Annotated in this window: 100 protein-coding genes, 2 tRNA genes, 2 pseudogenes, 1 CRISPR repeat array, 2 riboswitches and 1 other annotated feature (1 of these 108 running past the window's edge); of the genes and pseudogenes, 71 read left to right on the forward strand and 33 right to left on the reverse strand. The window is 48.1% G+C overall.

Annotation, left to right across the window (positions count from 1 at the left end; genetic code table 11):
• Positions 1 to 303 precede the first annotated feature (303 nt).
• Positions 304 to 2,571 carry a glycogen/starch/alpha-glucan phosphorylase gene (locus QP860_RS04030; RefSeq protein WP_284912236.1) on the reverse strand — a complete coding sequence of 756 codons (2,268 nt, stop codon included), beginning with the start codon at positions 2,569 to 2,571 and terminating at the stop codon, positions 304 to 306.
• Position 2,572: 1 nt separating this feature from the next.
• A complete protein-coding gene (gene malQ, locus QP860_RS04035) occupies positions 2,573 to 4,108 on the reverse strand; it encodes a 4-alpha-glucanotransferase (protein WP_070618901.1) in 1,536 nt (511 codons plus the stop codon).
• A gap of 115 nt (positions 4,109 to 4,223) precedes the next feature.
• On the opposite strand from malQ, the gene QP860_RS04040 reads away from it, so the two are divergent.
• The 3 genes and pseudogenes from QP860_RS04040 to QP860_RS04050 all read left to right on the forward strand — a co-directional run bounded on the left by QP860_RS04040 (position 4,224) and on the right by QP860_RS04050 (position 8,239).
• Positions 4,224 to 5,228 (forward strand): LacI family DNA-binding transcriptional regulator, encoded by a 1,005-nt coding sequence (locus tag QP860_RS04040; protein ID WP_070618904.1) that lies wholly within the window; start codon positions 4,224 to 4,226, stop codon positions 5,226 to 5,228.
• 426 nt (positions 5,229 to 5,654) lie between these two features.
• Positions 5,655 to 7,337 (forward strand): annotated as a pseudogene (locus QP860_RS04045) (PTS transporter subunit IIBC); the annotation flags it as partial.
• Between the two features lie 77 nt (positions 7,338 to 7,414).
• The gene (locus QP860_RS04050; protein ID WP_284912237.1) at positions 7,415 to 8,239 is read left to right on the forward strand and encodes an endonuclease/exonuclease/phosphatase family protein; all 825 of its coding nucleotides are present in this window, start codon (positions 7,415 to 7,417) and stop codon (positions 8,237 to 8,239) included.
• A 61-nt stretch (positions 8,240 to 8,300) separates the two neighbouring features.
• Here the strand turns inward: QP860_RS04050 and rpiB are convergent, their stop codons facing one another.
• Complete coding sequence (gene rpiB, locus QP860_RS04055) at positions 8,301 to 8,747, reverse strand: ribose 5-phosphate isomerase B (RefSeq protein ID WP_070618909.1); 447 nt, start codon at positions 8,745 to 8,747, stop codon at positions 8,301 to 8,303.
• Positions 8,748 to 8,943: 196 nt separating this feature from the next.
• Between rpiB and QP860_RS04060 the strand changes: the two genes are divergently transcribed.
• The 16 genes and pseudogenes from QP860_RS04060 to thiT all read left to right on the forward strand — a co-directional run bounded on the left by QP860_RS04060 (position 8,944) and on the right by thiT (position 24,995).
• Complete coding sequence (locus QP860_RS04060) at positions 8,944 to 10,482, forward strand: glycosyltransferase family 39 protein (RefSeq protein ID WP_070618912.1); 1,539 nt, start codon at positions 8,944 to 8,946, stop codon at positions 10,480 to 10,482.
• 81 nt (positions 10,483 to 10,563) lie between these two features.
• Positions 10,564 to 11,388, forward strand: coding sequence for a pur operon repressor (purR, locus tag QP860_RS04065; protein WP_284912238.1), 825 nt, complete (start codon positions 10,564 to 10,566; stop codon positions 11,386 to 11,388).
• A gap of 1,103 nt (positions 11,389 to 12,491) precedes the next feature.
• A complete protein-coding gene (locus tag QP860_RS04070; protein WP_070618918.1) occupies positions 12,492 to 12,680 on the forward strand; it encodes a helix-turn-helix transcriptional regulator in 189 nt (62 codons plus the stop codon).
• A gap of 119 nt (positions 12,681 to 12,799) precedes the next feature.
• The gene (gene cas3 / locus QP860_RS04075; protein WP_284912260.1) at positions 12,800 to 15,589 is read left to right on the forward strand and encodes a CRISPR-associated helicase Cas3'; all 2,790 of its coding nucleotides are present in this window, start codon (positions 12,800 to 12,802) and stop codon (positions 15,587 to 15,589) included.
• On the forward strand, positions 15,576 to 17,261 hold the full coding sequence (locus tag QP860_RS04080; RefSeq protein WP_070618924.1) for a type I-E CRISPR-associated protein Cse1/CasA: 1,686 nt from the start codon (positions 15,576 to 15,578) through the stop codon (positions 17,259 to 17,261). The genes cas3 and QP860_RS04080 overlap by 14 nt, the downstream gene beginning before the upstream one ends.
• Before the next feature lies 1 nt (position 17,262).
• Positions 17,263 to 17,898 (forward strand): type I-E CRISPR-associated protein Cse2/CasB, encoded by a 636-nt coding sequence (casB, locus tag QP860_RS04085; RefSeq protein ID WP_070618927.1) that lies wholly within the window; start codon positions 17,263 to 17,265, stop codon positions 17,896 to 17,898.
• Positions 17,891 to 18,976, forward strand: coding sequence for a type I-E CRISPR-associated protein Cas7/Cse4/CasC (gene cas7e, locus QP860_RS04090; RefSeq protein WP_083294375.1), 1,086 nt, complete (start codon positions 17,891 to 17,893; stop codon positions 18,974 to 18,976). The genes casB and cas7e overlap by 8 nt, the downstream gene beginning before the upstream one ends.
• 1 nt (position 18,977) lies before the next feature.
• Positions 18,978 to 19,685, forward strand: coding sequence for a type I-E CRISPR-associated protein Cas5/CasD (gene cas5e / locus QP860_RS04095; RefSeq protein WP_284912239.1), 708 nt, complete (start codon positions 18,978 to 18,980; stop codon positions 19,683 to 19,685).
• A 1-nt stretch (position 19,686) separates the two neighbouring features.
• Complete coding sequence (cas6e, locus tag QP860_RS04100; RefSeq protein ID WP_070618936.1) at positions 19,687 to 20,328, forward strand: type I-E CRISPR-associated protein Cas6/Cse3/CasE; 642 nt, start codon at positions 19,687 to 19,689, stop codon at positions 20,326 to 20,328.
• A 2-nt stretch (positions 20,329 to 20,330) separates the two neighbouring features.
• Complete coding sequence (cas1e, locus tag QP860_RS04105; protein ID WP_284912240.1) at positions 20,331 to 21,275, forward strand: type I-E CRISPR-associated endonuclease Cas1e; 945 nt, start codon at positions 20,331 to 20,333, stop codon at positions 21,273 to 21,275.
• On the forward strand, positions 21,275 to 22,171 hold the full coding sequence (cas2e, locus tag QP860_RS04110) for a type I-E CRISPR-associated endoribonuclease Cas2e (protein WP_070618941.1): 897 nt from the start codon (positions 21,275 to 21,277) through the stop codon (positions 22,169 to 22,171). The genes cas1e and cas2e overlap by 1 nt, the downstream gene beginning before the upstream one ends.
• 17 nt (positions 22,172 to 22,188) lie before the next feature.
• A CRISPR array of direct repeats spans positions 22,189 to 22,460; the repeat unit is 28 nt; unit sequence CTTCTTCCCGCACATGCGGGGGTGATCC.
• Positions 22,461 to 22,630: 170 nt separating this feature from the next.
• Entirely contained in the window at positions 22,631 to 22,885 is a 255-nt protein-coding gene (locus tag QP860_RS04115; RefSeq protein ID WP_070618946.1) for a type II toxin-antitoxin system RelB/DinJ family antitoxin, read from the forward strand.
• The gene (locus QP860_RS04120; RefSeq protein ID WP_070618949.1) at positions 22,867 to 23,157 is read left to right on the forward strand and encodes a type II toxin-antitoxin system RelE/ParE family toxin; all 291 of its coding nucleotides are present in this window, start codon (positions 22,867 to 22,869) and stop codon (positions 23,155 to 23,157) included. The genes QP860_RS04115 and QP860_RS04120 overlap by 19 nt, the downstream gene beginning before the upstream one ends.
• 215 nt (positions 23,158 to 23,372) lie before the next feature.
• Positions 23,373 to 23,630 (forward strand): annotated as a pseudogene (locus QP860_RS04125) (type II toxin-antitoxin system HicB family antitoxin); the annotation flags it as partial.
• 95 nt (positions 23,631 to 23,725) lie between these two features.
• Entirely contained in the window at positions 23,726 to 24,193 is a 468-nt protein-coding gene (locus tag QP860_RS04130; RefSeq protein WP_070618955.1) for a hypothetical protein, read from the forward strand.
• A 37-nt stretch (positions 24,194 to 24,230) separates the two neighbouring features.
• Positions 24,231 to 24,327: riboswitch (TPP riboswitch) on the forward strand.
• Positions 24,328 to 24,434: 107 nt separating this feature from the next.
• The gene (gene thiT, locus QP860_RS04135; protein WP_070618958.1) at positions 24,435 to 24,995 is read left to right on the forward strand and encodes an energy-coupled thiamine transporter ThiT; all 561 of its coding nucleotides are present in this window, start codon (positions 24,435 to 24,437) and stop codon (positions 24,993 to 24,995) included.
• A 128-nt stretch (positions 24,996 to 25,123) separates the two neighbouring features.
• Here the strand turns inward: thiT and QP860_RS04140 are convergent, their stop codons facing one another.
• From QP860_RS04140 to QP860_RS04155, 4 genes are all read right to left on the reverse strand, one after another.
• Positions 25,124 to 25,684, reverse strand: a complete 561-nt coding sequence (locus QP860_RS04140) for a threonine/serine exporter family protein (protein ID WP_070618960.1) — start codon at positions 25,682 to 25,684, stop codon at positions 25,124 to 25,126.
• 12 nt (positions 25,685 to 25,696) lie between these two features.
• Complete coding sequence (locus tag QP860_RS04145; protein WP_083294377.1) at positions 25,697 to 26,461, reverse strand: threonine/serine exporter family protein; 765 nt, start codon at positions 26,459 to 26,461, stop codon at positions 25,697 to 25,699.
• Positions 26,462 to 26,485: 24 nt separating this feature from the next.
• Positions 26,486 to 27,415 carry an AEC family transporter gene (locus tag QP860_RS04150; protein ID WP_168162723.1) on the reverse strand — a complete coding sequence of 310 codons (930 nt, stop codon included), beginning with the start codon at positions 27,413 to 27,415 and terminating at the stop codon, positions 26,486 to 26,488.
• Between the two features lie 183 nt (positions 27,416 to 27,598).
• Positions 27,599 to 28,441, reverse strand: coding sequence for an aldo/keto reductase (locus tag QP860_RS04155; RefSeq protein WP_070618965.1), 843 nt, complete (start codon positions 28,439 to 28,441; stop codon positions 27,599 to 27,601).
• 197 nt (positions 28,442 to 28,638) lie between these two features.
• Between QP860_RS04155 and QP860_RS04160 the strand changes: the two genes are divergently transcribed.
• A complete protein-coding gene (locus tag QP860_RS04160; protein WP_070618967.1) occupies positions 28,639 to 29,121 on the forward strand; it encodes an S-ribosylhomocysteine lyase in 483 nt (160 codons plus the stop codon).
• A gap of 145 nt (positions 29,122 to 29,266) precedes the next feature.
• Here the strand turns inward: QP860_RS04160 and QP860_RS04165 are convergent, their stop codons facing one another.
• Positions 29,267 to 30,007: an alpha/beta fold hydrolase gene (locus QP860_RS04165; protein WP_070618973.1), complete on the reverse strand. Its 741-nt coding sequence runs from the start codon at positions 30,005 to 30,007 to the stop codon at positions 29,267 to 29,269.
• A 638-nt stretch (positions 30,008 to 30,645) separates the two neighbouring features.
• Positions 30,646 to 31,203, reverse strand: a complete 558-nt coding sequence (locus QP860_RS04170; RefSeq protein ID WP_284912241.1) for a nitroreductase family protein — start codon at positions 31,201 to 31,203, stop codon at positions 30,646 to 30,648.
• Between the two features lie 188 nt (positions 31,204 to 31,391).
• On the opposite strand from QP860_RS04170, the gene rlmD reads away from it, so the two are divergent.
• The 7 genes from rlmD (at position 31,392) to QP860_RS04205 (ending at position 36,366) form a co-directional block, all read left to right on the forward strand.
• Positions 31,392 to 32,780, forward strand: a complete 1,389-nt coding sequence (rlmD, locus tag QP860_RS04175) for a 23S rRNA (uracil(1939)-C(5))-methyltransferase RlmD (RefSeq protein ID WP_284912242.1) — start codon at positions 31,392 to 31,394, stop codon at positions 32,778 to 32,780.
• Between the two features lie 282 nt (positions 32,781 to 33,062).
• Positions 33,063 to 33,494 (forward strand): hypothetical protein, encoded by a 432-nt coding sequence (locus QP860_RS04180; RefSeq protein ID WP_070618988.1) that lies wholly within the window; start codon positions 33,063 to 33,065, stop codon positions 33,492 to 33,494.
• 107 nt (positions 33,495 to 33,601) lie between these two features.
• Positions 33,602 to 34,606, forward strand: coding sequence for a virulence RhuM family protein (locus QP860_RS04185; RefSeq protein WP_284912243.1), 1,005 nt, complete (start codon positions 33,602 to 33,604; stop codon positions 34,604 to 34,606).
• Between the two features lie 235 nt (positions 34,607 to 34,841).
• Complete coding sequence (locus tag QP860_RS04190; RefSeq protein ID WP_070618991.1) at positions 34,842 to 35,183, forward strand: type II toxin-antitoxin system PemK/MazF family toxin; 342 nt, start codon at positions 34,842 to 34,844, stop codon at positions 35,181 to 35,183.
• Between the two features lie 309 nt (positions 35,184 to 35,492).
• Positions 35,493 to 35,684 (forward strand): hypothetical protein, encoded by a 192-nt coding sequence (locus tag QP860_RS04195; RefSeq protein ID WP_070618994.1) that lies wholly within the window; start codon positions 35,493 to 35,495, stop codon positions 35,682 to 35,684.
• Between the two features lie 38 nt (positions 35,685 to 35,722).
• Entirely contained in the window at positions 35,723 to 36,073 is a 351-nt protein-coding gene (locus tag QP860_RS04200) for a hypothetical protein (RefSeq protein WP_141744600.1), read from the forward strand.
• A gap of 2 nt (positions 36,074 to 36,075) precedes the next feature.
• Positions 36,076 to 36,366, forward strand: a complete 291-nt coding sequence (locus tag QP860_RS04205; protein WP_070619001.1) for a hypothetical protein — start codon at positions 36,076 to 36,078, stop codon at positions 36,364 to 36,366.
• A gap of 67 nt (positions 36,367 to 36,433) precedes the next feature.
• On the opposite strand, the gene QP860_RS04210 is transcribed toward QP860_RS04205, so the two are convergent.
• Positions 36,434 to 37,360: a LysR family transcriptional regulator gene (locus QP860_RS04210; RefSeq protein WP_350338474.1), complete on the reverse strand. Its 927-nt coding sequence runs from the start codon at positions 37,358 to 37,360 to the stop codon at positions 36,434 to 36,436.
• Between the two features lie 177 nt (positions 37,361 to 37,537).
• Here QP860_RS04210 and QP860_RS04215 point away from each other — a divergent pair, with 177 nt between their 5' ends.
• The 6 genes from QP860_RS04215 (at position 37,538) to QP860_RS04240 (ending at position 41,937) form a co-directional block, all read left to right on the forward strand.
• On the forward strand, positions 37,538 to 38,179 hold the full coding sequence (locus tag QP860_RS04215; RefSeq protein WP_210382802.1) for an SDR family NAD(P)-dependent oxidoreductase: 642 nt from the start codon (positions 37,538 to 37,540) through the stop codon (positions 38,177 to 38,179).
• A 245-nt stretch (positions 38,180 to 38,424) separates the two neighbouring features.
• A complete protein-coding gene (locus QP860_RS04220; protein WP_070619007.1) occupies positions 38,425 to 38,829 on the forward strand; it encodes a helix-turn-helix domain-containing protein in 405 nt (134 codons plus the stop codon).
• 13 nt (positions 38,830 to 38,842) lie between these two features.
• Positions 38,843 to 39,187 (forward strand): hypothetical protein, encoded by a 345-nt coding sequence (locus tag QP860_RS04225; protein WP_284912244.1) that lies wholly within the window; start codon positions 38,843 to 38,845, stop codon positions 39,185 to 39,187.
• Positions 39,188 to 39,598: 411 nt separating this feature from the next.
• The gene (locus QP860_RS04230) at positions 39,599 to 40,324 is read left to right on the forward strand and encodes a DUF554 domain-containing protein (RefSeq protein WP_284912245.1); all 726 of its coding nucleotides are present in this window, start codon (positions 39,599 to 39,601) and stop codon (positions 40,322 to 40,324) included.
• Between the two features lie 47 nt (positions 40,325 to 40,371).
• Positions 40,372 to 41,448 carry a DUF6287 domain-containing protein gene (locus QP860_RS04235; RefSeq protein ID WP_070619021.1) on the forward strand — a complete coding sequence of 359 codons (1,077 nt, stop codon included), beginning with the start codon at positions 40,372 to 40,374 and terminating at the stop codon, positions 41,446 to 41,448.
• A 126-nt stretch (positions 41,449 to 41,574) separates the two neighbouring features.
• Positions 41,575 to 41,937 carry a hypothetical protein gene (locus tag QP860_RS04240; protein WP_070619024.1) on the forward strand — a complete coding sequence of 121 codons (363 nt, stop codon included), beginning with the start codon at positions 41,575 to 41,577 and terminating at the stop codon, positions 41,935 to 41,937.
• Positions 41,938 to 42,052: 115 nt separating this feature from the next.
• On the opposite strand, the gene QP860_RS04245 is transcribed toward QP860_RS04240, so the two are convergent.
• The gene (locus QP860_RS04245) at positions 42,053 to 43,168 is read right to left on the reverse strand and encodes a glycosyltransferase family 4 protein (RefSeq protein ID WP_070619026.1); all 1,116 of its coding nucleotides are present in this window, start codon (positions 43,166 to 43,168) and stop codon (positions 42,053 to 42,055) included.
• A 187-nt stretch (positions 43,169 to 43,355) separates the two neighbouring features.
• Here QP860_RS04245 and QP860_RS04250 point away from each other — a divergent pair, with 187 nt between their 5' ends.
• From QP860_RS04250 to QP860_RS04285, 8 genes are all read left to right on the forward strand, one after another.
• Complete coding sequence (locus QP860_RS04250) at positions 43,356 to 44,522, forward strand: nucleotide sugar dehydrogenase (protein WP_070619028.1); 1,167 nt, start codon at positions 43,356 to 43,358, stop codon at positions 44,520 to 44,522.
• Positions 44,523 to 44,606: 84 nt separating this feature from the next.
• Positions 44,607 to 45,800, forward strand: a complete 1,194-nt coding sequence (locus QP860_RS04255; protein ID WP_070817378.1) for a glycosyltransferase — start codon at positions 44,607 to 44,609, stop codon at positions 45,798 to 45,800.
• Positions 45,787 to 47,100, forward strand: a complete 1,314-nt coding sequence (locus QP860_RS04260) for an O-antigen ligase family protein (protein ID WP_070619034.1) — start codon at positions 45,787 to 45,789, stop codon at positions 47,098 to 47,100. Before QP860_RS04255 ends, QP860_RS04260 begins: the two co-directional genes overlap by 14 nt.
• A gap of 31 nt (positions 47,101 to 47,131) precedes the next feature.
• Positions 47,132 to 48,145: a hypothetical protein gene (locus QP860_RS04265; RefSeq protein ID WP_141744602.1), complete on the forward strand. Its 1,014-nt coding sequence runs from the start codon at positions 47,132 to 47,134 to the stop codon at positions 48,143 to 48,145.
• Positions 48,146 to 48,155: 10 nt separating this feature from the next.
• On the forward strand, positions 48,156 to 48,911 hold the full coding sequence (locus QP860_RS04270) for a glycosyltransferase family 2 protein (RefSeq protein WP_070619040.1): 756 nt from the start codon (positions 48,156 to 48,158) through the stop codon (positions 48,909 to 48,911).
• A 47-nt stretch (positions 48,912 to 48,958) separates the two neighbouring features.
• Positions 48,959 to 49,031: transfer RNA gene (locus QP860_RS04275), tRNA-Arg, on the forward strand.
• Positions 49,032 to 49,070: 39 nt separating this feature from the next.
• Positions 49,071 to 50,723 (forward strand): ArnT family glycosyltransferase, encoded by a 1,653-nt coding sequence (locus tag QP860_RS04280; RefSeq protein ID WP_070619043.1) that lies wholly within the window; start codon positions 49,071 to 49,073, stop codon positions 50,721 to 50,723.
• 18 nt (positions 50,724 to 50,741) lie between these two features.
• Positions 50,742 to 52,100 (forward strand): MATE family efflux transporter, encoded by a 1,359-nt coding sequence (locus QP860_RS04285; protein ID WP_070619046.1) that lies wholly within the window; start codon positions 50,742 to 50,744, stop codon positions 52,098 to 52,100.
• Positions 52,101 to 52,226: 126 nt separating this feature from the next.
• Here the strand turns inward: QP860_RS04285 and brnQ are convergent, their stop codons facing one another.
• From brnQ to QP860_RS04315, 6 genes are all read right to left on the reverse strand, one after another.
• Entirely contained in the window at positions 52,227 to 53,576 is a 1,350-nt protein-coding gene (gene brnQ / locus QP860_RS04290; RefSeq protein ID WP_284912246.1) for a branched-chain amino acid transport system II carrier protein, read from the reverse strand.
• 80 nt (positions 53,577 to 53,656) lie between these two features.
• Positions 53,657 to 53,881, reverse strand: a binding site (T-box leader).
• Between the two features lie 132 nt (positions 53,882 to 54,013).
• The gene (locus tag QP860_RS04295; RefSeq protein WP_070619051.1) at positions 54,014 to 54,508 is read right to left on the reverse strand and encodes a beta-class carbonic anhydrase; all 495 of its coding nucleotides are present in this window, start codon (positions 54,506 to 54,508) and stop codon (positions 54,014 to 54,016) included.
• 227 nt (positions 54,509 to 54,735) lie between these two features.
• The gene (locus QP860_RS04300; protein ID WP_070619053.1) at positions 54,736 to 56,736 is read right to left on the reverse strand and encodes an FtsX-like permease family protein; all 2,001 of its coding nucleotides are present in this window, start codon (positions 56,734 to 56,736) and stop codon (positions 54,736 to 54,738) included.
• Positions 56,736 to 57,488 carry an ABC transporter ATP-binding protein gene (locus QP860_RS04305; protein WP_070619056.1) on the reverse strand — a complete coding sequence of 251 codons (753 nt, stop codon included), beginning with the start codon at positions 57,486 to 57,488 and terminating at the stop codon, positions 56,736 to 56,738. The genes QP860_RS04300 and QP860_RS04305 overlap by 1 nt, the downstream gene beginning before the upstream one ends.
• A 103-nt stretch (positions 57,489 to 57,591) precedes the next feature.
• The gene (locus tag QP860_RS04310) at positions 57,592 to 58,494 is read right to left on the reverse strand and encodes a sensor histidine kinase (protein WP_284912247.1); all 903 of its coding nucleotides are present in this window, start codon (positions 58,492 to 58,494) and stop codon (positions 57,592 to 57,594) included.
• Positions 58,487 to 59,191 (reverse strand): response regulator transcription factor, encoded by a 705-nt coding sequence (locus tag QP860_RS04315; protein WP_284912248.1) that lies wholly within the window; start codon positions 59,189 to 59,191, stop codon positions 58,487 to 58,489. Before QP860_RS04315 ends, QP860_RS04310 begins: the two co-directional genes overlap by 8 nt.
• Before the next feature lie 334 nt (positions 59,192 to 59,525).
• On the opposite strand from QP860_RS04315, the gene QP860_RS04320 reads away from it, so the two are divergent.
• Positions 59,526 to 61,070, forward strand: a complete 1,545-nt coding sequence (locus QP860_RS04320) for a glycosyltransferase family protein (protein ID WP_070619065.1) — start codon at positions 59,526 to 59,528, stop codon at positions 61,068 to 61,070.
• A gap of 24 nt (positions 61,071 to 61,094) precedes the next feature.
• Positions 61,095 to 61,418, forward strand: a complete 324-nt coding sequence (locus QP860_RS04325) for a hypothetical protein (protein WP_070619068.1) — start codon at positions 61,095 to 61,097, stop codon at positions 61,416 to 61,418.
• 458 nt (positions 61,419 to 61,876) lie between these two features.
• Here QP860_RS04325 and QP860_RS04330 read toward each other — a convergent pair whose 3' ends face one another.
• Both QP860_RS04330 and QP860_RS04335 read right to left on the reverse strand, forming a co-directional pair.
• Positions 61,877 to 63,277 (reverse strand): sensor histidine kinase, encoded by a 1,401-nt coding sequence (locus QP860_RS04330; RefSeq protein WP_070619071.1) that lies wholly within the window; start codon positions 63,275 to 63,277, stop codon positions 61,877 to 61,879.
• Positions 63,277 to 63,984, reverse strand: coding sequence for a response regulator transcription factor (locus QP860_RS04335; protein ID WP_070619074.1), 708 nt, complete (start codon positions 63,982 to 63,984; stop codon positions 63,277 to 63,279). Before QP860_RS04335 ends, QP860_RS04330 begins: the two co-directional genes overlap by 1 nt.
• 150 nt (positions 63,985 to 64,134) lie before the next feature.
• Here QP860_RS04335 and QP860_RS04340 point away from each other — a divergent pair, with 150 nt between their 5' ends.
• The 6 genes from QP860_RS04340 to QP860_RS04365 all read left to right on the forward strand — a co-directional run bounded on the left by QP860_RS04340 (position 64,135) and on the right by QP860_RS04365 (position 68,801).
• Positions 64,135 to 64,905, forward strand: a complete 771-nt coding sequence (locus tag QP860_RS04340; protein ID WP_070619265.1) for an ABC transporter ATP-binding protein — start codon at positions 64,135 to 64,137, stop codon at positions 64,903 to 64,905.
• Entirely contained in the window at positions 64,883 to 65,611 is a 729-nt protein-coding gene (locus QP860_RS04345) for an ABC transporter permease (RefSeq protein ID WP_070619078.1), read from the forward strand. The genes QP860_RS04340 and QP860_RS04345 overlap by 23 nt, the downstream gene beginning before the upstream one ends.
• Before the next feature lie 17 nt (positions 65,612 to 65,628).
• Positions 65,629 to 66,387: an ABC transporter permease gene (locus QP860_RS04350; RefSeq protein WP_070619081.1), complete on the forward strand. Its 759-nt coding sequence runs from the start codon at positions 65,629 to 65,631 to the stop codon at positions 66,385 to 66,387.
• 72 nt (positions 66,388 to 66,459) lie between these two features.
• Complete coding sequence (locus QP860_RS04355) at positions 66,460 to 66,942, forward strand: cupin domain-containing protein (protein WP_284910935.1); 483 nt, start codon at positions 66,460 to 66,462, stop codon at positions 66,940 to 66,942.
• A 2-nt stretch (positions 66,943 to 66,944) separates the two neighbouring features.
• Positions 66,945 to 67,400, forward strand: a complete 456-nt coding sequence (locus QP860_RS04360) for a GNAT family N-acetyltransferase (RefSeq protein WP_070619086.1) — start codon at positions 66,945 to 66,947, stop codon at positions 67,398 to 67,400.
• A gap of 33 nt (positions 67,401 to 67,433) precedes the next feature.
• On the forward strand, positions 67,434 to 68,801 hold the full coding sequence (locus QP860_RS04365; protein WP_070619089.1) for a DUF4767 domain-containing protein: 1,368 nt from the start codon (positions 67,434 to 67,436) through the stop codon (positions 68,799 to 68,801).
• A 262-nt stretch (positions 68,802 to 69,063) separates the two neighbouring features.
• Here the strand turns inward: QP860_RS04365 and QP860_RS04370 are convergent.
• Together QP860_RS04370 and trhO are read right to left on the reverse strand one after the other, a co-directional pair.
• Positions 69,064 to 69,137 (reverse strand) — tRNA-Pro (locus tag QP860_RS04370).
• A 345-nt stretch (positions 69,138 to 69,482) separates the two neighbouring features.
• The gene (trhO, locus tag QP860_RS04375) at positions 69,483 to 70,457 is read right to left on the reverse strand and encodes an oxygen-dependent tRNA uridine(34) hydroxylase TrhO (RefSeq protein ID WP_070619092.1); all 975 of its coding nucleotides are present in this window, start codon (positions 70,455 to 70,457) and stop codon (positions 69,483 to 69,485) included.
• A gap of 172 nt (positions 70,458 to 70,629) precedes the next feature.
• On the opposite strand from trhO, the gene QP860_RS04380 reads away from it, so the two are divergent.
• The 5 genes from QP860_RS04380 (at position 70,630) to QP860_RS04400 (ending at position 83,388) form a co-directional block, all read left to right on the forward strand.
• Positions 70,630 to 71,100 (forward strand): nuclear transport factor 2 family protein, encoded by a 471-nt coding sequence (locus QP860_RS04380; protein WP_070619095.1) that lies wholly within the window; start codon positions 70,630 to 70,632, stop codon positions 71,098 to 71,100.
• 315 nt (positions 71,101 to 71,415) lie between these two features.
• Entirely contained in the window at positions 71,416 to 80,223 is an 8,808-nt protein-coding gene (locus QP860_RS04385) for a G5 domain-containing protein (protein WP_284912249.1), read from the forward strand.
• 405 nt (positions 80,224 to 80,628) lie between these two features.
• On the forward strand, positions 80,629 to 81,933 hold the full coding sequence (locus tag QP860_RS04390; protein ID WP_246818938.1) for a dicarboxylate/amino acid:cation symporter: 1,305 nt from the start codon (positions 80,629 to 80,631) through the stop codon (positions 81,931 to 81,933).
• A gap of 150 nt (positions 81,934 to 82,083) precedes the next feature.
• On the forward strand, positions 82,084 to 82,623 hold the full coding sequence (locus tag QP860_RS04395) for a DUF4256 domain-containing protein (RefSeq protein WP_070619103.1): 540 nt from the start codon (positions 82,084 to 82,086) through the stop codon (positions 82,621 to 82,623).
• Between the two features lie 21 nt (positions 82,624 to 82,644).
• Positions 82,645 to 83,388 (forward strand): cyclase family protein, encoded by a 744-nt coding sequence (locus tag QP860_RS04400; protein ID WP_070619106.1) that lies wholly within the window; start codon positions 82,645 to 82,647, stop codon positions 83,386 to 83,388.
• Positions 83,389 to 84,281: 893 nt separating this feature from the next.
• Here the strand turns inward: QP860_RS04400 and QP860_RS04405 are convergent.
• The gene (locus tag QP860_RS04405; RefSeq protein ID WP_070619109.1) at positions 84,282 to 85,208 is read right to left on the reverse strand and encodes a LysR family transcriptional regulator; all 927 of its coding nucleotides are present in this window, start codon (positions 85,206 to 85,208) and stop codon (positions 84,282 to 84,284) included.
• A gap of 121 nt (positions 85,209 to 85,329) precedes the next feature.
• Here QP860_RS04405 and QP860_RS04410 point away from each other — a divergent pair, with 121 nt between their 5' ends.
• On the forward strand, positions 85,330 to 86,514 hold the full coding sequence (locus tag QP860_RS04410; RefSeq protein WP_070817379.1) for a uroporphyrinogen decarboxylase/cobalamine-independent methonine synthase family protein: 1,185 nt from the start codon (positions 85,330 to 85,332) through the stop codon (positions 86,512 to 86,514).
• Positions 86,515 to 87,512: 998 nt separating this feature from the next.
• Here QP860_RS04410 and QP860_RS04415 read toward each other — a convergent pair.
• Both QP860_RS04415 and QP860_RS04420 read right to left on the reverse strand, forming a co-directional pair.
• Positions 87,513 to 88,277: an SDR family NAD(P)-dependent oxidoreductase gene (locus tag QP860_RS04415; protein WP_070619111.1), complete on the reverse strand. Its 765-nt coding sequence runs from the start codon at positions 88,275 to 88,277 to the stop codon at positions 87,513 to 87,515.
• Positions 88,278 to 88,378: 101 nt separating this feature from the next.
• Positions 88,379 to 88,966 (reverse strand): TetR/AcrR family transcriptional regulator, encoded by a 588-nt coding sequence (locus QP860_RS04420; protein ID WP_070619114.1) that lies wholly within the window; start codon positions 88,964 to 88,966, stop codon positions 88,379 to 88,381.
• A gap of 128 nt (positions 88,967 to 89,094) precedes the next feature.
• On the opposite strand from QP860_RS04420, the gene QP860_RS04425 reads away from it, so the two are divergent.
• From QP860_RS04425 to QP860_RS04460, 8 genes are all read left to right on the forward strand, one after another.
• A complete protein-coding gene (locus tag QP860_RS04425) occupies positions 89,095 to 89,796 on the forward strand; it encodes an ABC transporter ATP-binding protein (protein WP_070619117.1) in 702 nt (233 codons plus the stop codon).
• 11 nt (positions 89,797 to 89,807) lie between these two features.
• Positions 89,808 to 92,510 carry an FtsX-like permease family protein gene (locus QP860_RS04430; protein ID WP_284912250.1) on the forward strand — a complete coding sequence of 901 codons (2,703 nt, stop codon included), beginning with the start codon at positions 89,808 to 89,810 and terminating at the stop codon, positions 92,508 to 92,510.
• A gap of 146 nt (positions 92,511 to 92,656) precedes the next feature.
• Positions 92,657 to 92,983, forward strand: a complete 327-nt coding sequence (locus tag QP860_RS04435; protein ID WP_246818939.1) for a GNAT family N-acetyltransferase — start codon at positions 92,657 to 92,659, stop codon at positions 92,981 to 92,983.
• Positions 92,984 to 92,987: 4 nt separating this feature from the next.
• The gene (locus QP860_RS04440; protein WP_246818940.1) at positions 92,988 to 93,137 is read left to right on the forward strand and encodes a GNAT family N-acetyltransferase; all 150 of its coding nucleotides are present in this window, start codon (positions 92,988 to 92,990) and stop codon (positions 93,135 to 93,137) included.
• A gap of 63 nt (positions 93,138 to 93,200) precedes the next feature.
• Complete coding sequence (locus tag QP860_RS04445; RefSeq protein ID WP_246818941.1) at positions 93,201 to 93,776, forward strand: hypothetical protein; 576 nt, start codon at positions 93,201 to 93,203, stop codon at positions 93,774 to 93,776.
• A 122-nt stretch (positions 93,777 to 93,898) separates the two neighbouring features.
• Positions 93,899 to 95,047, forward strand: coding sequence for a CD0519/CD1768 family membrane protein (locus tag QP860_RS04450; RefSeq protein WP_070619123.1), 1,149 nt, complete (start codon positions 93,899 to 93,901; stop codon positions 95,045 to 95,047).
• A 1,158-nt stretch (positions 95,048 to 96,205) separates the two neighbouring features.
• Complete coding sequence (locus tag QP860_RS04455) at positions 96,206 to 97,669, forward strand: anthranilate synthase component I family protein (RefSeq protein WP_070619125.1); 1,464 nt, start codon at positions 96,206 to 96,208, stop codon at positions 97,667 to 97,669.
• Positions 97,669 to 98,238 carry an anthranilate synthase component II gene (locus tag QP860_RS04460; protein ID WP_070619128.1) on the forward strand — a complete coding sequence of 190 codons (570 nt, stop codon included), beginning with the start codon at positions 97,669 to 97,671 and terminating at the stop codon, positions 98,236 to 98,238. Before QP860_RS04455 ends, QP860_RS04460 begins: the two co-directional genes overlap by 1 nt.
• A gap of 612 nt (positions 98,239 to 98,850) precedes the next feature.
• On the opposite strand, the gene QP860_RS04465 is transcribed toward QP860_RS04460, so the two are convergent.
• Complete coding sequence (locus QP860_RS04465) at positions 98,851 to 99,150, reverse strand: rhodanese-like domain-containing protein (RefSeq protein ID WP_070619131.1); 300 nt, start codon at positions 99,148 to 99,150, stop codon at positions 98,851 to 98,853.
• 100 nt (positions 99,151 to 99,250) lie between these two features.
• Positions 99,251 to 100,069, reverse strand: a complete 819-nt coding sequence (locus tag QP860_RS04470) for a ZIP family metal transporter (protein ID WP_070619134.1) — start codon at positions 100,067 to 100,069, stop codon at positions 99,251 to 99,253.
• 168 nt (positions 100,070 to 100,237) lie between these two features.
• Here QP860_RS04470 and QP860_RS04475 point away from each other — a divergent pair, with 168 nt between their 5' ends.
• Positions 100,238 to 101,071: a CPBP family intramembrane glutamic endopeptidase gene (locus QP860_RS04475; RefSeq protein WP_070619136.1), complete on the forward strand. Its 834-nt coding sequence runs from the start codon at positions 100,238 to 100,240 to the stop codon at positions 101,069 to 101,071.
• A 180-nt stretch (positions 101,072 to 101,251) separates the two neighbouring features.
• Positions 101,252 to 102,262 (forward strand): bile acid:sodium symporter family protein, encoded by a 1,011-nt coding sequence (locus QP860_RS04480; protein WP_284912251.1) that lies wholly within the window; start codon positions 101,252 to 101,254, stop codon positions 102,260 to 102,262.
• A gap of 540 nt (positions 102,263 to 102,802) precedes the next feature.
• Here QP860_RS04480 and QP860_RS04485 read toward each other — a convergent pair.
• The 3 genes from QP860_RS04485 to proB all read right to left on the reverse strand — a co-directional run bounded on the left by QP860_RS04485 (position 102,803) and on the right by proB (position 105,688).
• Positions 102,803 to 103,330: a hypothetical protein gene (locus QP860_RS04485; RefSeq protein ID WP_070619142.1), complete on the reverse strand. Its 528-nt coding sequence runs from the start codon at positions 103,328 to 103,330 to the stop codon at positions 102,803 to 102,805.
• A gap of 251 nt (positions 103,331 to 103,581) precedes the next feature.
• Entirely contained in the window at positions 103,582 to 104,835 is a 1,254-nt protein-coding gene (locus QP860_RS04490) for a glutamate-5-semialdehyde dehydrogenase (RefSeq protein ID WP_284912252.1), read from the reverse strand.
• Position 104,836: 1 nt separating this feature from the next.
• On the reverse strand, positions 104,837 to 105,688 hold the full coding sequence (gene proB, locus QP860_RS04495; protein ID WP_246818942.1) for a glutamate 5-kinase: 852 nt from the start codon (positions 105,686 to 105,688) through the stop codon (positions 104,837 to 104,839).
• 111 nt (positions 105,689 to 105,799) lie between these two features.
• Here proB and QP860_RS04500 point away from each other — a divergent pair, with 111 nt between their 5' ends.
• From QP860_RS04500 to QP860_RS04520, 5 genes are all read left to right on the forward strand, one after another.
• On the forward strand, positions 105,800 to 106,663 hold the full coding sequence (locus QP860_RS04500) for a M15 family metallopeptidase (RefSeq protein WP_070619145.1): 864 nt from the start codon (positions 105,800 to 105,802) through the stop codon (positions 106,661 to 106,663).
• A gap of 85 nt (positions 106,664 to 106,748) precedes the next feature.
• Positions 106,749 to 107,300: a GNAT family N-acetyltransferase gene (locus QP860_RS04505; RefSeq protein ID WP_070619148.1), complete on the forward strand. Its 552-nt coding sequence runs from the start codon at positions 106,749 to 106,751 to the stop codon at positions 107,298 to 107,300.
• Between the two features lie 239 nt (positions 107,301 to 107,539).
• Complete coding sequence (locus QP860_RS04510) at positions 107,540 to 108,088, forward strand: hypothetical protein (RefSeq protein WP_067972573.1); 549 nt, start codon at positions 107,540 to 107,542, stop codon at positions 108,086 to 108,088.
• A 126-nt stretch (positions 108,089 to 108,214) separates the two neighbouring features.
• Positions 108,215 to 109,255, forward strand: coding sequence for a tetratricopeptide repeat protein (locus QP860_RS04515; protein WP_070619151.1), 1,041 nt, complete (start codon positions 108,215 to 108,217; stop codon positions 109,253 to 109,255).
• Between the two features lie 162 nt (positions 109,256 to 109,417).
• Positions 109,418 to 110,197: an acetoin reductase gene (locus QP860_RS04520; protein WP_070619154.1), complete on the forward strand. Its 780-nt coding sequence runs from the start codon at positions 109,418 to 109,420 to the stop codon at positions 110,195 to 110,197.
• 637 nt (positions 110,198 to 110,834) lie between these two features.
• On the opposite strand, the gene QP860_RS04525 is transcribed toward QP860_RS04520, so the two are convergent.
• From QP860_RS04525 to alr, 3 genes are all read right to left on the reverse strand, one after another.
• A complete protein-coding gene (locus QP860_RS04525) occupies positions 110,835 to 111,662 on the reverse strand; it encodes a helix-turn-helix domain-containing protein (RefSeq protein ID WP_284912253.1) in 828 nt (275 codons plus the stop codon).
• Positions 111,663 to 111,808: 146 nt separating this feature from the next.
• Entirely contained in the window at positions 111,809 to 112,705 is an 897-nt protein-coding gene (dapA, locus tag QP860_RS04530) for a 4-hydroxy-tetrahydrodipicolinate synthase (RefSeq protein WP_070619160.1), read from the reverse strand.
• Between the two features lie 116 nt (positions 112,706 to 112,821).
• A riboswitch (Lysine riboswitch) is annotated at positions 112,822 to 112,968 on the reverse strand.
• A gap of 64 nt (positions 112,969 to 113,032) precedes the next feature.
• Entirely contained in the window at positions 113,033 to 114,175 is a 1,143-nt protein-coding gene (gene alr, locus QP860_RS04535; protein WP_070619163.1) for an alanine racemase, read from the reverse strand.
• Between the two features lie 104 nt (positions 114,176 to 114,279).
• Between alr and QP860_RS04540 the strand changes: the two genes are divergently transcribed.
• The gene (locus tag QP860_RS04540) at positions 114,280 to 114,747 is read left to right on the forward strand and encodes a low molecular weight protein-tyrosine-phosphatase (RefSeq protein WP_070619166.1); all 468 of its coding nucleotides are present in this window, start codon (positions 114,280 to 114,282) and stop codon (positions 114,745 to 114,747) included.
• Between the two features lie 226 nt (positions 114,748 to 114,973).
• Here the strand turns inward: QP860_RS04540 and metK are convergent, their stop codons facing one another.
• Positions 114,974 to 115,343 carry the end of a methionine adenosyltransferase gene (metK, locus tag QP860_RS04545; RefSeq protein WP_284912254.1) on the reverse strand. The gene runs 830 nt beyond the window's last position, so the window shows 370 of its 1,200 coding nt (coding positions 831–1,200); its start codon lies beyond the right edge, outside the window; the stop codon is at positions 114,974 to 114,976.

The following is a 115,343-nucleotide window of genomic DNA, read 5'->3' on the forward strand; positions in this document are numbered from 1 at the left end:
ATATCTGAAAAACAGAAATAGCTCGAAGATAAATCCGTCGATTTACCTTCGAGCTAATCTTAGTATGTTTGGGTTCGGTTGCGCAGAAGTGGCTCCTCTTCACAAAATCCGTCGAAGGCCTTCAGCCTTCTCTGGTTTTTGGTTCCAGAGGTCTATTTCTCCCGCTAGCCCTCACACCCTTTAGTTGGGTTCGCAAGAGCAGCTTTGGGGTGCTTTCGCAAGTCGGAAACGTGCAAGCGGTGCTTGCCCTTATTCCGACTTACTCCAAGCATCCAAAGCTAAACGTTCTTGCTCACACCCTTTTTAGATTTTCCAGATGTCTTCGTTATAGTCTTGGATGGTGCGGTCGGATGAGAAGAAGCCGGCTTGGGCGATGTTGGTGAGAGCTTTTTTGGTCCAACTTTCTTGGTCTTCGTAGTCGGCGTAGACTTTTTCTTTGACGTCGATGAATTCTTCGAGGTCGATGAGGGCCATGAACCAGTCCTTGTACTTGATGTCTTCATGGAGACGGTAGAGGCGGTCGTGCTGGCCGAGCGCTAGGAGTTCGTCGCTTACAATGAAGTCAACTAAAGGTTTGATGCGTTCACGGTGGTAGTAGTCAGCTAAGTGACGGTGGTAGTCGCCGGTTTCATACAGCTTGACAATGGTTTCACTGTCTTGACCGAAGACGTAGATATTGTCTTCACCCACACGTTCGGCGATCTCAACATTGGCCCCGTCTAGGGTACAGATGGTGAGGGCACCATTGAGCATGAATTTCATATTACCAGTCCCGCTGGCTTCTTTGGAGGCCAAGGAAATTTGTTCTGAAATATCTGCTGCTGTGATGAGCTTCTCGGCACTGGTCACATTGTAGTTTTCAACCATGATAACTTGGAGGTGAGGGCTCACATCAGGATCCTTAGCGATTAATTCAGATAAGCAGAGGATCAGATGGATAATGTCCTGGGCAATGGTATAGGCTGGGGCTGCCTTGCCACCGAAGAGGATGGTAATCGGTGTGCTAGGGGCATTGCCTGCCTTGATATCCAAGTATTTGTGGATGATGTAGAGGGCAAGCATTTGCTGGCGTTTGTATTCATGGAGTCGCTTGATTTGGACATCGATAATGGCATTATCGTGTAATTGGACGCCTTGTTGGTCAGCCAGGTATTCTTGGAGTTGCAGTTTATTGTGGTGCTTGATCTCTTGGAGGCGTTCCAAGCTATCTGCCTGGTCAATTTCTTTTTCAAAAGCTGTCAAGTCAGCATCCTTATGCCAATCTTGGCCAATCTTTTCATCCAGTAACTGGGTGAGCTCGGGATTGGCTGCCATGATCCAACGGCGGAAGGAAATACCATTCGTCTTGTTATTAAATTTGTCTGGATAAAGCTTATAGAAAGGCTTGAGCTCAGAATTCTTCAGGATCTCAGTATGGAGCTTGGCTACGCCGTTAGTTGAGAAGGAGAAGTGGATAGCGATATGAGCCATATGAGCACGGTCCTCCTGGTCGATGATTTGAACCGCTTCTTGGTCAGGATAGCGCGATCTAATTTCTTCATCCAATTGGCGAATAATCTTGGCGATTTCAGGTACCACTTCGTCAATATAAGCCATGGGCCACTTCTCGAGGGCTTCGGCGAGGATGGTGTGGTTGGTGAAGGCAACTGTCTTTTCAATGACAGCTAGGGCTTCCTTGAATTCAAAACCATGGTAGTTGGTTAAGAGGCGGACAAATTCCGGAATAATGAAAGCTGGGTGGGTGTCATTGATTTGAACGACCGCATAGTCATAGAGGTCGTGGAGGTCGCTGCCCTTGGCCTTGGCTTCTTCAATAATCAATTGGGCTGCATTGGATACCATGAAGTATTGTTGGTAGATCCGCAAGAGGTTGCCCACATAGTCTGAATCATCCGGATAGAGGAAGAGGGTCAGGTTTTGTGGGATATTCATCTTGTCAAAGTTAATGCTGTCCGCTTCAATAATATCGGAAGTTACGGATTCCAAGTCGAAGAGGCGGAGGCGGTTATGGGCTTCTTGCTCAAAGCCTGGGATTTCGATCTCGTAGAGGCTGGATTTGAAGTTGGAGTGGCGGAAAGGAATCTCGTAAGAGGTCTCCGTCTTTACTAACCAATTCGGATGGTTGAGCCATTCATCTGGCACAGAAGCCTGTTGGTTGTCGCGGAAGACTTGGCGGAAGAGGCCGAAGTGATAGTTTAAGCCAATCCCGTCGCCATTAATCCCTAAAGAGGCAATGGAATCGAGGAAGCAGGCAGCTAGACGGCCTAGGCCTCCATTCCCAAGAGAGGGTTCAGTTTCCGCTTTTTCTACGTCATGGAGTGACTTGCCATTGGCCTCGAGGACTTGGCTGACTTCATCATAGAGGGCAAGGTTGATGAGGTTGGTGGTCAGAAGTTTCCCAACTAGGAATTCAGCTGAGATATAGTAGAGCTTTTTCTTCCCTTGATTAACAGGGGAATTAACCATTTGTTCTTGAACATAGTCAAGTAGGACCTTATAAGTTTCTGCGTCAGAGAGATTGGCGAGTTCCTTCTTGAAGAGCTCCTTAGCGTGTTGTTCTAATGCGTGCATGTTAGTCTCCTTTGTTTGTAATACTTGTGCCTAACTTAAATTTAGGATTTGCACGGAAGTAGGTTTCCGTTAAGTCTGTCAATTGTTCATAAACGTCAGCTGTTAGGGCATCTTCTGCCATGCGCCATTGCCAATTGCAACCGATGGTGGAGGGCGTATTCATCCGAGCGCGGTTGCCCAGATTTAATAAATCCTGCATGGTGTAGATGGCGATTTGACTGCTTGAAGCAGCGATTCCCCGGTTGAGGGCATGGGAAGCTGCTTCGGCTTTTCTTCGATTTAAGTAAGCGTCCACTTGATCGCGTTGGGCTTGGTTAGCGCTTTCTTCGTACCAACCGCGTGCGGTCTCATTATCGTGGGTCCCTACATAAGCTATTGTATTGGCATAATAGTGGTGTGGCAAGTCTAAGCTGTCTGTTTTTCCGTTAAAAGCAAATTGTAAAATTTTCATTCCGGGATAGCCAGTCGCTTCTCGCATTTCAATGACTTCATCGGTCATAAAACCTAAGTCTTCAGCAATAATTGCTAGGTCACCAAGGGCGTCCTTTAAGGCTTTGAAGAGCTTTAGGCCCGGTCCCTTGGTCCAGTGGCCTGAAGCGGCTGTTTCAGAACCATAAGGCACTTCCCAGAAGGACTCAAAGCCGCGGAAGTGGTCGATGCGAACAATATCGTACATTTCAAAGCTCTTGGCCATGCGCTGGATCCACCATTGATAGCCCTGGTCAGCCATATAGTCCCAGTCATAAATCGGGTTCCCCCAGTACTGGCCAGTATCTGAGAAATTATCGGGTGGCGTTCCCGCAACGGTCAAGGGATCTTTATTGGCATCTGTTTTGAACATAGCCGGCTGGGTCCACATTTCAACACTGTCACGGGCCACATAGATCGGCATGTCGCCAATGATTTGGATATGCTTTTGATTGGCGTAGGCCTTGAGAGCTTCCCATTGTTTGAAGAAGAAGTATTGGGTAATCAGGTGGTAGTTGTAGCGGTCGGCATGGTCCCGGCAGAGGGCCTTGACTTGGTCAACCTGGTAGGTCCGGTAGGCTTCTGGCCAATCGTACCAAGCCTTTAAGTCGAAGGATTCTTTGACGGTCATGTACTGGCAGAAAGCTTCCAGCCAATCCTGGTTAGCTTGGACAAAGTCTTTGAAGTCTCTGCTCTTGTCTTTCTTAGCTTTTTGGAAGCTGGCGACGGCTTTTTCCAGGAGAGGACGGCGGGCCTTGAAAATGCGCCCATAGTCCACGACTTCCGGATTCTTAGCAAATGATAGATCTTCGAGATCGGAAGCTTTTAGGTAGCCTGCTTCAACTAAACGGTCGAAGTCGATCAGATGGGTGTTGCCGGCAAAGGCCGAAAAGGATTGGTAGGGGGAGTCCCCGTAACTCGTTGTGGTCAGAGGTAAGATCTGCCAGTAAGATTGCTTGCACGCACTTAGAAAATCGACAAATTCATATGCAGCCCGGCCGAAACTGCCGATGCCATAGGGGCTGGCTAAGGATGTAATATGTAGTAAAACCCCACTTGTTCTTTCCATAAAGAAGCCTCCCAATCTAAAATTTTGATAATATGATGGCGTTTACAAACTCATTATAGTAAACTTAGACCATAAGCGCAAACGTTTTCTTAAATAAAAAGAAAGGGTGTCGAATATGACTGTAACCATTAAAGATGTCGCTGAGGCCTCAGGGGTTGCTCCTTCGACGGTCTCCCGGGTGATTGCTGATAACCCATCTATTAGCCAAGCTACCAAGGAGAAAGTTCGCCAGGTAATGGCTGACCTCCACTACTATCCCAACTATAATGCTCGACGCTTAGCCAGCCGCAAATCACGGACGGTAGGGATTGTCCTCCCGGCGGCTAGTGATGCCTTCTACCGTAATCCCTTCTTCCCAACAGTTGTCAGAGGGATTAATGAAGCAGCAAGCCAGGCCCAGTATGCTCTCCTCTTATCGACAGGGGAGGGTGACCAGGCGCGTTTGGACCATCTTCAGAATATGATCCTCGGTAAGCAAGTGGAAGGACTCATTTTCCTCTATGCTAGCCGTGAAGATCCTCTCTTGCAATTCGCTCTTAGCCAGGACTGTCCCTTGGTCGTGATCGGTAATCTGCCCGGAATCGATGTGAACCGGGTCGACAATGATAACCCGGTCATCGCCTACCAGGCCACCCACCACTTAATTGAGCGAGGGGCGAAGAAACTTGCCTTTATTGGCGGCGATCCTAAGCAGCAGTTCGTTAAGGAACGTTTGGCTGGCTTCAGCCGGGCCATGGAAGAGGCAGGGTTGGACCTAGCAGAAGAGGTGATTTATAATGATTTGCCCTTCCTCCAGTCCCCCGGTTATGAGCTAGCGCGTCGAGAACTCCTTAAAAAAGACTTTGATGCCTTTGTTTTTGCTGACCAACTATTGGCAGAAGGTGCCTATCAAGCTATGCGGCAATCAGGACTTGATCCATCTTGGATGGTAACTTTTAAAGCCTACAGTGATCCGGACTTGGGCCAAATCGAGGGCTATCCCTACTTTGATCTCCACAGCCAAGACTTGGGCTATCAAGCCATGCAGGTACTTCTAGAAGTCCTCGCTCAAGCAGAAGATGCTCACTCCCAACGCTATATCTACCAATGTGTGACGAGTGATTTTATCTCTAATGAGTAGGCAGCTTAGGGTAAAACTGCTTCCAGTGAACGAAAGCTGACCGCCATCCCTCATACCCTGGTGTAGTCGGGTTCGGTCGCGCAGAAGTGGCTCCTCTTCACAAAGCACCGCCGAAGACTTTCAGTCTTCTTTGTCGCTTCGCTCCAGAGGTCCACTTCTAACCGCGCGCCCTCACACCCTTGATTAGTTGGGTTCACAGTTGCAAACTTGAAGTGACTTCACCCAAGCGGAACGACCGGCTAAAGCCGCTCTTTTCCGCTTGGGCTCCAGTCATTCAAATCTGAACGCAACTGCTCACACCCTTGATTATGTAATCGTTTTAAAATATACCTTTACAAAAAAATGGGGGAGTGTTATACTTTGCTCGAACAATGAAAACGATTTCGTTAACTTAGCCAAAATTTTAAAATAAGGAGTTGGATGATGATGAACAGTATCAAGAGAATTTTCTCTTTTGATTTTTGGCAACAATTTGGTAAAGCCTTGATGGTTGTTATTGCCGTTATTCCTGCAGCTGGTTTAATGATTAGTATAGGGAAGGCCTTGCCATTGATTAATCCTGACTGGGCCTGGTTAATTACGACGAGTGGAGTGATTGAGAATATCGGTTGGGCGATTATTTCCAACCTCCACCTCTTATTTGCTGTGGCAATCGGTGGTTCTTGGGCCAAGGAAAGGGCAGGGGGAGCTTTTGCGGCTGTCACAGCTTTTATCCTGATTAACCGGATTACAGGGTCTATCTTTGGGGTGACAATGGATATGTTGCTGGACCCTAGTGGCCAAGCGGTGACCCATACCTTGTTTGGTCAAGAGATTCCGGTGAATGGTTATTTTGTTAATGTGCTCGGCGCGCCTGCCCTTAACTTGGGCGTTTTTGTGGGGATTATTGCGGGTTTCCTTGGTGCTAATGCTTATAACAAGTACTACAATTATCGCAAGCTGCCTGATGCCTTGTCTTTCTTTAACGGCAAGCGTTTCGTTCCCTTTGTAGTGATTCTTTGGTCAGCTATTGTGTCGATCATTCTTGCCTTTATTTGGCCGGTGATTCAAACGGGGATCAATTCATTCGGTCAATGGATTGCCAATTCTCAAGATACGGCGCCAGTGCTGGCTCCCTTCCTCTTCGGGACCTTGGAACGTTTGCTCTTACCATTTGGTCTCCACCACATGTTGACGATTCCCATTAACTATACTCAATTGGGCGGGACTTATGAGATCTTAACTGGCGCTCAAGCTGGTCAGCAAGTTCTCGGCCAAGACCCTCTCTGGTTGGCCTGGGCTTCTGATCTGATGAACTTACGCCGGGCCGGGGATACCAGCCAAATTCATTATTTGCTCGAAAACTTCGTGCCGGCTCGTTTCAAGGTTGGACAAATGATTGGTTCTATGGGGATTTTGATGGGTTTAACCTTGGCTATGTACCGCAATGTGGATAAGGATAAACGCGACAAGTACAAGTCCATGTTCCTCTCGGCTGCTATTGCGGTCTTCCTGACCGGGGTCACCGAACCCTTGGAATACATGTTTATGTTTGCTGCGATGCCGCTCTACATTGTCTATGCCCTCATCCAAGGTGTAGCCTTTGCCATGGCAGATATCATTAACTTGCGCGTCCATTCTTTCGGCGTTATTGAATTGTTGACTCGGACACCGTTGATCATCAATGCCGGCCTACTAGGGGACCTGGTTAATTTCATTATTTGCTGCCTGGTCTTTGCGGTATTGACCTATTTCATTGCAAGCTTCATGATCAAACGCTTCGGCTATGCTACGCCAGGTCGGATGGGGAACTACGAGAATGCCAACCCAGAAGAGACTAGCAGTGGGGAAGAAGCTAGTGCGGATCCTAAGGGGTCGGGCGATGCTCAAATTGACCAAGTCATCCGTCTCTTAGGGGGATCAGATAATATCGATAACGTTGATGCCTGCATGACCCGGCTGAGAGTATCGGTGAAGGATACGGACTTAGTGGGGACGGAGAAACAGTGGAAAGACGCTGGGGCGATGGGCCTCATTATCAAGGAACAAGGGGTCCAAGCCGTTTATGGCCCTAAAGCCGACAACCTTAAAAATGATGTTCAAGACGCCTTAGATCGTCATGTTCACCTTGATGCCATTGAAAAAGAATAAAAAAGCTTAAGGATTGGCTCTGCCAGTCCTTCTGCTCTTGTTAGGAGGAAATCATATTGAAATTACTCAGCCTGAACTGCCACTCCTGGATTGAAGACCAACAAGAAGTGAAAATCAAACAGATTATTGACCATATTGTTCAAGAAGACTATGATTTCATTGCCTTACAGGAAGTCAATCAATTGCGAGAAAGCCCCTTGCTTGATCAAGTGGGGGATACCTTCTTCCCCTGCCAAGACCAGTGCCCCATTCGTGAGGATAATTTTGCCTATGTCCTGGTGAAGGGCTTAGAAGATCAGGGCTTGACGTATTTTTGGGCCTGGGCCTTTAACCACATTGGCTTTGATCGATACGAAGAGGGGGTAGCTCTCTTGTCTAAGCGGCCTTTTAGCCCCCAACGCTGCCTCCTATCAGCTGAGGATGAGCCTGAAGACTATCGGACGCGGGCGATGATCTTGGCTGATTTCCCTGACATTGATCTGCAAGTGGCCTCCCTCCACTTATCTTGGTGGTCGGACCAGGTTGAAGAAGGGTTCCAATATGAATGGGACCGTATTCGGAAGGCATTTGAGAATTTCCAAAGTCCCAGCTTATTGATGGGGGACTTCAATGCACCGAGCCATATTGAAGGCGAATCCTATAGCTTGACCCAGGCTGCTGGGCTTGGGGATGCTTACCATCTAGCAGCTGTTTGCGAGGGCGACTATAGTATGGGCCCAGGGATTGCAGGTTGGTCCGATACAGACCGATCTCAACGTATTGACCTGATTTTGATGACAGATGATTTTGAAGTCGCTCGTTGTCAAAGTCAATTTGACGGGGTTAGGGGGCCGATTGTTTCTGACCATTATGGGATTAGTGCTGTGATTAATCTACAATAAAATGAAGACACCCACTGGTTGATTTTGACCAGTGGGTGTTTATTTAGAGAAGCTATTTTGCTTAGTCTTGAGCGTTTTCGATGGCTGCAATTTTGTCGAGACGTTTTTGGTGGCGGCCGCCTTCGTAGTCCGCATCTAACCAAGCGTCAACGATCATGAGGGCGAGGCCAGGGCCTAGCACTCGAGCACCTAGGCAGAGCACGTTAGCATTGTTGTGGGCCTTAGTTGCTTGGGCAGAGAAGACGTCACCGCAGAGGGCAGCGCGGATGCCTTTTTCTTTGTTGGCTGTGATGGACATGCCAATGCCAGTCCCGCAGATGAGGATGCCGTAGTCCACACGTTCTTCTTGGACGGCGTGGGTCACCGCATGGGCAAAATCAGGATAGTCGACGGACTCACTGCTGTCTGTTCCGTAATTGACTACCTCGATGCCGCGTTCTTCTAAGTGGTCGGTAATTAAAGCCTTGAGGTCAACGCCACCATGGTCAGCGCCAATTGCAATTTTCATTTTTGGAAAGCTCCTTTACTGATATAATCTGCTTCTTTTATAACGCACTTTGCCTGAAGATGCAAGTTTTTTGCAAGCAAGCAGGAGAATTTCCAATTTTAAAATTTTTTAAGGAAAAAAAGACACCGCCAGCTTGAAAACTAGCTATAATAGGTCTATGCTTCTTAGCGAAAATGGAACTAGAGGTGCTGCTTTTGTGAAAAAATTGAGTCAATTTATCTATCAATTATCGATTTCGGGTGTCCAGCTGATTGCCGGCATTTTTTTGCTGGGCATATTATTTTTGAATAGCCAGTTCAGTGCCCAGGTGGAGGAGTACGGCCGTGAAGTCGTCCGTTTCTATCCGCCGAGTCCGCTTTTTTGGCCCTATGTTGGCTTGGTCTTAGTGATCCTCTTAATTGTATACTTATTGAGAGAGCGCCTGCGGGCAGAACAGGTCTTTAAGTTTCTAGCTGTGCTGTATCTCATTCTAGGCTTCTATTTGATCTTGAACGGAGCACTTCATTTGCGGGCAGATGCTCGGGCAGTTTATGACGTAAGTAAGATGATGGCTGATCAGAACTATGCCTTCACCATGCTTGGTGCCTATATGTATAACTATCCCTATCAAATGGGCTTGGCCCTCTATGAGCGAATTCTCGGGGCTTTCTCAGACCAGGTGATCTTCCTCTTCGTTGCCAATTTATTCCAGGTTTTAGGGATTAATTACTGTATCTATCGGATCAGTGATCATTATTTTAAGGAAAAACAAGGGATGGTCTTGATGAGCCTGGTCTTGTCCTTTCTATTTATCCCGCAACTCTTCTTTATCCGCTTTGCCTATGGAGAAATCCCTGGTCTTTTCTGCTTATTAGCAGGTTATTGGGCCCTTATCCAATACGGGGAGAAGAAACACCTGCTCTATTTGATCTTGACCTTTGTCTTCACAGCTCTATCCCTAATGCTCCGCTTGAATTATTTAATTTGGGTGATTGCCTTAATTCTGGGCCAGATTGTGCTTTTCTTCAGGCAGAGGAATTGGCGCTATCTCTTAGCGGTTGGGGTCTTAGCCCTAAGCATTCCTGTCGGCCAAGAAGCCGTCCCGACCTACTATCGCCAGGTTCATGGCTTCGACTTGGGGCCGGGAAGTCCAACTGAGCTGTGGCTGGCCATGGGGACGGACCCCTTGAATACGTCAAAGGCCCCTGGTTGGTATGATGAGAAGGCCCTCAAGCCTTTCCAGCGGACGGGTTTCGACCAAGAGAAGACCAAAGAGATTGGTCGGCAGAGAGTCCAGGCGAATGTTGACTACTTCAAGGAGCGCCCTGAATACGCCAAGACCTTCTTTGTCCATAAATGGGCTAGTATTTGGGCGGAACCGACTTTCCAAGGTATTTGGTCGGGCCCTCAATTTAAAGAAAACCAACTGACGACAGCTAAAAAGCCCATGCTGTCCCTCTACCGCTTTGGGAAACTATATTTTGCCTCCTTCCACTATATGAAGGGGCTGATTTTCTTGATTTACGGGGGCAGTTTAGTCTTTGTGCTCTTCCTCGTGCGCAAGTATCCCCAAATGACAGTGCTCATTATATTTTTTATGGGCGGGGTTATTTTCCATACCTTCTGGGAGGGCAAGAGCCAGTATGTTTATCCCTATGTTATTCTGCTCGTGCCGCTATTAGCCGCCAGTTTAGGCCATCTTTTTCAAGCGCTGGAAGCTCTCTGGGCTAAAGCCCGAGAAAAATTATTTTCTTAAATCTTAACGAAGTCTGTCGCGTTTATGGTAAAATAAGAAGTCCAAACGACGATCATAAGTTGACCGGAAAGGAGGGTTGATATGAAACTTAATCGAAGCCACCGCTTAATTGCAATGACCCATTACTTACTTGCCCATTCCCACACCCTAGTCTCTCTGTCATATTTTGTTGAACGTTTTCAATCGGCGCGTTCATCCATATCTGAGGATATCTCCATCTTAAAGAAGGAATTTCCAAATTCTAATATCGGCAGCATTGAAACGATTGCTGGTGCAAGCGGGGGGGTCATTTTTCGTCCGAGCATTGCCCCAGACCAGGCCCTGGAGAGAGTCCAAGCCCTCTGCCAGGAGCTGACGGATAATGATCGCATCCTGCCGGGAGGTTATTTCTACCTGACCGATATTCTGGGAGACCCCGACCACTTACGACTGATCGGGCAAATCATCGCTAGTCGCTATCGGGAAGCCGGTGCGACAGCTATTATGACCATCGCTACCAAGGGGGTTCCGCTCGCCCAGGCTGTCTCCATGTACTTAAATATCCCCTTCGTCATGGTGCGCCGGGATTCTAAAGTAACAGAGGGAGCAACGGTATCGATCAACTATGCCAGCCAAGGCCAGAGCCGGGTTGAAAAAATGGAACTCACCAAGAACAGCTTGGGAGAAGGCGAGAAAGTCTTAATTATTGATGACTTCTTGAATGGTGGCGGTACGATCACCGGAATGTTAAGTATGACCAAAGAATTCAATGCAAGCTGTGTTGGCATCTGTGTCCTAGCTGAGGTTCATAACCCTGACCGTAAAGTGCCATTCGACTACCAGTCCCTGATGCAAGTGGTGAAATCACAGGATAACACCCAGTTGGTAGAAGTCCTTCCAGGGAGCATCTTTGATGACCATGAATAAATAGAAACTCCTGAGTCATAGCACTGAGGAGTTTTATTTTTGAATGCTTTTCTCTAGATAAGTCGATTAGGATGGCTTATAGTAGGTTGTAGGATAGACTTTTTCAAAGTGCATAAAAATGGCCCAGGGATCAAATGAGAAGCCTGGTTTGATCGCTTTCTTTTCTTCTTCCTGCATATGCGGGGGTGGTCCTCGGAAGTGAGAAGATCCTATAAGATTAGATATCTTCTTCTAGCGCAAGTGAGTGGTCTCAATCGTTAAGGCGCATGTCAAAGCTTACATCTTTGGATCGAGAGCTTAAGATAATAAAATAAACGAAGAAGCAAGAAGGTTAAGAATAGAAAATGACCCAAAAGAAAAAGAAGCCCAATTGAACGATTAAAAGCTTCTTCTGTACTAGCGGAGGTAATAGCTCCCCCTTTGTCACTTCTATTTATAACACAGTGTAGGAGGTTCAAACTATGTCAACAGTTACAATTGTCTTACTAGCATTATTAGTTTTATCCACCGTTGTTACCTTAGGTTTAACAGTTTATTCAACAATTAAGGATGAAAAGAAATACGGAAGAAAATAATTCCTTTCCGTGCAATCAGAGTACGTAAAAGAAAGAGTATGTTCTATAATGCTTAAAAATATAAAATAAAAGCTCCTTTAGTACTATGAGGAGCCTCTAGCTTCTTTGGTGCATATATTATAACAGAATATAGGAGGTAGACTAGATATGTCAACGTTCACATTAGTTTTATTAATCTTATTTGTAGCGGTGGTTATCTTCACCGTCGGGAGTACTGCTTATGACTCATGGAAAGATAGACAAGATGAACATAAATAAGCTAATCGGGGTAATTATAAACTTCTAAATTCTCACACTCTTTTCATCATCCCTTGTGAGCAGGCAGCTTCCAATAAAGGTTCGATAAGGTGTAATCTAGTTTCTTCTCACACAAGTAGGTGTACTTTTCGGTTTATCAAGCGGATAAATTTTGGAACGATTTTGTAAATTGCGTCCCTCAATATCTTTAGGTTGAAAAATAAATTTGTCCTTGTTATAGTGTTTGTATAAGATAAAAACTAAATAGATTAAGTAAAAAGAGGTGTTTTGATGCGGATAGGTGAAATTTTAAGAAAGGGTCGTTTGGATATGGGTTTGACTCAACAAGAAGTAGCTGACAAAATTGGCGTTCAAGTTGGAAGTATTGCTAACTGGGAACAAGGACGTTGCTATCCTTCAGCTAACTTTTTCTTGTCATTAGTTTTACTCTACAAAATTGAATTCGAAGATTTTAAATGAGATAATAGGGCTAACTTCTGCCTGTGTAAGCAGGTGTGATCCTTAAATGGATTAGGTAATATCTTTTCTTCCTGCGTTAGCAGGGGTTAGCTAGTTTTTTAAGAGAGGAGAGGGTAAGGATTCAAACAACAGTTAACCCAGCTTTTTGGGCTAAGAAAAAAGAAGAGGATGGACGCTATCTATGGTTGCCGCTCAGCCAGCACGCTCTGGATACCGCTCAAGTGTCGGGCTTGCTTTGGGAGCATTGGCTGAGTGATGGTCAGCGCCAATTCTTAACGGATTCGCTAAGTATTCAAGAGGAGAAGATCGCCAAACAAGTGGCGGTCTTCTTGGGTGCGGTCCATGACGGAGGAAAAATTTCTGGATGCTTTCAAGCTAAAAAAGGCTTCAGCAATTCTCCCGATTTAGATCGTCAATTGATTGAACAGTTAGAATATGAAGGTTTTGAGGGCTTAAGCGATACGATCTTTAGAGATGTTGGAAGGACTCCCCATGCGACGGTCGGCCAAGTTATTCTTGAGAGTCTAGGTGTCAACCGAGGGATTGCCTCAATTGTTGGCGGCCACCATGGCAAACCTGTATCTGAAGCAAAGACCTTAAAAGATCAGCGGGGTTATGCAGAAAATTATTACCAAGTTCCTGATCCGAGACATCCAATTTATAAACTTTGGCAGGCTGAACAGGAGAAGTTCCTAGATTGGGCTTTGGCCTTTTCTAATTTTGACAGTGTAGAGGCACTGCCAAAGATTAGTAAGAATGGTCAGGTGATTTATTCTGGTTTGTTGATTATGGCAGATTGGATTGCAAGTAATGAGCACTATTTCCCCTTAGTTGACTTCAATGATCCAGTGACGATTGATCAAGAGCAAAGGATTCGTTCGGGTTTTGGTCGCTGGTTTAAAACTAGGCCCATACATTTTCAGAAAATTTCATCGATTGATGCGCTCTACGATGATCGTTTGGGTGATCCGGATAGTGAGCAGAATTTTGTGCCCAGAGATTTTCAACGCAAGTTTACGGAATTGTTATTGAGTGTCGAAGACCCAGGTATCTTTATTTTAGAAGCACCCATGGGCTTAGGGAAGACAGAAGCAGCTCTTATTGGGGCGGAAGTCTTGGCTAACCGTCGAGGGCGAAGTGGGATCTTCTTTGGGCTACCGACCCAAGCAACTTCAGATGGTATTTTCCCCCGGATATCACACTGGCTATCGCGGGTGAGTGATGATTATATGGAAGATAGTTCGCTCCAACTTGTCCATGGCAAGGCGGCGCTTAACCCAGATTATGAAAGCCTAGCATCGAATATTAATATTGATGGCGAAAGCGGTTTAGGTACGGTGACGGTCAACCAGTGGTTTAAAGGGCGGAAAACTTCCAATCTTGATGACTTTGTGGTAGGCACAGTGGACCAGTTCCTCTTGAATGCCTTGAAGCAAAAGCACCTGGCCTTGCGCCACCTCGGCTTTAGTAAAAAGGTTGTCGTGATTGACGAAGTTCATGCCTGCGATGCCTATATGAATGTCTACCTCAATCAAGCATTGACTTTAATGGGGGCTTACGGTGTTCCGGTCATTATCCTTTCTGCGACTCTGCCTGCTGCTAGTCGCGAAAAGATGGTCAAATCTTATCTTCAAGAGAGAGGGGATGCAAGTGAGCAAATTAAGTGGACAGAAGACGGTTTGCTAGAAGATGCCTATCCCCTGGTTACCTATTCAGATGGCAAGGCGATCAAGCAATTTGCTGACTTTGAAGCCCAAGAAAATCATCCCGTTGAAATTCAGCCACTTGAAGAAGAGCAATTGTTTGATCAATTGGATGACTGGCTGAGCGGCGAAGGTGTGGTGGGTATTGTAGTCAATACGGTGAAAAAGGCCCAAGACTTAGCTCATAAGTGTACAGCACGCTACGGGGATGACCTAGTCGATGTCTTACACGCTTCTTTCATTGCGACCGAGCGCAAACAAAAAGAGCGCCAGCTCCTCAAAGAAATTGGTAAGGGGGCAGACCGACCCGTCAAGAAGATCATTATTGGCACCCAGGTGATTGAGCAATCCTTAGATATTGATTTTGATGTTATGGTCAGTGATCTAGCCCCGATGGATCTGCTTATTCAACGGATGGGACGGCTCCACCGTCACGCCATCCAACGACCTGCCCAACACCAAGAAGCTCGTTTCTATGTTATGGGTTTGTCAGAGACTTTGGACTTTGATAAGGGATCCGAAAGTATCTATGGGAAAAATCTATTGATTCGGACCCAAGCTTTTTTACCGGACGTTTTAGACATACCTGGAGACATCTCGCCCTTGGTGCAGAAGGTTTACGGCGATGCGCCCCTTGACTTAGCGGATGAGTTAAGAACGACTATTGAAGAGGCTGAGCAAAAGGAAGCGGAACGTATAGATGAAAAAGAAGGAAAAGCTGAAAGCTATTTACTAATAACAGAAGATGAGGACGATGAAGATGACGAAGATTCTTTGGTCGGTTGGTTGAAGAATGCTAGTCCAGACCAGACAGAAGCGGGAGGTTATGCTCAGGTCCGGGATAGTGATGAGACCATTGAAGTGATCTTGTTGAAGCAGTTGCCTGAAGGATACGGCTTCTTAGGTGAAGAACGTGATATTTCAGGAGAAGTTACAGATTCAATGATAGCTAAAAGGCTAGCCCAAGAGACTATAAAGTTACCAGGTATTCTAAGCAAGGGTTACAATATCGATGACGTTATCCAAGTCTTGGAAGCTTATACTGCCAAACAATTTGGAGCTTGGCAAGACTCCCCCTGGCTAAAGGGCCAATTAGGCATCTTATTAGACGATAGCAACAGCTTTAGCCTGCATGGTTATCATTTAACTTATAGTCCAAAATTTGGTTTAAGCATGGAAAAGGAGGAAAAGAATGAGTCGCTTTAATTTGATTGATAAAGCCTGGATCAAGGTTCTCGATCTAGAAGAACAAAACCAGGAAGTCTCACTGAAAGAAGTTTTTCAGAATGCCCACCTCTACCAGCGCCTAGCTGGAGAGACAGAAACTCAAAATTTTGCGATTTTGAGAATTCTTTTAGCGATCCTACAGACTGCTTTTGATCATTTTGATCTCGACGGTGAACTTAGACCGCATTATCGGGATAATTGGGATACTGAAAATCGAGCAGATTTAAAGTCACTGAATAAAACGTTAAGAAGAGATTGGCGTAAACTTTGGCAAGATAAGGAACTTCCTCAAACAGTTTTTAGCTATTTAGACCAATGGCATGACCGCTTCTACCTTTTTGATGACCGCTATCCTTTTATGCAGGTGACGGCGGATGAAATTTCTGAAGATAAGATCAGTAAGAAGAAGGCTTCTAGTCTGTCGGGGAAAAATATCAATCGCTTGATTTCAGAGAGTGGGAATAAGGTAGCTCTCTTCTCGCCTAAGTATGCGGCTAAAAAAAATAAAGAAATCCTTAAGGCAAGTGAAGTAGCTCGCTGGTTAATTACCCTGCAGGGCTATATCGGCCTTTCCGATAAGGTGATCTTTGGTCAAGAGAAATATAAGGCTTCTAAAGGTTGGCTTTTTGATATTGGTGGTATCTATCTAGAGGGTGATAATTTATTAGAAACCTTACTCTTAAATTGCATAGCTGTTCATTCTGATCGTCGATATAAGGGCAAACAGCAGAAGCCAGCTTGGGAGTATAGCCCCGCTGAAAACCTTGAAGGCTATTTCAGCAAATTCAATCCAGACAACCTAGCTGAACTTTACACCCTGTGGTCTCGGGCTATCTATATCGACCCAGAAACGGATCTCACCGAGCCCTTCGAATGTCAGGTGGTGAAGCTGCCAGACCTTAGACACACTAATCAATTCCTTGAGCCTATGACTCTTTGGCGCTATAACGATTCAGGGGAGAACAAGGGATACTTTACCCCACGCAAGCATCGGCCCGGACAAGCTATCTGGCGGTCTTTCGGTTTACTGGCTCTACCAGATTCGGATGCTGAAGATGAGAAGCGGCGGCAGCCGGGAATCATCCAGTGGTTAAATAAACAAGAGGAAATCATTGGTGAAAAAGTCATTAGCTTGCGCGCAGTAAGTATGGAGGATGACGGCAATGCTACTTCCTGGGTCCCAGTGAATGAGATTTGTGACCGTTTGGATATCCGCTCCTTTGTCCTGATCGATGTCGATGAGAGCGCTTGGATGCCGCGGATCAATGACACAGTGGATAAGACGAAGAAGATGGTTGAAATTCACTTCCAATATTTTCTTAAAGATATTAATCAAATTCGAAACATTAAGCGTGACGATCCTAAGTATTATGGCTTTATTAATCAGAATATTGAAGAAGTTTACTTTAGGATCGATCGGCCCTTCAGAGACTGGTTGCTTTCTTTAGAGTTATATGAATTTAAAAATGAAAAGATTAAAGTCTGGGAGGATTGTCTCTACGACTTGATTAACCAGCAAGTCAATGAGATCATAGCTAAGGCGGGTCCGCGCGATTATACAGGGATAATTCAAGATAAAGAAGTAATGAATATTGCAACTGTCCACAATAAGTTTTCTCGAATCTTATTGAAAGGATTAAAGGAGGTATGACATGGCAGAAAGAATAAGGCTGTCGCAAGTGACTGAGCACCTCTTACACCAGCTTAGTCATAGTTTAGACAAGCCAGCAACTAAGGCAAGCCTAGCTAACCTAAGACACTCTATTGGACGGGAGATGAGTCAAACAGTTGACGTTTGGCCCTTCCTCTTTGAAAATTTACCAGATGACTACTTGGGTCAAAGCGCGACCTTAACTGATCAGGAAGAAGCCATCTTATTTACTCTCCAGCTCTATGCCCTCTACCAACAGGGGAAAGACCAAGCAGTTTGGACGGAGGAAATTGATCGGCGCAAGAATTTTGGTCACTCGCTAGCTTATCTCAGAAGAAATGAAGAAAATAAGGCAGCTACTGACCAGCGTTTTAACGCCATGATAACAGCAACAACTTATGAAGAATTCAAGTACCATTTGCGACAAATGCTGCAATTGCTCAAGTCCAAGACGAAAGCAGAAGTACCGGTTAATTTCGGCGGCTTAAGCCGAGATATTTATAACGTTAAAGCAGACCGCTATGATTTTAAACATGACCGACCTTATATCGAAGGCCTGCGTTTAAGCTGGTCTAAAGCCTATTATAGCTACCAAAATAAAGAAGCGGACAAAGAAAAGGAGACTGACAATGACTAAACAACGTTTGTTTTTAGATATCCATGCCATCCAAACTCTACCTCCATCCAATATTAACCGGGATGATACGGGGAGTCCGAAGACCGCCAGATATGGTGGGGTACAGCGGGCTCGAGTGAGTTCACAAGCTTGGAAGAAAGCCATGCGGGACTACTTTAAAGAATTTGGCGCCCTCGATAATGTTGGGATAAGAAGCTTAGAAATTGTGCGTTATCTTGCTCATAAAATCCAAGACTTATCAGCAGATATGGACTTCGAAGAGGCGATGGACCTAGCGGATAAAACCATCAATGCAGCAGGTGTAAAAACTAAGGACCAACGCGCCAAGGCCCTCTTCTTCTTGGGCGACTTGCAGGCAGAAAAGTTAGCCCAAGCGGCCCTGGATGGGGTAACGGATAAGAAAGAATTGAAAGCTATCTTAAAAGACAATCCAGCTATTGATATTGCGCTATTTGGGCGGATGGTGGCCGACGATCCTTCCCTTAATGAGGATGCTTCCTCCCAGATCGCTCATGCCATCTCGACCCATGCGGTACAGACAGAATTTGACTTCTATACTGCCGTTGATGATTTTGGCAAAGAAGACAATGTGGGTGCTGGTATGTTAGGGACTATCGAGTTTAATTCATCCACCTTATATCGTTATGCGGATGTGGCTGTCCATGAATTCCTTCAGCAATTAGACGGTGACCAAGAAACCCTTAAACGAAGCTTAAACTTATTCCTTAAGGCCTTCCTCAACTCTTTACCTACTGGCAAGGTGAATACTTTTGCTAACCAAACGATTCCACAGGCAGTCCTTGTTTCTCTACGGTCCGATCGACCACTGAGCCTGGTATCAGCTTTCGAGTCTCCAGTTAGAGCAGAGGATGGTTTTGTAAAACCTTCCGTTGACCGTTTGCTAGCAGAAGTGAACAAGGCAGAAAAATTATTAGACCCAGCTATCGCAACTTTCTATCTCAATCTTGATGGTGAAGAGAGCGATCTCGACCATGTACAGACAGTGGATTCCTTAAGCCAACTTCAGGAAGCTATGGATCAGCAAGTATCCGAACAATTAGATCAAGCAGGTGAGTAAGGTGAAATCAATCGTTTTGAAGTTTGCTGGCCCTTTGCAGTCCTGGGGAACGCAGTCTCATTTCGAAAGCCGCCATACGGACTTGTATCCTTCGAAATCAGGGGTGGTCGGTTTATTAGCCGCTAGCCTAGGCTACCGGCGTGACCAAACAGAGGATATCCAAGCCCTCAATCAAGTCGATTTTGCGGTTCGGATTGACCAAGAAGGTGGGCTGAGGCGCGACTATCAAACGGCTCATAAGTACAAGGCCAATGGGCAGCCGGATCGAACGTATGTGACTAATCGCTATTACCTCGAGGATGCAGTTTTCTTAGTCGCCTTGTCTCATACGGATAATGACTTTATGGCAAAGATTGCCCAAGCATTAAAGAAGCCTTATTTCCAGCCTTATATGGGGCACCGGTCTTTACCTCTTCCTTTAGATTTTATTGTTGCGGAAACGAATTTGGGAGCAGTGGAGACCCTACAAAGCTTAGACTGGCAAGCCGCTCCCTGGTATCAAAGGCAGCACAGCCGGATTTTGGATGCTTATGCCGATGCAGGTTTAATAGAAGGCGCCAAACGAGAACAATGGCGAAAAGATTTGGTGGTATCCTTTGACCAACAAAACCGTCACTTTCAGACTCGGCGGGAACTTAAGTTTCAAATCGAGCTTCCCAGCTTGGTCCAGGAAACCGAACATGATGCTTTTGGCGAGTTAGGAGGTTAAGATGTATCTTTCACGTGTACAGATCGATAGTCACAACCGTCAAAAAATTAAAGATTTGACCCATGCAGGAGCCTACCACAATTGGGTAGAGCGGAGCTTTCCCGAAGAGTTCGAATCGGGCGAAAGAAGTCGAAAACTTTGGCGCTTAGACCGCTTGCAGGGCAAAGATTATTTGTTGCTTGTAAGTGAAGAAAAGCCAGACAAGGGCCAATTAGAGCGCTATGGGGTCCCAGGTTCTGCTGAAACGAAGTCTTATGACGCTTTTTTGAGTCAGATTGAAGAAGGGATGCGTCTAGCTTTTCGCGTCACTTTGAATCCAGTAATTTCTAAAAGTTCTGGCGAACAGGGCGAACGTGGGCGTGTGATGCCCCATGTGACAGAAGAACACCAGCGTCAATTCTTACTCGACCGATCAGAAAAAAATGGCTTTCTTTTAAAAGAAGAGGATTTCAAAATCGTGGAGAGCAAGCACGCTCTTGTCAAAAAAACCGGCCAGCGAAACTTGCGTCTCATCCAAGTGGCCTACGAGGGTGTATTGACTGTGGCAGACAAAGAACAATTTATTAAGACGCTAACACAGGGCTTTGGTAAGAAAAAAGCTTATGGCTTCGGCCTGATGACTGTCATTCCGTTGAGGGATTAAAGATGGATAAAAAATTGGGAGCTAAAAAGACCGAACTCCAAGAATTACCTCGGATTGGGGACCGCGTCAGCTTCATCTATATTGAGCATGCTAAGATCAACCGCATCGATAGCGCCATTACAGTAAGGGATAAGCGGGGTGTTGTCAGGATACCCTGTGCCATGATTGGCGTTCTGCTCTTAGGCCCGGGTACAGATGTGAGCCACCGGGCGGTTGAGCTGATTGGTGATACCGGAACCTCGATGGTCTGGGTGGGGGAACGGGGCGTCCGCTTCTATGCAGGAGGACGGCCTCTTGCCCATTCCACGCGTTTACTCGAACGGCAAGCTAAGTATGTATCCAATCGCCGCTTGCGGCTAGCTGTTGCTCGTAAGATGTATGAAATGCGTTTCGATAATGAGGATGTGTCCAAGCTAACCATGCAACAATTACGTGGCCGTGAAGGTGCCAGGGTTCGGCGAACTTATCGCTACTATGCCGATAAGTATGACGTTCCTTGGGACAAGCGCCAGTACAATCCTGACGATTTCTTAGCCGGCGATGTAGTCAACCAGGCCTTATCAGCGGCTAATGTTTCACTTTACGGTTTAGTCCACAGTATCACGGTAGCTTTAGGACTATCTCCAGGCCTCGGCTTTGTCCATACGGGGCATGATAAAGCTTTCGTTTATGATATTGCTGACCTTTACAAAGCAGAATATACGATTCCCTTGGCCTTCCAGATTGCCAGTGAATATACAGCTGAGGATGATATCGGTCGCTTGATGCGGTTAAGACTCCGAGATAATTTGGTTGATGGCAAATTAATGAAGCGCATCGTAAAAGATATCCAAGTCCTGCTAGATATCTCTGAAGAAGAGGAAATCATTGCAGAAAACTTTGGCCTCTGGGATGATAAAGAAGAATTAGTGAGCTATGGGGTTAGTTACGGTGAGGAGGGAGATTGATGCCTTTCACCGTAATCACCCTCTCAAAGACTCCAGCTTCTCTAAGGGGAGACTTGACTAAATGGATGCAGGAAATTTCAACAGGGGTCTATGTGGGCAACTTTAATCGACGCATTCGTGATAAATTATGGGAAAGAGTGAAAGAAAACGTAGGCAATGGAGAAGCAACGATTTCCTATGCAGCCCAAAATGAAATTGGCTATCGTTTTGAATCCTATAATACCTCGCGTCAGATGATCGAACTAGAAGGTATCCCGCTTGTCTTGCTCCCTCAGACCGAGGACAAGGGAGCTTATATCAAACAAAGAGGCTTTAGTAATGCCAGTAAGTTTCGCAAAGCAAGGAAATTCTCACGACCAAACTCTGTCAATGTACCTAGCTATATTATCCTCGATACTGAGACAACAGGACTAGATCCTAAAAAAGATCAGATGATCGAAATAGGTGCTCTAAAGATAGAGGGGGCAGAAGAGAATGTCTTTCATTCTTTGATCGCTAATAAGAAAATCCCTGAGCAAATTCAAAAACTAACAGGGATTAGCCAGAAAGACTTAGATGAAGACGGTAAGGATGAATCGCAAGTGCTTGCAAATCTTCTTGAATTTATTGAAGGTCAAGTTATTGTCGGTTACAATATCAATTTTGATATTAGTTTTATTAATGAGCAATTGAAAAATATGGGACAGGAGAATTTATCTAATCCAATTCTTGATTTAAAAACTATTATCAAAAAGGAGAAGATGTTCCTAAAAAATTATCAATTGCAAACAGTTATAGCGAGTTACGGGATCAATAAAAAAGTCCCCCACCGAGCCTTGGAGGATGTTAGATTAATGGCTGAGCTCATTTCCAAAGTGAATAAATTTCCAGCTTACTTAAAAAAGAAAGCCCGGTAATATAGGGATCCTTTAGTCTTCTTCCCGCACATGCGGGGGTGATCCTCGCATAATCCCATTAATTTCTTTGTACGTTTCCTTCTTCCCGCACATGCGGGGGTGATCCCGCAAGAAAAGCGATTGAGCGTGTAGGCGAGGACTTCTTCCCGCACATGCGGGGGTGATCCTCAAGGAGAGCCTTGCAGGCGGTTCAGCGCCTACTTCTTCCCGCACATGCGGGGGTGATCCCACGCCAGGCGGCAATACGCCAGCTGGCAAGATCTTCTTCCCGCACATGCAGGGGTGATTCTGTGATTCGCTATTGGATCAGTCTACTATCACACCTCTTCCCGCTCACGCGGATTTTATTTTATAAATTTTTCATCTACATTTTTGAGAATCGGTGCTAAGTAAATCCTTCTTGATGTATTGCTATTGTGTTCTAAATGAATTACAATATAGACGAAGGGGCTGGTAAATATGTCAAAAAAAGCGAGTATATCAATCAGAATAGATGAAGATTTAAAGAAGAGTACCCAGGACATATTAGATGACTTAGGGCTCGACATGACTACGGCTATCACGATGTACCTAAAAAAAATAAATGCATGTCAAGGGATCCCCTTTTCTGTAAGGAGAACTAGTATACAAGAGGCCTTAGCAGAAGTTGAACTCGGAGAGGTGGAAAGTTTTGATAATGTAGAGGAGTTTAAAGAGTGGATGAAAGAACTTTAAGGATTGAATTATCAAGAAAGTTTGTACGAGCTCTTAAGAAATATAAGAAAAAACATTACAATATAAATAAGTTAGAAATGGCGATTGATGCTTTAATTATCCAAGACAAAAGTATATTACGCACCAAGTACAAAGACCATGCTCTGTCTGGAAATTGGAAAGGTGTACGTGAGCTACATATAGAAGGGGACTGGCTCCTGGTCTATCAGATAGATCATGGCAAATTAGTTCTTCTTTTGCTAGATATGGGCTCACATGACGAGTTATTTTGATGACTTCTACTTCTTCCCGCGTTAGCGGGGGTAATTTTAATCAGTTAGAGAATTAAGTTGAATATATTTTATCGGCTCTTTCCCGCCTAGGCGGATACTTTTCCTTCATTAAATGACTAATAAGATCAACTAATTCTTATCTAGAAAGGATCCAATATGTTAGCCGCCTACCCAGCCTTATTTTACTTCAGCCCAGATGAAAGCAAGATTCCTTTTTTATAGTATTTCCCGATGTCCCAAGGGCGATCACTCAGGGGAAGAATATAGTCGATGCGCTTTATATGGCCAGTGATTGTCTGGGGATCCATTTAGCAGATGCTTTAGAGCGTGGGCAAGCTTTGCCTGAGCCAAGTCCGATAACTTCCTTGTCCTTAGACGACTACCTTCCTGAGGATAAAGATTTTCATTTTGACCGGAACAAATCCTTTATCTCCATGGTCTTGGTCGATCTCGATGATTACACTAGCAATTAAATCGGCTTTTCTGACCAGAAGCGAAGAGCTTTTATTTTAAAGCAGCTGAACTTTTGATACAATAAGATTAAAATAAGTAAGTGAAGGATGATATTATGGCCGGAAAAGTACGTGCAGCTTTGACCCATGCGCAAAATACCCAGCTCCAAGAGTTAGATGTACCGTTCGCTAAGAATGACGTGAATGAAGTGATGACGACCCTGCAAAATTTTGTTGACCAGTATGAAGCTTATTTTGAAGAAGGTTCTTTGAATATTTTTGCCCTGGAAGCTTATCCTAATCGGCGGACTAAGACCGCTCAAACGGCTTTTGCCTTGGTCAATATGACAGGTAAGACCATTACCGAACTGAAGGCCAAATTGCAACTTAAAGTTTCTGACTTCAATGTGAACTTTGAGCCGATTGAATGGAAGATTGACAGCGATTTTTTAGGCAACTGGGCGAATGATATTGCCATTATGATTGTCGATGAAGTCCCTATGGAAGGCATGGCAACCAAGCCATCTTACACTTTGAATGATTTGGAGCTTGAAGTCAGTGATGTAACCGTAATGGAGTACTAGACTTGCATTTTTGATAAAAAACAGTTAAGATAAACGCATAGAACACTAGGGGAACCAAAAGGTTGAGATACGTCAGTAGACCCTTAAAACTTGATCTAGTTAAGACTAGCGTAAGGAAGTGTATAAGCAAGGCAGCTTTTTAGCTTGCCAGCTGTTTATCTTACCGAATACAAGTTTTAAGCCCGTTTGTGTGATGCAAACGGGTTTTGTTTCTTTCTTAGTAAAGAAAGGAAAATGTTAAATGGCACAACGCCAGCAATTATTAGGGATGATCGAGGCTGCTTTAATGGCTGTCTTGGCTTTTGTTTTTGCCTTGATCCCTTTAGATGTCGGGAATATCTTTGAGATTGAGCTCGGGATGATTCCCATTATGATTTTTGCCTTCCGTAGGGGGCCTAAGCTAGGAATTCTAGCGGGTTTCCTCTGGGGGATTCTCAAGCTCGTTTCAGGAGATATTGTGGTGCTTTCCTTCCTCCAAGTCTTTGTGGAATATGTTTTTGCCTTTGCGGTGACAGGTTTGGCTGGCTTCGGCGCCCAAACTATCCAACAGAAGCTTGCCCAAAAGGAGAGCCTTTATGGGACCATCGCTTGGAGTGTTGCTCTAGCAGTCTTTGTTAAGTACTTCATCCACTTCATTGCAGGGGTGGTGTATTGGTCAAGCTATGCGCCAGATGGGATGAATATTTATTGGTATTCCTTCCTGGTCAATGGCTCGAGCGCATTGGCAACATTCATTGCTGATGGGCTTATTGTTGCCCTGATCTGCCGGGCAGCGCCCCACTTGTTACGGGTTAAGGAATAAGCATGGACGGTTTCCTCGTTTCCCTTAGCCCTCAACTGGGAAGTGGGGGAAGGCTCTCCCTCTCTAGAGCCTTAACCGTCAAAAAATACGCTCGTTTCGGCTTAATTTGGCCGAGGCGAGCGTATTTTTTATTCTTTGGAAGTCCTATTTTTGATTTTGAATTTGGGTGTCTTGGGAAGAGGGAGGCGTTTCTTATTTTGTTCGTGGTGGGCGGCCTTAGCGGCTTTTTTCTTGAGTTGACGGCGGGCACGTTCTTGGCGCTGGCGGCGGATCTGTTGCTCGGCCAGACTGATAAACATGAAGCCAAAGACAATGGCGCCCGAAACCTTAAAGACAGTCATGAGGTGCTGGACGCTAGCCACGTAGTCGCCCTCAACGGCATAGCGGACGAAGAGATAGGCCGCATTCCCTGGTACTAGAGGCAGGATGGCTGGGGTGTTTAAGATAATGACCGGGATTCTCAGGCGGCGGGAGAGCTGCATGTAGAGGATCCCAATCACAATGGCAGCCATGAAGTTAGCCACAATTATTTCATTGAAGAGATACATGAAGAATTTATAGGTCATCCAACCGCTGGTACCTGTCAAACCACAATAAATCAAGGCGCGCTTGGGGACGTTTAGGATGGTTGAGAAGGCCACGGTCCCGAAGAAACTTAGGCAAGCTTGTTCAAGAATACTAAGCAACATACTTCCTCCTTCCTAGCCCAACCACTGCAGGGTAAGGGCAATACCGATACCGAGGACAATGGCAATCAGAATGGCATTCACAGCCTCCACCATGCCCGAGACTAATTGCCGGGCAAAGAGGTCACGGAGGGCTCCCGTGATGGCTAGACCGGGGAGGAGGGGCATGATGCAGCCCGTGATCATGGAGTCCAGGTGGCTGACCCAGCCTAAGCGATTGAAGGAGAGGGCGAGAACACCGATAACAGTTGAAGCAAAGAAATCACTGAGGAAGATCACCTCGAACTTCTCCTTGCATAATTCGGAGACGGAGAAGCCGATGGTTGCTATAAGGAAGGCAAGCAAGATATCCCGATAGTTGTTGTTATCCAAGAGCAACATGAAGGCCGCACTGGCAAAGCCAGCAGCGATAACTTGGATGGGAAAGCTGAAGTTCTTGGGTTCCTTGTCGACCCGCTGGAGTTCGCTTTTGAGTCCGGCTAGGTCTAACTTCCCAGCTTCATAGGCCCGGGAGAGCTCGTTGGTTTCATCAATTTTGGCTAAATTAGTAGACAGTTTGCGCACCTGGGTTATTTGGGTCTTTGACCGCTGGTTGAGGCTCATGAAGATAGCAGTATTGGTGACATAGGCTTCGGTATCGAAGCGGTGGGTGTTCTGGGCGATCCGCTGCATGGTGTCTTCCACTCGGTAAGATTCGGAGCCTGACTCCATCATAATGCGTCCCGCCAAGAGGCAAGTTGACAGCAAGAGGTGGTTCTTTTCTTCTTCAGTCATTGACATATAATTCCTCCTTTAATGGCTGGCTTATCCAGCTAAGTTAAGTAGGGAAATAATCAGTGGAATAATCAACACAGAAAAAAGCGTAGAAACAAAGACATAGCGGGTGGCCAAGGCAACGTCCCCGTCAAAGATTGTGGCATAAGCCGTTGCTGAGGAGGGACCAGGCATAGCGGCCGTGACCACCAGGACACTAATGATAATGGGATGGCTGAGGAAGGTCCCGAATAGATAATAAATGATAATGGGCAAGAGGACCATCTTAATCAGCATGAGCAAGTAGATCCGCCAATCGTTGAAGCAATCTCTGAATTTGATCTCGGTCATGGACATACCAATCACGATCATAGCCAAGGGCGTGGTCATATTCCCCACGAGGCTGAGAAAGGATTCAGCTGCCTCGGGAATCTTCCAATCAAGGATAAAGAAGGCGAGGGCGATCAAGGAAGCTGCAAAGCCGGGTGAAAGAAGGATCTTACGCAAGCTTAACTGGCCCTTTCCCTTCTGACTGTAGCGGCTCATGGCCCAGACCCCGAAGGAATAAACCAGGATATTGGAGGGAACATTCACGAGCGAGGCATAGAACATGGCCCCAGCACCGTAGAGGGCTTGGATAACCGGCAGCCCCATGAAGCCGTTGTTCTGGAAGGTCATTAAGAACTGTAGGGTACCTTCTGATTCCTTGGCCACAGGGATAAATTTAGGCACAATAAAAGAGAAGGCCATATAGAAAAGATAAATAATAAAGGCAATGGCCAAGAAGGTCAGGGCTTCACTCTTCGTCCCTAATTCCCCGGCACTATTGATGGTGGAGAGGATGAGGGCAGGTGAGGAGACATAGGTAATCATGGTTGAAAAATCATACTGGGCCGATTCGGTAAAGAGTTGCTGCTTCTGGCCCCAATAGCCCAGAAACAGGGTGGCCAGTAGGATAAGCATGGGTATAACAGCTGACAATAAAATCCCTCCATAATTTATACTTGCTCCCATTATAGCATGAAATAATAGGAGGCATCATGTGGGCTAAAGCCTCTTTCCCGCCTGCTTTGATGAGCCTAGAGGACAAGAACACAGCGCATCCGACAAGCGACTTGGCAGGGGATGCGCTGCTTATGATTAAAATCTTTTTCGATGGGACTTCTAGAAGTCTTTGGTATCTGGATCGGGAGCTTCGGTCAAGTCCTGGATCTGGTCAATCTGGCGGACTTCCTCTGGGCTCAAGTGGATATCGAAAACCTCATAGTTGGAGAGGATATGCTTAGGCGTCTTAGACCGAGGAAGGGGCAGGAAATCATGGGCCAAAGACCAGGCCAAGGCAATTTGGGCGACCGAACGCTCATGTTTGTCGGCGATGGCTTGGAGCTCTTGGTTGTCAAAGATTTGACCGCTGCCCAGGGGACTATAGGCTTCTAGGAGGATATCATGATTCCGGCAGTAGGTCACAAGCTCGTCTTGACTCAGGCCAGGGGCGAGTTTAATTTGGTTGACCATGGGCTTGATTTCAGCCGTTTGGAATAAGGGCTCGAGATGTTTCTCTAGGAAGTTAGAGACACCAATGGACTTGGCCTTACCTTCTTTGTAGAGGTCTTCCAAGGCCCGCCAAACTTCCCGGTTACGAGTCTCAAAGCCTGGCTCTTGGCGGAAGGGTTTGGGGTTAGGCCAGTGGATCAGTAAGAGGTCCACATAGTTGGTTTGTAACTTATTGAGGGATTCTTCGAAAGAAGCTAGGGTATCCTCATAAGTGCCCTTATCATTCCAGATCTTAGTAGTCAAAAAAATCTCGTCACGCGGCACATCACTGGCTTGGATGGCCTGGCCCACACCGGCTTCATTGCCATAAGTCTGGGCAGTATCAATATGGCGGTAGCCAGCGTTCAAAGCATTCTTAACCGCTTGGATCACGGGCTCACCGTCTTCCAGTTGCCAGGTACCAAAACCGATTTTAGGAATTGTGCGGCCATTTACTAATTGATAAGTTTCCATTTAGGGTCACTCCTCTGCTATCAGTATAAGCCTATCATACCAAGAAGATGGGCTGAAAGGTAGTGAAAGCCCTTCAGTTGCTAAGGAGACCAAGTGATCACTGCTGCTATCTTTTGCCTAAGCGCTAAATATTGAGTCTGCTTTCTAAATATGGGATAATGATTAGTGACGATCATTATTTCAAAGGAGGAAATAAAATGGCAAAAGTTGAAAGTTTTGAGCTCGACCACGATGCAGTCAAGGCGCCTTATGTCCGTCTAGCTGGGCGGGAAGAAGGTGCCAAGGGGGATGTCATCACGAAATTTGATATCCGCCTGACCCAACCCAACCAAGAAGCTGTTCCTACAGCAGCCTTACATACCATTGAACACATGTCAGCTGGTCTTGTCCGCGACTATGTGGACGGGGTGATCGACCTCTCGCCCATGGGCTGTCGGACAGGCTTCTACCTACTCGTTTGGGGAGAAAAGACCCCTGAAGAGATAGCAATTGCCTTCACCAAGGTCCTCAGAGATATCGTAGACTCTAGCTGGGATGATGTCCAAGGGGTCGAACGCAAGGGCTGCGGCAACTACAAGGACCACTCCTTGTTTGGGGCTCAAGAGTGGGCCAAGCATATCCTCGACCAAGGTTTCTCTAAGGATCCTTTCGAGCGCCAAGTGGTGGAAGTCGCAGAATAAGAGATCGATACTTTGAATTTTATGGTCAAAGAGCTAAATCATAAAAACAGGAAGTAGGTCCGAAGCTGCTGCTTCTTCTTATCATTTAAAAAGTCTGAAAGCTTGTGTTTGAGAGCTTTCAGACTTTTATTTTCTCTTTGAATATTTAAATGGGGAAGTGGTCGGTAAAGAAGTCGACCATGCTTTTGATAGTTTCAACGCGGACCAGGTGGCCCTCGTCTTCGGCTTGGAAGTCAATCTTTAAGTGGGGATTGGCTTGGACAAAAGTTGCCGCTTCCTGGAAGGGGATCCGGTCGTCTTGGCGGCCGTGCCAGATGAAGAGAGGCCGGTCACCCAACTGGTCGGCTTGCCTATACAGGTCATAATCTTCGAGCCAGCCGAGTAGGGTCTGGGCGTCTTTGGGGAAATAGCGACCAGCTGCACGGGCATGGCGGGCAATTCTTTGGGCATAGTGGACCGGCATGGGGCTGCCCATCAAGCAGGCCGCTGCCTGGATCTCGGGGTGCTGGCAAAGGAGGGCGCAGGTCGTGATCCCGCCCATGGACACACCGGCCACCGCAATCCGGTCATCAGCCAGCCCTAACTGCTGGAAGTGGTCGACAATAAAACCAAATTCGAAGAGATTGGCCTGGATGCTCTGCCAGAAGGTCATGGAGGGAATCTTGGAATACTTGCGGTAGCGTTCGCCATGGTTGTCAGCGTCGGGGAGGAGGGCCCGGTAACCCGCTTTGGCCAGGCGCCGGCCGGCTGTTAGATTGAGTTCCTTGCGCGACTGCCAGCCGTGGTAGTAGACCACAAGGGGCAGGCGGTCATTCTTGCGGTCTTCTTGGACGAGTTCGAGGAGAGGCACCTGGCCCAAGAGCCGGCGACGGATGCTGATCTTCATTCTTATCGCTCCTTTCTATAGATAAGCTCATTGCCATGATGGAAGTAAGGAGAATTTTATAAAAAGTAGAAAAAAATGACGAAAAGTCACAGAAAATTAACAATTAAGTTTTATACTATGGGCATACCCAAAAGGTTAGTAGAACTAACCATATTCTTCATACCTCTCCTTCTTATAAAACGAGAAGAGATGGAAAAAGTGCCGCATTTGCCGGCACTTTTTTTATTGAGTTCTTTAATAGATTGTATGAATGAGCGATGAGCATCCGTTCCGCTTTTGAAGTTGGGCTTTGAATTTAGAAGTACAAGAACGTCTTTCGCCGTCTTGTACTTTATCCGTAAGTCGCTAACACTCCAACGGCTAAAGCAGCACCGGTTCGAGCCAAGGTCTCTCACCTAGCGAGACTCAAACGGTCCGTACGGCTGACGCCTACGTTCCGTAATTCGCTTCGCTTGCTTTTCATGGCTAAGGCCCAACTTCAACGCTTCACTCCTGCTCAAAAAATAATCAGTACGATTTTTTATTACTAGTCATAAATATTAAGAGTACAGGACTTTTTACTCGATAATAATACTGTATATAAATATTGGATACTAGAAGATAATACAATCTATCTTGATTTTACCAGTGAGCTCATCTTATTGGTAAACGGAGAAGCCTTTCTTGTCGTAGAGGCTTTCTTTGTCTTCGGAGACGCTGTCTTGTCCTTTGCCGAAAGCGAGGGCGCCCTTGAAGGTCCAGTGGTCTGGGATGGCCCACTTGCTGGTGTCTTGTTGGCGTGGGTGGTGGAGGCTAGCGTCTAGTCCGAGCTCAGTCAGGGCAAGCCAGCTCAGAACAGCAGTAATGCCATGGTTTTCGCCAGAATAGCGGTCAGCGAGGGACTCATCGATGGCATACTTATCGGTCAGGCTGTAGACATGGTTGCGGTCTTCGAAGAAGAGGACAGTACCCTTAGCCTGCTGTAATTTTTCATAGCGGTCGGCATAGTCTGGGTTCAGGCGGCTGACAGCCTCCCAATAGGATTGGCTCTCGCCATCGAGAAGGACCGCCACACGTGGGGTCTGTTCGCCAAAAGCCATGGGCGCTTCATCGATGGCCGTCTTCAGGGCTTGGCTGATTTCATCATTGGACACGGCAACATCTGCACTGAGTTCACGGTGGGACCGGCGTTTGTGAAGTAAATCTTGGTAAGTCATCTTAAAACATCCTTTCTGTGTTGTGTTATGATTTACCTTTATTGTAGCAAGGGATTTTCCAAGAAGCAAAATTAAGGACTTCATATTTTTTGAAAAAAGACGACCAAGCTTGTGAGTTCTCGGCGATATTATGCTATGATGGGAAAGATTATTCCAATAATAGAATAATAGGAAGAAAGGAATCGATTATGGCAAAAGTAAAGCGACAAGCACCTGTCAAAAAGAATGCCACTTATGATTTAAGCATTGAAGACTTGACCTATGAAGGCCTAGGAGTGGCCAAGGTAGATGGCTATCCTATCTTCGTCCATGATGCCCTGCCTGGTGAAAAGTGCTCGGCTCGGATCGTCAAGGTTCTCAAGAAGTTCGCCTTCGCGATTGTTAAAGACCGCTACCAGACTTCGCCCGACCGGGTTCCCTTGCGCGACAAGGACGGCTTGCGGACGGGGACTATGCCCCTCCAACACCTGGCCTATCCCGCCCAGCTTGCCTTCAAGCGCCAGCAGGTCATCAATTCCCTCCATAAATTCGGCCTCGACCAAGGCATAGAGGTCAAAGAAACCATCGGCATGGAAGAGCCCTGGGCCTACCGCAACAAGGCCCAAGTGCCGGTCGCAGGAGAGCCGGGCCAGCTCTATACCGGCTTCTATAAGCGCCGGTCCCATGATATTGTGCCCATTAAGGATTATCAGATCCAGCTCAAGAACATCGACGAGACCCTGCAGACCGTTATCCAGATCCTCAACCGTTATCAAATCACCGCCTATGACGAAAAGGTCCACCGCGGCCTCCTCCGCTTCCTGGGGGTCCGCCAGGGCGAGCATACGGGTGAAATCATGGTCATCCTCGTTCTCAATGGTAAGTCACTCCCCCATGAAGTAGAGATTATCCAAGCTATCCGCCGGGAAGTCCCAGGCCTGGTCAGTCTGGTCATCAATATCAATGAAGAGCGGACCAATGTTATCATGGGTAAGGAGACTCGGGTCCTCTACGGTGACGACCGCTACCACGATCAGATCTTGGGCCTGGACTTTGCGATTTCCAGTCAGAGCTTCTTCCAAGTCAACACCAGCCAGGCTGAGAAACTCTACCAGGCCGCCCTCGAAGCTGCCAATCTCCAGGGGAATGAACAAGTTATGGACGCCTATTGCGGGATTGGGTCTATCTCCCTCTGCCTGGCCCAAGAAGCCAAGCATGTCTATGGGGTTGAAATTGTCGAAGATGCGATCGACATGGCCCGGGAAAACGCAGCCGCCAATGGCCTCAATAATACCAGCTTCCAAGCCGGGGATGCGGGTGAGGTCATGCCAGATTGGGTCATGGCAGGGATTCCTTGTGATGTCCTGGTCGTTGACCCCCCACGCAAGGGTCTGAGCGAGACCTTTATTGAAGCCTCCCTTGAACTCGATGCAGACCGGATTGTTTACGTCTCCTGCAACCCGGCTAGCCTGGCCCGGGACTTGGATAAGTACACAGCAGCAGGCTATCAGATCCAGTCCGTCCAACCCGTCGACCTCTTCCCGCAGACGACACATGTCGAATGCGTGGTATTGCTTGAGGCTGTTCGAACGAAGTGAGTTACAGCGTCAGTTCTGTAGCGATAGCGTAGGTGATTGAAAAAGAGGAGCTATAAATCGCATAAAAGCGAGTTTCTCAAGAAGTTATGACTTCTTGAGAAACTTGCTTTTTGTTTTTAGAGGAGAAAATGAGGGGAATCTGATAGAATGAGGGTGTACGTATGGGGAAACTGGTCGGCTATTCTGGGAAGAATGTACAAACTAGACATCAATAAAATTGCCACTTTTTGCGTAAGTTGAAAGCGAAATTTAACCTAGTTATAAATCAGAGGAGGAGTGATTATGGCAAAAAAGAAGATTGCAATAGCAGCTAATCTTTTGTTGCTTATATGGTTTTCACTGGATATGTTTGGCGTGAAAATTGGTGACAAGTATTTAGTTGAGGGTGCTTTGAAGGAAGATGGCATGTTTATGATCATTTCGATCATTGTATTCCTTATATTCTTATACACTGATAAAATAGGCAAAACTATCCAATTAGGCTGGTTTCTACTACAATTCCTTGCCCACGAATGGTATACGATTTTCGGAAAGGGTCTGATGGGTAGCGTTGAAGGTAAGGTTGCTTATTTTGAAGACTGTATCCAATTCATCAACATACCAGGAAGGTATGTGCCAGATTTATGGCATATTGTTTTGCATGTTTTAATTATTATCGCCTTCTTCGCTACACTCAGAATGCCTAATGAACATCAAGAAGTAAGTTCGAAATGATCATGAGAATATGGTAGTTCTAAAAGTCGAAATCGAGATGGCTATGAGAAATAGTCTGGTTGAGTTTATTACTTAGAGCTCCGTGTCCATGAAAGGAGAATTTAGATTTGGAACAATTACCCATTCTACTTTATGAAACTGCAAAGGAAAACGTCTATGTGGATGTATACGTTAAAGATGAGACCTTTTGGATGAGCCAGAAGATGATGGCCGACTTATTTGAAGTCGGAGTACCTGCGATTTCAAAGCATCTTCAAAATATTTACACCGAAGAAGAGTTAGATTTAAGTTCAACTGTTTCCAAAATGGAAATAGTTCGTTTGGAAGGTCAGCGGCAAGTGAAGCGAACTGTTGATTTTTATAACTTAGATGCTATTATCGCTGTTGGTTACCGAGTGAATTCCAAGCAGGCAACCCGCTTTCGTCAGTGGGCGACCAAAACTTTGAAAGAATATATCACTAAGGGCTTTGTCTTGAACGATGAATTTCTAAAGAACGGACAAGCTTTTGGTCAAGATTATTTTGATGAACTCCTAGAGCGAATTCGAGAAATTCGAGCCAGTGAGAGAAGAGCCTATCAGAAGATAACGGATGTCTTCCAGCAATGCTCCTACGACTATGATAAAAACTCTGACATCACCAGACGATTCTATGCCTTTGTTCAGAATAAATTACATTATGCGATTACAGGTTCGACGGCTGCAGAAATTATTTATAATAGAGCGGATGCAGATAAGAAATATATGGGACTTACGACTTGGAAAAATTCTCCTGATGGTAAAATTCTGAAGAGTGATACTCAGATTGCTAAAAATTATCTATCTGAAGATGAAATAAAGAAATTGAATCGGCTAGTCACAATGTTTATTGATTATGCAGAGTTGATGGCAGAGGATAATATCTTGATGAGCATGCAAGATTGGGCGGACCAAACAGATATTTTTTTGAAGATGAACCGCAGAGGGACGCTGGACCACAAGGGAAGAGTTAGCCGAAAGCAAGCTCTCGAAAAGTCATCTCAAGAGTACGAGAAGTTTAGAGTTGTTCAAGATAGGCATTATTTATCCGATTTCGACAAATTACAAGAAGAAGTTAGCAAGTATGAGAGATAGGGGGAGTTAGCCTAATTATCTCTAGAGATGGCAAAGACACAATAAAGGTTGATATTACAAGCTTTATACAGGCTGAATTTAGCCTAAAAATTGCATGTTGAGTGCGTAGTATTGATTGAAAAATAGGGGATATAAACAGCATAATAGCGGGGTTCTTGCGAAGTTTCGATTTCTTGGGAACCTCGCTTTTGGGTTTTTAGAGGAGAAAATGGGTCGAATCTGTTAGAATGAGGGTGTGGGGGATATTTTTTATGTTAATTTTAACTCAAGTATTGGGCACGAACAGAGAAATAGTCGTCCAGCCATTGTATTAAGTCACGATCTCATCTTCCAAACGAGTCGGATAGCGATCCTTGCACCAATCTCAACAACTAAAAGAAATTATCCAGCCTATTATGAGCTTCAAGAGACTGATCAGATAAAGGGGAAAGTGCTTTTGGATCAAACAAAGGCTCTTGATCTTTATCATCGGCAAGTCAGCCGAGAAAATTTCATTGAACGAGCTAAGCCGAATGAATTTAAACGCCTGATTCACCGCTATAAATTGTTATTCGATCTGGTGGATGATTATCAATAGGCGATTAAGAAGAAGGCTGAGATTTGTAACTCCCAAATCCAACGTCTACGGTCTAGCCTATTTGCTTATATGCTAAGCTATTAACTCATTAAAAAATTTAATCAAAGTAGAGAAGGTGAAGACATGTCTTTAGGAACGGAAGGTGTTTTTAGAAATATCTAGAAATTCCTCGACCAGCACGGCGGAGACTTCGATAGTATTGATGAGGTCATGGACCATGCCATTGCCTTGCATAATGAGGGCTTGCTGGTTTTTGATGATGAGGATGACGCCAGTCGGGCGCCGGACTTGTTTGAGGCAGCCATGTAAATGGCGGATAAGGACCAGCGCTCGGCCTTGCTAGAAGAAGTTCAGGACCTCGATTCAGATAACTTGGCTATTTACTTTGTCTGGGCGCTCGACCAATTCCATGGGCAAGAAACGGTAGCGATGATTCGAGACGAGGCCGATGCTTACTTCAAGGCCCAACGCCAGGAAATTAAAGAATCCGGTGGAGAATAAATTCAATGCGGAAGCTTGTCATTGAGGGGAGACGCGCTGTGACTTCTTTTAAATTAACGGTACAGAAATTCTTTGTTCAAGATGGGAGTATCGATAGTTATGCCTTCCTGCTCGGCTTAGTTCTTTTACTGACCTTTGCCTTCATGCGCTTGCCACTCGGCCTTAGCCAATTGGCCTGTGCCCTGCTGGCTTCGAATGTCTTTCGCTACATCACGACGGATGCGCTCTTTCATGAGGAATTCTTGAGGCTAGAAGGGTGGCAAGAAGTCTTAGCCTATGCCCTGGCAAAGAATTCATTCACCCTACTCTTTGAAGCGGGCGTCTTAGCATTAGTCTTTTTGTTGGTTAATGTATTAAAGATTTTTCTTTTGAGCCAGAAAGTACGCTAGCTATGAGACAAATTCTGGGGCACTTGTTCCTGGTTCTGGGGACAGAGAATTTGATCTTACTTGTCAATCATCGCTCGGTTCCCTCCTATCAGAAGGGGATCAGAAGAGATGGGGCTAAGGATATTGCTGTGGGTCTTGTCAATGCTAAGAGTATGTTCCCTTCCATTGTTGCTAATGGGATGATTGCGGCTCTTCTCTTTTATTATGTGCAAGAAGATTTCCCTATCACTGTTGCAGGGCTTTATTATTTGCTTTGCTTACTCATCTTCGTTAGGTTGCGAACTAAGTTTTAAAACGAAATAGGTAAAAAGGCTTTGACAGGACAATAAAAGTTGCTGTCAAAGCCTTTTTGCTGAGTGATCAGTGCTCAATTGGCTGGAGGCTAGTCCTGCTTTCTTTCAATGATAACTGACGAATAAAGTCTAGAAAAGCTTGAAGAACGGGATTGGGATAGGGATCTGACCGATAGATGAGGCTGACTTGGCGGAAGGCCTTCTGGGGCATGATGGGGAGATAGGCCAGATTATCTGGAGCATTGGGCAAGGAAATGCTGGTGATTAATGAGGCATAGCGTCCTGTCTGGGTGAGGCGCAAGATGGAGCCTGCATCATCCACATTGATTTTGTGTGTGATGCGGAGGCCGAGTTCAGCGAGGAACTGATCACTTTCTTGCCTGAAAGCATAGTGCTTATGGAGTCCAATGAAATCTAAGGGCTCTAGATCTGCTAGTAAGATATGGTCTTGCTTTAAGAGCGGATGGTCAAGGGAGAGGGCTAGGTAAAGTTTATCATCGACTAGCACTTGCTTTTGAAGGCCGGGTGCTTGCATATGGCTTGATGTGACCGTCAGATCGAGTTGGTAATTTTGGATTTGTTTGATCGCTTCTTCATGGCTGAGGTCATATTGGTTGAGGCTAAGACCGGGGTATTTTTCTAGGAATCGCTGGATTAAGTCAGGAAAGACGTGGGGCATGGTGATGGCGAGGGAGAGCTGGCCTTTTTCAAGCGATCGTTGGTTTCGGACCAGGTCTTGGCCAATTTGGAGCTGTTTATGAGCGCTTTGGCAATAGTTTTGATAGGTCTTGCCTTGGTCAGTCAGGAAGATGCGCCGGCCTTGGCGGTAGAAGAGTGGGACCTGGAGCTGGTCTTCTAGGTCACTGATGGCTTGGCTGACGGCGGGTTGGCTGACTTTAAGGGCCTTGGCTGCCTGGGTCATGTTTTCGTATTTAGCCACTTCGAGGAAGTAAAGGAGCTTGTGGGGGAAAATAAGATCGCCTCCTGATAAGATAAGCTTATTAAGTGATTATTTATTCATAGTATTTATGATCTATTATATCACTTATACTAAAGATAAGTAATCTAAAGGAGTGATGATTTTGTCAGAAAAAGTAGCACTAATCACCGGAGGAACTAGCGGTATTGGTTTGGCAACAGCCAAGAAGGTTACCGCCTGGTCCTAGCCAGTGTGGACAAAGAAGAGCAAGTCGAAGAAGCTTTAGAAGCCTTGGGGCATTCGGAAGCCATCCGTCATGTAGCCTGCGACGTGTCTGACCCTGCCCAGTGTCAAGAAGCGGTGGCTACAGCCCTGGAAGCCTTTGGACAATTGGATATCCTTGTTAATGTGGCTGGGATTACGGGCGAACGTGGCGACTTCTTAGACTATGACTTGTCAGCTATCAAGCAAATTATTGACATTAATTTGATGGGGACCATTAACTTCTGCCAGGCAGCGGGCCAAAAGATGAAGGAAGCTGGTCAAGGTTGCATTATCAACGTTGGTTCCATCTGTTCCTTCTTAGCCAACGGGGAAAACATTGGTTACCACGCTAGTAAGGGTGGGGTGAAGATGGCCACTCAGGCGATTGCACGGGAACTCGGCCCCCATGGTGTTCGTGTCTTAATGGTCTCACCGGGTTGGGTCAATACCTCCATGATGCGTGGGGACCTGAAGGACTTTGGCGACAGCCTTCATATGAAAGAACGGGTCATCGAGCCTGAGGAAGTGGCCAATGCCATCTACCTCCTGACCCTGCCAGAAGCTAGCGCCATCAATGGCACGAATGTAATGGTTGAAGACGGCTATACATCCTTTAAGGGGATTTTCTAGATCTTTTTCCGGCCAAAGACAAGCTCCAGAGATGGGGCTTTTTCTATTTTGTAATCTTAGGCTAGTTGCTATAATGGACTTATGATAGGAGGCTAACTGGAAGTCGATGTGTTTTAATGGGAGTTTCATAAGGAAAAAGGAGCTTGTCAAAGCTTTTTGACAAGGAAACTGCTTGATGTCAAAGAGCTTGGATGGTATTTTTAGCTGTTATTATTTAAAGTTGGAAGTGAAGAAGGGAGGCAAAAATGACTATAGGAGAACTGCTTAGGGAGGCTCGCTTGCAGTCGGGCATGACCCAAGAGGGAGTTGCAGAAGCGATTGGCGTCTCAAGACAATCAGTTTCAAATTGGGAAAATGATAAAACTTATCCTGATGTGATTAACATCATTCGATTGAGTGACCTTTACCAAGTGAGTTTAGATGTTTTACTGAAGGGGAGTGAAGATTATATGGGGCATTTAGATGAGAGTACCGATATTGTGAAGAGTAACCGGAACTTAATTCGAACGATTGTCTTTGGTGTCTTGTTGATTGTGTTGATTTTATTCATCAGTCCTTGGCTAGCTTTGCAGTTTGTCCTGTCATCAATTTTCATCATTACATTGGCCTTGGTTGGGATAGTTTATTTTGAAATTATTAGTCGCTTTTAGAGGAGGGATAGCAATGACTACTTATCCGGTTATAATGGCTATAGCTGGGGCTGTTGCCATTATGGGAAGCGTCTTTCTAAGCTACAATTTATATCAGATGATTGCTATGGATGCGGAAGCTAGAGGGATGCCTCGCCCGCGTTTATGGGCTTTTATGAGCCTGCCTAATGGTAATGGGGCAGGGGCTTTGCCTGTTTACTTAGTCGTTCGTCGGAAACACACCCGTCGGCCCTTTAATCATAAGGAGCAGGAGGCTTATAAAGGCTATAAGAAAAAAGCTAAATTGTCACTCCTGATTTTATTGATAGGTATGTTTCCACTAATTTTTGCGGTTATTCACTATCTTGCTTTGAGCTAAAGACTTTGGAAATTTCTCGACCTTATAAGGGAACTTCTCCTTAATCTGGAAGTTCCCTTTCATATTCTGTTGTTGATTTTGCTTATGCAGATTTTCTAGAGCGGCTGGGATTTTATCCCAGGCGCTTTTTTGTTTTCTTGACTATTTGGTAAGAGTGATCGAACTGAGAGCAATTGCTTGCCCATGGACTACTGTAAATAACAGTAAAATTTACGGGTCAGGAGCTTAAATCGACGATTCAGGTAAGATTCGTCTAATGGAAGCCTTTTAATGCTATACTTCATTTATCAGCTTATTTAGCGGTTCTAGCACTGCGGTCCAAGTCTAATCCCTCATATAAAAATGAGTATTCTATTAAAATATGCTAAAATAATAGCTATTGAAAACGAATGAAAGAAATGAGGAAATGAAATGGTTGGGCTTGGGACTTTAATTAATTGTGTCGGAATTCTACTGGGGGGCCTGGTGGGCAGCTTGGTGGGAAATTTGTTTAAGGCTAAGCAGCAGGAGGCCCTCCAGAAGGCTTGTGGGGTGAGCGTGATCTTTATCGCCATTGCCGGGGCAATGGATGGGATGTTGACCCTTCAAGGGGATAATATCGTCAGCGGCCGGTCCATGCTGGTGGTCCTCTGCCTGGCTCTCGGCAGCCTGATCGGAGAAGTGCTGGGGATTGACCGTGCTTTTGAGAGCTTGGGTCACTTCCTCCACCAGAAGTCAGGGAATGGGAGGGATCCACTCTTTGTGGAAGCTTTTATTACGGCTTCGCTGACAGTTTCTATTGGGGCCATGGCCATTGTTGGGGCGATCCAGGACGGCTTGTTGGGCGACTATACCATGCTGGCTGTGAAGTCGGTCTTGGATGCTATTATCATTACAGTCCTAACTTCAGCCATGGGCAAGGGAGCCATCTTCTCTGTCATTCCGGTCTTTATCCTGGAGGGTGGGGTGACCCTGCTGGCCCGCTTACTGGCCTCCATTATGACTGACCTGGCCCTGGACTATCTCTCCTTAGTGGGGTCCATCCTCATCTTCTGTATTGGGATTAACCTGCTCTGGGACAAAAAATTGAATGTCGCTAACATGCTGCCCACTGTCTTTCTAGCGGTTCTGGCTGCCTTCCTGCCGGTCTCATTCTAATCGCTAAGCTGGCAATATTACTAGTGCAAAAGAAAAGGAGTCTACTCATGAAAAAATTCAACCAATGGGCATTGGTCCTCTCGACGGGCCTAGTCCTTGCAGCCTGCCAAAATAACACAAACCAGTCGAATAATGACCAAACTTCCTTAGAGCCGGCTTCGGAGAAAGTTTCTTCGAGTCAATCAGGATCAAGCAGCCAGAAAGCTTCCAAGGGGTCTTCTGGTCAAAAGACGAGCTCTAAGACAAAAGAAGAGCCGGTTAAGCCAGAAGTCGACAACATGGCCGTTTATGGTCCTACCCTCGAGGAACTGGCCCAGGCCGAAGAGAACCGTCCCGATTATTTCGTCTTCTATGATATCGATGGCAACGGGGTGGATGAGTTGCTGACGGCTACGGACTACGATGGCAAGCTTCACTATAGCGATCTCTACTACTTAAAGGGTGGCCAAGAACCGACACTCCTGGCGAGAAATTATGCAGCCAGTGCCGGTGGTCTGCGCCAAGCTAGCGATATCTTCCAAGACGGCACGGTTCTGGATTCCTACCACTACTCTACAGCTGGGGAGGGCGAAGCTCGAATTCTCCGTATCAATCCTGAGACCCAGACGGAAGAAGTGGTCGAAGAGGGAAGCTATTCAGTGGGCAACATCAGCACTCTGGATGATTTTACCGCCGGCCGGACGCCTATCGATTATGACCAATTGGACTGGCAGCGGATCGACCAAGTCTTTGTTGATCAAGCAGAAGAAGAAACTGCTCAGCCGACCAGCTTTGACCTATCCGCCATCCTGGAAGGAGATTATTCCAGCCTGGCTGGCACCTGGCAGGATGGGAATGGCACGCCTCCTATTACCTTTGACGCAGAAGGAATTGTTTCTGATGAAATTAAAATCTTTAATAGTGAGGGCATGCCTGATGGGACAATCCGTTTAGCTATCGGTCCTAAGTATGAGATGCGAGGCGGCGGTTTCCTTCTCATCGTCATCCCAGCGGGCCAGACCCCTAACGGCCAGTCCAAGTTCCCCGATGCTTATGATGGTTCCGATATGAGCCAGGACCGCTTGTGGGCGGGCCAGAGCCTAGACTTTAGGGACCCAAATGCCTTCTTTTATAAAATAAATTAATTAAGTGCATTATTTAGATTTATCTAACTTTTCTTGGTAAAATAGTGTTGGAAAGTAGGGACGCAGTTTTTGAGATCATCGTTGCTGCCACTGTTTATTTATTGTGCCTTGAAAGGATGATTTTCTATGCGCTTAGGGAAGGTTTTGAAACGGATTGCTAATGATGAACACTATACAGTCGAGAAGGACACCGGCCTAATCCATGGCAGGGTCAATGGCTACACGCTCTTAGTGGATATGATGCACTTTGGCCAGCAGTATGATATTATTTTTCACTTGACCAAGGATGGCCAGGCACCTGACCGCCAGGAGTTGCTCCTCCACCTGCCCAAACACAAAAACTTGCAGAATGTCAGAGTAGAGGGCAATAAGGTCACTTACCAGGCGAGAACAGCTATGCTGGTTCAATCGACAGTGGATAGCTTGTTTGAGATGGTCGACCTGATTACCCGATCCTTAGAAGAATTGGGCTATGAAGAAGCGGCCTAGTCAATCAATTAAGTCTAATCAAACAAAAAAGGAAATCATTAGCTGTTCTTGGCACGCAATGATTTCCTTTTTTCTATTCTGATGAGTAATTCAAGCTGCTAGCAAGAAAATCAGCTTAAGCCTTCACAACTTCCTGGTAGAGCTTGTCGTAACGCCCACTGATCTTGTCCCAGGAGAAGTCCTGGGAGTGGGCCAGGGCGCGTTGGCAGAAGCCTGGATAGTCCGCGAGAATGGCTTGGACATGGTGGACAAAGTCATCTGGCCGGTCAGGGTCCAGGCTGGCGCCGACTTCGTAATTGGGATAGTAGCTGTCGAAGCCTTCGCCCTGGGTATAAATGACGGGGAGGCCCTGGCTCATAGCTTCCACATAGACTAAGCCGAAAGTTTCCCGTGAGGAGACTAGGGCGAAGATATCCATCTGCCGGTAGAGGTCCCGCATGCCATCGTGGTCTTTGGGGCCGTAGTAGGTCACCAGGGGCTGGTCTTTGACTTGGGCCAGGATGCTTTCATCCCAGGCAGGCCCGATGAGGTGGAGTTCGGCCGCTTGGACATGTTGGTTATAGTAGTCCACCAGGCTGATGAGCTTGGGGATCTGTTTTTCTTTTAAGAGTTTGGCCGTACAGACAAAGCGTAGGGGATGGTGGAGTTCAGCTTGCTTAGCGTCATAGCGGTTGGTGTGCCAGTAGTCGTCGATGCCATTGGCGATGACTTGGGTCTTGGCTTCCAGGTCCGCTCGCATAGAGTCTGGAATATACTTGGCGAAGACTTCCCGCCTGGAGTTCTCAGAGATAAAGACCACTTGATCAGCGTCAGCGAGGACCTTGAGGCCGAGCCGGCGGAGCCAGGGCATCTTCTGGAAGAAGGTCCGGATATCGGCACTGCGGACCGCCACGACATAAGGAATGCCATGGGTCAAGTAGACTTTGTGGGCCAGCCAACCATTGGAGAAGAGGGAGTGGGCGTGGACCAGGTCGAATTGGTCGAAGGTATAGCGCTGTTTGAGGTCCTGCCAGATCTTATAGTGCTTGAGGTGGAAGACATAGCGGTCCGCTTGGCGGAAGGCTTCTACAATCTGACAGTAGTCCCCCTTAGCGGCCAGGCGGTCTTTGGGAAATTCTTTGGCAATGGGGACATAGACGTCGAGGGCCATTCCCGCGGCAACTTGCCGGTCATAGAGGTTCTGGTAGAGAGGGGTGGTGGAATAATAAGAATTAATATGGAGGATGTGCACAAGCGTCGTCCTTTCTGTTAAAATAAGCAATTCCCTATTATTATAGCAAAAAGAACAAAAGCCTAACAGAAGATAAAAAAACTTATAAAATTGCTTTTTTTCTAGGGGAGGGGGCTTAATTACTAGGGCATTATGCTATAATTAGCCTTATATGAAGTAAACGAACTGGAAGAGGAGAGCGAATCATATGAAAATTACAGTTGTCGGTGTTGGCTATGTGGGCTTAGCGAATGCCATCTTGCTTGCGCAAAACCACCAAGTGACAGCACTGGATATCAATGAAAATGTGGTCAATATTATCAATTCGGGCCAACCGCATATCAAAGATCCTGAAATGGAAGACTATATGGCTAATAAAGACCTGGATCTGACAGCAACTACCGATTCGGACCTGGCCTATGCAGAGCCAGACCTCATCATTATTGCAGCACCAACCAATTATGATGAAGTGACCAATTCCTTCGATACATCAGCTGTTGAAGCCGTTCTCGACGATATCTTAGCCCATGATACTGACTGCCCAATTGTCATTAAGTCAACGATACCGGTTGGTTACACAGAGTACATCCGCGAAGAAAAGAATTGCGACCGGATTATCTTCTCACCTGAATTCCTGCGTGAAGGCAAGGCCCTCTATGATAACCTCTACCCTTCCCGGATTATTGTCGGAGATGACGGTCAAGCAGGTCATCTCTTTGCTGAGCTCTTAATTGAAGGGGCAGAAAAGGAAGACATTTCTGTCCGTTTTATGGCGCCAACCGAGGCTGAAGCGGTCAAACTCTTTGCTAATACTTACCTGGCCCTCCGCGTTTCCTTCTTTAATGAATTGGATACCTATGCGGAAGTGCGAGGCTTGGATTCCAAGTCCATTATTGAGGGGATTGGCTTAGACCCACGGATTGGCCTCCACTACAACAACCCTTCCTTTGGCTATGGGGGTTACTGCCTGCCTAAGGATACCAAGCAGATGTTGGCCAACTTCGAAGATATTCCCAACAATATTATCCGGGCAATTGTTGATGCCAATGACACCCGCAAGCAATTTATTGCGGATTCTGTCCTACGTCGCCATCCCGAAACGGTTGGGGTTTACCGCTTGACTATGAAGCAAGACTCTGACAATTTCCGCCAATCAGCCATCCAAGATGTCATGAAAAAATTACGCGGGGAAGGGGTCGAAGTGATTGTCTACGAACCGAGTCTTGAGGGTGAGGACTTCCAAGGTTACCGCTTAGAAAATGACCTTCAAGCCTTCAAAGACCAATGCGACCTGATCATCTCCAACCGTCGCGCCAAAGACTTAGAAGATGTGACAGACAAGGTCTATACCCGCGATATCTATAACGAAAATTAAACAGCCCACACCACTTCCAAGTCAAGCGCTCTTTGCTTGGCTGGAAGTCTTTGTGTGCTTAGAAGAGAAATGAGGAAATTTGGCATGCCAAAAGATCCAGGCAAAGTCCGTCGCGTTCTCCACTTGATGAGTGGTTATGGTGGTGGCATTTCATCATTTATAAAGAATAAGGCTGAGGAAATGCCCCACTATGGGATTGCCTTTGATGTGACGACCTATGACGAGTGTCCGACTGACTTCTGTGAAGCTATTGAGGCCACGGGAGGCAAGCTTTATCCGCTCAGAAATCCGAAGAAAGAAGGCTTCAAAGCTTTTGAAGAGAGCTTAAACCAAGCCCTCGACCATAACGACTATGATGCTTTCTATTGCCATATCAATGGTTACCGGGCCCTTCCTTATTACTATCTCTGCCGGCGTCACAGCCAGGCACCTTTCTATATTCATGCCCATAATTCAAATGATAACCAGGGAGCAAGTCTGATGAACCGCGCCCAAGTCCTGCTTTCACAACGATTGAATCGTTATTTATCGGCTTGTCCGCTCGGTTGTGGTAAGCGGGCGATCTGGGCGATCTTTGGGTCTGCTATTGATCTTGGTGAGATGATGATCATTCCTAATAGTATTCATACAGACCTCTATCTGCGCCCCAATGCTTGGATTGAAGACCAGAAGAAGCAATTAAGGAAAGCCCATGCTTATGGTGAGGACACCCTCTTGATTGGACATATTGGCCGCTTAACAGCGGTTAAGAACCATGAACAAAGTCTTGCTATTGCCCAGGCCATTAAGGACCAAGGACTAGACGCCAAGCTCTTAATTATTGGTGCTGGTGAGCGTGACCAAGAGCTCAAAGCGGCCGTTCGTGCTCAAGCTTTAGAGGATGTTGTGGATTTCACTGGTCGAATCAACCCGATATCCGCCTTTTATCCGCTCTTAGATGCGGTGGTCTTGCCTTCCTATTCTGAAGGCTTACCGACAGTGGTCGTTGAAGCCCAAGCCTTGGGTATCCCTGTCGTGATGTCTAATCGGGTGACGGATGAGGTAGACTTGGACTTGGGTTTAGTCGAGGCCTTGTCCCTTGAAGCTGGGCCAGCAGAATGGCTCCACGCGCTTTGCCGCTTGGCTGCCAAAGACCGACCAGACTTGAGCCAGCGTGAACAAGCTATACAAGCCAAGGCCTTCAGTAATGAAGCTTCTGCCCAGCTCTTTGTTGAATTTTTAGAGGGTGAGCGTCAGCATTTTAACTTTGAAGGGGGGCAGTCCAGTGGCCATCTATAGTCTCATCTTACTTGCAAGTGTCTTCTTAGGGACAGAATTACTGGCTATTCCAACGCCTTTTGCCCAGATGACGCTCTACCGGGTCTTAGCGCTGGGAGTTGTCCCGCTAATCGCTTATCGTTGCTTGCTGAAGGGACCGAGTCTGCAGCTTAAGCGGCCAGGTTATGGGCTCTTCATGATTGGGGCCTATGTCTTCTGGTGGCTCTGGGCCCTGATTTCTGTGCTTTGGGCTCGGGCGCTTGGCCCCTGGGCACAGGCTATCTTCCTTTTAACGATTGGCATTTCCAGCGTGGTCGCCCTGTATTTATGGACCGATAGCCTCCGCCAGTGGAAGCGATTGGTTCAGACGGCCTGGTGGATGATGTCCGCTCTCTTGGTTTGGGGCTATTTTGAAATTATCACGAATATTTATTTCTTTGCGGATATGGCCAAGCTGGATAAGTATGGGACCTTCGCTAGTCAACCCCTGACTCGGTTACCGATTACACATTTTGAGAACCAGAATGACTATGCCACCATGCTCTTGGCCTATCTAGCGGTCAGTGCGATTCTGATGGTCTTATCGCGTGTCAGTTGGCAAAAATTCGTCTATCTAGGCGCTATGGTCTTGGCTGAATACCTCATCTTCAGATCTGGCTCGCGGATGAGTTTGTTGTGCTCCTTACTTTATTTTGTTGTGCTCTTTATCCTGCAGTTCAAGTGGGATTTGAAGCGGCGTTATTATGTGATCGGCTTATTGCTGGCTATCGGCGGGGGGCTTGCCCTTTACTTGGGTTTTCCTCCTATCCGAGAAGCTTTGAATGCCTTGATTTATACAGGCAGGGAAGGTTATATCTCAGGCGATACTGGCCGGGTCAACCTCTGGCGGAATGGCTTAGTTTTCCTGGGAACGACCCTGGGCCTAGGCGTAGGTGCCGGAAATATTGAAAGCTGGATGGCTGACTTCCCTTTACTTCCTACCAAGGGCATTGTCAATATGCACAATTGGTGGTTGGAAATTATGGTGGGCTATGGGCTTTTAGTCTTTATCGCCTATGTTGTGGCCTATGCCTTAATGATCTACCAGCTCAACCGGATCCGCTTGGTTCAGGATCCCAAGTGGCGGCAAGTCAGCAACCAAGTCATCGCTTTCCTTATCATATTTATTCCAGCGAGTGTGACGAGCGCTAATAACATGTATATTGAGTGGCACTGGGTATTCTTTGGCTTACTGATTAGCTACCTAGCCTTAGCCGAGAAGTCCCTAACAATTACAGAGAAAGAACGAGGTAGGATTTATGAGCTTAGCAACAATCATTAGTGAATTGTGGCGTTTTTGTAAGGAAAATCTATTGAAAATTGTAGTAGGAGCAGCTGTTCTGACGGCCTTACTCTTCGGCTTGCGCATGGTGCTGACCGACCATCCAGATGAAGCACTGACGTCTTCTGCAGACCAGACTGTTCAGGTGAATGAGGCGACGCTAGAAGCCTCGAAGGAACGCCTCAAGACGGTCTATGGCCAAGAACCTGCAGAGTTTCAGTTCAGCGCCTTGGTTGAAGATGGGAATGTCTTCAGCAACTCTTTCCTCATTGATGAATACTTGGCCCGTCCTGATATGGTCAAGGAAGCCGAGGAGAAGAGTGGGGTGGAATTTGCGGATAGCTTAGAAGCCGAACAAAACTTAGGCTTATACAAGAATGGCGACTTCCGCGGAGGCCTAGCAGCGGTTCGTGACACCTCCAGCGGGGTAATCACTCTCCGCGTTCTCTTAGGGAAGACCCCTGAAGAGAATAAGAAGATCGCCCAAGCCTACTATGATATTCTCCAAGAGCCCTTGCCCTTTACCCGGGACCTTAATCTGATTATGTTGGGGCGGCCTGAAATTGGTGAACGCTTGGACCTGTCCCAGTATGAAATGGTGGCAAGCCCTAATACCATTGCAAGTATTGTGGGGAGCAACTCTCTCCCTGTCTGGCTCTTAGGACTAGCGGCGTATATTGTGGCTCTCCTTATTACAGCCTTTCTCCTCTTTGTTTGGCGACTCTTCAATGGCAAGATCCGCTATGCTTTTGAATATGTATGGAGCTTCGAGGATGAACACTTATTGGCTAAGTCATTGGATGAAGGCGTTCAGCACTTTATCAGTCAACCCTACGGCAAGGAACGCCTGCTTTTAGCTGAACAAGAAGGCTTGCCCCTTCCGGTAGCTAGCAAGCAGACTTTGGAGGGCTTTAGCGGCCAGGCGGATGAGATTGTGATCCTCCTAGCAGCGGGCCAGAGCCATAAGCAATGGTACCAGGCCCAATACCGCTTAGCTAAGCTTTACCATGTGCCGATTAAGATTGTCCACTTGACCCAAGCTTAAGGAGGAAATCATGCAAGACGACTTGGTTTCGATTATTACACCAGTTTACCAGGCAGAGAAGTATTTGGCGCATACCATTGAGAGCGTCCAGGCCCAGGACTATAAGAACTGGGAGATGCTCTTGGTGGATGATTGCAGTCCTGACCAGAGCGCACAGATCATCAAGGCCTATCAGGCGGAGGATGCGCGCATTAAGTATTTGAAATTAGATACAAACAGCGGGGCGGCTGTTGCCCGCAACCGCGGCTTAGAAGTTGCTCAAGGACGCTATATCGCCTTCGTAGATAGCGATGATTATTGGACCAGCGATAAATTAGCCAAGCAGTTAGCTTTTATGAAAGCGGAGGCTTATGGCTTTACTTATACGAATTTTGCCCAAGTGGATGAGGAGGGGCAGGTCCTTAAAGATAGGGCAGATTTGCCCCAGCACTTGGACTATGACGGGCTATTGAAGAACACGGCCATTGCTTGTTCCACGGTGATGATTGACCGTCACTTAGTCGGTGACTTCCGCATGCCCTTGGTGCGCAAGGGACAGGATACGGCAACTTGGTTGATGTTGATGCGCGAGCGGGACTGCCAGGCCTACCTCTTAGATGAAGTCCTCAACCACTACCGGCAAGTGCCTGGTTCCATATCCAGTAACCGCTTGGGAGCCCTCAAGCGGACTTGGCATACTTACCGGGTATTGGAAGGACTCCCCCTCTGGAAGGCTTGCTATGTTTTTATTTCTTATGCCTTAAATGCGATTAAGCGTCGAATTTAACAAATAAAGTTACAAGAAGCTTAACAAGTATGTTAAAATTCTTGTATGGCCCCGTAGCTCAGCGGATAGAGCATTCGTTTCCTAAACGATGTGTCGGAAGTTCGATTCTTCTCGGGGTCGTTTTTTTATGCCTAAAATCTATGAAAAGAGGAAAGTTGGATGGAAAGTAGTCAAAGAAACGATTGGGACTGGGCATTTGCCGCTTTAAGTGCTTGCCTGGTCTTCGCCCTAACTTTTATTTTCTCTCTGTCACTTACGTCAAGCCCTTGGGCCGAGGCCATTCCTGGCCATGATAGTTCCATGTTTATTTATATGGGGCGGGAGATGGCCAGAGGGGGTGTCCCTTACTTGGATTTTACCGATCATAAGGGAATCAGTATTATCTTAGCCAATGCCCTAGGCTGGCTGATGCCCCATGTTAACCGCTTTGGTGGGATTTATTGGGTCGAACTCCTGTCCCTCCTTGCCTTCACGGGACTGACCTATCACATGGGCCGCCAGGTCTTAGACCGGCCACGGTCGCTCCTAGCAGTCGCTGTGAGCTTACTCGTTTTGGATCCGCTGATTGAGTCGGGTAATTTGACGGAACTTTATGCTCTAGCTGGGATTATGCTGACGCTGCTTGCTTACTTGCGTTATTTTGAAGCCAACTCCTTACCGGCTTGGTCTTACTTCTTGGTCGGCTTGTCCGGGGCCTTTGTCTTTAATTTAAGGGCCAATATGATCATCAGTTGGCTGCCCTTGATTGCATTGATCTTTGTTCATTTATTGATTCATAAGAATTATGCGGAGATGAAGCGTGCGGTGGCTTGGACCAGTCTAGGGATACTGACTTTTATCCTGCCGGTTTCTTTATATTTGCTCTACCAAGGAGCTTTTGCTGAGATGGTTAATTTTTCGATTCTTTTCAACCTCCAGTATCTGAACGATAGTAAACTCACGACGGAAGAAATCCTTATGAAGTTGGAAGAGAAGCTAGCTTTCTACCATCTCCTAGGACTGGGGGGCTTGGGACTTTTGGCCTGCTTGGTCAAGGACCGGGGCAGGGGTCAGACCTACTGGCGTCTAGGGGGTTACCTTCTAGCCTTTGGAGCGACCTTCTATTCGACGCTCTTGTCGGGGCGTTTCTATCCCCACTACTTTATGGTTCTCGTGCCCTTCTTCAGTCTATTAATTATCCAGGCGCTCCGCCTCTTTGATCTTAAGCGGGGACAGGCGCTAGTCAACTTGGTCCTAATCGTTCTTGTAGCCTATCTCTTTAAGTATCCGGCTGATATCTTCTACAACCGGGTCTACAGTGTGAGCCTAGCGGAGGACCATCCCACCCTAGTCGCCAAAGTCGACCAGCTGGGCCCTGGATTCAATGGCCAGCTCAAAGGACCTGGCGACTGGCAATGGGCTCTTGGGACAGATGAACGCTATGTCTGGGCCTTAAAACGGAGTTCCACTAAGAATAAATACGAAGCAGCCAGCCAGCGTATTGTCGCTGAGAGCCAGCCGGGGGAGACGCTCTATAGTCATCGGATTGGTGGGGCCTTCTATCTCTTAGCTGACCGCCAGGCCCCTAGCCGCTATTTCAACCTGCCGGCGGTCGATTTAGACCAGGCCGAAGCAGTGGCCAAGGAATTCCGCTCGGATTTGACCCGTCAACCGCCCCAGATGCTGGTTATCGAAGACAAGCTCAAGGCACGTTCTCCCCTGGACCGGTCTCAAGTGGAAACAGACTTTCTGGCTTGGATCCAGAATAATTATGAGGAAATCGACCAGGTTGGAGAATTTCACCTCTATAAAAAATTACCAGCCAGACCCTGAGTATGAAAGGAGTCAGAAATGAAATTATTGAAGAACATCTTTAACGTGGCCCTGTCTAATATCATTGGTTTTGGAACAAGTTTCATCATCAACTTCCTCCTCCCAGCTATTCTGACCGTTGCTGACTATGGCAATTACCGCGAATATATCATGTATACTTCAATAACTTACTTGTTTAACTTTGGTTATAATGATGGGATCTATATTAAATATGGGGGCAGGCGAATTGAGGACTTGGATCCCCTAGAAATTCGCTCTGAGCATAATTTCATTGTGGTCTATCAGCTCTGTGTTTTTGCTTTGATGCTGACCTATTCCCTAGCCGTTAAGAATCCTATCTTAGCCCTCTTCTCAACCGTTACTCTCTTCGATACGATTAATATGTACCATCAGAATTTCCTCCAGGCAACGGGACAGTTTGCGACCTTCTCCCGGGCTAATATTTCCAAGAGCATCTTCTATATCCTGACCTTGCTGGCCGCTATTTTCCTCATGCGAAGTGACAATTACTATCTTTATATTGTCCTCAATATTTTATCCTATCTCTTCTTGACGGTCTTCTATGAATACCGCTTCATCAAAAACCAGGGCTTAAATTTTATCTTCTCTTGGAAGAAACACTTGGGCCTCTTCCGGGTGGGCTTCTTTATCCTTTTTGCCAACATGTCGCTGACCTTCGTGGGGTTGATTGGCAGTTGGGTGACTAAATGGTGGTATGCAATTGAGGAATTCGCCCAGTATTCTTTCCAGAATTCCGTCCTCAATGTCATCCTCTTGATCGTTAACGCGGTGGGCATGGTCTTCTACAATGTCATTGCTAAGCGTAAGGACCAGATGCTCTTGAATGTGATCAAAAGAGCCTGTATCTTCTTGGGGATCTTGAGTGGTTTTGCTTTCTTTATCTTTAAATGGATTATCTTGACCTTCCTGCCCAAGTATGAACCGGCCACAACGCTCTTATCGGTCACCTTTATTGCGATTCCTTATATTATGTTGTCGCGGATCTTGGTGGCTAATATTTATAAGGCAACAGTCCCGGAACGTCAATACTTCCGCGATAGCGCCCTCTACGCGGCTTTATCCTTTATCTTTGTGGCAGGCCTATCCTTTGTCTGGCATGATATTCTAACCGTTGCCATGGCGACGACCCTCTGCTATATCTGCTGGTTCTTCTATACTAGCCAAATCCGTTTTACTTATCTTAGGAACCATTGGCGGGAGGTCTTCCTCTTGCTTAGCCATGCCCTCTGTTTTTATGCAGTAGCTAACTTTATGCCCTTTATCGGAGGTGCCCTTGTTTACCTTCTCTACTTGGCTGCTGTGCTCTTCTTCTACCGCGATTGGCTGCTTGAAGCCAAGCAGCTGCTAACTGACTAGCTTGGCTATGCCGTCAGTGAGTATCCTAATGATCTTGTAAAGGCAGGGGTGACCAGTCAATAGTCACCCCTGCTTTTTTGTGCACAAAAACTCCCCTGGGGTTTCCAGGGGAGGGGCTAAGCTGAATTAGCGGGTCCATTCGTTAGCGGGGCTGCTGGCATAGTGGGGGAGCAGGACTTTTTCACAGGCCAGGCTGATGAGAAGGGCGACGAGGGTAGGGACTAACCAGCCTAGGCCTTGACTGGATAGGGGCAAGTAATCCACTAGGGAACTGAGGACAGGCAGGCTGACGTTGAAAGTAGTCTGCAGCATGTCGACCAAGGGCAGAGCCACAGAGACCGTGGCAGCCACTAGATAGGAGAGGGAGCCAAAGTTGAAGACGTCCTGGCTGATGCCCATGAGGATAAGAACCAGGGCTACGGGGTAGATAACTGTTAGGACAGGAACAGAGAAGGCCAGTAAGTTATTTAAGCCGAAGTTGGCAACTAGGAAGGAGAAGCCGGTCCAGATAAAGACCCAGGCCCGGTAGGAGAGCTTGTCCTTGAATAATTGCTTGAAGTACTCAGCACCGGAAGTGATGAGGCCTACGCAGGTTGTCAGGCAGGCCAGGGTGAAGATGCCGGCGAGGAAGACCAGGCCGAAGTTACCGAGAGAGGCTTGGACCGCTTGGGTTAAGATAAAGGCCCCATTATCGGCCCCAGCGAGTTTTTGCGAGGAGACCATACCGATGGCGGCTAGCATGGCGTAGACTAGGAAGAGGACCAGGCCAGCGAGGAGGCCGGACTTCATGGTATACTTGGCCACTTCATGCTTGTCTTGGACCCCGAAGCGACGGATAGCCATGGAGATGACGAAGCCGAAGTTTAAGGCGGCGACAGCGTCCATAGTGTTGTAGCCTTCGAGGAAACCTTGGACAACAGGACTTGCGGCATAGGCATCGACCGGTTCAGCGACGCCTTTAGGCATGAACATGACCCGGACAAACATGAGGGCAATCATCAGGAGCAGCATAGGGGTGAGATATTTACCCACGCGTTTGACCAATTGGTTGGGTTTGAGACAGAGCCAGAGTGCCAAGGCGAAGAAGACCAAGGTATAGAGCAGGCGTGCTAGGCCTAGGCTCATGGCTTCGGGGATATAGGGGGCGACTGCCATCTCGAAAGGAACGGATCCTGCCCGAGGGATTCCTAAGCCAGGCCCGATGGATAAATAAATAGCTGTGGTAACGATGATGGAAAATTTAGGCCCGACGCGGTTAGCGAGCTGGGAGAGGCCCTCTGACTTACCGACGACAATGGTTCCTAAGACGGGAAAGATGACAGCTGTCACCGCAAAACTAACCAGGGCCAACCACGTTTGGCTCCCCGCTTGATTACCAAGCAATGGTGGGAAAATTAAGTTCCCAGCCCCAAAAAATAAACCAAACAGCATGATAGAAGTTTGTAGAAATTGACTTCGTGATAACTTGTTCATCATAATTCCTCCTTAATTTTCCAAAACTAACCAGCAACATTTCTGACTTTGAAAACCATAAAAAAACGCCCCTTGTCCTATAGACAAAGGGCGAAATAGTCCGCGGTACCACCTTTATTCTTACCGAAATAAGCGCTCAAGCATCCAACAATGCCGGGGGAGGATAACGCACACCACTGCGGCAAGACTTACTTCGCTTCAGCCTTGCAATCAAGAAAATGATTTTCGAACTTATGGCCGTTATAAGCTTCCACCTAACGCTTACTCTCTATAAACTTTCATAAGTCTACTCGTTTTTCTATGTTTTTTCTGGTCTTCAAAAGTTAAACCCATTGTAAGACGGATTCTCATAATTGTCAAATGTTTTTCTTAAATTTCTTAATGTTTTTTTATTTCAAGGGCTATACAAGCTAAAAATGATGAAGGAATCTAATGAAAAACTAATCTACTTGCTGCATCCGACCAGTATCGACATCGTAAACGGCCCCGGAAATGATGATATCATCGGGGATCAGGGGCGAGGCTTTGAGCCGAGTGATGTCTTCGCGGACGCTGTCTTCCACATCGCTGAAGGGGAGGAAGTCCTGGCCCTTGACGTCGACGCCGAGGTCTCGCTCCAGTTGCTCAGCAAAGCCTTCATTGGTGAAGGTTTGGGCCCCGCAATCTGTATGGTGGATGACAATGATCTCTCGTGTGCCGAGTTGTTGCTGGGAGATAACCAGGGACCGGATCGTGTCATCAGTGACCCGCCCACCGGCATTCCGTAAGATATGGGCGTCACCTAGGGCGAGTCCTAGGGCCTGGGCCACGTGGAGACGAGAATCCATGCAGGTGACAATGGCCACCCGGGTTTTGGGAGGGAGGGGCAGGTGCGTATCTTCATGTAGGTCAGCATAGGCTTGGTTGGTTTTTAAGAATTTTTCAAAGTAAGACATGGTTTTCCTCCTGATCGCTGTGTCATTTAAGTTGGGATTATCTTATCACTTTTTAGGGGGCTTGTCGCTGATCAGTCACTGGCGCTGGCATCACGATGGGAGGGGAAGGGGGAAGGAATTGACGAAGTAAAGTTTGTAATGCTCTGAGAGAGATCTTAATAGGATTAGCCTTAGCAACATTCAAGTAAAATAGCGCCAGACATGAGGAAGCGTCTGGCGCTATTTTACTAGAGCGCTTTGTCTCTTTCATTGATGAGTTGGTAGTAGATACGGGATGTAAACCAATAATAGATTAAGTAACAGATAGAGAAGCCCACAATGACACCGACTACGCTCAAGACAATAGTCACTGTATGAACAGCTTGAATCATTCTCAAGAGATTATTGAAGACAAGTTTGGAGGCAGCTAGGGTGTGGAGGATGGCTACAGCAAGGGGCAGAATGAAGACCCAGAGGATTTGTGAGCGAATGGTACGCTTGATAAGCTGATCTTCTAGGCCAACACGCTTCATAATTTGGAAATTCTTACGATCGTCTAGTCCTTCAGAAATTTGCTTGTAGTAGAGCATGAGTCCGGTTCCTAGGATGAGGATAAGGCTTGTTACGATCCCTAAGAAGAGGAGGCCGCCGTTAATTTCAAAAAGACTATCTTGAATTTCTTGCCGGGATTCAAATTCGAGCCCTAAGTTCGCAAAGTCTTCAGCCTGCTTCGTCAAAGCTTCTCCATCACCTTCTCCGTTGAAGTAAACAGCATAGCGAATAGGAGCTGGTAGGAATTGTTTGGCTTGTGGATCAATGGCTGTTGGAAAAGCTTGACGGACAGCTTCGAAGCTCTCAGAGTCAGGGACAACAATGGAAATAGCTTCCACTCCAATATTATAGCCAAGGGTATGCTTAACTGGCCCTTGGATGTCATAGGACTTTGTATTTAAAACTACTTTATCTTTAATTTGGATATTGGGTCGATTGGCAGAGAGGAGAATTTCGTCAGATTTAAGTTCGATCTTTTCTCCTGTACGGCTACGATAGTCAGAGAGAGGCTCCACCAAAAGGTAGACGCCCACTTGATCATTCTGTGGCAGGCTGTTCGGTTCAATTGGACTTAAGCGCTGGTTCTCTAGGCTGGCAAAGCTAGAGAAGGACTGGTGATAGAAGTGCTCTGTCAATTCGAGGTCTTGGCCTGCTAACTGAAGGCCTTGGTTTAGAAGCTCGATCGCATCTTGGTCGCTATTGAGGTCAGGGCTTTGGGTCGAGATTCGGTAGTCTGTCTCTATGATTTGTTTGGGTTGGCTAAGCATGCTAGCAAAGAGGCTAGTCGTTAAACCAAGGACTAGGATGACACCGGTGCTTAGGACAGCGATGCTAGCTAGGCTAATGGCATTGGCTCGCATCCGGTAGAGCATACCAGATAAAGTTAAGAAATGGGTGGGTTGGTAGTAATAGTTGGGCCTGCGTTTAAGAGCGAGAAGAAGGCGGATGATCAAGGCTCTGAAGATGAGATAGGTACCTATAATAACAAGGATAACGGCAGCGAAGAGGAGGGGGATGGCATTGATGACTTGGACATTTTGGTTGGCTGTGAGATAACCTGCTATCACCATAGCCAATCCGACCAGGCCAAAAAGAAGGTTTCCTCGGGGCTCACGCTCGCCTGCCTTTTCTTGGTGGAGCCAGTGGATAGGATTATAGCGCCAGAGTTGGAAGCGGAGCTTAAGATAAAGGAAGACTTGAATGGCGAGATGGATGCCCACGATGATGGCTGCACTTATAGCAGAAAAAGAATAAGCCATAAGGGGGACACCGACTTGGCCCATAATTTTGTTGAGGGCAAGGAAGATTAGAGCGCCTAATAGTTGGCCTGCTAAGAGAGACAAAGCTGTAATGATAAGGAATTTGATCATTTGTTCATGAACGATAATCCGTCGAATATGTTTCTTCTCCAGACCAAGGATATTGTAGATACCGAGCTCTTGTTTACGCTGCTTTTGGTAGAAGTTATCGGCATAGATGACAAAGAGGATTGTGAAAAAGCCCCCAATAATGGCACCATTTCCCATGATAGTAGGTAAGATAGCGTGTCGCTCCCGGACATAATCATTAGAAATAAGCGAAAGTACAACATATTCAAGGGCGAACATTAGAGAAACAGAAAAAATATAAGGAAGATTTAAGCGGTGATAAGCCTTGAGGTTTCGGATGGCCAACCGCCAGGATAGACGTTGGTTCATTAGTATTGCTCCTTCCGATTTAAGAGAGCCAGGCTATTAGCTATCTGTTCTTGAAATTCAAGAGAGCTTGCTTGCCCGCGATATATCTCATGAAAGACAATCCCATCCCGAATAAAAAGAACGCGCTTAGCGGCTGAAGCTGCCCGAATAGAGTGGGTAACCATCAAGATGGTATTGCCTTCCTGGTTAATGCTTTGGAAGAGGCGCATCATTTGGTCCGCTGTTTTAGAGTCGAGGGCGCCTGTTGGTTCATCAGCGAGAACAAGGTCTGGATCGGTGATGATGGCACGAGCAATTGCAACACGTTGGCGCTGGCCCCCAGAGATCTCGTAAGGAAAGTGTTTAAGTAAGGACTCAATGCCCAGAAGCCTGGCTACGTTTTCAAGTTTTCGCTTCATGTCATCGACCTTACAACCTGAAAGGACTAGGGGAAGAAGAATGTTGTCTTGGTTGTTAAAGGTATTTAAGACGTTGAAGTCTTGGAAGACGAAGCCCAATTGTTCGCGACGGAACTTAGCAGTGTCTTGGCTAGAAATATCCGCTAACTTTTTCCCATTTAAGCTGACTTGGCCAGCACTAGGCTGGTCGAGGGTTGCAATGATATTGAGGAGCGTTGACTTACCTGAACCTGATTCACCCATAATGGCAATGAACTCGCCCGCTTCTACCGTGAAGTTAACATCTTTAAGGGCAATGACCTGGTTTGGCCCCTTGCCATAAATTTTTTGAATGTGCTGGACATTAAGTAACATATTATCAAGTCCTTTCCTGTTTTATAAGCTTTGGATTAATTTTATTTTAGCGCACAAAAAGCGGGCCAGCCTTTATCTAAACTTACAAAGGGGCCCGCTAAACTTACAGTTTTGTAAGATGGGAAGGGAAATGAATCGTGAATTGACTACCTGAGCCAGGCTCAGATTTGACAGTGATGGGTTGATTAAGCCGTCGACTGATCTTACCAACTAAGTAGAGGCCAAGACCACTGGATTGCTGGTTAAGCCGCCCATTAAAACCAGAGTAGCCCTTATCAAAGATCTTGGCAATATCACTCTCATGGATGCCAATACCAGTATCAGCAATCGTCAGACTTTTATCTGTTGCCTTATAGGAGATAGTGATGCTTTGGCCTTTAGCATATTTAAGGGCATTATTTAAAAGTTGGTCTACCATAACTTGGGTCCAATTGGCATCCGTGATAACTTGGTCATCAATCGCTTGGTAGTTAAGCTGGGTGTGGTTATGAATAAAGGACCAGCGATAGCGTCTGAGCAGTGGTTTTATGATATCGTCCAATTTGACTGGTGCAATGACGAGGTCGGTATCAGGATGGCTAAGTTTGAGATAAGCAAGCGCAGCCTGGGTATAGCCTTCAATCGCTAAACTTTGCTCTTTGAGATCGGCCTTACTGATGGGGGCCGAACTATCCGTCATAAGTTGGAGAGCGGACAAAGGCGTCTTCGCTTGGTGGACCCAGTGGATGAAATAGTCATCGATATCCTTTTGTCTGGCGATGGTATCTGACTTGAGCTGGTAAAGTTCTTCTTTGGTCGAGATTAGCTCATCTTCTATCTTTTGTTTTCTCCTAAAAGACAGGAAAGTTAGGATGAAATAGAGTCCAGACAAGAAGAATAGCCAGGAGAGGGCGAGCCTGGAGACCGCAGGATTGATGTCGGCGAGGAAGAAGATGAGCATTAAGATTAAAAGTGAGCTGATGACCCAAAACAGCTCGAGGCGGATAGATTTAAAGAAGCTATTCATTGATTGCCCCTCCCTCTTCTTCACTATCTAAGAAAAGCGCATAACCTAAACCTTTCTTAGTGAGGATGAATTCGCGGAGATTAATGCGAGCTAATTTCTTCCGAAGTCTGGAAATATTGACCGCCAGGGTATTATCATCGATATAAGCTTCGTCTAGCCAGCAGGCATCCATTAGGGCTTCGCGACTGACTAGGGCACCTTGCGCTTTGAATAGGGTTTGTAGGATAAGAAGTTCCGTCTTGGTGAGATCAATGTCTTGATTTCCGTAAGTTAGCCGGCTTGTATCCAAGTGAAGTTTCACGTCATGATAGGTCAATTCATTAGCAGGTACTGAGAAATCATAGCTTCGACGTAAGAGAGCCTGGATCTTAGCAACGAGGACAGAGAGTTCAAGCGGTTTGCTGATGAAGTCATCACCGCCCATCTGCATGGCCATGACCATGTCCATGGCTTCAGTACGTGATGAGATAAAAATAATGGGAAGTTGAGATTGGCGACGGATTTCCTGGCACCAATAATAGACATTATAGATGGGGAGATTCACATCGAGGAGGATAAGATGGGGATCGAAGGCGTCAACATGCTCAAGTATATGAGTGAAGTCTTGAACACAGGCTACATCATATTGCCACTTGCGTAAGTGGTCTTCAAGCAGTTGAGCAATCAAATGATCATCTTCAATAATTAAGATACGCATAGGAAGTCTCCTTTACGTGGGATTAGAGTATTTTGAAGCAAAATTTTCTCATTCACTAACAGAACTAGTCATCTATAGCAGGAATGAGCTTAGCTTATTTGATGAGCTAAAAAGTCAGTTTGGCTCTTTCAATCAGCTGGGAATAATTTATCCTTATCTTATCATTGCTTAATGACCTTTGTCACACTTTAACTTGAAGCTTGCTAGACGATAGATTCTGGCTCTTTACGATCAAATTTAAAAGGTAATGAATGCTCACCGACACAATTTGATTAGGGACATAGAAAATTTGTTATAATAGCTAAGTAAAAAATAAATGATGGGAGCGTGTAAAGTGACCGATTCAAAAAATTCGCTAGCCTTTAAGCTAATCGGGATTCTAGCCCTGGCTATCTGCTTACTGGTGGCCTTTCGGACAGGGCAAGACAAATTAGGCTACCATGTGGATGAATATTATTCCTATGGCTTGGCCAATTCCTACTATAAGCCCTTTCCGGATGATTATAACCAGTGGCTGAGCCCAGATTATTATGCGGACTATCTCACCACTTCGGAAGAGGATCGCTTTAGCTACGGGTCGGTTTATTATAAGCAGACCCAGGATGTCCACCCGCCTTTTTATTATATGGTCCTCCATACGGTGTCTTCTTTCTTCCCAGGAAGCTTCTCTAAGTGGCTCGGTTTGGGACTCAACTTGGTCGTCTATGCCTTAATTTTGCTCGTGCTCTATTTCTTTTTGCGCGAGCTCTTGGCGAATCGCTGGCTGGCCCTAGCCTTTGCGACTTTCTACGGGCTGAGTCTGGGTGGGTTGAGCTCCTTTGTCTATATCCGCATGTATCTCTTGCTGGCCCTGATCCAAGTTGTCTTCGCCTATGTCGCTTACAAGTATCTGAAAACACCTAGTCGGAAGTTCCTGCTCGCGGCTATGGCGACCACCCTCCTCGGAGGCCTAACCCAGTATTATTACTATATCTTTGCGGGAATCCTGACTGCAGTCCTCTTTGTTCTCCTCTGCTTACAAAAAGAAGTCAAGGCGGCGAGTCGATTTGCCCTAGGACAAGCCCTGAGTGTGCTGGCTTGCATCGCCATCTTCCCAAGTACTATCGACCACCTCCTCAATAGCGGTCGGGGGAATGAAGTGGTGGGCAACTTGTTTGGAACCCAACAAGTCGATCAGTTGAGGGCCTTCTATGACTTAATCATGGACCAGCTCTTCGCCGGTTACGGCAAAGCTCTCTTAGCTTTCGCTATCCTGGCTTTCCTTGTCTTATGCTGGCAGCGAAAAGCCCTGGACAGCTTTCTTCTGCTCGCTCTGCCTACCGTCTTAGGGGTGGCCTTGATTGCCTTGGTTTCCCCTTATCCTTCAGCCCGCTATATCTTCGCCTTTTATCCCCTAATCATTGCCTGTGCAGGCCTTCTCTACCAGCAAGTTTTGGCGCCAATCCCAGATTTTGATTGGGCTAAGCTGGCCTTGCTTGTCTGCTTCTTAGGAGGCTTGACCTATATGGGACACCGGGAATATGAAGTAGATTATTTATATCCCGAATCTGCTGACTTTATGCACATCGTGAAAGCGAATAATCAGTCACCAGTCATTGTCATTCCTCAGGCTAGTGAACCCCAACGCATTGTTTGGCATACGGAGGAGCTTATCCAATTCCCAGCCATCTATCCGATCGAGGCGCGCCAGGGAGATTATAGGGAGAAGATCCAGCAGATGACTCATGGCCCGGTTGAGGATGAAGTAACGTTATTGATCCACCGCGATGTCCTTAACCAACATCCCGAAGTTCTTAAGGCTCTCTATGACAAGTTCGGTTTCAGTGAGAATACTTGGCTGGGGCGGAACCGCCACTTTGAACTCTACCGATTGCACTAACTAATCAGAAAAAGGAGCGGACGGATGGCAGGAATTGCGATTTTCATGGCCTTATTTATGGCCGTCTGTGGCCTTATGATCTGCTGGCAGGCCTGGCGAATTGCCTATAAGGAGCGCTTGGACTTGCTCAATGGCTACCAACCGGTCCGTCTGACCGGCAAAGATCGGACAAACTTTGCCCGGGGGATGGGCCAGGGACTGGGGCTCATCGGACTTGCGGTCGCCTTAACCGGCCTGGGCCTTCTCCTGATCCAATCCTTGTGGTCCTGGTTGGTCTTTGGCCTGGGCTTTGTCCTGGGCCTGGGGCGGATTATCTGGACCAACCAGCGTTACCATGGATTGTTTTAGGTTTTCTTTTGGATATATTTTTATTTTGTTAGTTGATTAATGATTAAATATGAAGTTTTAGCTATTCAAAAATGAGCAGTAGTGGAACTTTGAAGTTGGTCGTTAGCCACGTATAAGCAAGCAAAGCGAATTACGGATCGTTGGCGCAAGCCATACGAACCGTTTGAGACTTGCTAGGTGAGAAGAAGGTAGCAACGCTGCTGGCGCAGCCTTGAACTTCATCTCTAAGTCGCTTCGCTCCAAGAGCTGAAGCTGCCCGAACCGGTGCTGCTTTAGCCGTTGACGCTTCAGCGACTTACGGATAAAGTACAAAACGGCGAAAGCCGTTCTTGAACCACCATAATTCAACGACCAAATTCAAAAGTGGAACGGATGCTCAACAGTACAAATTAACATATTATATTTGATTATAAAAGCCTTTCGACTGGCACTTAGCTGGCTAGTCGAAAGGCTTTTTTCTATGCATTTTGCTGGCTTCGAGGGAATATGATACGGGCTTGGAAGCCTTGGGGGGAGAGGGCTTGGACTTGGAAATCGCCATGGTGGTTGTCCATAATCTGGCGGACGATGCGCAGGCCGAGTCCGTGCTGGCCCTGGAAGGCTTCTTGGTCCTTGTTTTTCTTAGCAAGCGCGGCTTGGAGGGCCTGGATTTCTGCTGGGGACAGGCCTTGGCCGTTGTCGGAGACGCTAATACTTATCTCATCGTTAAGGTCTTGGAAGGCAACTTGAATCCGGCAGCCCTGAGGATTGTGGCGGATGGCGTTGCTGATGAGGTTGCTTAAAGCCCTCTGGACGAGGTTCTTGTCGGCTACAAGCAGGCTGGGCTTTCCTGAGCCTTGGTAGGAGAAGTCGATGGTGTAGCGGTCTTCGTCTAAGCTATTGAGGAAGTCGGCGACGACTTGCCGGCAGAGGGCAAGTAAGTTGACTTCTTCTAGCTTGAGGGGCTGCATCTGGTAGTCCAGGCGCGAGGAGAGGTTGAGGTCCTCCACTAGGTCTTTGATTTTTTGGCCTTGGATAAAGATAGCTGTGATCTTCTTTTGGTCGCTAGGCTCTAAGTGTGGATTACTTAAGACTTGGTCGGCATAGCCTATGACCATGCTCAAGGGGGTGCGGATGTCGTGGGAGATACTTGAGATCCACTGGCTCCGAGCTTGGTCCTTGTTCTTAAGTTCAGCTCGCTGAGATTGAAGGAGGCTGGAGGCTTGGTTAATTTTTTGAGCGATTGGGGTGAAGGGGCCAGCTAGTTTGAGGTCCAGCCTCTGTTGGCTAGGCAGGGCTTGGATGGCTTCAGCTAGGGGGCCGAGTGCGCGCAGTAGGCGACGGTTAGTGAAGAAATAGATGGCCAGCAGGAGGGCGAAGTCGATAGCCAGGACCAGGAAGATAAATTTAGGCGCTTGGGCAATAAACTTATAGGGCCAGCTGGGGTGCTGGAGCTTCCAGTAGCTCTGCTTGGGGTAGGCCACAACCAGGAGGCCCTGGTCAGATGTGCCAGTAAAGGTGGGATAGTCAGCCAGGTAACCGCTGTTGAAGGAGGCCAATTCCGCTGTTGTCACTTGCCCGCCTAGGTCGATAGGGGTGTTGGCTGACTGCCAGAGAATCTTAGGGGAATCCTTGGCCAAGAAGAAGGCCCAGGCCCCTTCTTCCTTGAGCCGCCGGGCACCGCTGGGACTGATTTGGTAGCGGCCTTGGTCTGCCTTGATTTCTTGGGCGACCTGGTCAGCCAGCTGCCAGGGGGAACCGTCTTTTTGGTAGGGGCTGGCCAGGAAGGCGAAGACGAGGAGGTTGACGATGAGGAGTAGAGCTGCACTGCTGACTATAATACGGATATAGCGGCTGAGGGCCTTGTGCCATGCTTCCATTAGGACTGTCCTTTCGTGAGCAACTTGTAGCCTAGGCCCTTAGCGGTGACCAGGCATTGGGGATGGGAGGGGTCTGCTTCAATCTTCTTACGGACCCGGCGGACATGGGTCATCAGGGCTTCTTCATAGCCAAAAGGATTGTCCCCCCAGATGGCTAGGCAGAGATTATCGATGGTGACAATCTTTCCCTCATTGCGGTAGAGCATGCGCAAGAGGGCCACTTCCTTGGCGGTCAGGCGGACTCTTTCCTCGCCCCGGATGACTTCAGCTGCTTCGAGGTCAACCTGGCAGTCCAGGAGGTCAAAGCGGCTTTCAGCCTTGGGATAGGCTCGCCTGAGGATGGCGGTAATCTTATAGAGGAGTTCCTTGGCCAGGAAGGGCTTGACCACATAATCATCCGCACCCAGGTCATAGCCCCGCAAGCGGTCCTCCGCTTCACCCCGGGCAGAGAGGAAGAGGATGGGGTAGTTCTGGCCCTGGCGCAGGCGCTGCATGAGGTCAAAGCCATTCATATCGGGCAACATGATGTCCAAGATGGCGAGGTCGGGTGGCGTTTTCTTTACTAGGTCCAGGGCTTCCTCAGCCGATTGGGCGGTATAGATTTCCTGGTAGCCCCCTTGCCTCAGAAAGTCTGCGGTCATCTCCAATAAGTCCCTCTCATCATCGACTAAAAGGATCTTTTTTTCTTTTAAATAATGGCTAGTCATCGGCACTTCCTCCTTAAGGCTATTATAGGCAGGAAAAAAAGGGGAAGCAATGCTTCTTGGAAAATGTCAGGGAAATGTCAGTTTGGGGCCAGGATGCTGTCAGCTTGTCTTGTTATGCTAGAGACAAGTCAGGAAGAAAGGATGATCACAATGACTGACTATATCATCGAAAGTCATAAGTTAAGTAAAGTTTATAAGGATTTTATCGCTGTCGACGAAGTCTCTCTCCATGTGAGACGGGCTTCGATCTATGGCTTGCTGGGGCCGAATGGGGCAGGCAAGTCTACCGCGATGAAGATGCTCTTGGGACTGACGGCCCCATCTTCTGGCACTTGCCAGATTGACGGACTGAGCTTCCCTGAGGACCGTCAAGCTATCCTGCGCAAGGTCGGGGCCTTGATTGAGGCGCCATCCTACTATGCTAACCTCAGTGGGCGGGAGAACTTGGATTTGATTCGGCGCATCTTGGACCTGGGTCCAGAAGCTGTGGACCAAGCCTTGGACCAGGTGGACTTATTGCCCTATGCTGACCGGCTTGTCCGCCACTATTCGCTAGGGATGAAGCAGCGTTTAGGGATTGCCTCGGCCTTGATTGGACAACCCCCGCTCTTAATCCTGGATGAACCCACCAATGGCCTCGATCCGGCGGGCATCCATGAGATCCGCCAACTCATCCTCTCTCTGCCGCAACGCTATGGCTGTACGGTCTTGATCTCTTCCCATCTTTTGTCAGAGATGGAGCAGCTGGTAGACGACCTCTGCATCATGAACCGGGGCCACCAGCTCTACGAAGGCTCACTGGCTGACTTGAAAGCCCAAGCAGGTGGCCAGGAGTCATTAGAAGACCTCTTCTTAAATCTCATCATGGCGGATAATCATGGACAAGGAGGGAGCTCTCATGTTAAAAGCCTTGCTGATTGAGGGGAAGAAGCTGAAGCGGACCGGGATTGTACCGGGGCTACTGTTGACTGGCCTCCTGGGAGCAGCCCTGCTTGCTCTGACATATGTCTTGCGGCGTGACCAGCTCTTGAACTTGCCCGGTGACCCCATCCAAGTCCTCCTGGTCCAACTTTATGGGATACTGACCTTGCTGAACATGCTGGCGCTCATCCTCTCCACAGTTCTTAGCTATGATTTGGAGCGTCGCGGTCAGGCGATCAAGCACCTCTACTTCTTGCCCTATTCTCTGGCTCGGATGTACCTGGCCAAGTTATGCCTCTTAACCCTTCTCTACGGGTTTAGCCTTCTCATCGAATTTGCCGCCTTGGCGAGCTTGATGGCAGGGCAAGTAGGCTTCACGGCTGATCGGCTGGCCTTAGTTGGCTCAGCATTTGGCCTGGCCTTTCTCTCGTCCTTGCCGGTCCTGACAGGGATGGTTCTTGTAGCCTCTCGCTGTCAGAACCTGTGGACCTCGCTGGGGGTTGGCTTAGTTGGCCTCCTCACTGGACTCGCCCTTGCCAACTTCAACCAGCCAGTGGTTCTTATCCATCCCTTTGTCTTGATGTTCCAGCCTTCTGCCAGGATGACCTTCACTTTGTCAGAGGGGATGGTCGGCTTGGCGGTCTTATCGGCCCTGTTTTACATTATCTGGGGCGTCTATCTTGCCCACAGCCGCCATTATGAATAAGAAAGGAGTCTATCCATATGTTAACGGTCCTAAAAGTTGAAAGCCTTAAGCTGCGCCGCACCCATATCTTACCCCTGATATTGATTGCCCCCTTACTGATTATCCTAAGCGGTGTGCATTCGATTTCGGCTTATTTTACCCCGGAATATAAGGGGGCCTGGGGCGCTATGTTTATCCAATCCTGCCTCTTGTATGCCTACTACCTCCTGCCCTTCACCATGATTGTTGTTGCTTTAATGCTCAAGCGCTTGGAAACGAAGGATCGTGCCTTAGTCAAGCTGCTCAGTCTGCCGGTGAAAATAGGCCAAGTGAACCTGGCTAAATTTATCGTTCTGGTCGCTTTCTTAGGACTAGAAATCCTCTTCTTCCTCTTTGTTTTTATACTGGCGGGCCTTCTAGCCACACACTGGGCAGAGATTGACCAGGCGGTGCCCTTAGCCTACTTGGCCAGCAAGTGTCTGGGGATCTTTCTCACTATGTTGCCCTGCCTGGCCTGTATTTGGCTGTTTACTATTGTGATTAGCCAGCCCTTCTTATCCCTGGCTCTGAATTTATTCCTGGTTATTCCCAGTATTCTATTTGCCAACACCAGCTTGTGGATGCTTTACCCTTATTGCTACAGTGGCTATTATGTCAGCTGTGCCATGGCTGACTTCCAGAATGGCCTTGAAGCGACCTCTTTTAACGGCTTAGTCGCCCTAGTTTTCGGCAGTCTCTTCTTAGGCCTGGCCCTACTTTTGTCTAGCCGATACTTTGCCCACCGCGAACGCCACTAAGGTCAGCTTGGTCGAAAGGAGTAGGCGCCTGACTTGGAAAATGGTAAACTGGAGGCAAAGGAGGTTTTTTGTATGAAGACAAGTGCTGAATGGGCCAAAGCCCTGAACTTAGAGCCCCATGTGGAAGGGGGCTATTACCGGCAAGTGGTCAAGAGCTCAGAACGGGTGCGGGAGGGTGAGCGTGCCCTCTATACGAGTATTTATTTCGTGCTGGAAGCGGATAATCCCTCCCACTTCCATCGCCTGACTTGCGACGAGATTTGGTACTACCATGCCGGCCAGCCGCTGACCGTGCATATGATCCACCCTGATGGCCGCTATGAGACGGTGGACCTGGGTTTGGATCCGGAACAGGGCCAACACCTATCCTATGTGGTGCCCCAGGGAACCATCTTCGGCTCTACAGTAGAGGAAGGCTATGCCCTGGTCAGCTGCCTCTGTGCACCGGGATTTGAGTATGATGATTTTGAACTCTTTAGCCGCCAGGACTTGCTAGATCAGTACCCAGACCATGCGGCGATTATTGAGCGCTTAACGCGGGAAGATGAGGCCTAAGTATGGCCAGACACTTTCAAATCCGTGAAGTGACTAAGCGTGAAGACTATCTAGCGGACCTGCTGGGAATCTGGGAGGCGTCGATCCGAGCCAGCCATGATTTTCTTTCGGAAGAGGCTATCCAGGCCATTAAAGCAGAGGTCCCTGGGGCTTTGATGGGGGTAGCCCAGCTCGTCTTGGCCTGGTCAGCGGCGGGTGAACTTGTTGGCTTTATGGGGATCGATGGGGAGAACTTGGAGATGCTTTTTCTCCATCCGAATGCTTGGGGGCTGGGACTCGGCAGGGCCTTGCTTGAAGAAGGTTTGACTGCTTATGGGCTTCGCCAGCTCACCGTTAATGAGCAGAATCCCCAAGCGGTGGCCTTCTACCAGCATATGGGCTTTCGCTGTTACCGGCGAACCGAGCAGGATGAGGTGGGCAGGCCTTATCCCTTGCTTTATATGCGCTATGTTGGTTAAAGATGGTGTAAGAATTAGGATGGAGGACTGATGATGAGAAAAGGATGGATCAGATTAGGGGGCTTGGTCTTGGCTTGCCAGTTGGCTTTGGCTGCTTGTGGCCAGGAAGTAGCTAGCCCCAAGCAAAGCTCAGGCCAGGAACAAAGCCAGGCGACAGACCAGCTGACACGAGCAAATGAAGAGTCCAGTCAGGCGGACCCTTCAAGCCCTGACCCGACCAAGGAATCCCTTGGGGCTGCTTCTGAGACGAAAGATAAGGACCGGTCAAGCTATATTCAAGGCCTCCGCCAAGCCAATGCACGTTGGTCAAAGCGTTTGGACCAAGCACTGGCTTCGGGCTTGCCCACCGCCCAAAGTGTTCAAGCCGCCGATCGTGATCCCGGTGATGTTCATCCGGCTATAGCAGCCCTCTACCAGAAACTGGACCAAGAGCTGGCTAAGGAAGACCATCAGGAGAACTACCGAGAACTGTACTCGGATACTTTTGTCTTGGAGAAAATGCTGCTGTCGGAACTTGATGCAGGGGACCAAGAGGCTTTAGACCAGCTTAGGGAATGGCTGACGGGCTTGGTTTATGAAGATTACCAGAATCGTTTGGATGCTAAATGGCGGATGAGCCAGTATGTCTTGGATCACTTGGACTTTTCTAAGCAGATGGCGGATGTGGCAGCCTTGACTGATGAAAGCTTCGATGAAGTCAACCGCTTGGCTGTCCATACAGGAGTGGCCATGGAAGCCTATATCACCCTCATTAATTATCCCAATTTCAAGGATGAGATTCCCTTCCAGGCAGACCTCTATGCTCATATTGTCTGGCCTTATTCAACGGATATTGGGTCCACTCGAGTCCAGGCCCAAGATCCAACGACGGGTGACATCTGGTTTGGTGTGCCACTTACAGGGGATGTGGCCCCTACGCCAGCGGTCGACTATGAAGAACGCTATGGCGTGGCCATCACCAACCACTATCCAGAAGGGCCGACTAAAACACCGACTGCTACAACTGGGATAGGCGATAAAAGCCAGCGCCTAAGGAACTTTATGCTGATTTGGGGGCAGAAAATGGGACAAGCCTACCAAGCCTACAGCCCCGACCAGCCGGCTGATTTCTACGGGGCCAAGCTGCCCCAGGAAGACTTCACGATCACCTTGGACGGCAAGACCCGCCAAGTCCAAGCGGGGGAAGAAGCCGGAGATTTGCGCTTGCTGGCAGCCTATAGCGATATTGAAGACAAGACCAATCCCAAGCCCGACCGCCACTTCTACCTCTTCGTGGAAGACAAGGGCCAGCCCCGGATCCTAGTCGCAGAGGACGGTCCAGATGCCAAGGACCAGGTCCACTTCAAAGACACCGCCAACCAGGAACTCCGCCAAGGCTTCTTGGAGATATATGGCGACTAGGTCAATAGTCAGTGGACTTTATTCAAAGCCTGTGAGAAAGGGCATTGCCGCAAAAAATACCCTTAGCAAGGTCCTATTAAGTTAAATAAGAACAATAAAAGAAGAGACTGGACATTGCCTTCCAGCCTCTTCTTTTTCTTGGTGATTTTTATTTTGAATAATGATCATTTGGTTCAACAGCGCAACGTATGCTCACTAGCACGATTAAATTGTTGAGTATACAAAAAACCGAGCGACTCAAAGAATCGCTCGGCCTTATAAATCGAGATGACAGGAATTGAACCTGCGACCCCTAGCACCCCATGCTAGTGCGCTACCAGACTGCGCTACATCTCGATAACTATCTGATAGAAGCTATTATAGCACAGATGATAAAAATATGCTAGGGAAGTTAGGAAAAAAGCGCCACTGCAAAACTAGGGGCGCTTTTCTCGTGCCTCAGTAGAGTGCATAAGAGCAGACTTGGAGTGATTTCAGCTCATCGAAAAGTCTGATTGGTGTCAGTCTATTTTGATGCGCCGCCAATCATTCCAGTCTAATCAATCTTGTTCACACCCTGTAGTCGGGTTCAGGCTAGCAGAAAGAGCTCCTCTTCACCAAAATCCGCCGAAGACTTTCAGTCTTCTCTGGTTTTTGGCTCCAGAGGTCTCTTTCTCCCGCTAGCCTTCACACCCTTTATTTTTAAGCTTTTTCCGATACCTGCAAGCTTTCACCAATCGCGTTCAAGCGGTCTTCCCACTGGGCCTTGCTCAACCCGTGCTCAGCCACATAGCGGTTGCGGGGGTGGCGTCGGCATTCAGGGGAGCAGCCGCGCAGGTACTTATCCTCATTAGCTTCGGAGGCGAAGATCTGCTTGTTACATTCCGGATTGGCGCAGTTGACATAGCGGTCGCAAGGCTCGCCGTCGAAGTGGTCACGGCCGATAACGCTTGGATCGACATGGTTAATCGGTACGGAAATCCGCTCATCGAAAACATACATCTTGCCTTCCCAGAGGTCTCCCTTGGTTTCAGGGTCCTTGCCGTAAGTGTCGATGCCACCTTCTAATTGGCCAACTTTTTCCCCGATACCTTCACGGACCAGCCAGCCAGAGAATTTTTCGCAGCGGATGCCGCCGGTGCAGTAGACCACGACCTTCTTATCCATGAATTGCTCTTTATTGTCAATCACCCATTGAGGGAGTTCGCGGAAGGAGTGGATGTCTGGGCGGATGGCCCCTTGGAAGTGGCCCAGGTCGTATTCGTAGTCGTTCCGGGTGTCCAAGACAATGGTGTCTTCATCGAGGAGGGCTTCCCGGAAGTCGGTTGGCTTGAGATAGTCGCCGGTCGTCTCGAGGGGGTCCAGGTCTTCGTCCAAGTTGAGGGAGACGATTTCCTTGCGGGGACGGACGAACATCTTCTTGTGGGCATAGTCGTCCGCCTCGTCAATCTTGAACCAGACATCTTCAAAATCTGGCAGGCTGTGGACATAGGCCATGTACTGGTCAGTCTGGTCGATGGTTCCCGATACTGTTCCGTTGATGCCTTCCTCACCGACCAGGACCCGGCCTCTGAGACCAATCCCCTTGCAGAAGGCTAAGTGGTCTTTGGCAAAAGCCTCAGGATCTTCAATATGTTCATATTTATAAAATAATAAGACACGGTAGTCTTTTGTCATAAGCTTTATTCCTCCTTTGTAGTTGCAAGCTACAAAATCTTACATTAGCCATTATACGCGCACAGCTTGGCCAGGGCGAATCTTATGCTCAGAGTAGTTCTTGGCAAGATTGGTCGACGCAAAGCACTCGTCAGGGTATAGAATGATGAGAAAAAGAAAGCAGGTACAGACGATGAAGCGATTAGAAAAATTAGAAGCGATTGAAGCCATTAAGCAGTGTAAGGCGCGTTACTGGCGAGCCATTGATAGTAAGGACTTCGACCTCTTAAGGACTGTCATGGCAGAGAGGGTGGTCTTTGATACCTCGCTTTCGACTTGGGATCCGATTAAGGGCCAGCACCCCTTGCTTCCAGCCAAAACAGAACCTTCTCGGTCACTAGCAGAAGTCATGGGGAATGCGCGAAAGATCATGGGCGCGGGTACCCAAAGTGCGCATATGGGCCATATCCCCGAGATTACCATCGAATCCGACTGCACAGCCAGGGCTTATTTTCCCTTTGAAGACCGGGTTCTCTTCAAAGGCTTTGCGGCCTTCAACGGCTACGGCTATTATAAGGATCACTTTGAGAAGATCGACGGCCAGTGGTTGATTGTCAAGAGCAAGATCTACCGCTACCGCTTAATCGTCGATTCCGTAGACTGATAAAAGCTTTGAACGCTATAAAGCTACATGTCCTTATCTTCGATATCATTAAATTCTTAGATAATAAAGTTTTTATTTTGTATCTTTTAATGGGGATTAAAGAACAATAAAGCTTGTTAAATCAATATTTATTATGGATTTGAATTTAATATAAAAGCAAACAGCACTTAGAAATTGCCAGTCTAACAAGTAAATGCTAAGATACAATGTGTTAAGCTAACTAAATTATAATTTAGATTAAAACAAAAAAATAAACACTTTAGTGGAAGGCTTGTCTTTCTCCAGGAGATAAGCTTGCAAGCTAGGAGGATTTGTATGGAGAAGAATTATCGTTATGCGATTCGTAAGACGACACTCGGTGTGGGAAGTGTGGCGATCGCAGCTTTTTTAGCTGGTCAGGTTCAAGCCGTTGAAGCGGCAGAAAATCTTGACGCTGCTGCTATTACAGCCAACCAACCTGCGCCACCAGCTGCAGACTCTGAAGCGGCTCCCACACAACCGAGTAGCACGGGAACCGAAGCCCCTATTAATGAAGCCCTGAATACAGCGGCACCGACAGCTGGGGCTAACACCACCGCCAGAGACGGGGTTGCGACCACCGCTGACGGTCAGGTCAAGACAACGGCTGCTAATTCCGTCGCAGCCGACGAAGCCCAGGTTGGTCATTATCGGGATTCGGACTTGGCTAATAATGGGATTTCAAAGGAAACACTAGCAGAAGATATTGGAAAAACTGTTGAAGGTTTTACACCAGAAGTCTTGAATCCAAGCACCACTTCTGAAGATAAAAAATCTTTTGGTATTAAAATTGATATTGATAGAAATGTATCTGAAAGGACTTATACTGGTGTTTATGTAACAGATAATGTGAATGGGACACCTGCCAAAAGAGGCCCTGGTGAAGTAATAGATCCCAATAAGACTTATACACCTGAAAGCACGAATAGATTTTTTAATGATGTCAATTATCAGCCGTCAGAGACTGAAATATCTACAGCTGTAAGTGGACGCAGTCAAGTTGAGTTAGCGATAAATACGTATCCGGACTTTTTAAAGCATGTTAACAATAAGGATAATAAAAAGACAACGATAGGTTGGAAGTCAGAGTATACTCAAAACAATCCCAATAACAAGTTACTTGAGGGGACTAACTTTGCAACTGGTTTCTCCGTCAACCCCTATCCGAATGAAAACAAGAACTTATCCATTATTTCAGTTGTAGGGGAAACTAATGTGGCTAAGGTGCCGGTCCAAGGCCAATACCTGAAGACCGGGGCTCGGATTGAAAACTTGTTGCCAGAAGACTACACCCGGATCACTAGTGAAGTCTACCACCCAGATGGAACGGTGGTAGACCCTAAGGAAGCCCAGGCCATCCTGGTCACCCCTGACAACCAAGCGGAAATTGCTAAGGAAGTTGGGGAAGTAAATCCTGCGGACATTGTCTTCAAGATGCCTCAAGGGGCCCTACAAGATCCCAATTCCATCTTTAACAATAAAAGATTCAATGGCATTCAAAATCTCAATGTTCGCTTCTTCGCCAGACCGCGGACGGCAGACGAATTTAGTGCCATTGTAAAGGAAGCCAATGACTTACAAGGTTATGAAGATAAATTCTACGTCCCAACCGGTGCCGGTGCAGAGGTCATTAACCACAACGGCCAAACTGTCACCATCGATAAGCAAGGGATCGCCCGCTACGACCACTACAACAAGGTCGGGGAAATTACCGTCAACCTGGACGATACCCGCTACTATGACCAGACCTTCAACCGCATCCAAGGGCCCAAGGATACTGCTTATTCTAATGCTCTAAGACCCGGCAAGTCCATTACCTTGAAGATTAACTCACGCAGTGGTGAAGGCTCTGACCCTTCCAAGTCCTATGAAGATATGCAAGGGGCCCAAAGCCAAGGTCGAGCCAATGGAAAATTAGTGGAAAAATTCAAGAAGGATGCTGAAGCCAAGGGTTGGAAGGTGGAAACCAAACCCGGCAACCCTTCTGAATTTACCGTAACGGCACCGGCCGATGCCCAGCCTGGCGATACTATGTACTTACCGATTGAGTATACCTATACCAACGGCTCCAAGGATACCCACGCCTTCTATTTCGTGGTCCGAGATTCTGATAATAATGTGCCGGTCTACCATGCTGAAATTGGCTACCAAGGTGACAGCTTAAAGCAATTACCTGAAATTCCAAGTGATCCGGATAAGCTGCAACCTGAGTCCTTCGAATTGGTACCGGGGACCTATACTGATGACCGGGGCAATGTCTGGTCCAATGTTAGTATCAATCCCCAGACGGGTGAAGTGACCGCAGTCGTTCCTGAAGATGCGGATATTGTCGGGGGCGAGAACGTTTATATTCCTGTTAAGGTCAACTATACAGATCCTGTGACCAAAGAACCTCGAGCGGAGACGGTTAAGGCCCAATTTATTGCCCGGCCAACCAACATCGCTCAAGGCGGCCATGCGGTAGTAGAAGAGATTCCTTTTGACACCCATGTGGTCTATGACGACACCCTGGATGCGGGAGTTGTCAAGAAGACAGATGGGGAACTGGGCTCTAAACGCACCGTTTACGAATGGAACTTCGACAACCGCAGGCGGGCTAACCGCGATGGCCGGATGGTGGAACAACCGGTGATGACTAAGGTCCAAGAAACTATCATTAAGCCGAAGAAGGATGCTGAGATCCGAATTGGGGTTAAACCCGTTCAAACAGGACTGGATATTCCAATGACTACCGAATATATCCTTGATCCAAGCCTTCAACCAGGACAAGATGAAATAGTTGAAGAGGGCCAGGATGGCTATGTCCTGATTACATCTACTCGTCATCCAGAGACCGGAGCTATCAGCTTAAACAAGACCGTCGACACCCCAATGATGCCGCGTAAGATCAAGATTGCTAGCTATGAGCATAGCAATGATATTCCTTATGAAACACGGTTAGAATTCGATAACAGCCTGCCAGCTGGAAGTAAACAAGTGGTTCAAGAAGGAATCGTTGGGAAGACCCAAAGCAAGTATACCCCTGCTCGTCTAATTGATTCGGCTCCCCTCAGAGACTATCTCGACAACGTTAATGTTGAAACAGAAGGCGGTAGCTATTTACCTGGTGGTATCCCTAACTATGACAAGATCGCCAACTATCTTGTTGCCCAGGGCTATTGGGATAGAGACCTCTATACTAAGGGGGTCGATGAATATGGGGATATGACATCATTCTATGCTGGTGTGCCACTCTATAACTTTATTTACATGGACGCCAAGAATCATCTATCGGGAGATATTCTCCTCCCATCGACTGTTAGCACCAAGCCTGTCAAGCCAAAACAAGACCAAGTGATCAAAGTCGGCACCAAGACCACCGGCACGCTTGTTGACACTGATGACATTCCATTCAACTACACCGTGGAATTCGATCCGAACTTCTACACCAACTACCCCGACGCGACTGAGAACTACAAGGTCGTGACGCCAGGCCAAGCCGGGTCCAACAAGAAGACCTGGACCATTGAAAACTCCAAGATCGTGGGCGAGCCTGTCGTTGAAACAGTCGCTCCAGTCAATGCCGTGATCAAGGTCGGCCAAAAAGACTATAATGGCTCATTTGAAACGGTGGACAAGGACCCTGTTCCATTCGAAACCGAATACATTGTAGATAATAGCTTAAATCCAGGTGCTGAAGTGGTAGAAAACCCAGGTGAGCTCGGTGAGAAGACCACTACAACTACCCATATCATTAAGAATGGTCAAGTGACGGCTTCGACACCAGGTCAAAGTGTTCAAACCAAGGATCCCGTCAAACGTATCGTTCGCATTGGGGCGAAGACAAATGGTACATACCAAGTGACCGAAGCAATTCCATTCCAAGTGGAAGTGAAGAAAGACCCATCACTCAAGAAGGGCGAATACAAGATCGAGACGCCTGGTAAGGCAGGTAGTCAGACCAAGACCCTGACCATTGAAAACTCTCAAGTAACAGCAACATCTGAGCCAACCATTGATGAACAAGCTACCAATGCGGTAGTCTTAGTTGGCGACCAAGACTTTACCGGCGAAGTCAGCCATGATGTGACTGAGAAAGTCCCATTCCCAGTTAAGGTCATTGAAGATCCAAGTCTAGACAAGGGGACTTACCATGTGGACCAAGAAGGGGTGCCAGGAACCAAGACCACAACTTATACCCAAGCCATTAAGAATGGAGCCGCTGATGGGGCATTGACCTCAGCTGTCAAAGGGGAAACACCAGCTAAGGAACACATTATCCGGGTCGGCACCAAGCCTTTAGCCGGTTCGACCAATGTGACAACCAGCAACCAAAAACCATTCGATGTGGAAATTGAATACGACAACACCAAGCCTGCCGGTACAGTGGAAGTGGTGCCAAATACAGGCATTCCAGGTGAAGAGACTAAGACCACGCCAGTTACCGCCCAAGACGGTACTGTGACTGCCGGGGAAACAAGCACTACTGAAACCAAGGCCCCAATCAACAAGAAGATTATTGTCGGGACCCAAGGCTACAACGGTGAATTCAGCCATGAATACAGCAATGTGGTGCCATTTGAAACCGAAGTTGAAGTCGACCCAAGTCTGGCACCTAATGAAGTGGTTGAAGTACAAAAAGGCCAGTTAGGCGAAACCACCACCAAGGTAAGCCAAAGCATTACTAACGGTGTTCCTGGTGAGAAAGTGGTTTCTGATCCGGTTCAAACTAAGGCACCGGTCAACCGCAAGATCAAGGTGGGAGCTAAGACGGAAGGCGTCCATACTTACACTGAAGAATTGCCATTTAGCTACACAGTGGAATACGACCCAGCCATCGAAGCTGGCAAGTATGAAATCGTGACCCCAGGGGCAGTCGGCTCACGGACCACGGAATGGCCAATTACCAATTCAATCGTTGGCCAAGGCAAGGTCACCCAAGAAACACCTGCTATCAACGCGCTTATCAAGGTTGGAAACAAGGACTTTACCGGCCAAGTGACCCATACCGAAACCGTACCGCTACCAAATACAGTAGAAATCCGCTACAATCCGAATGTCAAAGCTGGCGAAACCAAGGTCCTTGAAGAAGGGAAGCCTGGTTCCGTTGATGTGACCTACACTCAAGGCATTCGAAATGGCCAAGCTGACGGCGAGCTCAAGAAGACCGAAGCCAACCGCCTAGAGCCAGTTAACCGGGTTATTGAAGTGGGCACCCAGCCAGTTAGCGGGACCGAAACCCCAATCCAGCAAGATGTTCCGGTTGAAGTTGAATACCTTTATGACAACACCAAGGACAAGGGCTTTGTTGAAGCGGGTCAAGTCACTCCTGGCAAGACCGAAAGCAAGGTCGTTTCCAAGCTGGTCGACGGCCAAGTGGTCAACACCGTTGAAAATGTCGTGACCCCAGCCAAACAACAAATTATTGTTGGGACCAAGGACTATACGGGCGAATTTAAACATACCGAACAAAGTATTGCGCCATACCGCACCATCTACAAGTTGGATCCAACGCTCAAGCATGGTCAAGAAGTCGTTGATCAAGAAGGTCAATTTGGCTTAATCCAACGTCAAGTCAGCCAAGACTTCGTGAATGGCAAGCTCGGTGAGAAGACTTATGGTCCGACAGAAGAAGTGATGACACCGCAAGATAGAATCGTCCGCATTGGTTCAATGACTGACGGCAGCCACACTTCTACAGAAGAAATTCCATTTGCGGTCAAGGTTGAAGTTGATCCAAACTTGCCTAAGGGTGACTACCAAGTTGTCACACCAGGTGAGCCAGGGACGAAAGAAACCACGATAACGATTGAGAACTCTCAAGTGGTTGGCACACCTTCTAGCAAGCTGACCAAAGAACCTGTTACCCAAGTCATCAAGGTGGGCGACCAAGACTTCACGGGCGAAGTGTCCCATAATGTCACGGAAACCCTCCCATTCAAGGTGGACATCCAAGAAGATCCAAACCTCCCACTCTTCGAAATCCAAGAAGTTCAAAAGGGCGAGAACGGGTCCAAGACCACCAAGTATAGCCAAGCCATTAAGAATGGGGCGGCAGATGGCCAGCTGAAGACGGAAGAAATCGCTCGTACGGAACCCAAGACCCATATCATCAAGGTCGGGACCAAGGCCCCAGAAAATGCTGAAAGCAGGGTCAAGGAAGTCCCAGCCGAGATTGAATATGTCTACGATAATACTAAGGACAAGGGCGTCGTTGAAAAGGGTGCCTACACTCCAGGCAAGGTTGAAACCAAGATTAAGAATGTCTTCAACCCACAAACTGGCCAGATCGAAACCACGACCGAAGAAGTGGTGACTCCAGCCAAGCAAGTGATTGTGGTGGGCACCAAGGACTACACTGGTGAATTTAAGCACACCGAACAAAGCCTGGCCCCATTCAAGACTGAATACAAATTGGATCCAAGCTTGAAGCCAGGCCAAGAAGTGGTTGAACAAGAAGGTAAACTCGGTTTAATCGAACGCGATGTTAGTCAGAAATACGTCAATGGCACCATGGCAGACAAGGTCTTTGGCCAAACCCGCGAAGTGATCGCTCCTGAAAACCGGATCGTTCGCATTGGGGCCAAGACTGATGGCAGCCACACTTCCACAGAAGAAATTCCATTTGATGTCAAGGTTGAAGCCGATCCAAGCCTGCCTAAGGGTGACTACCAAGTGCTGACTCCAGGTCAACCAGGGACTAAGGAAACAACCGTTACGATTGAGAATTCCCAAATTGTTGGCCAACCCGTATCTAAAGTGACCAAAGAACCTGTGACTCAAGTGATTAAGGTCGGCAACCAAGACTTTACCGGTCAAGTGAACCACACCGAACGCTTCGAAGTGCCTTACAAGGTGGAAGTGCGCGAGAATCCAAATCTCAAGGCTGGCGAAACCAAGCTGGTCCAAGAAGGTCAGCCAGGTTCTTATGACGTGACCTACACCCAAGCCATCAAGAATGGCCAAGCCGATGGTCAACTGGAACGCGCAATCTCTAATCCAGTCGAACCTAAAGCCCATATCCTTGAAGTCGGCACCCAGCCTGTTGCTGGTACCGAAACGGCTATCAAGAAGGAAATTCTAGTTGAAATTGAATACGTCTTTGATGACAGCCTTGAAAAAGGTCAAGTTCAAACCGGTCAATTGACCCCAGGTAAGACAGAGACCAAGGTCGTTTCTAAAGTAGTGGACGGCCAGGTGGTTAATACGGAAGAAACGGTTGTAACCCCAGCTAAACAAATTGTCCGCGTTGGGTCTAAGGACTTCACCGGTGACTACAAGTTCTCCACTACCTGTCCTGTCCCATTCCCAGTTGAAATCAGAGAAAATCCTGACCTCACAGTAGGAACAAGCAAGACAGTCCAAGAGGGCGTTCCTGGTTCTAAGACCACGGACTACACTCAAGCCATCAAGAATGGCCAGGCTGACGGCGCACCAGTCAGCCAAGACGGCGCCTACACTGCACCAAAAGCTCACATCATTGAAGTGGGCACCAAGCCAGTTGAAGGCAACACCCATGAAAGCAACAAGGATGTGCCTGTTGAAACGATCTTTGAATATGATCCAAGTCTGGACAAGGGCAAGGTGGAAACTGTCCAAGTTGTACCAGGTCATGTGACCAGTCAAATTGTCAATAAGGTGGTTGATGGTAAGGTTGTGACGGAAGAAGTACCTGTAGTGACCCCAGCCAAGCACATTGTGAAGGTGGGCACCAAGGGCTATGACGGCCAGTTCAACCACGAAAGTATCCACGGAACGCCTTTTGCAACGGAAGTGATCTATGACGACCAGCTCGATTCAGGCAAGGTCGAAGAAGTCCAAGCCGGTCAGCCAGGCCAAGTCAAGGAAAGTGTGACCCAGGCGATCGTTAACGGCGTTCGCCAAGACAAGCAAGTCAACCAGGAAGTCCTCCGCGAACCGCAAAAACGGATCCTCCGCGTCGGCATCAAGCAATTGATTAAGGAAGTTCCAGTTGAGAAGATTGTGGAAGTTGTCAAGGAAGTTCCCGTTGAAAAGGTCGTTGAAGTGGTTAAGGAAGTCCCCGTTGAGGTCATCAAAGAAGTTCCGGTCGAAGTGATCAAGGAAGTTCCTGTCGAGAAGATTGTTGAGATCGTTAAGGAAGTTCCCGTTGAGAAAGTAGTCGAAGTCGTTAAGGAAGTTCCCGTTGAAGTGATTAAGGAAGTTCCAGTCGAGAAGATTGTTGAGATCGTTAAGGAAGTTCCCGTTGAGAAAGTAGTCGAAGTGATCAAGGAAGTCCCTGTTAAAATCATCAAGGAAGTCCCCGTTGAAGTGATCAAGGAAGTTCCGGTTGAGAAGATTGTTGAGATCGTTAAGGAAGTCCCTGTTGAAGTGATCAAGGAAGTTCCGGTTGAAATTATCAAGGACTGCCCAGGCATTGAAGTGGTCTACAATAAAGACCTCAAGCCTGGCCAAGTCAAGGTGGTGGATCCAGGCGAGAAACGCATCACCGAAATCCGGGACGGCAAGACCGTGGTGAAACAGGAAGGCCGCAAGATGATCGTTGAAGTCGGCTGTGCTAAGACGGATAAACCAGCTGTCATCCCTCACAATCCAGAAGGCGACAAGGACCAATCGAAAGATCCTCAAGATCCACAAGGCGACAAGGACCAGTCTAAGGACCCTCAAGATCCACAAGGCGGTAAGGACCAATCGACAGATCCAAAAGAGCCAGAATCAGGTCATAAAGACCCTCAATCCGATGAGAAAGAGCCAGAAGCCGGCAAGGATCCCCAAGGTTCAGACAAGGATAAACTGCCAAGCAAGGATCCTCAAAACGGCGACCAAGACAAGCTGAAGGACAAGGATCATGCCATCTCTAAAGATCCAGAATCAGGTCATAAAGATCCAAGCTCTGCTGACAAAGTTCCTTCATTCGAAGAAAGACGTCAAGACACTAAGCCTGAAGCAGTCAAGCTCAACACAGACCAAGTTAAAGTCCTAAAAGGAAGCAGTCCAGAAAGTGGACAAGCCAAGGCCTATACGCCGCTGACCCAATTGCCAGCGACTGGGGCAGAGGCTAGCGCTAACCGCTTCCACCCAGCCGTATTGACCCTCGTGCTAGGACTCGGTCTCTTGACCTTCTCCACGAAGAAGAAAAAAGCTTAATCCATTAAGCAAAAGTTGACTTTAATCGCTAAGTTGAACCAAGTGAAGATAAGTCAGAGCGCATCAAGAATATAATCTTGGTGCGCTTTTTTATCGTTTAGTCTTGATCTGAGGGGGGAGTCCACTTATTTTTCTCTTGGTGGACTAGGCTGAATACTTAGCTAGATAAGAGAGCAATAAGATTCTGTTTAATTTTTAATCATTAATGTGAAATCGATAGCAAGTGACATTGTGAAGCTGATGGATCAGTGTTAGTATAAGTACGGATAAATTGCAAGGGGGTGAATGAAAGGAAAAAACGATCACAGTATGGTAAACGGGTGCGATTGCTAAGGTTTGTTTAAGAATTTCCATACTTTTCGAAGGTGAATTAAGAATGGAAAAATTTGTGAAAGGGAGAGTATTGTGAAAAGTTTATTAGCAGTCCTTGTGACTTTAGTTTTATATTATATTCTTTACCGGATGCAAAAAAGAAAACTATCTTTAATGGTCCGGGTGCTAACAGCAACAGCTATGGGTGCTGTTCTAGGTTTTATCTTTATGGGACATACTGACTATGTGGTTGTCTTTGGGAAGGTTTACGCTAACCTTTTGATGGCCTTTGTGATTCCCTTATTAGTATTTTCAATTGTAGCTACAATCATTAATATTGGCGATATGAAGACCCTGGGATCGATTGGTGGACGGATCTTGGGTTTTCTTTCTTTGCATAACATTTTAGGTTCGATCATTGCCATTATTGTCGGCGGCTTGATGCATCTTGGCCTGAATTCAGGAGTACAGTTTGATAAAGCTGCAGAACTTGAAGAAGTGCCTCATTTTTCAGAAGTTATTATTAGTTTCTTCCCCCGCAATATTGTTGATAATATGGCCAACAATAATATTGTGCCGATTGTTATTTTCAGTGTCATTGTGGGTCTAGTTATTTTAATTTATGAAGATAAGTCTGAAATCCAAGCTTTTATTGATTTTGTGCAAGCGGGGAATAAGTTGATGAACCGGGCGATCGGCGCAATTGTCAAGTTTACGCCTTATGCTGTCTTATCTTTGTTGGCTAACCAAGTGTCTTCTTTGGATTTGTCCTTTGTGACGTCCTTGTTAAGCTTACTGGCAGCTGTTTACATTGCCTGCCTCTTCCACAGCTTCATTACATCTTCCGCCATGGTGGCTCTCTTCAGCCAGCACAATCCCTTCAAGGTTCAGCGTAAGATCTTCCCTGCTTGGTTGGTAGGCTTTACGACCCAAAGTTCTATTGGCTCTATTCCAGCTAGTGTGAAGAGTCAGCGGAGTCTAGGTGTTCCTGAAAATATTGCCTCCATCTCTGCATCGATAGGAACCACTTTTGGGATGCCTGGTTGTGCTGCCATTTGGCCAGTTCTACTTGCTATCTTTACGATTAATGCCTTAAATATCGACTTTGGCCTCAACCAATATGTCCTCATGATTGGTGCGGCCCTCCTTGCCTCGATTGGGACGGTGGGTGTTCCTGGCACAGGGACCATTCAAGCCACGGCGCTCTTTGCAGCTATGGGCTTACCGGTTGAAATGATCCTGGTTCTTAGTCCAATTGCTGGAGTAGCGGATATGGCGCGGACCTCAACCAATGTTCATACAGGTGCAATTACTGGCTTCTTGGTGGCTGCCCGTGAACATAGTATTAACGAAGAGGAATACGCCACTCGCTTGGATGAACAAAGTGATAATTTTTAGAAAATAACGTCCTCTGCCATACTGTACGCATGAAAGTGCCAGAAGAGCTTATCTCTTTTGGTGCTTTTTTCTTTGATCAGGTCGCCTGGCTAAATTTTGGATCTAAAACATGTTATCCTAGGCTTAATAATAGAGAAGGGAGACTGTCATATGGATTTGAATGAGCGCTTGAAGCCAGTGGCGGAACGTTTTGAGGCCCATCCTGACCGCCATCCGGATTGGACTTGGGAGGACGTGCTGGCTTGTTTAGCAGGCAGGGAAGACCTTGTAGAGAGCCTGCTTGCCATGGAAGAGACAGGCGGCGAACCGGATTTGATCGCCTGCGAACCCTTTAGGCGGGCCTTTTTTGCGGATATGAGTCCAGAGACTCCGGCAGGGCGGCGGAGTCTCTGCTATGACCGGGAGGCACGCTTGGGGCGGAAGAAGTTTCCACCTGAGACGAGCGTCGAAGAGATGTGCCAGGCCATGGGAACACGATTGATGTCAATCGATATGTATTTGACCTTGCAATTGTTAGAGAATCTTGATTTAAAGACCTCTTCTTGGCTGAAGACACCAGCTGCAGTGCGTGAATTAGGAGGCGCTGTCTTTGGCGATTATCGCTATGGCCAGGCCTTTATCTACCACAATGGAGCTGATGCTTACTATAAGTCGAGGGGCTTTCGGAGTTTTATTTATTTGCCTGATTGAGATAATTTGGAGGATGATTAAATGACAACACATGAACTACTTGCTGGCTTGAAAGCGAAAAAATGGGTCAATCTGACCCATGAAGTGACTAAGGATATGGCCATCTACCAGGCCTTCAACCCCCTGCAAGAGCGGGTGCTGACGACCTTGGAGGAGACGGGGTCGGACAACCGGGAATACACCCTGGGAACTTCCCATGGGACTCATATTGACGCGCCGGCCCACTTCATGGCGGGCGGCCGGATCATGGCAGATATTCCCCAGAAGGAACGCTACCTGCCCCTCTATGTTTTGCATCTGGAAGACAAGGTGGCAGCAAACGCTGGTTATGCCGTGACGGTGGAAGATATTAAGGCCTTCGAAGCCCGCTATGGCGACATTCCAGCAGGCGCTTTTGTCGCCTTCTCGTCCGGCTGGTACAAGCGGATCCACTCCCAGGAGGCCTTCACCAATACCAATGAAGATGGGGTGGAAGTGACGCCGGGCTGGTCGGTGGCTGCCTTGGAATACCTGAGCCGCGACCGGGAGATTACCGCCATTGGCCACGAGACACTGAATACCGATGCAGGCCCTGAAGCCGCTGCAGCCGGTGACCTGGTTGCCCAGCGCTTTTGGCTCAACGAAAACAAGTTCCAGGTCGAAGTCATGGCTAATTTAGACCAGGTCCCTGCTGTTGGCAGTGCGATTATGATCAACGCACCCCATATCAAAGATGCCGTTGCCTTCCCAGCTGAAGTGATTGCGGTCCTGGATGAGGAAGCCTAGTTTGGGAACAGTGAGGGACGCTTAATAGAAGCTATGGAAAAACCAGCAGAATGTGGGCTCTGCTGGTTTTTCGTTCTTCTGGTGGTTGCTTGTCAAATTTTCAAATGATGTCCTGCTTTGCGAGTAGCTGGTGGGGAACTTTCAAATGGTTCCATGGTTTGCAAGTAGAGTCGTGCCAACTCGCAAACGGGGCGCTGCTTAGCAAGTAGGATCGCACTAACTCGCAAACGGGGCCGCCATTAGCAAGTAGCCTCTGCTAGGCAAGCTGTCCTCTCTTCCCATAATGAAAACAAGCTAGCAAGGTCCTTGCTAGCTTGTTTAACCGATTATTTTATTGAAAAAAATTGCCAATACACAATTGGGATCGTTGTTTGTGTGTTGGCGCTTGCGAACACTCATTTGAAGGTCTTAATTGTGTGGTGAATCTTGCCAGTACACACTAAAAAGGTCCAATTGTGGATTGAAAGCAGTCAAGCCACTATGGAAGGTCTTAATTGTGTGTTAGATCTAACGAACCCACACTTCAGGTTTTTGTTTGTGGGTTGGTCTCGGTTTTTATAAATAGTATTTTTTACTCACGATAGGCAATCGTCCAAGCCTTGCTTGCCCTTATTCCAACTTTCTCCAAGCTACTAAAGCTAAGCGCTCTTTCTTACACCCTCCCTAGTCGGGTTCGGTCGCGCAGCTTCCTTGTCACTTCACAAGTCTCCGCCGCAGTCTGTTAGACTGCTCTGGTGACTTGCTCCAGTGAAAGGAAGCTGACCGCGCGCCTTCACACCCTTTATAGTTGGGTTCGACTTGGCAGGCTTGGAGTGATTTCACAATTAAGAAACGAGCGAATGCTTCGCCCTTATTCTTAATTGCTCCAATCATCCAAGCCTAAGCGCCAAGTCTCACACCCTTTGTTTTTCTAAGCCTTCTTTTAGGCAGTCTTCTAGGATGCTGATGAATTCTTTGGCGATGGGGTTGGGGGTGTGGCTGTCGTTGGTGAGGTAGCCGATTTCGATTTCTTCGCTGGAGTCGAGGGGGATGGCGATGATGTCTTCGCCGTTGAGGTTGGCGTTGATGATGCCCGAGGAGATGGTGTAGCCGTTGAGGCCGATCATGAGGTTGAAGATGGTGGCCCGGTCGCTGACGACGATGGATTGTTTGGCGTCCTGGTCAGCGTGGACTTCTTCCCAGAAGTAGAAGGAGTTGTGCTTGCCCTGGTCGAAGTTGAGTCGGGGGTAGGGGGCTAGGTCCTCGAAGGTCAGGCGCTTCTTATGGGCCAGGGGGTGTCCCTTGTAGGTGAAGATATGAGGTTTGGCGGTGACTAGGGGGGTGAAGCTGAGGTGCTTGTCGGAGAGGACCCGGTCAATGATCTGTCGGTTGTAGTGGCTGCGGTAGATGACCCCCAATTCACTCCGCAATTGGTAGACCTCTTCGATGACTTCATAGGTTCGGACTTCTTTCACCGAGGCTTGGAAGGCCTTGTCCTGGTGGCGCTTGAGCAGGCGGGAGAAGGCCTCGACGACAAAGGCATAGTGGTGGCAGACGACAGAGAAGATGGGCAGGGCTGGTGGTTCCTTGTCGAAGTAGCGGCGCTCAACCAGCTGCATTTGCTCCAGGATTTGGTTGGCATATTGGAGGAATTCCTCGCCGTCCGTGGTCAGAGAGATCCCTCGCGAGCTCCGGGTGAAGAGGGTGACGTCCAGTTCCTTTTCCAGTTTGGTCATGGCATTGGATAGAGAAGGTTGGGAGATATAGAGTTTGTTGGCAGCCTGGCTGAGGGACAGCTCGCTGGCGATGGTTTGGAAATATTTAAAGTCTTCGAGGCGCATGGTCTGGCTCCTTTTCAAAAGATTGGCTATAGTCTACCGCTATAGCTAGCTCTTGTAAATAGATATTTCAAATTTTTCTGGCCTTCGCGTATAGTAAGAGTCAAGAAAGCGAGTGATTGACATGACAACTTTTTCCAAACGATTCTTAACAGTAGGCTCTCTCCTACGTCCAAAAGAACTTTTAAAATATAAAAATGAAATTGAAAAACGCGATGACATTACTTATCCCTTCTATGATGACCTGCCAGGCTACAAGGAAGCTGAAGAAGCAGCAGTCAAGGACATTGTGGCCAAGCAAGTGGCCCATGGTCTGACCGAAATCTCTGATGGGGAATTCCAACGCTCACTCTGGCACTTGGACTTTGCCTGGGGCCTACAGGGGATCGACCGCTATATCAATGATTCCGGCTACCACTTCTACGAAGAGGATGAAGATGGCAACAAGCAGGACTATGAAACCCGACGCGATATCGGCCTCCATGTGACCGGTAAATTATCGGGCAAGAACCATCCTTTCGTCGACCACTTCAAGCTGGTCAAGGAACTTGCGCCAGAGGATGTGGCGGTTAAACACACCATCTTCGCGCCGGGCCACCTCTACTTTGAATTATTGGCTCTTGGTGAAATCGGCGAAGGCAAGTTCTATTCTGACCTAGCTGAATTCCGCCATGACCTAGCTCATGCTTACAAGGAATTCGTTAAGGAATATGCGGAAGCTGGAGCTGAAATTCTCCAAATTGACGACTGTATCTGGGCCAGTTTTGTCGGTGATGAGGATGAAATCCGCTTAGACTCCCTAGACTTCGATGGGTCCAGCTTCTCTAAGGAAGAACTGGCTAATCAATTGATTGAATTGAACAATGCGGTAGCTGACTATGCCCATGAACTGGGGCTCAGAGTCTACGGCCACAACTGCCGGGGGAACTATGCTTCTCGGGCCTTCACAGATGGCGCCTATACAGAAGTCGCCCAGTACTTCCTGGCTCGTCAGCACTATGACCGCTTCTACTTAGAATGGGATGACGAACGGGCCGGTAGCTTGTCTGCACTCGAGGTCTTCAAAGACCGCCCAGATGTGGAAGTCGTTGTGGGTGCCCTGTCTTCTAAGACGGCTGGTTTGGATGACGCGGACCGTGCCCTCCGCCTCCTCGACGAAGCGACCAAGTACATTCCTAAAGAAAACTTATACCTCTCCCACCAATGTGGCTTTGCTTCTTGCGACTGCGGCAATGAATTGACCGAAGACCAGCAGTGGGCTAAGATCGACCAAGGCCATGAGATCGCCTACCAGTTCTTTGGGGAATAGGATGATTTTGTGAAAAAATATTCTGCTTACAAGATGAAATGTGCTGGTGAGCATACGTTTCGCTGTTGAATTTGGGCCTTAGATAGGCCCGGTGCATAAAGAGACTGCTCTTTCAATAACTAGTATGTTTATTCATCTCAAGCTCCTCTTTATTAGGGGAGCTTTTGACAGTTAAAAAGGCTGGAGCTAAGTTTCCAGCCTTTTTTGGTGCAGATAATTAACGGAGCTAAGTGTGCTTGTTCATAGCCTTAGATAGGGTCGAAGTATGAAGCCACACTTAAAGACTCTGTTTGGGTATTAGATGTTGCCAAGCCACACTGGATGGCTTTGTTTGGGTGTTGAAACTTGTCAATCCACACTCGGGGCCTCTGTTTGAATGTTGAATAAGGTCAACCCACACTCCGAGCTTTTGAGTGGGTGTCGGGAGTCGCTAAGCCACAATTGTAAGCTTTGATTGAGGGTTAGATTATTTAAAAATATTTGCTCCAGTGGTCTACTTCTAAACGTGCGCTCTCACACTATTAGTTGGGTTCGACTTGGCAGCTTTCGTGTCACTTCACAAGTCCCCGCCGCAGTCTTGCAGACTTCTCTGGTGACTTGCTCCAGCGAAAGGAAGCTAATCGCGCGCCCTCACACTATTAGTTGGGTTCGACTTGGCAGGCTTGGAGTGATTTCACAAGTAAGGAACGAGCGAATGCTTCGCTCTCATCCTTACTTGCTCCAATCATCCAAGCCTAGGCGCCAAGTCTCACACCCTTCCTAGTCGGGTTCGAAAAGGCAGAAAGGGAGTGACTTCAGAAAAGTGGAACGACCGGCTAAAGCCGCTCTTATCCGCTTTTCCTCTAGTCATCCCTTTCTAGACGCCTTTTCTCACACCCTGTGTAGTCGGGTTCGAGGATGCAGAAAGGGCTCCTCTTCACAAATGGGAACGATCGGCTAAAGCCGCTCTTATCCCATTTGCTCCAGAGGTCCCTTTCTCCCGCATCCTCTCACACCCTTTACGGTCTTTGGTTTTGGCCGCCGTCTACGTCTAGGGTGCGGCCGGTGATCATTTTGCCGGCGGGGCTGGCGAGGTAGAGGCAGGTGCCGCCGACGTGGGTGGCGCCGTCTGGAAATTGCCGGGCGGGGACGCTAGCGAGGACGGCTTGGTATTCTTCGGGGTGTTCTTTGGACCACTCTTCGAAGGCAGGGGTGAGGACGGCGGGGCAGATGGCATTGGTGTTGATGCCGTACTGGCTCCATTCGGTCGCTGCTACCCGGGTGAGCCCGCGGATGGCTTCTTTGGTCGCAGCATAGGAGGCGAAGCCGGCCATACCCGTGATGCCTGCGCCCGATCCCATGTTGATGATAGTTCCTTTGCTTTCCTTGAGGAGGGGGAAGCAGGCCTTCATATAGTTGAAGGTCCCGTAGAGGCCGGAATTAATGGCCAGGCGGAAGTCGTCCAGGGTCTGGTCTTCCAGGGCAATGCCGGTGTTCACAGCCTGGGCATTGTTGATGAGGACATCGATTCGCCCTAGCTTGTCCACAATGGCCGCAACCACTTCTTGGACCCGGTCTTCTTCACCGCCATCGGCCACGAAGTAGTGGATCTGTGCTTCATAGCGGTCGCGGAAGTCTTCGACGGTGGCAACTAAAGTTTTTTCCGTTCGCCCGGTAATGACCACCTGGTAGTGGGCCTGGCAGAAGGCTTCGGTAATATCGCGGCCCAGTCCCGAACCGCCTCCGGTAATAATGGCGACCTTGTCTTGATTTTCTCTTGTCATCTCTTAGCACTCCTTTATTTCTTGAACTTATGTCCAGTATAGCATCTTCCAAGCGACAATGCTGGTCCAAATAAGAGGGCTTTCTCTATCTCTTAACTAGGCTAAGAAATCAGCTGATAAGGTGGGATACGTTTGGCCTGGTCAATGAACTGGGCGATATCTTCGGGGCTTTCCTGGCCCCCGCGTTGGATCCAGAGCCTGATGATGCTAACGACACTAGATAGAAGGACCTCCTTGGCATAGGGAAGGGGGAGGTCTTTAGGGGGAAAGTTAAGCCGGTCGCTCGCCTCCACTTTGGCGCTAATTAAGCGGCTGAGGATGTCCTTAACTTTAATCATAAAATGGGGATCACCCTGGGGGCTAGCCAGGGCTTGGACCAGGGTGAACTGGCTCTCGACATATTGGAGGGCTTCCAGGATGGCAGCGTAAGGGATCAGGCTGAGCGCGTCCACTTCCTGGCCTTGCTGATATTCTTCTTTAAAGAAAATTGCCTCAAGTTCGTCCATAATTTCTTCTTCTAGCTGGTCCATCAGGTCAAACTTGTCTACATAGTGCAGGTAGAAGGTGCCACGGTTAATGCTGGAGCGGCGGGCAAGATCGCTAACCGTGAGACTGTCGAAACCAACTTCATGGATTAGTTCGATAAAGGCGGCCTTGATTTTATCTTTACTTGCGGTCTGTCTTTTCATGCCTACTTATCCTTTCTTTGCTTAAATCAACAGATTGTTGATATTGATGATTGTTTTCTATTCACTCTTATTTTATACTGGCTGCGTAGTTAAATCAACACGTTGTTTATATAAAGGAGAGAGTAAGATTGGCTTATATTGAAATGGTAAAAAGTTCCAAGTTTTATGAGATGGGGGATAACCGCATTGTGGCCAATGACCAGGTGTCCTTTGAAGTTGAAAAAGGAGAGCTAGCCATCATTCTAGGCGCATCAGGTGCGGGTAAATCGACGGTCTTGAATATCTTGGCCGGTATGGACAGCAATGATGAGGGCCAGATCCTGGTCGATGGCCAGGATATCTCAAATTATAGTTCCCAGGCCTTGACCCAGTACCGACGGGAGGCGATTGGTTTTGTCTTCCAATTTTATAACTTAGTTCCTAATTTGACGGCCTTAGAGAATGTGGAATTAGCCACCGAAATTGTTAAGGATGCCTTAGATCCGGTTGAAACCCTTCAGTCAGTCGGCTTGGATGAGCGGATGGGAAACTTTCCTTCCCAGCTTTCAGGTGGGGAGCAGCAGCGGGTGTCAATTGCTCGTGCGCTTGCTAAGCGGCCCAAGCTCTTGCTCTGTGACGAACCAACGGGAGCTTTGGACTATCAAACAGGCAAGCAGGTCCTGCAAATTCTCCAAGACAAGTGTCGAAAAGAGGGGACGACCGTTATTATTGTCACCCATAATGCGGCTCTGGCTCCGATGGCCGACCGGGTGATCCGGATGCGGGACGCTAGGGTCGAGACGGTTGAGCTAAACGATAAGCCCGCAGATATTGCAGCAATTGAATGGTAGGGGGTGACAAGATGCCTACATTATGGAAGGAAATCTGGCGGTCCATTCGCCAGTCCAAAGCTCGTTTTATTTCAATCTTCATGTTGATGTTGATTGGTTCATTTGCTTTAGTTGGCTTGAAGGTAACGGGGCCTAATATGCGGCAGACCGGGCGGGATTATTTTGCAGCTGCGAATACGGCTGATCTGACGGTGATAGGGTCATTGGGCCTCAACCAGGAGGACTTGGACCAGCTTGCAAGCCTTGATGGCCTTCAAGAAGTTGAAGCAGGCTATTTGAAAGATGTTACACTCAAAGGGGATAAGGAGAGTTTGCGTCTTTTTTCAAAGACAGAGAACTTGTCCCAAGCGGAGCTTCTAGAAGGTCGCTTACCTGAAACAGCGGATGAAATTGCCCTCGATGGCTCTTACCGTGGGGACTATCAAATTGGTGACCAGATTCAAATTGAGGAGCCAGAGAACCCGCTTGGGCAGAAAGTGCTCAAGGGGGACAGCTATACTCTGACAGGTTTCGTCTATTCTAGTGAAATCCTCTCTGACATTAACCGCGGGCCCTCTACGGCTGGCACAGGTGCGCTCAAGGGCTATGGAGTTTTAGCCGAAGAGGCCTTTGACTCCGAGCTTTATATGTTGGCCCGGATGACTTTTGAAGATTTAGAAGGCTTAGATCCTTACAGCCAAGCTTATACGGACAAAATCCAAGCCCATAAGGACCAGGTGGCAGAGGTCTTGGCAGACCGGCCCGAAGAGCGTCTAGCGGCGATTCAAGATCAAGGCCACAAGCAGCTCCAAGCGGCTGACCAAAGCATCCAAGCGGCTCAAAAGAAGCTGGACCAGGAAAGCCGACGCTTAGACCAAGCCAAGCAAGACTTAGACCGGGCCCGTCTAGCCCAGCTGCCTGTCGGGGGCGACCAAGAAAAGGCCCTGAAAGAGGGAGAGGAGAAGGTCAAAGCCGGTCAAGCTGAAATCGACCAAAAGACCAAGGAAATGGCAGAGGCTAAAGAAAGGCTGGACCAATTAGATCTCCCCAGCTATATGATCAATAGCCGCCGTGAGATACCCGGTGGCGAGGGCTACCGGATTTATGGCACGGTCTCCCATATTGTGGATGCTTTGGCCAATATTTTCCCCATCTTTCTTTATTTTGTAGCTGCCTTGTTGACCTTAAACACCATGACACGTTTTGTTGATGAAGAGCGGGTTAAATCAGGGACCTTGAAAGCCTTGGGTTACGGCAGGCGCGATATTGTGAAGAAGTTTGTGGTCTATGGTTTCTTGTCCAGCTTCTTGGGCTCTGTGCTAGGGATTGGCCTGGGCCATATCCTCTTACCCCTGATTGCTTACAATGCCTATAGCACAGGCTTTACCCTGCCTCGGATCCAGTTGCATTTCTACTGGCCCATTTCCTTACTGGCCCTCGCCCTGGCCCTTCTCTGTGCAGTCTTACCTGCCTACATCGTAGCCCGCCGAGCCTTAAAGGAAAAGCCTGCCCAGCTCCTCATGCCCAAGGCGCCCAAAGCGGGGGGCAAGATTTTCTTGGAGCATTTTCCTGGTATCTGGAATCGTCTGGGCTTTATGCAAAAGATTACGGCCCGCAACATCTTCCGCTACAAGCAGCGGATGCTGATGACGATTTTTGGGGTAGCTGGGGCGGTGGCCTGCCTCTTCGCGGGTCTAGCTGTCCAAGAATCGATTAGGGGGATTAACGACCGCCAGTTCAACGATTTGATCCACTATCAGATGATTGTGGCTGAAGCAGACCAGGCGTCAGACGATGACCGGCAAGCGATAGCCGACCTTCTAGCAGGGGGCGGGGTGTCCAGCCATGACCGCATCCACTATGAACAATTGACCAAGACGGCAGGATCTGCCCAAGACCAACAAGCCATCCACTTGATCGTCCCAGAAAACCCTGCCCACTTCCACCGCTATGTCAACTTAGTCAACCGAGAAACAGGGCAAGGCCTGAGCCTGGAAGAGGATGGGGTCATCATTTCAGAGCGCCTGGCTCAATTGTTGGACGTCGGGCCAGGTGATGTGCTGACCTTAGAAGATGCCGATCACAAGACCTATGAAATGAAGGTGACCGGGATTACAGAAATGTACATGGGCCACTTTGTCTTCACCAACCAAGCCGGCTATGCGAATATCTTTGGCAAAGATTTCCAAACTAATGCCCAGCTTGTCAACCTAAAGGACACAAGTCAAGAAAATACAGAAAACTATGCGGCTGACTTTATGGCTATCGATGGAGTCAAAGGGATCGTGCAGAATACCAGCCTTCAGAATCAGATTCGAACCATTGTGAATTCCCTTGATAAGATTATGATGGTCTTGATCCTAGTGGCTGGCCTTCTAGCTGCGGTCATTCTCTATAATCTGACCACCATCAATGTGTCGGAAAGAATGCGAGAATTATCGACCATCAAGGTGCTTGGCTTCTATGACAGGGAAGTCACTCTCTATATCTACCGTGAGACTATTATCCTGACCTTGTTTGGTATTGTCTTTGGCTTCGGCATTGGCGAGTGGCTCCACCGCTACATCATCCATATGTTGCCCCCAGCCGATGTGATGTTTAATCCGGCGCTCACTAGTCGGCCTTTCCTCATACCAAGTCTGCTAGTTGCTGGGATCAGTCTGCTTTTAGCCCTAGTCATTAACCAGCGCCTCAAACAGGTGGACATGCTAGAAGCGCTGAGCTCCGTTGAATAAAAAGCTAAAACTTGAATCAAAATCCAAGGATCAATCAAAAGAGCCTTGGATTTTTTTGGTGGCAGGGCAAAGTTCAAAATCCCCCTAGGCAAAGGGAAACTTGTCCTCTATAATAAATGAGTAAAAGATGAGAAAGAGGTAAGAAATTGGAACTGTTAGCTTATCAAGATGAAGATATTTCGCAAATGACGGCTATCTGGAATGATGTTCTCGAAGATGGTTTGGCCTTTCCAGGGACGGAGCTTTATAGCGAGGGAGATTTCACTGACTACCTGAGCCATAAGTCGGCGGCGACTTGTTTGAAGGAAGGGGACAGGGTGGCTGGTTTCTACACCCTCCAACCCAACAATATCGGCCGTTGCGGGCATGTGGCCAATGCTTCTTACTGTATGAATAAGACCTTCCGCGGGCGGGGGCTTTTCTCCAGCCTGGTTGAAAGCTTCGCTGGAAGAAGCCAAGACCCTGGGCTTTAGAGGCATGCAGTACAATGCGGTGGTGGCTATCAACTATGCTGCTATCAAGGTTTACACCCAGCAGGGTTTTCAGATTGTCGGCACCATTCCCAAGGGCTTCCTACTGAAGAACGGCACTTATTGTAATATCTATATCATGTATCGGGACCTTTAAGCAGCCTGCGCAGTGATCAATTGTTTTAACAAAATTTGTGATGATACTTACTAGGAAAACTAAATGAAAGGTGATTCCATGTCTCTAAGTCAGAATAAAAAGTCTATCCAACGCCTAACCCTAACTGCTCTCTTGACCGCCTTGGCGATTCTTATCCCCATGGTCATGCCTATCAAAGTGGTTCTCGGGCCGGCTTCTTACACCCTGGCCAGCCACCTGCCCATTGTCTTGTCCATCTTCATGGGGCCCGCTCCAGCCGCCTTTGTTGCCCTAGCTTCTGGTATCGGCTTCTTCTTAGCCGGTTTCCCCTTCGTGATTGGCTTGCGCGGGCTCAGCCACGTCTTCTTCGCTACTTTTGGGGCCTACTACTTCCAAAAGCATCCCAGCTTGGTAGACAAATTGACTACACGAACAGCTTTCTCCTTCGTGCTGGCTTTTATCCATGCCTTAGCTGAGGTGGTCGTTGTCTATTTGGTAACTGGGATAGGTACTGACAACTTAGCGGCCGGTTACTTTACTACCCTCTTTGTCTTCGTTGGCCTGGGTGGGATTATCCATGGTATGGTTGACTTTGAGTTAGCTTATCAAACCGCTCGCGCCTTGAACAAGGCCAAGGTGGTTTCCTTCTTTAAGAACTAGTCGCTAAAGGTTAAGGAAGAGGCGCCTCAATACTTGTGGCGTCTTTTTCTTATCTCTAGAGCGGGGATTTTGTGCTATAATGGGAAAAGTTTTATGTGACGATTTAGCTGGTAAGGAGTGTAATGGTGAAACGTTATCGATATAAAAAGGCGATCGGCCTAGAGCCGGTTCTCTTTGTGCTTGTTTTCTTTGGGATATTTGGGGCGATTGGCTGGCGGATGGGTGTGGTCAATATGTTATCGACGATTATGGCGACGGCTTATGACCTGCTCATGAATACCTGCTTTTTCTTGATGGCCATTTCGGTGGTGACGGGGGCTCTGTCCTCGCTCTTTTCGGAATTTGGTTTCGTGGCTTTAATCGACAAGCTTTTGTCGCGCTTAATTGGCCCGATCTATGACATGCCGGGGGCTTCGTCTTTGGGTGTGCTCAACTGTTATATGTCAGATAATCCAGCCGTTCTAACCTTGGCCAAGGAGGATAATTTCAAACGTTATTTCAAAAAATACCAATTGCCGGCTCTAACGAATATTGGGACCTCCTTTGGGATGGGCTTGATTGTGACGGCAACGGTCCTGGCGATCCCGCTCGAAGGCTCAGCGACAGCCGCTCTGATTGGGAACCTAGGAGCCGTTGTCGGCAGCCTAGTCAGTGTCCGCCTCATGCTCCACTTCACTAAGAAGGCTTATGGGACGGAAGACTATGTGGAGATCGACCACGAAGAAGACCTGCCAGAAGGATCCCGGGTGGTCCGGGCAGGGGGCGTGGGATCGCGCGCCCTCTCCGCTCTCTTGGATGGGGGTAAGAATGGGGTAGAAATGGGTATGGCCATTATTCCGGGCGTGGTCGTGGTCTGCACCATGGTTATGTTACTCACCCACGGCCCAGGACCAGATGGCATCTATACCGGTGAGATCGGCCAGGGGGTTCCTTTCTTACCCTGGATTGGGGAAAAATTATCCTTTATCCTGACTCCTATCTTTGGCTTCTCTAATCCTGAGGCTATTTCGGTACCAATTACCGCCCTGGGTGCAGCGGGAGCGGCTGTGGGTTTGGCTGCCAAGCTGGTGGAATCGGGCCTGGCTAACGGCAATGACCTGGCTGTCTTTACCGCCATGTGCATGTGCTGGTCGGGCTACCTGTCGACCCATATTGCCATGATGGATGCCCTGGATACCCAGGAGATGACGGGCTATGCCCTCTTCAGCCATACGATCGGTGGTTTAGTGGCGGGCGCAGCTGCTCACTTTATTTATATATTGGTTGTGTGACGGAAATTGTGCTGGTGAGCATGCGTTGCGCTGTTGAAGTTGGTCCTTGAAGAGCCATGGCACCGGTTCGGGCCAAGGTCCCTCACCTAGCGAGACTCAAACGGAGAGTAAGGCTTGCGCCAACTCTCCGTAATTCGCTTCGCTTGCTTGTTCATGGCTAAGGCCCAACTTCAACGCTCCACTTCTGCTCATAAGGGAGATTGTAAGTAAATAAAGCCAATAAGTAGAGTGAGCAGTGCTGTAAAAAATAGAAAGAATGTATCAATCCAGATTGTTATTTTAGGGGGATTGTATAACAGTGGTGTAACAGGGTGAAAGTAAGAGCGTTTAGAAAGGGATGACTGGAGGCAAAAGGGATAAGAGCGGCTTTAGCCGGTCGTTCCACTTTGCTGAAGTCACTCCCTTTCTGCCTTTGCGAACCCGACTATGAACTGTGCTAGTGAGCATGCGTTCCGTCTTGAAAGTGATCGTTAGAGAGCCATGGCACCGGCTCGAGCCTTGGTCTCTCGCCTAGCAAGTTTCAAAGGGCTAGTACGGCTAGCGCCTACTATCCCTAATTCACATTGCTTGCTTTTCATGGCTAACGATCACTTTCAAGCTCCACTTCTGCTCACAAGGAGATTGTTAAGTAACCTTAGTCAAATTTTAAAGTGAGCAGTGCTGAAGAATATAAAGACTAGATCAGTACAAGTAGCTGTGTCAGTGAGCATGCCTTATGCTTTTGCATGTGGTCTCTGACGACCTAGCAGTGATATGAATTTTCGGCCGGTCCTGATCTGGGGCCGGTTTTTGTATTTTTATTATTGACAGGTAATATCTGGCGTGCTAGACTAGTGGCAATTAAACCGATGAAGCGGAGATAACGGCAACAATGCCTGCACAGAGAGCCCGGGGAGATGAGAGCCGGACCAGAAACAAGTTGTCAAATGGACCGCAGAGGGCGCAATGAAAGGCTGAGGCCGAGTAGCCTGCGACGTGGAGGTTGGCGTGACGAACCAGGGATATGTTGGTATCCTAGCCAAGTGTGCGCGCAAGCGTAAATTCAAGGTGGCACCGCGGATTATTTACCATGAGTAACGATTCGTCCTTGACAGATGTGTACTTCTGTCAAGGACTTTTTTTCTTGGCAGGCGGTTTTAAGAATTTGGAGGAAAGATTATGCCCTTAAACCTAAGCCTGGAGGAGGTCCAAGCCTTCGCCCAAGATACGGACTATACCATTGTGCCCCTGGCGCGTGAGATTCTATCGGATTTTATCACACCAATCGAAGCCATGCGGATCCTGAAGCAGGCCTCAAGCCACTGTTACATGCTGGAGTCAGCCCAGGCCAATGAGACCTGGGGCCGTTATAGCTTCCTCGGCTATGAGCCCAAGTTGGAAGTGACCTGTAAGGATGGCCGTTTAGAAATGGGGGACCAAGTCTATGAAACGGAAGACCCAGCGGCCTACATCCGCCAATTACTGGCTGACTACCGGAGCCCGCGCTTGGCGGACTTGCCTACTTTTACTGGGGGCTTGGTGGGTTACTTCGCCTACGACTACTTCAATTATGTGGAGCCCGCAGCCAAGCGACCGGTTGCTGACCACGAGGACTTCAAGGACCTGGACCTGATGCTTTTCGACCAGGTGATTGCTTTCGATCATTTGAAACAAAAAATTATTCTGATAGCTAATGTCAAACTGGATGATGTGGCGGCTAACTATGCCAAGGCTGTGGAAGCTCTGAATACTATGGAGGGCCTCCTTCGTACTGGGGATAAGATCCAGGAAGAAGCTGGGCGGCTCCAGGGACCTGTGACGCCTTACTTCGACCAGGAAGCCTTCTGTGATATCGTCAACCGGGCCAAGGCCTATATCCGGGAGGGAGATATCTTCCAGATTGTCCTCTCCAATTATCTATCCGCGCCTTTCTCGGGCAGCCTCTTCAACACCTACCGGCTCTTGCGGACGGTGAATCCCTCGCCTTATATGTTCTATTTCTCAGGAACGGATGTGGAATTAGCGGGGGCTTCGCCAGAAACTCTGGTCAAGCTAAAAGAAGGCCGCCTCCACACCTTCCCCCTAGCAGGGACGCGGCCCCGGGGCAAGACGGCAGAAGAAGACCAGGCCTTAGAAAAGGACCTGCTCTCCGACAGCAAGGAATTGGCTGAACACAATATGCTAGTGGACCTGGGTCGCAATGACCTGGGCCGGGTCAGTGAGATCGGCAGTGTGGAAGTAGAAAAACTCCATGCCATCGAACGCTTCTCCCATGTCATGCATATTGGGTCGGTGGTTGGGAGCCAGCTGCGGTCAGACTGCGACGCCCTGGATGCCATTGCCTCTGTTCTTCCGGCTGGTACCCTATCGGGAGCGCCTAAGATCCGGGCCTGCCAGTTGATTGCGGAATTGGAGGGAAGCAAGCGCGGGGTTTACGGTGGAGCCATTGGTTACATTGATTTTACCGGCAATATGGAAACCTGTATCGGCATCCGCCTGATCTATGCCAAGAACGGCAAGGTCTTTGTCCGCAGTGGGGCAGGGATTGTCGCTGACTCCCAAGCGGCAAAAGAATACCAAGAGTGCCTCAACAAGGCCAAAGCGTCCCTAAGTGCCCTAGAACTCGCCCAGGAGGTGGACTAATGATTTTAATGATTGATAACTATGATAGTTTCTCCTATAACCTCTACCAGGAACTGGGGGAATTGGATCCAGACATCCAGGTGGTCCGCAATGATGAGCTGAGCCTGGAAGAGACTGAAGCCCTGGCGCCGGACGCCATTGTGATTTCGCCTGGTCCCGGTCGACCTGAAGATGCGGGGGTTATTGTCGACCTAGTCCGAGAGCTCGGTCCTAAGTTTCCTATCCTGGGTGTCTGCCTGGGCCACCAGGCTATCTGCCAGGCTTTTGGTGGGGTAGTGACCTATGCTGACCGGATGATGCACGGTAAGCAGTCAGAGATCCAGGTCGACACCGACAGCCAGCTCTTCCAAGGCTGCCCCGAACGTTTCCCAGTCGCCCGTTACCATTCCCTCATTGCTGAGACCAAGAGCCTGCCAACCTGCCTCAAGGTCACCGGCCAGACCGACCAGGCTGAAATCATGGCCCTAGAACACCAGGACTATCCCATCTACGGCGTCCAATTCCACCCCGAATCTATCATGACCCCAGAAGGCCGCCAGATCCTGGCTAACTTCCTTGGCAAAAAATAAGAGAGTGTGACAAAAGTCGTTTAGAACTGAATCACTGGAATAAAGGCTAGGTGAACATTACTAAAAGTTCGGATAGCCTTTATGAAGTGGATGTCAGGACTGACTTTTGGAACAGGTTTCCAGGAAGAGCAAAGTTTTGATGAGCATCCGTTCTGCCTTGATTTTGCTGATTAGTGATGTATAAGCAAAGTGAGTGATGATGGCATAACAAAAGTAGGCTAGATTACGGCCTCAGTATCTTTCCAAAAATATAATTTGATAAATGCTAGAATTATTTTGTAATGTTTTAGCATAAATATTAATCAGGTTAAAAATATAGCTGAAAAATTTTCTATTTTAATAATAGTTCTGGTTATGAGCAGGAGTGGAGCTCGAGTTTGATCGTTAGCCATGAAAAAGCAAACGAAGCGAATTAGGGAGAGTTGGCGCAAGCCTTACTCTCCATTTGAGCCTCGTTAGGCGAGAGACCGAGGCTCGAGCCGGTGCCATGGCTTTTTAACGATCAAACTCGAAGCGAAACATATGCTCATTAGCAGCATTTAAAAAGATAATAGATAGAAAAAGGCAGCCTATCATTTTCGGATAGGCTGCCTTTTCGTCAAATCACTCAACTTATTTTTCTAATTCGCCTGGATAGTCAGGGGTACCTTTTTCAACGTTAACGGCATTGAAACCATTCTTTTCTAGGATTTCAGTGCCTTTTTTGGACCCTTTGCCGTCATGGCAGATGACATAGTAGACTTGGTCCTTGTCTAAGTCATCTAAGTGGTCTTCGATCTGAGAGAGAGGGAAGTGAACGGCGCCTGGTACGTGGCCTTCTTCGTATAATTCGCGTGGGCGAACATCCAGGATGTTAACGGGTTCGTCTGCTTTTACAATGTCGTAAAATTCTTCAATCGTTACTTGGTTCATAATATCTACCTCCTATAGCTTAATCATAACAGAATGCCGCTGAGATACAAATCATTTGCTCAAAGCGTTTACAAGTCGGTTAGTTCCTGTCAAAAGCTGCCTATCCCAAGGCAACGTCGAGGACCATCATAACCGCAAAACCAGCAATCAGAGCCAGGGTAGCCAGGTCTTCATTGCCATTGCTTTGGGATTCAGGAATGAGCTCTTCCACGCAGACGAAGATCATGGCGCCCGCCGCAAAGGCTAGAGCGTAGGGGAGAATAACAGTCATCTGGGTAACCAACCAAGCTCCCAGGATCGCCCCAACAATCTCGACCAGGGCAGAGGCTTGGCCCAGGTTAAAGGCCCGCCAGCGGCTATTCCCATTAGCGCGGATCGGCATGGCCAAGGCAGAGCCTTCAGGGAAGTTCTGCAGGGCAATCCCCAGGGTTAAGGAAATAGCGCTAGCCATACTGGCATTAGCGAGACCAGACCCGACTGCCCCGTAGGCCACGCCAACTGAGAGTCCTTCCGGAATATTATGGATGGTGATGGCTAGGAAGAGGAGGAAGGTGGAGGAAAGTTGGGTCGGCACCCCTTCTGCTTCAGACCGGGTCTTATCCATATGCATGTGGGGGATAATCTTATCCAGTAGGCTGAGGAAGAGGCCTCCTGCCACAAATCCCACCAGGGCAGGGAAGAAGGACCACTTACCATAGCCGCCAGCTTCGGCGTATTCAATGGAAGGCGCGAGCAGGGACCAGAAGCTAGCTGCGATCATGACCCCGGCCGCAAAACCGTTCATGGCGTCCAATAATTTACGGTTAATTTCCCCCATGAAGAAGACCAAGGAAGAGCCGAGCGCGGTAAAAAACCAGGTCACAATACCGGCCAGGCCAGCTTGGACGACGGGGTGTAAGTTGAGAAAGAAATCAAACATAAAAATCTCCTTACTACAATAATTTATCTAATCAATAGTTAGTATAACGCAAATAATTAGGATTACCTAATCATAAGCTATCCCTGTCCTAAAAGCTCTTGTCTTGGTTTGGCTTTTGTGCTAAACTTTTCCGATGAAATTCACTTCATAAAGAAGCGAGGTAATCTAATGAAAAATAAGTCTTTAAGCCGTGCCCTGGTCTACAGTGGGGTCGCTTTCCTGTTGATGATCCTAGCCCAAGTCTTGGCGACCCTTATGACGAATTTAATTGCGGATGAAGGGCTGGCTAACCTGGTCAACCCCCTGCTCGATCTTTTGATCTTTGCAGGAATCTTTAAAGTCTACCAAATAAAGGTTCTGAAAATGGGGGATAGGGAATTAGGGCTGGCGCCGCGGTCTGTGTCCAAGTTGACGGAGGTCCTGGCTGTAGCCCTGCCTGTGACCCTGGTCTTGGGAACAGCCCTGGCTTTAGATGGGCAAGCCCAAATGGGAGAACTTTCCCTCTATAGTTTTGCCTACTTAGTCTTAGCGGACGGCCTGAACGGGGCGGTCCAGGAGGAATTGGTCTTCCGGGGCCTTGCCCTGAACGTGATCGGTCGCGCGCGGTCCGTTTACTGGGGAATTTTCTTGCCGGCGGGTCTCTTTGCCTTGATGCATCTGTTGAACAAGCCCCTGGATGGCCCTTCCCAGCTTATCTTAGTCCTGGCCGGTTTCTTAGCCAGCTTGCTCTTCTCCCTTGTTGCCTATGTGGAGGGTAATGTCTGGTCCAGCATGGCCTTCCACGTGGCCCTGAACGGCCTGTCTTCAGTCCTTTACTTTGTGGATCCGGCCCTAGAAGAAGGCGGAATCAGCCTGGCCCCAGCCTATTATTACTACCAGGACGGCCCGCTCTTCTTCACTGGCGGGGGCTACAGCATCCTCAGCTCAGGCTGGGCCTGCTGCCTCTATGCCTTACTGATTATCTTCTATTACAAACGCGGACAGGCCCGAGGCAAATTCTAGGCCTTAGTCTTAAATTGCCAGTTGTCTAGTTTAGCTAGGTAGCTGGCTTTTTGTCTTTTAAAGTAAATGACAGAATATTCCGGAAAGGGATTGAAAAATATGGAGAGAAGGTATAGACTAGGTGAAAAATGATAAATTAATGAGATAATGATGATAAATAGAAGAAAGGAAGTTTTATTGATGGGATTTTTTGCTCGTATCAATGGGTATTTTAACCGGTATTTGGCGATCATTGTCCTGGTTGTCGGTTTGGGTGCTCTGCTGGCTCCCCAGGCCTTTATCTGGGCGTCTTCTTATATCTCAATTTTTCTGAGCTTGGTGATGTTTACCATGGGCTTGACCATGAAGCCCCACGACTTCTCCGAGGTCTTCAAGCACCCTCTCCAGGTCTTACTGGTGGCAGTGGTCCAATTCGGCTTCATGCCTGCTTCTGCCTATGTGGTGGCTAAGCTCTTCAACCTGCCCCAAGAGATAGCTCTGGGCCTGATCTTCGTTGGCTGTGCCCCAGGTGGTACCTCGTCCAATGTGATTACCTTCTTGGCTAATGGGAATGTGGCCTTATCGGTGTCCGCGACCTCGGTGTCGACTTTGCTGTCGCCCTTTATGACACCCTTGCTCCTAGCCGCTTACGGCGGCGCCTACATTGATATCGCCTTTTGGCCCATGTTCCTCTCTATTGTCAAAATCGTTCTCTTACCGATTGTGATTGGGATTGCCATTAATTACTTTGCGGGCGCCCGCTTGAATGGAGTCCAAGACTTCTTGCCGAGCTTATCTTCCTTGGCAGTTCTCTTGGTTTTGGCAGGATCTGTAGCCATTAATGCAGACACCTTGAAGGCGACTGGCTGGGTCATTGTGGCAGCTGTCTTAATCCACAATATCAGTGGCTATATCGCCGGCTACCTGGTCTGCAAATTCCGCCACTACGACATCCCGTCCACCCGGGCCATTGCCATTGAAATCGGCATGCAGAATGGGGGCTTAGCTTCGACTCTGGCCCTCCAACACTTCAATCCTAATGTCGCCCTGGCTGGGGCAGCTACAACCGTCCTCCACACCTTAGTGGGTACTCTTTACGCCAGCGCCTGCCAGCGCAAGGACCAGAAAGCACCGGTACCAGATGCAGAATTTTATAAGGATAAAGAGGAAGCAGCAGAAGAGGGACAGGTCTTAGCAGAAGAAAAGATTTAGCGTCTTTAATAAATGGTGCTATGAGCATCCGTTCCGCTTCGAGTTTGATCGTTAAAAAGCCATGGCACCAGCTCGAGCCTCGGTCTCTCGCCTAACGAGACTCAAACGGAGAGTAAGGCTTGCGCCAACTCTCCCTAATTCGCTTCGTTTGCTTATTCATGGCTAACGATCAAACTCAAGCTCCACTCTTGCTCATAAATAAATGGCTAAATAGATTCTTCTTAAACTTTAATTATATAGAAAAATAGGAGGTCCTATCAATCACCAGCTGGTCATTGATAGGACCTCCTTTTGCAATAGAGATTGGAAATTTTATTTCAAATTCTTTTTAAGTAAGAGAGTTGAAGACTAGTAAAGGACTTACGATTTTTCTAGCTTAATTAATAAGTAGAAACAGAGAAGAACAAGCAAAATTTTTAAAATTCTGAGGGAGGTTTCCGATATAAAGACTGCGTTTGCACTCCCTGGGCTACTGAGGAAGACTAAGACGCCCATTATAATCGCTGTATAGATATTTTTCTTTTTTTTCTTACTCATTTTTTACACCCATTGATAACCAGTAGCAAACCATTGAGCTCCATTTGCAGTTCGTTGTAGGACTAAAGAAACTTGTAAAGGCCTTGTAGCATCAACCTGACTTATTATTACATTAGCAATCTGAGGTGCTAATTTCCAACCGCCAGGTAGTTTTGCGGCTAGTATTAATGAACCAGCCCCTACACCAATATTTTTAACTTTATTGACAACCTCTGGTGATAGGGTAACAGTAGTTTGATCCAGTATACTTCCAGATCTAAAACTTGTTGTCACAGGCTGGATTGTATTGAGTTCATTAGGATCATAGTTCGGATCATTTATTGGTTCTTCAAGGTCGTAACCAAGCTCTTTCGCAGTTTCGAAAAATTCATGGTTTGTAAAACTGTAATACTCAGTTATTTTTTGACCTTCGGATACATGCTGAGTGATAGAATCGTTTGGCTGAACGGTTGTTGCTTGTACTCCCGTTACTGCAATTGGTGAAAGTAAAAAGGCAACGGCACTTGAGAGTAATAGTTTCTGTTTAAACATATCACTGCTCCTTTCAGTTGCTATTAGTTCCTTACACATTCAATATAACAAGCATAAAAAGCGCTTTCAATAATTTTGGTTAATTTATATTTAATTTAATCAAAATATAATGTTCAGATTTCCTATTCGATTGAAAAAAATTAACGGCAAAAACCTCAGTAAAGTGGACTCTCATCATTAAAATAACAGTAAAAAGGCATGGCTTGAGAAGAATTCAAGTGATGCCTTTTTGAATGCTATAAACTGACATGCTATTCCCGGATCTGCCCCTGGCCCTGGATCAGGTACTTGTAGGAGGTCAGGGCCTTGAGTCCCATGGGGCCGCGGGCGTGGAGTTTCTGGGTGGAGATGCCGATCTCGCCGCCGAAGCCGAAGATGCCGCCGTCGGAGAAGCGAGAGGAGGCGTTGACATAGACACAAGCCGCGTCGATATCGTTCATGAAGTCTTGGGCCACTTGGTAGTCCTTTGTGGCGATGACTTCGGAGTGCTTGCTAGAATAGGTCTGGATATGGTCGATAGCCTTCTGGTAGGAGTCGACGATCTTAACGGCGATGTCGTAGTCCAGGTATTCTTCCGCATAGTCCTTCTCTTCGGCTGGAATGGCATCCTTGACCAGGCTACAGGTGCGTTGGTCACCGTGGAGGCGGATCCCGTTTTGCTCAATTAGGAGACGGGCCTGGTCCAGGAAGTCCTTGGCAATTTCCTGGTCGAGGATTAAAGTTTCCAGGGCATTGCAGACAGACACGCGCTGGGCCTTGCCGTTGATGAAGAGTTGGATAGCTTCATCGAGATCAGCAGACTGGTGGACGTAGAGGTGGCAGTTGCCTACACCGGTTTCGATGGTCGGAATAGTTGCGTTTTGGACCACGCTCTGGATGAGAGCAGCGCTTCCCCGGGGGATCAGGCAGTCGACATAGCGGTCCAGCTGCATGAAGGCCGTGGCCAAGGCCCGGTCTGGGTCATCGATGTATTGGATGGCGTCCTGGGGCAGGTCGACGGAGGCAAGTCCCACTTGGAGGGCCGACACGATGGCTAAGTTGGATTGGAGGGTTTCCTTGCCCCCGCGCAGGATGACGCTGTTCCCCGTCTTAAAGCAGAGACTGGCGGCGTCAGCAGTGACATTAGGCCGGGACTCGTAGATAATACCGATCACGCCGAGGGGGACGCGTTTTTGGACGATGTCGAGGCCCTGGGGTGTGGTCCAGCCGGCGATGACTTCGTGGATGGGGTCAGGCTGTCGGGCCACGTCTTCCAGGCCTAGCGCCATAGCTTCCACCCGGTCTTCGGTCAGGGTCATGCGTTCGATAAAGCTGTCGGGCCGGCCTTGGTCCCGGGTCTTGGCGATATCTTGGGCATTGGCTTTGAGGATGGCTGTCTGCTTTTGGCGGAGTTGGTCTGCCATGGCTAAGAGGGCGGCTTCTTTGCTTTGGCTGCTGGCCTGGCCGAGTTGGCGGGCAGCGGCCTGGGCTTTTTGGGCCATGATTTCAAGGTCTTTGATGTCCATTTTATTTTTCCTCCTTTTGGAATGATTGGCGGGCGGAGACCAGGCTACCAATATCTTCTCCTGCTAAAAGTTTGAAGATATCGGCGGGTTCCTGGCTGCCCATGATGACCATGCTCCGGCCCTGGTCCAAGACCAACTTGCCGGCTTTGAGTTTGGTGGTCATGCCACCGGTTGAGAAGCTAGACCCCTTGCCGCCAGCTTGGTCTAAGTTGTCTTGGCTGATGCCTTCCAGCCGGCTGATTCTTTGGGCTTGGGGGTTGCTATGGGGGTCAGCGGTATAGAAGCCATCGACATCTGTGAGTAGGACTAAGAGGTCGGCTTCAACAATATTGGTAACTAGAGCAGATAGGGTGTCATTGTCCCCGAAGCGAGTCTGGTGGTCCAGCTCATCGACAGCGACCGCGTCATTTTCATTGATGACGGGGATAACTTTTTGAGCTAGGAGAACTTCCAGGCTGTTCCGGCAGTTCTTCAGGCTTTCCGGATAGTCCATGACGTCCCGGGTTAAGAGGATCTGGGCCACATCCTGGGTGTAATAAGCAAAGAAGCGGCTGTAGATACTCATCAGGGTGACTTGACCCAAGGCAGCCAGGGCTTGTTGTTCGGGGATGGCTTGGGGGCGCTGGGCGATTCCTTGTTGGACACAGCCGACCCCGATGGCACCTGAGCTGACGAGGACAACTTCCTTGCCGGCTTGGCGGAGGCTAGCCAGGGTGAAGGCGAGCCGGTCGATGCGCGGGTAGTCGATCGTGTTTTGGTCTGTTAATAGGGAATTGGTTCCGATTTTGAATACTAGGCGTTGGGCATGGGCTAGGTCTTGGCGCTCCATCTCTTCATCGCTCCGTTCTCTCATAATTTCTTCATTATTGTACCATAGTTTGCCTAGCCTTGCCTGGTTTAAAAAGCTTTCGACTGGGACTAAAGACTGTTATAATAGGAAGTAAGACTTAAGGAGGCGGGTGCGATGACAGGAGAGGGCTTTAAACGTGTGAGGCAGATGGTCTATATGATCCTCTTAGCCGGAATGGTAGTGGTTTTGGGGCTTGTGGACCAGTCGTCTGCTTTTGAGAGTCATGCCAAGCTGACCAACCAAGTGCCGGCTTTGAAAGCAAATGAACGCCCCAGCCAGGGTAAGCTCCAGGTAGCGGGCGCTGACCAATTGGAGGCTAGGTTCGGAGGCCAATTAGACCAAGTCCTTGCTGAGATGCCTGACTCTATCGACCCCAAGGACTGGCGCTTGATCCTTGTCAACCGCCAGGCGCTCCTAGATAAGGAACCAGATTTTGAAGCTGCCCAGACGCCAGAAGGTCAAGTCTATGACCAGCGCCTCCAAGGGGACCTGGAAGCCCTCATGGCCGATGCCCGAGCGGCGGGCTATGACCTGCGCACCATCTCGGCCTTCCGCTCCATCGAATCCCAGGCCTACAACCGCCAGCACCAATATGAGACCTATCTCAACCAGGGCAAGTCCAAGGAAGAAGCCGAGCGGATGACGGATGCCTACATCGCACCGGAGCGGGCGACGGAACATGCGACGGGTCTGGCCTTCGACTGGTTGAGCCAGGCTTGGCTGGACCAGGGTGGAGGCCTTGATGACAGCTTCGTCGAGGATCCAGCGGCCCAGTGGTTAGCTGACAACGCTCATAAGTATGGCTTCATTTTGCGCTATCTCAAGGATCGTGAAGCCATTACGGGTTATGAATTCGAACCCTGGCACTACCGCTATGTTGGTAGAGAACACGCCGCCTTTATCCAGCGATATGGGTTGACCCTAGAAGAATACTTGCAACTGGCCCGCTACCGGGACCAAGTTAAGTCAGGATCTTAGGCCAAATGTTTGGAACTTATGTTATAATAAGCCGTGACAATGAATATTTAGGCTTCGACTGAGCCGGAATCGGGGAAAAACTTGTATGAATCACAAAGGAACAAAGACCATTGAGACACAGAACTTGCTCTTGCGCAAGTTTGATGTATCTGACTATGAACAGATGTATCAGAATTGGGCAGGGGATAGCCAGCTGACCCAGTACGCCAGTTGGGGTGTCCATGAGTCCAAGCGTACCACCAAGAAGCTCTTGGAACACTGGCAGCCCAAGCGCACTAACGATAAAATTTACCGCTGGGGAGTGGAAGACAAAGCTAGTCAGGCCCTTATTGGTGAAATCCACGTGAAACGGATCGTTAAAAAGATTGCGACCTGTGAACTGGAATTTCTCTTCGCCCAGTCGGACCAGCGCACCGAATTGGGGGCGGAAGCGGTCCGGACAGTTACCCACTTCCTCTTCGACGCTGTTCAAGCGGAACGGGTCCAAGTAGGAATTGACGTGGAGGACCAGGCCAACCAAGCCATCCTAGAAGCCTGCGACTACCAGGAAGAAGGCGTCCAGAAACGCGGCTTAGCCAACAACCGCGGGATCGTTGACCGGCGCTGGTTTGCGGTCGTCAAAGCGAATAAAGACTAAAAAGGGCCCTAGCAGGCCTCTTTTTTATGGGGAAGTGTAGTTCTCTAGAGGCCGACTTCGAAAGCGGAAGGGATGTTCACTCGCACAATTTGTCACTTGCTGTGAATACGGGTTGGCCATCCAATGTACTTTTGATCAAATAAATAAACTAGCACTTTTGGCGGTTATTCCTTGCAGAGTCTGTTATAATAAGACTGTTAGCGTTTCAATAGCTTGACTAGGAGGGTGGAGGCGAGACCATGCGTTTGGATGAATTATATACCCGTTTGAATCATTTGGCTTTCATTGAGAATTATTATGTGACGACCAAGGAGTGGGAGGGCGAGAGTTTTCGTGTCTTGAAGATTTATGATGATGACAGTAAGCTAGCGGAGGTCAACTTGGACCAGCCCTATATGCTGCGGACGAGCTTCCAGGGCTTCAATAACCGACAAATCTTAGAAAAACAGGCCCTCTTAAAGCTCTTAGTGGACTTCACCATGACACCAGTTGACCAGCGCCAGTCTGACCTCTATTACGCTTATTATTACGACCTCTCGAATATTACACACTTCATCAAGCGCCTGGCCAATAATCGCTTGGCCGATGACATGATTCCCATGGCTTATTTCCGGACCCTATCCGATGACGAGAAGCAAAAATACCTCTTTAATTCGGCGGAATTTGATGACTTTCCAACGGACTATAAGCCCCGCTTTACCCCAGACTCTTTTGTCAAAGTGATGTCTCTGGAAGAGATGGAGGAATCTTTGGAGGAACGCTTTCCTGCTGGGCCCTTGGATGATTAATCAAGAGTGATCGGTAAAAGGCATCACTGACCCTATGCCCAGCCTTGAACTTTGACCAAGGGCCGATTACAATAATTACTGGTGTCTTTGACCGGTAATCATTATTCCGAATTAAGGGGAAATATTATGAATCAAGATCAAGAACATTTACTAAAAGAAATTGAACAATTACTTGTGGGCAATTATAGCCAGGCCATTAGCGAAGTGGGCCAAAAATTGGTGGAAAATATTGTCCTGATCCGTAACGAAGAATTCCTTTCGAAATTAGAGGATTTGCTCTATGAAGCTTATCCTGAAGAGACCTTGAAGAATCGCAAGCGTTATGATGACTCGGACAAGCACTCCGACAATATCTTAATGGCTAAGATCGACGAGATGTTAGCGGCGGGTGAGGTGACAGAGGCGCGCTTTGCCATGGAAGACTTCATCCGTAGCCTAGATTCTGACTTTGACCAGTACAATCCTAAACCTGGCCAGCGTCACTTGAGTATCTTTGACTTGGTGGGGCGTTTTGAATTCTTGCTCCACGAAGAAGCGGGCATGCAGCTCTTGCCGACCCACCGCGACTTCAGCAAGATCTATCAGACCTATGCCAAGGTCCTGCTCCAGGCTAATGAGCGCAAGGAAGCGGCGGACGCCTACCAACAGGCCCTGCTCTGGCACCCTTACCAAGTGGCGATGATCTATGACTTGGCGGCTCTCTACCTGGATATGGACCAGTACGGCATGGCCTATGCCATGATCCTAAAAGGCCTGAAGTATTCAATCGAACGGTCAGCCTTGGCCCGAGGTTATGCCTGCTTGGCGAAATTCTACGCCGGCAAGGGGGACTTAGAAGCTGCCCTGAACTTTGCTAAGATTAGCCTGCGTTGGAAGGAGAATGAGGGCGCGACCGACCTGCTCGAATCGCTCAAGGAAGAGGGCCTGGAAGTTGAAGAGCCCTTGACCAATAAGGAAGTGGCACAGATCCTCCAAGACTACAAGTTGGACCAGTTCCCTTCCGATGCCGCCCTCTGCAAGCTGGTCAACATGGCCCAAGCAGCAGTAGAACTGGGCAATATGAAGACAGCCCGCTTCTACTTTAAGCTCTACCAGTCCCTAACCCAGGACCAGGAAGTCGCTGCCGATGCTGTGATCGCCAACCTACAACGTCAATTAAATATGTAGAAATTGAAGAGCCTCCAAGGACATTGACTTGTCTTTGGAGGCTTTTTTGTTTTGGGAGGGGAATCTGTTTCGCTTTTGAATTTAGGTCGAGGGCTTTAAGTTTTATTTCGGTTCCGAAATTGTTATACTTAAGTTAAGTCAAGAAAAGGAGGAATTTATTTTATGTCAGAGAAGAAAGTGGCAGTGATTACAGGTGGGGCCCAGGGCTTAGGCAAGGCTATCGCCCAGCAATTAGCGGCGGATGGCTTTGACCTGGTCTTAGCGGATATCGATCGCGATACCTTAGAAGCTACCCAGAAAGAATTTGCAGACCAAGGCATCGAGGCGGCTATTAAGGAAGCGGATGTGAGCAAGCTCCAAGATCAGAAGGACCTGGCGGCTTATGCGGTGGACCAATTTGGCCGTTTAGATGTCTTCGTAAATAATGCTGGGATTGAAGGACGTGTCGCTCCTCTGATCGATCTGGAAGAGGAAGATCTGGGGGCGCTCTTCGATATCAATATTAAGGGGACCATCTACGGGATCCAAGCCGCAGCCAAGCAGATGAAGGAACTTGGCATTAAGGGTAAGATTATCAATGCCTCCAGTATTGCGGGACGCGAAGGTTTTGAAATGCTCAGTGCCTACTCAGCGACTAAATTCGCGGTGAGTGGTCTGACCCAGACCGCAGCCAAGGAATTAGCAGATGATGGAATTACCGTCAATGCTTATGCGCCAGGGATCGCTGGCACCGGCATGTGGGACCGCCTAGATGAAAAATTCGCGGAACTGACTGGTGCTGAAAGAGGGGAGACCTTCAAGGAACAGGTGGCCAATATTGCGCTCGGCCGCACCCAAGAACCAGAAGATGTGGCTAATTTAGTCTCCTTCCTCGCCTCAGAAAAAGCGGACTATATTACCGGTCAAATCATTGTGACCGATGGCGGCATGGTCTTCCAATAAGATTGCCTTAAAGAAAGATAGAAAGGCCTACCTCCCGACCTTGAATGCCGGGTGTTGTCAATCCACATTGGGGGCCTCTAGTGTGGCTTGGCTGATGGCAATCCACACTCGGAGCTTTTGCTTGTGGATTGACCTGTTTGTACAGGGACTTGCTCATACCCTAGTCGGGTTCGAGGATGCAGAAAGGGCTCCTCTTCACAAAGATCCGTCGAAGACTTGCAGTCTTCTCTGGCTCTTTGCTCCAGAGGTCCCTTTCTCCCGCATCCTCTCGCACCCTTTCTAGTCGGGTTCGGGCGCGCAGCTTCCTTGTCACTTCACATAAAGCCGTCGAAGGTTTTCAACCTTCTCTGGCTTTATGCTCCAGTGAAAGGAAGCTACCCGCGCGCCCTCACACCCTTTCTAGTCGGGTTCAGGCTAGCAGAAATAGCTCCTCTTCACCAAAATCCGTCGAATGCTTTCAGCCTTCTCTGGCTTTTGGCTCCAGAGGTCTATTTCTCCCGCTAGCCTTCACACCCTAAAGTCGGGTTCGAGGATGCAGAAAGGGCTCCTCTTCACAAAGATCCGTCGAAGACTTGCAGTCTTCTCTGGCTCTTTGCTCCAGAGGTCCCTTTCTCCCGCATCCTCTCGCACCCTTCTTTTATTTCGCGTCGTGTGGTCTGTAATGGTAGTGTTTGATGAAGGAGCGGTAGAAGTTGCTGTAGTCTTTGAAGCCGGCGTTTTTCCAGGAGTGGCTGATGGATTGGCCTTTTTTGATGCAGTCGTGGGCGTAGCTGAGGCGTTTGGTGATGAGGTATTGGTAGAGGGTGTCGTGGTAATATTTTTGGAAGATACGGTTGACGGTTGAAGTCGAGATATTGAAGCGTTTGGCGGTGTCTTGGAGGGTGAGGGGTTCGTTGAAGTGGTCGTCGACGTATTGCTTGATGTCGCTGGCCAGTTGGTCGCGCTTGGTATGTTCGTGGAGCAGGGGGGCGTTGGGCGACTGGTAGATTTGGCAGGTTTCGAGGAAGAGCAGGCTAGCCAGGTGGAAGATAATCTTCTGCTGGTAGAGGGTAGCTTTTTCCGCTTGAACTTGTTTGAGCTGGCCGAAGAGGTCGAGGAAGACTTGCCAGTTATTTTCGCTCACGGGGAGGATGCGCAGTTGACTGAAGACTTGGATGAGGTCAGTGGTGTCGATGAAGGTATGGTTGATCTCATCGAGATAGTTATCCCCAATGGAGAGGACATAGCCATAGAATTGAGGGGAAGCGTAGTGTTGGCCTGCCTCGAGTTTGAGGTCAATGCTTGAAGGAATGACGATGATTTGCTTGGGCTCGACTTCAAGTGACTGCTGGTTGACGGTGATCCGTAGCGCCTTAGTGACAAAAACGAGCTCGTGGCGGTGGAAGGAAGAGCGGTTATATTGGTCGATGAAGTCTTCATCCATCGCGGTTGCTTTAATTCGAAAGGGGACTTGTCGGTCGGTCATTAGTTTAAGCCTCCAATTGTTGTATATGATAGATACTATTTTATACTAAAACCGATTTTATTCAAGTTAGTGAAGTTAAAAATAAGCAGCTAAAATCACTCCATTCCAAGCAAAAAGCCAGCTGGAAAAGCTGGCTGAAAGTCATACTATTTGTTTAAAAGGCCGAGTTCGTCCATTTGTTCTTTTAATTTATTTACAGTTTCTGCTTGGGGTTGGCCCAAGGGGAGACGGGTTGGGCCGACTTCGAAGCCCTGGATAGCTAGGGCTGCTTTGACGGGGATGGGGTTGGGTTCGCAGAAGAGGGTGTCGATTAGAGGTTTGAACTTGGCTTGGAGCTCGCGGGCCTTGGCGAAGTCGCCGTCGAGGGCGGCGTGGATCATGTCGTGGACTTCTTTAGGGGCGATATTGGCCAGAACAGAGATCACGCCTTGACCGCCCAGGCTCATCAGGGGTACAGCGGTATCATCGTTGCCTGAGTACACGTCTACCTGGTCGCCGCAGTAGTGGAGGTTGTCAACGGCGTGGTTGAAGTTACCGGTGGCATCTTTGAGGCCGACAATATTTTCAAAGTCATCGATGAGGCGACGGAGGGTTTGCGGCGCAATGCCCATGCCGGTCCGACCTGGCACATCGTATAAGATGATAGGTATATTTACTGCCTTGGCGATGGCAGCGAAGTGTTGGTAGAGGCCTTCTTGGTTGGTTTTGAGATAATAGGGCGTAACAGAGAGCAAGGCGTCAGCACCAGCTGCTTCACATTCCTTGGAGAGGTTGACTCCGTGGCGGGTGTCGTTAGAACCAGCGCCGGCAATGACAGGGACGCGCTGGTCGACAACTTCTATACAGTAACGGATGAGATCAATCTGTTCCTCATCGGTTTGGTTGCTGGCTTCGCCGGTTGTTCCGGCCACAATGATGGCGTCGGTTCCTGCTTCGATTTGGCGTTCAACGAGTTGGCGGAAGACCTCATAGTTAATTTCACGCGCTTCTGTATCCTGGTAGGGGGTAACAATGGCCACCCCAGATCCTCTATAAATAGACATTTGTTTTTCCTCCTTAATGGTTAAACAGCTTAGTAAAATAGAAAAAGCTAAGATTCTGGAATCTTAGCTTACTTGGGTATGCCTATACAAAGTCAGCGTGTATGGTTCACGGGCCCAAGTAGGATAAGTCCTCCAAAATAAGAATGGGCTTCTCATTTGACAGTGACAGCCTTGTTCAGTACTGCCCCCAGCAAGCAAGCTTGCTTCGGCGCTGACCCCTTTCGTTTCCTAATGATGGTGAGCGCGGCCTCTATATCCCTACTTTTCTATTGCTATTAATCTAACATAGCCACTATTAATAGTCAAGGATAAAACGGTTAAAGGACTTTAATCTTGGTAGTCCCGGGGTAGGCGCTGGCTTAAGAGGCAGAAGGTCTCATAGGCGATGGTGCCGGCATGAGCGGCGACGTCCTCAGCCCGGATGACCTGGCCCTGGTTTTCACCGATGAGGGTGACCTTGGTGCCGATGGGGTAGGCTTGGTCGAGGCGGACCATGCACTGGTCCATGCAGACCCGGCCAACGATAGGGCAGGCCTGGCCTTGGACGAGAACTTCAAGTCCTGAATAGGCTCTCAGCCAGCCGTCCGCATAGCCGATAGGGAGGGTGGCAATCCATTCATCCTGGCTAGCGGTATAGGTGGCCCCGTAGCCGACTGTTTCGCCAGCATGCATCTGCTTGACATAGGCAATTTCTGTCTCTAGGCTGAGGGCGGGCTCCAAGGCATAGGGAAGGTCTTCTGCCCCGTTCGACGGATTGGCGCCGTAGAGGGCAATTCCCAAACGTACCATGTCCAGGGTCTCATCCGGATACCAGAGGGCCATGGCGCTGTTGGATTGGTGGAAGAGAGGAGCTTGGGGGAGTTGGCTACAATCGATAGCCTGGCGGATGTCTTGGAAGGCTTGGACTTGGGCAGCCTGCTTGCTTTTGCCTTGGGGGTCCTGGCTATCTGCCGTCGCAAAATGGGTGAAGATGCCCTTGAGCGTGAAAGCCTTGGGATGAGCGGCAATCCAGTCGATGGCAGCTTGCAAGCTCTGACTATCGAGGAAGCCAATCCGCCCCATGCCGGAATCAACAGCTAAGTGGATCTCTAGGGCAGGGTAAGTGCAAGCTTCGAGTTCTTCCGTCACCGCTTCTAGCCAGTCTATCCGGCTGACCGTCACGGCGATCTGAGCCTGGGCCATTTCCAGGGCATCGGAAGCTGGGATCACCCCTAAGACCATGATATTGTTTTGGATACCGGCTTGGCGGAGTTCGAGGGCTTCATCGGTTAGGGCCACACAGAAACCATCGGCACCGGCTTCTTCCAAGGCCTGGCTGACGGCCTTAGCTCCGTGTCCATAAGCATCTGCCTTGACCGTGGCATAGACCAGCTTGCCTGGGGCTAGGGATTGCTTAATCCCTCGGTAGTTCTGTATAATAGCATCTAGGGAAATCTTAGCGCGGCTAGCGCGGCGATAAGCAGTAACCATTGGATGTGATTCACTTCTTTCTATTCATTGGTCAAATAAGAGACTTACTCTTATTTTAGCATTGCCCATGAGAAAATATGATTAAATTTCACTTAGGAGGTTCTATGGTTAAGATTTGTTTTATTTGTTTAGGTAATATTTGCCGGTCTCCCATGGCGGAAGCCTTGATGCGCGAGGAAGTTATGCAGCGCGGTTGGGAGGATAGGGTTTTGGTGGAATCAGCAGCGACAGGAGATTGGAACCTGGGTTCAGCTCCCCACCCCGGCACCGCCAACCTGTTAGCAGCTAAGGGCATCAGCACGGACAATATGTATGCCAGCCTGTTGGAAGCCGGTGACGTCGACCGCTACGACTACTTAATCGGCATGGACGACAGCAATATCGAAAATATTGAGAAAATTGTTGGCACTAGCGACAAGGTCTACCAATTATTGGACTTCACTGACCAGCCTGGACCGATCGCCGACCCTTATTATACCGGGAACTTTGACCTGACCTATGATTTGGTCACAAAGGGCATCCAGGGCCTCTGCCAGCACCTAGAAGCGACTTATCCCGAATTGCGCGACTAGTATAGAGAGGAAAAACTGCCAGCCAAGGAATAAATCGCCTTGCCTAGCAGTTTTTTTGTGGAAATTTTTTGGAGAGGCGTGTTGAACTTGCGAACGACGATCTCCTTAGCAAGTTGCCCAGGTCCAAATGCAAAACGGATGCTCAAAAGTAATTACTAAACAAAAGCAGCTCTCCCCTAGCCAACCTGGACCGGAGAGAGCTGCTTTCTTTTTTATCTTATTTATCTTAGTCCAGGGCGTCCACGGCAGCCTTGAGCTCGTCAATGCGGTCGGTCCGCTCCCAAGGGAAGTAGGGGCCTTCTGCATGGCGGCCGAAGTGTCCGTAGGCGGCAGTGGGCTCATAGATGGCTTGGCGCAGGTCCAGGCTGTCGATGATACCGCGTGGGGACAGGTCAAAAATCTGCCGGACGGCTTGGGTGATTTTCTCCTTGGCCACGGTTTCGGTGCCGAATGTATCGATATTGATGGAAACAGGTTGGGCAACCCCGATGGCGTAGGCGAGTTGGATTTCGCACCGGCTGGCCAGTTGGCTAGCAACGATGTTTTTCGCAATGTAGCGGGCCATATATGAGGCACTCCGGTCAACTTTGGTGGCG

Origin of the sequence: Aerococcus sp. UMB1112A (assembly GCF_030230715.1) — a bacterium.
Taxonomy (GTDB): domain Bacteria; phylum Bacillota; class Bacilli; order Lactobacillales; family Aerococcaceae; genus Aerococcus.

Coding starts and splice junctions, on each gene's coding strand:
- QP860_RS04205 (WP_070619001.1), top strand. CDS start 36,076: ATGAGACAAATTCTGGGGCACTTGTTCCTGGTTCTGGGGACAGAGAAT.
- QP860_RS04450 (WP_070619123.1), top strand. CDS start 93,899: ATGGTGAAACGTTATCGATATAAAAAGGCGATCGGCCTAGAGCCGGTT.
- QP860_RS04410 (WP_070817379.1), top strand. CDS start 85,330: ATGACAACTTTTTCCAAACGATTCTTAACAGTAGGCTCTCTCCTACGT.
- QP860_RS04345 (WP_070619078.1), top strand. CDS start 64,883: ATGTTAAAAGCCTTGCTGATTGAGGGGAAGAAGCTGAAGCGGACCGGG.
- QP860_RS04480 (WP_284912251.1), top strand. CDS start 101,252: ATGGGATTTTTTGCTCGTATCAATGGGTATTTTAACCGGTATTTGGCG.
- QP860_RS04455 (WP_070619125.1), top strand. CDS start 96,206: ATGCCCTTAAACCTAAGCCTGGAGGAGGTCCAAGCCTTCGCCCAAGAT.
- QP860_RS04400 (WP_070619106.1), top strand. CDS start 82,645: ATGACAACACATGAACTACTTGCTGGCTTGAAAGCGAAAAAATGGGTC.
- QP860_RS04335 (WP_070619074.1), bottom strand. CDS start 63,984: ATGACTAGCCATTATTTAAAAGAAAAAAAGATCCTTTTAGTCGATGAT.
- QP860_RS04350 (WP_070619081.1), top strand. CDS start 65,629: ATGTTAACGGTCCTAAAAGTTGAAAGCCTTAAGCTGCGCCGCACCCAT.
- QP860_RS04305 (WP_070619056.1), bottom strand. CDS start 57,488: ATGTTACTTAATGTCCAGCACATTCAAAAAATTTATGGCAAGGGGCCA.
- QP860_RS04295 (WP_070619051.1), bottom strand. CDS start 54,508: ATGTCTTACTTTGAAAAATTCTTAAAAACCAACCAAGCCTATGCTGAC.
- rlmD (WP_284912242.1), top strand. CDS start 31,392: ATGGCAAAAGTAAAGCGACAAGCACCTGTCAAAAAGAATGCCACTTAT.
- QP860_RS04385 (WP_284912249.1), top strand. CDS start 71,416: ATGGAGAAGAATTATCGTTATGCGATTCGTAAGACGACACTCGGTGTG.
- purR (WP_284912238.1), top strand. CDS start 10,564: ATGAAACTTAATCGAAGCCACCGCTTAATTGCAATGACCCATTACTTA.
- QP860_RS04155 (WP_070618965.1), bottom strand. CDS start 28,441: ATGGAAACTTATCAATTAGTAAATGGCCGCACAATTCCTAAAATCGGT.
- cas7e (WP_083294375.1), top strand. CDS start 17,891: ATGACTAAACAACGTTTGTTTTTAGATATCCATGCCATCCAAACTCTA.
- QP860_RS04330 (WP_070619071.1), bottom strand. CDS start 63,277: ATGGAAGCATGGCACAAGGCCCTCAGCCGCTATATCCGTATTATAGTC.
- QP860_RS04280 (WP_070619043.1), top strand. CDS start 49,071: ATGGAAAGTAGTCAAAGAAACGATTGGGACTGGGCATTTGCCGCTTTA.
- QP860_RS04525 (WP_284912253.1), bottom strand. CDS start 111,662: ATGACCGACCGACAAGTCCCCTTTCGAATTAAAGCAACCGCGATGGAT.
- QP860_RS04235 (WP_070619021.1), top strand. CDS start 40,372: ATGAAAAAATTCAACCAATGGGCATTGGTCCTCTCGACGGGCCTAGTC.
- QP860_RS04180 (WP_070618988.1), top strand. CDS start 33,063: ATGGCAAAAAAGAAGATTGCAATAGCAGCTAATCTTTTGTTGCTTATA.
- QP860_RS04460 (WP_070619128.1), top strand. CDS start 97,669: ATGATTTTAATGATTGATAACTATGATAGTTTCTCCTATAACCTCTAC.
- malQ (WP_070618901.1), bottom strand. CDS start 4,108: ATGGAAAGAACAAGTGGGGTTTTACTACATATTACATCCTTAGCCAGC.
- QP860_RS04505 (WP_070619148.1), top strand. CDS start 106,749: ATGAATCACAAAGGAACAAAGACCATTGAGACACAGAACTTGCTCTTG.
- QP860_RS04420 (WP_070619114.1), bottom strand. CDS start 88,966: ATGAAAAGACAGACCGCAAGTAAAGATAAAATCAAGGCCGCCTTTATC.
- QP860_RS04310 (WP_284912247.1), bottom strand. CDS start 58,494: ATGAATAGCTTCTTTAAATCTATCCGCCTCGAGCTGTTTTGGGTCATC.
- QP860_RS04225 (WP_284912244.1), top strand. CDS start 38,843: ATGACTACTTATCCGGTTATAATGGCTATAGCTGGGGCTGTTGCCATT.
- QP860_RS04430 (WP_284912250.1), top strand. CDS start 89,808: ATGCCTACATTATGGAAGGAAATCTGGCGGTCCATTCGCCAGTCCAAA.
- QP860_RS04170 (WP_284912241.1), bottom strand. CDS start 31,203: ATGACTTACCAAGATTTACTTCACAAACGCCGGTCCCACCGTGAACTC.
- QP860_RS04490 (WP_284912252.1), bottom strand. CDS start 104,835: ATGGACATCAAAGACCTTGAAATCATGGCCCAAAAAGCCCAGGCCGCT.
- QP860_RS04395 (WP_070619103.1), top strand. CDS start 82,084: ATGGATTTGAATGAGCGCTTGAAGCCAGTGGCGGAACGTTTTGAGGCC.
- QP860_RS04520 (WP_070619154.1), top strand. CDS start 109,418: ATGTCAGAGAAGAAAGTGGCAGTGATTACAGGTGGGGCCCAGGGCTTA.
- QP860_RS04380 (WP_070619095.1), top strand. CDS start 70,630: ATGAAGCGATTAGAAAAATTAGAAGCGATTGAAGCCATTAAGCAGTGT.
- QP860_RS04040 (WP_070618904.1), top strand. CDS start 4,224: ATGACTGTAACCATTAAAGATGTCGCTGAGGCCTCAGGGGTTGCTCCT.
- QP860_RS04250 (WP_070619028.1), top strand. CDS start 43,356: ATGAAAATTACAGTTGTCGGTGTTGGCTATGTGGGCTTAGCGAATGCC.
- QP860_RS04300 (WP_070619053.1), bottom strand. CDS start 56,736: ATGAACCAACGTCTATCCTGGCGGTTGGCCATCCGAAACCTCAAGGCT.
- QP860_RS04220 (WP_070619007.1), top strand. CDS start 38,425: ATGACTATAGGAGAACTGCTTAGGGAGGCTCGCTTGCAGTCGGGCATG.
- trhO (WP_070619092.1), bottom strand. CDS start 70,457: ATGACAAAAGACTACCGTGTCTTATTATTTTATAAATATGAACATATT.
- QP860_RS04315 (WP_284912248.1), bottom strand. CDS start 59,191: ATGCGTATCTTAATTATTGAAGATGATCATTTGATTGCTCAACTGCTT.
- cas2e (WP_070618941.1), top strand. CDS start 21,275: ATGCCTTTCACCGTAATCACCCTCTCAAAGACTCCAGCTTCTCTAAGG.
- QP860_RS04080 (WP_070618924.1), top strand. CDS start 15,576: ATGAGTCGCTTTAATTTGATTGATAAAGCCTGGATCAAGGTTCTCGAT.
- QP860_RS04440 (WP_246818940.1), top strand. CDS start 92,988: ATGCAGTACAATGCGGTGGTGGCTATCAACTATGCTGCTATCAAGGTT.
- proB (WP_246818942.1), bottom strand. CDS start 105,688: ATGAGAGAACGGAGCGATGAAGAGATGGAGCGCCAAGACCTAGCCCAT.
- QP860_RS04415 (WP_070619111.1), bottom strand. CDS start 88,277: ATGACAAGAGAAAATCAAGACAAGGTCGCCATTATTACCGGAGGCGGT.
- QP860_RS04145 (WP_083294377.1), bottom strand. CDS start 26,461: ATGTCAATGACTGAAGAAGAAAAGAACCACCTCTTGCTGTCAACTTGC.
- rpiB (WP_070618909.1), bottom strand. CDS start 8,747: ATGAAAATTGCAATTGGCGCTGACCATGGTGGCGTTGACCTCAAGGCT.
- QP860_RS04240 (WP_070619024.1), top strand. CDS start 41,575: ATGCGCTTAGGGAAGGTTTTGAAACGGATTGCTAATGATGAACACTAT.
- QP860_RS04445 (WP_246818941.1), top strand. CDS start 93,201: ATGAAAGGTGATTCCATGTCTCTAAGTCAGAATAAAAAGTCTATCCAA.
- QP860_RS04270 (WP_070619040.1), top strand. CDS start 48,156: ATGCAAGACGACTTGGTTTCGATTATTACACCAGTTTACCAGGCAGAG.
- QP860_RS04070 (WP_070618918.1), top strand. CDS start 12,492: ATGCGGATAGGTGAAATTTTAAGAAAGGGTCGTTTGGATATGGGTTTG.
- QP860_RS04515 (WP_070619151.1), top strand. CDS start 108,215: ATGAATCAAGATCAAGAACATTTACTAAAAGAAATTGAACAATTACTT.
- QP860_RS04465 (WP_070619131.1), bottom strand. CDS start 99,150: ATGAACCAAGTAACGATTGAAGAATTTTACGACATTGTAAAAGCAGAC.
- dapA (WP_070619160.1), bottom strand. CDS start 112,705: ATGTCTATTTATAGAGGATCTGGGGTGGCCATTGTTACCCCCTACCAG.
- brnQ (WP_284912246.1), bottom strand. CDS start 53,576: ATGATGAACAAGTTATCACGAAGTCAATTTCTACAAACTTCTATCATG.
- QP860_RS04285 (WP_070619046.1), top strand. CDS start 50,742: ATGAAATTATTGAAGAACATCTTTAACGTGGCCCTGTCTAATATCATT.
- casB (WP_070618927.1), top strand. CDS start 17,263: ATGGCAGAAAGAATAAGGCTGTCGCAAGTGACTGAGCACCTCTTACAC.
- thiT (WP_070618958.1), top strand. CDS start 24,435: ATGGCACAACGCCAGCAATTATTAGGGATGATCGAGGCTGCTTTAATG.
- QP860_RS04195 (WP_070618994.1), top strand. CDS start 35,493: ATGGCGGATAAGGACCAGCGCTCGGCCTTGCTAGAAGAAGTTCAGGAC.
- QP860_RS04485 (WP_070619142.1), bottom strand. CDS start 103,330: ATGTTTAAACAGAAACTATTACTCTCAAGTGCCGTTGCCTTTTTACTT.
- QP860_RS04160 (WP_070618967.1), top strand. CDS start 28,639: ATGGCAAAAGTTGAAAGTTTTGAGCTCGACCACGATGCAGTCAAGGCG.
- QP860_RS04230 (WP_284912245.1), top strand. CDS start 39,599: ATGGTTGGGCTTGGGACTTTAATTAATTGTGTCGGAATTCTACTGGGG.
- QP860_RS04510 (WP_067972573.1), top strand. CDS start 107,540: ATGCGTTTGGATGAATTATATACCCGTTTGAATCATTTGGCTTTCATT.
- QP860_RS04115 (WP_070618946.1), top strand. CDS start 22,631: ATGTCAAAAAAAGCGAGTATATCAATCAGAATAGATGAAGATTTAAAG.
- QP860_RS04475 (WP_070619136.1), top strand. CDS start 100,238: ATGAAAAATAAGTCTTTAAGCCGTGCCCTGGTCTACAGTGGGGTCGCT.
- QP860_RS04365 (WP_070619089.1), top strand. CDS start 67,434: ATGAGAAAAGGATGGATCAGATTAGGGGGCTTGGTCTTGGCTTGCCAG.
- QP860_RS04500 (WP_070619145.1), top strand. CDS start 105,800: ATGACAGGAGAGGGCTTTAAACGTGTGAGGCAGATGGTCTATATGATC.
- QP860_RS04030 (WP_284912236.1), bottom strand. CDS start 2,571: ATGCACGCATTAGAACAACACGCTAAGGAGCTCTTCAAGAAGGAACTC.
- QP860_RS04140 (WP_070618960.1), bottom strand. CDS start 25,684: ATGTTGCTTAGTATTCTTGAACAAGCTTGCCTAAGTTTCTTCGGGACC.
- QP860_RS04355 (WP_284910935.1), top strand. CDS start 66,460: ATGAAGACAAGTGCTGAATGGGCCAAAGCCCTGAACTTAGAGCCCCAT.
- QP860_RS04360 (WP_070619086.1), top strand. CDS start 66,945: ATGGCCAGACACTTTCAAATCCGTGAAGTGACTAAGCGTGAAGACTAT.
- QP860_RS04165 (WP_070618973.1), bottom strand. CDS start 30,007: ATGAAGATCAGCATCCGTCGCCGGCTCTTGGGCCAGGTGCCTCTCCTC.
- QP860_RS04325 (WP_070619068.1), top strand. CDS start 61,095: ATGGCAGGAATTGCGATTTTCATGGCCTTATTTATGGCCGTCTGTGGC.
- QP860_RS04340 (WP_070619265.1), top strand. CDS start 64,135: ATGACTGACTATATCATCGAAAGTCATAAGTTAAGTAAAGTTTATAAG.
- QP860_RS04405 (WP_070619109.1), bottom strand. CDS start 85,208: ATGCGCCTCGAAGACTTTAAATATTTCCAAACCATCGCCAGCGAGCTG.
- cas6e (WP_070618936.1), top strand. CDS start 19,687: ATGTATCTTTCACGTGTACAGATCGATAGTCACAACCGTCAAAAAATT.
- cas1e (WP_284912240.1), top strand. CDS start 20,331: ATGGATAAAAAATTGGGAGCTAAAAAGACCGAACTCCAAGAATTACCT.
- QP860_RS04255 (WP_070817378.1), top strand. CDS start 44,607: ATGCCAAAAGATCCAGGCAAAGTCCGTCGCGTTCTCCACTTGATGAGT.
- alr (WP_070619163.1), bottom strand. CDS start 114,175: ATGGTTACTGCTTATCGCCGCGCTAGCCGCGCTAAGATTTCCCTAGAT.
- QP860_RS04540 (WP_070619166.1), top strand. CDS start 114,280: ATGGTTAAGATTTGTTTTATTTGTTTAGGTAATATTTGCCGGTCTCCC.
- QP860_RS04470 (WP_070619134.1), bottom strand. CDS start 100,069: ATGTTTGATTTCTTTCTCAACTTACACCCCGTCGTCCAAGCTGGCCTG.
- QP860_RS04130 (WP_070618955.1), top strand. CDS start 23,726: ATGGCCGGAAAAGTACGTGCAGCTTTGACCCATGCGCAAAATACCCAG.